The sequence below is a fragment of the Nostoc sp. UHCC 0252 genome (assembly GCF_034931145.1).
Taxonomy (GTDB): Bacteria; Cyanobacteriota; Cyanobacteriia; order Cyanobacteriales; family Nostocaceae; genus Nostoc.
Genome location: NZ_JAYGHE010000021.1, coordinates 1 through 96,496 on the forward strand (window position 1 = coordinate 1; position 96,496 = coordinate 96,496).

General features: G+C 40.1%; 87 protein-coding genes, 1 tRNA gene and 1 pseudogene. 64 read left to right on the plus strand and 25 right to left on the minus strand.

What is annotated here, in order from left to right:
• The 27 genes from VB732_RS14465 to VB732_RS14595 all read left to right on the plus strand — a co-directional run.
• On the plus strand, positions 1–607 hold a 607-nt coding region (locus VB732_RS14465), incomplete at its 5' end, for an NAD-dependent epimerase/dehydratase family protein (RefSeq protein ID WP_323231558.1).
• Positions 600–1,802 (plus strand): DegT/DnrJ/EryC1/StrS family aminotransferase, encoded by a 1,203-nt coding sequence (locus tag VB732_RS14470; protein WP_323231559.1) that lies wholly within the window; start codon positions 600–602, stop codon positions 1,800–1,802. The genes VB732_RS14465 and VB732_RS14470, both read left to right, overlap by 8 nt.
• 219 nt (positions 1,803–2,021) lie before the next feature.
• Positions 2,022–5,054, plus strand: coding sequence for a N,N-dimethylformamidase beta subunit family domain-containing protein (locus tag VB732_RS14475; RefSeq protein ID WP_323231560.1), 3,033 nt, complete (start codon positions 2,022–2,024; stop codon positions 5,052–5,054).
• Positions 5,055–5,077: 23 nt separating this feature from the next.
• Positions 5,078–6,061 (plus strand): hypothetical protein, encoded by a 984-nt coding sequence (locus VB732_RS14480; protein ID WP_323231561.1) that lies wholly within the window; start codon positions 5,078–5,080, stop codon positions 6,059–6,061.
• Between the two features lie 157 nt (positions 6,062–6,218).
• Complete coding sequence (locus VB732_RS14485; protein WP_323231562.1) at positions 6,219–7,886, plus strand: glycosyltransferase; 1,668 nt, start codon at positions 6,219–6,221, stop codon at positions 7,884–7,886.
• A gap of 97 nt (positions 7,887–7,983) precedes the next feature.
• Complete coding sequence (locus tag VB732_RS14490; protein WP_323231563.1) at positions 7,984–8,883, plus strand: glycosyltransferase; 900 nt, start codon at positions 7,984–7,986, stop codon at positions 8,881–8,883.
• A 125-nt stretch (positions 8,884–9,008) separates the two neighbouring features.
• Positions 9,009–10,670, plus strand: coding sequence for a glycosyltransferase family 4 protein (locus VB732_RS14495; protein WP_323231564.1), 1,662 nt, complete (start codon positions 9,009–9,011; stop codon positions 10,668–10,670).
• Between the two features lie 80 nt (positions 10,671–10,750).
• Positions 10,751–11,971, plus strand: a complete 1,221-nt coding sequence (locus VB732_RS14500) for a glycosyltransferase family 4 protein (protein WP_323231565.1) — start codon at positions 10,751–10,753, stop codon at positions 11,969–11,971.
• A 126-nt stretch (positions 11,972–12,097) separates the two neighbouring features.
• Positions 12,098–13,147 carry an NAD-dependent epimerase/dehydratase family protein gene (locus VB732_RS14505; RefSeq protein ID WP_323231566.1) on the plus strand — a complete coding sequence of 350 codons (1,050 nt, stop codon included), beginning with the start codon at positions 12,098–12,100 and terminating at the stop codon, positions 13,145–13,147.
• Positions 13,148–13,205: 58 nt separating this feature from the next.
• Positions 13,206–14,222 carry a glycosyltransferase gene (locus tag VB732_RS14510; RefSeq protein ID WP_323231567.1) on the plus strand — a complete coding sequence of 339 codons (1,017 nt, stop codon included), beginning with the start codon at positions 13,206–13,208 and terminating at the stop codon, positions 14,220–14,222.
• A 47-nt stretch (positions 14,223–14,269) separates the two neighbouring features.
• Positions 14,270–15,043 carry a hypothetical protein gene (locus tag VB732_RS14515; protein WP_323231568.1) on the plus strand — a complete coding sequence of 258 codons (774 nt, stop codon included), beginning with the start codon at positions 14,270–14,272 and terminating at the stop codon, positions 15,041–15,043.
• 60 nt (positions 15,044–15,103) lie between these two features.
• Positions 15,104–16,294, plus strand: coding sequence for a glycosyltransferase family 4 protein (locus VB732_RS14520; RefSeq protein ID WP_323231569.1), 1,191 nt, complete (start codon positions 15,104–15,106; stop codon positions 16,292–16,294).
• Positions 16,295–17,359 carry a CgeB family protein gene (locus VB732_RS14525; protein WP_323231570.1) on the plus strand — a complete coding sequence of 355 codons (1,065 nt, stop codon included), beginning with the start codon at positions 16,295–16,297 and terminating at the stop codon, positions 17,357–17,359. It abuts the gene before it with no gap.
• 4 nt (positions 17,360–17,363) lie between these two features.
• Positions 17,364–18,506 (plus strand): glycosyltransferase family 4 protein, encoded by a 1,143-nt coding sequence (locus VB732_RS14530; RefSeq protein ID WP_323231571.1) that lies wholly within the window; start codon positions 17,364–17,366, stop codon positions 18,504–18,506.
• Positions 18,507–18,702: 196 nt separating this feature from the next.
• Entirely contained in the window at positions 18,703–19,890 is a 1,188-nt protein-coding gene (locus VB732_RS14535; protein ID WP_323231572.1) for a glycosyltransferase, read from the plus strand.
• 12 nt (positions 19,891–19,902) lie between these two features.
• Positions 19,903–21,363 (plus strand): hypothetical protein, encoded by a 1,461-nt coding sequence (locus VB732_RS14540; protein WP_323231573.1) that lies wholly within the window; start codon positions 19,903–19,905, stop codon positions 21,361–21,363.
• A gap of 167 nt (positions 21,364–21,530) precedes the next feature.
• A complete protein-coding gene (locus VB732_RS14545) occupies positions 21,531–22,694 on the plus strand; it encodes a glycosyltransferase (protein WP_323231574.1) in 1,164 nt (387 codons plus the stop codon).
• 36 nt (positions 22,695–22,730) lie between these two features.
• Complete coding sequence (locus VB732_RS14550; protein WP_323231575.1) at positions 22,731–23,708, plus strand: phytanoyl-CoA dioxygenase family protein; 978 nt, start codon at positions 22,731–22,733, stop codon at positions 23,706–23,708.
• The gene (locus VB732_RS14555) at positions 23,708–24,853 is read left to right on the plus strand and encodes a glycosyltransferase family 1 protein (RefSeq protein WP_323231576.1); all 1,146 of its coding nucleotides are present in this window, start codon (positions 23,708–23,710) and stop codon (positions 24,851–24,853) included. The genes VB732_RS14550 and VB732_RS14555 overlap by 1 nt, the downstream gene beginning before the upstream one ends.
• A gap of 72 nt (positions 24,854–24,925) precedes the next feature.
• The gene (locus VB732_RS14560) at positions 24,926–26,107 is read left to right on the plus strand and encodes a glycosyltransferase (protein WP_323231577.1); all 1,182 of its coding nucleotides are present in this window, start codon (positions 24,926–24,928) and stop codon (positions 26,105–26,107) included.
• A 123-nt stretch (positions 26,108–26,230) separates the two neighbouring features.
• A complete protein-coding gene (asnB, locus tag VB732_RS14565; RefSeq protein WP_323231578.1) occupies positions 26,231–28,057 on the plus strand; it encodes an asparagine synthase (glutamine-hydrolyzing) in 1,827 nt (608 codons plus the stop codon).
• Positions 28,058–28,274: 217 nt separating this feature from the next.
• Positions 28,275–29,204, plus strand: a complete 930-nt coding sequence (locus VB732_RS14570) for a phytanoyl-CoA dioxygenase family protein (RefSeq protein ID WP_323231579.1) — start codon at positions 28,275–28,277, stop codon at positions 29,202–29,204.
• Positions 29,205–29,386: 182 nt separating this feature from the next.
• Positions 29,387–30,574 (plus strand): glycosyltransferase, encoded by a 1,188-nt coding sequence (locus VB732_RS14575; protein WP_323231580.1) that lies wholly within the window; start codon positions 29,387–29,389, stop codon positions 30,572–30,574.
• A 91-nt stretch (positions 30,575–30,665) separates the two neighbouring features.
• A complete protein-coding gene (locus tag VB732_RS14580) occupies positions 30,666–32,183 on the plus strand; it encodes an ArnT family glycosyltransferase (protein WP_323231581.1) in 1,518 nt (505 codons plus the stop codon).
• Positions 32,184–32,232: 49 nt separating this feature from the next.
• Positions 32,233–33,009, plus strand: a complete 777-nt coding sequence (locus VB732_RS14585; protein ID WP_323231582.1) for a glycosyltransferase family 2 protein — start codon at positions 32,233–32,235, stop codon at positions 33,007–33,009.
• 187 nt (positions 33,010–33,196) lie between these two features.
• Entirely contained in the window at positions 33,197–34,945 is a 1,749-nt protein-coding gene (locus VB732_RS14590) for a carbamoyltransferase (RefSeq protein WP_323231583.1), read from the plus strand.
• Positions 34,946–35,206: 261 nt separating this feature from the next.
• The gene (locus tag VB732_RS14595) at positions 35,207–35,590 is read left to right on the plus strand and encodes a DUF4346 domain-containing protein (protein ID WP_323231584.1); all 384 of its coding nucleotides are present in this window, start codon (positions 35,207–35,209) and stop codon (positions 35,588–35,590) included.
• A gap of 89 nt (positions 35,591–35,679) precedes the next feature.
• Here the strand turns inward: VB732_RS14595 and psb32 are convergent, their stop codons facing one another.
• Positions 35,680–36,417, minus strand: coding sequence for a photosystem II repair protein Psb32 (psb32, locus tag VB732_RS14600; RefSeq protein ID WP_323231585.1), 738 nt, complete (start codon positions 36,415–36,417; stop codon positions 35,680–35,682).
• Between the two features lie 396 nt (positions 36,418–36,813).
• On the opposite strand from psb32, the gene surE reads away from it, so the two are divergent.
• The 3 genes from surE to VB732_RS14615 all read left to right on the plus strand — a co-directional run bounded on the left by surE (position 36,814) and on the right by VB732_RS14615 (position 39,059).
• Entirely contained in the window at positions 36,814–37,494 is a 681-nt protein-coding gene (surE, locus tag VB732_RS14605) for a 5'/3'-nucleotidase SurE (protein WP_323231586.1), read from the plus strand.
• A gap of 110 nt (positions 37,495–37,604) precedes the next feature.
• Positions 37,605–38,258, plus strand: coding sequence for a PAP/fibrillin family protein (locus tag VB732_RS14610; RefSeq protein WP_323231587.1), 654 nt, complete (start codon positions 37,605–37,607; stop codon positions 38,256–38,258).
• A gap of 24 nt (positions 38,259–38,282) precedes the next feature.
• The gene (locus VB732_RS14615) at positions 38,283–39,059 is read left to right on the plus strand and encodes an MGMT family protein (protein ID WP_323231588.1); all 777 of its coding nucleotides are present in this window, start codon (positions 38,283–38,285) and stop codon (positions 39,057–39,059) included.
• An 88-nt stretch (positions 39,060–39,147) separates the two neighbouring features.
• Here VB732_RS14615 and VB732_RS14620 read toward each other — a convergent pair whose 3' ends face one another.
• From VB732_RS14620 to VB732_RS14630, 3 genes are all read right to left on the minus strand, one after another.
• A complete protein-coding gene (locus VB732_RS14620) occupies positions 39,148–39,864 on the minus strand; it encodes a hypothetical protein (RefSeq protein WP_323231589.1) in 717 nt (238 codons plus the stop codon).
• A 229-nt stretch (positions 39,865–40,093) separates the two neighbouring features.
• A complete protein-coding gene (locus tag VB732_RS14625; protein ID WP_323231590.1) occupies positions 40,094–41,686 on the minus strand; it encodes an NAD(P)H-hydrate dehydratase in 1,593 nt (530 codons plus the stop codon).
• Between the two features lie 290 nt (positions 41,687–41,976).
• The gene (locus tag VB732_RS14630; RefSeq protein ID WP_323231591.1) at positions 41,977–42,240 is read right to left on the minus strand and encodes a hypothetical protein; all 264 of its coding nucleotides are present in this window, start codon (positions 42,238–42,240) and stop codon (positions 41,977–41,979) included.
• A 195-nt stretch (positions 42,241–42,435) separates the two neighbouring features.
• On the opposite strand from VB732_RS14630, the gene VB732_RS14635 reads away from it, so the two are divergent.
• The 3 genes from VB732_RS14635 (at position 42,436) to VB732_RS14645 (ending at position 45,104) form a co-directional block, all read left to right on the plus strand.
• Positions 42,436–43,458, plus strand: a complete 1,023-nt coding sequence (locus tag VB732_RS14635) for a tRNA-dihydrouridine synthase family protein (protein WP_323231644.1) — start codon at positions 42,436–42,438, stop codon at positions 43,456–43,458.
• 309 nt (positions 43,459–43,767) lie between these two features.
• Positions 43,768–44,973: a murein hydrolase activator EnvC family protein gene (locus tag VB732_RS14640; protein ID WP_323231592.1), complete on the plus strand. Its 1,206-nt coding sequence runs from the start codon at positions 43,768–43,770 to the stop codon at positions 44,971–44,973.
• A 58-nt stretch (positions 44,974–45,031) separates the two neighbouring features.
• Positions 45,032–45,104: transfer RNA gene (locus VB732_RS14645), tRNA-Arg, on the plus strand.
• A gap of 53 nt (positions 45,105–45,157) precedes the next feature.
• Here the strand turns inward: VB732_RS14645 and VB732_RS14650 are convergent.
• The gene (locus tag VB732_RS14650; RefSeq protein WP_323231593.1) at positions 45,158–45,310 is read right to left on the minus strand and encodes a hypothetical protein; all 153 of its coding nucleotides are present in this window, start codon (positions 45,308–45,310) and stop codon (positions 45,158–45,160) included.
• Positions 45,311–45,372: 62 nt separating this feature from the next.
• Here VB732_RS14650 and VB732_RS14655 point away from each other — a divergent pair, with 62 nt between their 5' ends.
• The gene (locus VB732_RS14655) at positions 45,373–45,498 is read left to right on the plus strand and encodes a hypothetical protein (protein WP_323231594.1); all 126 of its coding nucleotides are present in this window, start codon (positions 45,373–45,375) and stop codon (positions 45,496–45,498) included.
• A gap of 90 nt (positions 45,499–45,588) precedes the next feature.
• Here the strand turns inward: VB732_RS14655 and VB732_RS14660 are convergent, their stop codons facing one another.
• Positions 45,589–46,497, minus strand: coding sequence for an S-layer homology domain-containing protein (locus VB732_RS14660; RefSeq protein WP_323231595.1), 909 nt, complete (start codon positions 46,495–46,497; stop codon positions 45,589–45,591).
• A 620-nt stretch (positions 46,498–47,117) separates the two neighbouring features.
• On the opposite strand from VB732_RS14660, the gene VB732_RS14665 reads away from it, so the two are divergent.
• The 7 genes from VB732_RS14665 to VB732_RS14695 all read left to right on the plus strand — a co-directional run bounded on the left by VB732_RS14665 (position 47,118) and on the right by VB732_RS14695 (position 54,677).
• Positions 47,118–48,401: a DUF389 domain-containing protein gene (locus VB732_RS14665; protein ID WP_323231596.1), complete on the plus strand. Its 1,284-nt coding sequence runs from the start codon at positions 47,118–47,120 to the stop codon at positions 48,399–48,401.
• A gap of 45 nt (positions 48,402–48,446) precedes the next feature.
• On the plus strand, positions 48,447–49,262 hold the full coding sequence (locus VB732_RS14670) for an ion transporter (protein WP_323231597.1): 816 nt from the start codon (positions 48,447–48,449) through the stop codon (positions 49,260–49,262).
• Positions 49,263–49,294: 32 nt separating this feature from the next.
• Entirely contained in the window at positions 49,295–50,302 is a 1,008-nt protein-coding gene (locus tag VB732_RS14675; RefSeq protein ID WP_323231598.1) for a mechanosensitive ion channel family protein, read from the plus strand.
• Positions 50,299–51,648: a DUF2254 domain-containing protein gene (locus VB732_RS14680; RefSeq protein ID WP_323231599.1), complete on the plus strand. Its 1,350-nt coding sequence runs from the start codon at positions 50,299–50,301 to the stop codon at positions 51,646–51,648. Before VB732_RS14675 ends, VB732_RS14680 begins: the two co-directional genes overlap by 4 nt.
• 44 nt (positions 51,649–51,692) lie before the next feature.
• Entirely contained in the window at positions 51,693–52,292 is a 600-nt protein-coding gene (locus VB732_RS14685) for a hypothetical protein (protein ID WP_323231600.1), read from the plus strand.
• A gap of 56 nt (positions 52,293–52,348) precedes the next feature.
• Positions 52,349–53,551 (plus strand): HhoA/HhoB/HtrA family serine endopeptidase, encoded by a 1,203-nt coding sequence (locus VB732_RS14690; RefSeq protein ID WP_323231601.1) that lies wholly within the window; start codon positions 52,349–52,351, stop codon positions 53,549–53,551.
• Positions 53,552–53,768: 217 nt separating this feature from the next.
• On the plus strand, positions 53,769–54,677 hold the full coding sequence (locus VB732_RS14695; RefSeq protein WP_323231602.1) for a metallophosphoesterase: 909 nt from the start codon (positions 53,769–53,771) through the stop codon (positions 54,675–54,677).
• 178 nt (positions 54,678–54,855) lie between these two features.
• On the opposite strand, the gene VB732_RS14700 is transcribed toward VB732_RS14695, so the two are convergent.
• Positions 54,856–55,920, minus strand: coding sequence for an AI-2E family transporter (locus tag VB732_RS14700; protein WP_323231603.1), 1,065 nt, complete (start codon positions 55,918–55,920; stop codon positions 54,856–54,858).
• A gap of 201 nt (positions 55,921–56,121) precedes the next feature.
• Here VB732_RS14700 and VB732_RS14705 point away from each other — a divergent pair, with 201 nt between their 5' ends.
• Both VB732_RS14705 and VB732_RS14710 read left to right on the plus strand, forming a co-directional pair.
• Positions 56,122–56,283, plus strand: coding sequence for a hypothetical protein (locus tag VB732_RS14705; RefSeq protein WP_323231604.1), 162 nt, complete (start codon positions 56,122–56,124; stop codon positions 56,281–56,283).
• Between the two features lie 117 nt (positions 56,284–56,400).
• Entirely contained in the window at positions 56,401–58,365 is a 1,965-nt protein-coding gene (locus tag VB732_RS14710) for a serine hydrolase (RefSeq protein ID WP_323231605.1), read from the plus strand.
• Between the two features lie 5 nt (positions 58,366–58,370).
• On the opposite strand, the gene VB732_RS14715 is transcribed toward VB732_RS14710, so the two are convergent.
• The 3 genes from VB732_RS14715 to VB732_RS14725 form a co-directional block, all read right to left on the minus strand.
• Positions 58,371–59,609: a cation:proton antiporter gene (locus tag VB732_RS14715; RefSeq protein WP_323231606.1), complete on the minus strand. Its 1,239-nt coding sequence runs from the start codon at positions 59,607–59,609 to the stop codon at positions 58,371–58,373.
• A gap of 76 nt (positions 59,610–59,685) precedes the next feature.
• Positions 59,686–61,545, minus strand: coding sequence for a response regulator (locus VB732_RS14720; protein WP_323231607.1), 1,860 nt, complete (start codon positions 61,543–61,545; stop codon positions 59,686–59,688).
• Positions 61,546–61,672: 127 nt separating this feature from the next.
• The gene (locus VB732_RS14725) at positions 61,673–61,807 is read right to left on the minus strand and encodes a hypothetical protein (RefSeq protein WP_323231608.1); all 135 of its coding nucleotides are present in this window, start codon (positions 61,805–61,807) and stop codon (positions 61,673–61,675) included.
• Between the two features lie 205 nt (positions 61,808–62,012).
• Here VB732_RS14725 and VB732_RS14730 point away from each other — a divergent pair, with 205 nt between their 5' ends.
• Positions 62,013–62,678, plus strand: coding sequence for a general stress protein (locus VB732_RS14730; protein ID WP_323231609.1), 666 nt, complete (start codon positions 62,013–62,015; stop codon positions 62,676–62,678).
• A gap of 342 nt (positions 62,679–63,020) precedes the next feature.
• Here the strand turns inward: VB732_RS14730 and VB732_RS14735 are convergent, their stop codons facing one another.
• Both VB732_RS14735 and VB732_RS14740 read right to left on the minus strand, forming a co-directional pair.
• Positions 63,021–63,644, minus strand: a complete 624-nt coding sequence (locus VB732_RS14735) for a hypothetical protein (protein ID WP_323231610.1) — start codon at positions 63,642–63,644, stop codon at positions 63,021–63,023.
• Positions 63,645–63,860: 216 nt separating this feature from the next.
• Positions 63,861–65,972, minus strand: a complete 2,112-nt coding sequence (locus VB732_RS14740) for an ATP-binding protein (protein ID WP_323231611.1) — start codon at positions 65,970–65,972, stop codon at positions 63,861–63,863.
• A gap of 178 nt (positions 65,973–66,150) precedes the next feature.
• Here VB732_RS14740 and VB732_RS14745 point away from each other — a divergent pair, with 178 nt between their 5' ends.
• The 15 genes from VB732_RS14745 (at position 66,151) to VB732_RS14815 (ending at position 82,970) form a co-directional block, all read left to right on the plus strand.
• Entirely contained in the window at positions 66,151–66,522 is a 372-nt protein-coding gene (locus VB732_RS14745; RefSeq protein WP_323231612.1) for a response regulator, read from the plus strand.
• Positions 66,523–66,952: 430 nt separating this feature from the next.
• Complete coding sequence (locus VB732_RS14750; protein ID WP_323231613.1) at positions 66,953–67,516, plus strand: DUF3611 family protein; 564 nt, start codon at positions 66,953–66,955, stop codon at positions 67,514–67,516.
• Positions 67,517–67,839: 323 nt separating this feature from the next.
• Positions 67,840–68,490, plus strand: coding sequence for a hypothetical protein (locus tag VB732_RS14755; RefSeq protein ID WP_323231614.1), 651 nt, complete (start codon positions 67,840–67,842; stop codon positions 68,488–68,490).
• Positions 68,491–68,678: 188 nt separating this feature from the next.
• Positions 68,679–69,488, plus strand: coding sequence for a hypothetical protein (locus tag VB732_RS14760; RefSeq protein WP_323231615.1), 810 nt, complete (start codon positions 68,679–68,681; stop codon positions 69,486–69,488).
• A gap of 67 nt (positions 69,489–69,555) precedes the next feature.
• Complete coding sequence (locus VB732_RS14765; RefSeq protein WP_323231616.1) at positions 69,556–70,350, plus strand: hypothetical protein; 795 nt, start codon at positions 69,556–69,558, stop codon at positions 70,348–70,350.
• A 53-nt stretch (positions 70,351–70,403) separates the two neighbouring features.
• A complete protein-coding gene (locus tag VB732_RS14770; protein ID WP_323231617.1) occupies positions 70,404–72,860 on the plus strand; it encodes a glycoside hydrolase family 31 protein in 2,457 nt (818 codons plus the stop codon).
• 13 nt (positions 72,861–72,873) lie between these two features.
• On the plus strand, positions 72,874–73,725 hold the full coding sequence (locus VB732_RS14775; RefSeq protein WP_323231618.1) for a M48 family metallopeptidase: 852 nt from the start codon (positions 72,874–72,876) through the stop codon (positions 73,723–73,725).
• A gap of 40 nt (positions 73,726–73,765) precedes the next feature.
• The gene (locus tag VB732_RS14780) at positions 73,766–74,272 is read left to right on the plus strand and encodes a PRC-barrel domain-containing protein (protein ID WP_323231619.1); all 507 of its coding nucleotides are present in this window, start codon (positions 73,766–73,768) and stop codon (positions 74,270–74,272) included.
• A gap of 349 nt (positions 74,273–74,621) precedes the next feature.
• The gene (locus VB732_RS14785; RefSeq protein ID WP_323231620.1) at positions 74,622–75,008 is read left to right on the plus strand and encodes a peptidoglycan-binding domain-containing protein; all 387 of its coding nucleotides are present in this window, start codon (positions 74,622–74,624) and stop codon (positions 75,006–75,008) included.
• A gap of 119 nt (positions 75,009–75,127) precedes the next feature.
• Positions 75,128–76,546, plus strand: a complete 1,419-nt coding sequence (locus VB732_RS14790) for an Nramp family divalent metal transporter (protein WP_323231621.1) — start codon at positions 75,128–75,130, stop codon at positions 76,544–76,546.
• 58 nt (positions 76,547–76,604) lie between these two features.
• Positions 76,605–77,456 carry a DUF1206 domain-containing protein gene (locus VB732_RS14795; protein WP_323231622.1) on the plus strand — a complete coding sequence of 284 codons (852 nt, stop codon included), beginning with the start codon at positions 76,605–76,607 and terminating at the stop codon, positions 77,454–77,456.
• 153 nt (positions 77,457–77,609) lie between these two features.
• Complete coding sequence (locus VB732_RS14800) at positions 77,610–78,470, plus strand: HAD family hydrolase (RefSeq protein ID WP_323231623.1); 861 nt, start codon at positions 77,610–77,612, stop codon at positions 78,468–78,470.
• 28 nt (positions 78,471–78,498) lie between these two features.
• Positions 78,499–80,112, plus strand: coding sequence for an alpha-amylase family protein (locus tag VB732_RS14805; RefSeq protein WP_323231624.1), 1,614 nt, complete (start codon positions 78,499–78,501; stop codon positions 80,110–80,112).
• A 5-nt stretch (positions 80,113–80,117) separates the two neighbouring features.
• Entirely contained in the window at positions 80,118–80,843 is a 726-nt protein-coding gene (locus VB732_RS14810; protein ID WP_323231625.1) for a hypothetical protein, read from the plus strand.
• A 648-nt stretch (positions 80,844–81,491) separates the two neighbouring features.
• Positions 81,492–82,970, plus strand: a complete 1,479-nt coding sequence (locus VB732_RS14815; protein ID WP_323231626.1) for an alpha-amylase — start codon at positions 81,492–81,494, stop codon at positions 82,968–82,970.
• Positions 82,971–83,530: 560 nt separating this feature from the next.
• On the opposite strand, the gene VB732_RS14820 is transcribed toward VB732_RS14815, so the two are convergent.
• On the minus strand, positions 83,531–83,971 hold the full coding sequence (locus VB732_RS14820; RefSeq protein WP_323231627.1) for a thermonuclease family protein: 441 nt from the start codon (positions 83,969–83,971) through the stop codon (positions 83,531–83,533).
• A gap of 82 nt (positions 83,972–84,053) precedes the next feature.
• Complete coding sequence (locus tag VB732_RS14825; RefSeq protein ID WP_323231628.1) at positions 84,054–84,617, minus strand: HD domain-containing protein; 564 nt, start codon at positions 84,615–84,617, stop codon at positions 84,054–84,056.
• A 236-nt stretch (positions 84,618–84,853) separates the two neighbouring features.
• Between VB732_RS14825 and VB732_RS14830 the strand changes: the two genes are divergently transcribed.
• Positions 84,854–85,351: a quercetin 2,3-dioxygenase gene (locus VB732_RS14830; protein WP_323231629.1), complete on the plus strand. Its 498-nt coding sequence runs from the start codon at positions 84,854–84,856 to the stop codon at positions 85,349–85,351.
• A 246-nt stretch (positions 85,352–85,597) separates the two neighbouring features.
• Here VB732_RS14830 and VB732_RS14835 read toward each other — a convergent pair whose 3' ends face one another.
• Complete coding sequence (locus VB732_RS14835; RefSeq protein WP_323231630.1) at positions 85,598–85,984, minus strand: hypothetical protein; 387 nt, start codon at positions 85,982–85,984, stop codon at positions 85,598–85,600.
• A 133-nt stretch (positions 85,985–86,117) separates the two neighbouring features.
• On the opposite strand from VB732_RS14835, the gene VB732_RS14840 reads away from it, so the two are divergent.
• Both VB732_RS14840 and VB732_RS14845 read left to right on the plus strand, forming a co-directional pair.
• Positions 86,118–86,381 (plus strand): hypothetical protein, encoded by a 264-nt coding sequence (locus VB732_RS14840; RefSeq protein WP_323231631.1) that lies wholly within the window; start codon positions 86,118–86,120, stop codon positions 86,379–86,381.
• Between the two features lie 246 nt (positions 86,382–86,627).
• Positions 86,628–88,610 carry an amylo-alpha-1,6-glucosidase gene (locus VB732_RS14845; RefSeq protein WP_323231632.1) on the plus strand — a complete coding sequence of 661 codons (1,983 nt, stop codon included), beginning with the start codon at positions 86,628–86,630 and terminating at the stop codon, positions 88,608–88,610.
• A gap of 40 nt (positions 88,611–88,650) precedes the next feature.
• Here VB732_RS14845 and VB732_RS14850 read toward each other — a convergent pair whose 3' ends face one another.
• The 3 genes from VB732_RS14850 to VB732_RS14860 all read right to left on the minus strand — a co-directional run bounded on the left by VB732_RS14850 (position 88,651) and on the right by VB732_RS14860 (position 90,637).
• Complete coding sequence (locus tag VB732_RS14850) at positions 88,651–88,896, minus strand: hypothetical protein (RefSeq protein ID WP_416235749.1); 246 nt, start codon at positions 88,894–88,896, stop codon at positions 88,651–88,653.
• Positions 88,897–89,230: 334 nt separating this feature from the next.
• Complete coding sequence (locus tag VB732_RS14855; RefSeq protein ID WP_323231634.1) at positions 89,231–89,932, minus strand: serine/threonine protein kinase; 702 nt, start codon at positions 89,930–89,932, stop codon at positions 89,231–89,233.
• Positions 89,933–90,325: 393 nt separating this feature from the next.
• Positions 90,326–90,637, minus strand: coding sequence for a YciI family protein (locus VB732_RS14860; RefSeq protein WP_323231635.1), 312 nt, complete (start codon positions 90,635–90,637; stop codon positions 90,326–90,328).
• Positions 90,638–90,882: 245 nt separating this feature from the next.
• Here VB732_RS14860 and VB732_RS14865 point away from each other — a divergent pair, with 245 nt between their 5' ends.
• Positions 90,883–91,449: a hypothetical protein gene (locus VB732_RS14865; RefSeq protein WP_323231636.1), complete on the plus strand. Its 567-nt coding sequence runs from the start codon at positions 90,883–90,885 to the stop codon at positions 91,447–91,449.
• Between the two features lie 72 nt (positions 91,450–91,521).
• Here the strand turns inward: VB732_RS14865 and VB732_RS14870 are convergent, their stop codons facing one another.
• Positions 91,522–92,544 carry an aromatic ring-hydroxylating dioxygenase subunit alpha gene (locus tag VB732_RS14870; RefSeq protein ID WP_323231637.1) on the minus strand — a complete coding sequence of 341 codons (1,023 nt, stop codon included), beginning with the start codon at positions 92,542–92,544 and terminating at the stop codon, positions 91,522–91,524.
• Between the two features lie 147 nt (positions 92,545–92,691).
• On the opposite strand from VB732_RS14870, the gene VB732_RS14875 reads away from it, so the two are divergent.
• Positions 92,692–94,266 (plus strand): RNA-directed DNA polymerase, encoded by a 1,575-nt coding sequence (locus VB732_RS14875; RefSeq protein WP_323231638.1) that lies wholly within the window; start codon positions 92,692–92,694, stop codon positions 94,264–94,266.
• Positions 94,267–94,337: 71 nt separating this feature from the next.
• Here VB732_RS14875 and VB732_RS14880 read toward each other — a convergent pair whose 3' ends face one another.
• From VB732_RS14880 to VB732_RS14905, 6 genes and pseudogenes are all read right to left on the minus strand, one after another.
• Positions 94,338–94,583: a type II toxin-antitoxin system Phd/YefM family antitoxin gene (locus VB732_RS14880; RefSeq protein ID WP_323231639.1), complete on the minus strand. Its 246-nt coding sequence runs from the start codon at positions 94,581–94,583 to the stop codon at positions 94,338–94,340.
• A 153-nt stretch (positions 94,584–94,736) separates the two neighbouring features.
• On the minus strand, positions 94,737–95,201 hold the full coding sequence (locus VB732_RS14885) for an SMI1/KNR4 family protein (RefSeq protein WP_323231640.1): 465 nt from the start codon (positions 95,199–95,201) through the stop codon (positions 94,737–94,739).
• A gap of 14 nt (positions 95,202–95,215) precedes the next feature.
• Entirely contained in the window at positions 95,216–95,440 is a 225-nt protein-coding gene (locus VB732_RS14890) for a deaminase domain-containing protein (RefSeq protein ID WP_323231641.1), read from the minus strand.
• 3 nt (positions 95,441–95,443) lie between these two features.
• Complete coding sequence (locus VB732_RS14895) at positions 95,444–95,608, minus strand: hypothetical protein (RefSeq protein WP_323231642.1); 165 nt, start codon at positions 95,606–95,608, stop codon at positions 95,444–95,446.
• Positions 95,609–95,640: 32 nt separating this feature from the next.
• Entirely contained in the window at positions 95,641–95,925 is a 285-nt protein-coding gene (locus VB732_RS14900) for a 2Fe-2S iron-sulfur cluster-binding protein (RefSeq protein ID WP_323231643.1), read from the minus strand.
• A gap of 84 nt (positions 95,926–96,009) precedes the next feature.
• Positions 96,010–96,496, minus strand: a pseudogene (locus tag VB732_RS14905) (ISKra4 family transposase); the annotation flags it as partial.

The window sequence follows — 96,496 nt, forward strand, 5'->3', positions numbered from 1 at the left end:
TGCTTCTATATATGGTATGGCTGAGGAATTTCCAACAACAGAATCTCATCACCCCTACAATAACCGCACCATCTACGGTGCCGCCAAGGTCTTTAATGAAGGCTTATTACGTAGTTTTTATGATATGTATGGGCTAGATTATGTAGGTTTGCGCTACTTCAACGTCTACGGGCCGCGTATGGATATTTACGGGGTATACACTGAGGTGTTGATTCGTTGGATGGAGCGTATCGTCGCAGGTCAACCACCATTAATCTTTGGCGACGGCAAGCAGACAATGGACTTTGTGTATATCGAAGACATTGCTAGAGCAAATATCTTAGCTGCCAAAGCAGATGTCACTGATGAAGTATTTAATATTGCCAGTGCTGTAGAAAGTAGTTTGAACGACCTAGCTTATAGTTTGGCAAAAGTCATGGGGTCAGATTTGCAGCCGGAATACGGAGCAGAACGTAAAGTCAACCCTGTGCAGCGCCGCTTGGCAGATGTGAACAAAGCTAAGAATTTACTGGGTTTTGAAGCGCAGGTATCGCTGGAAGAAGGATTGAAGCGGTTGGTGAGTTGGTGGCGTGAACAAAAGCTAACAAAGGAAGCAAGCAATGTCTGAAAAAATACAAACTATTCCAATTGCTAAACCCTGGATGGGTGAAGCTGAGGCAGAAGCTGCAAAGCGTCCGATTTTAGCTGGATGGGTGACACAAGGGCCTGAAGTTGCAGCATTTGAACAAGAGTTTGCTGCTTATGTAGGCGCAAAGTATGCTTGTGCTGTTTCAAATTGCACTACGGCACTGCATTTAGCATTGTTAGCTGTTGGTGTACAGCCTGGGGATGAAGTAATTACTGTCAGCCATTCTTATATTGCCACTGCCAACAGTATTCGCTACTGCGGTGCAATACCAGTGTTTGTGGATATTGAACCACAAACATACAACATCAACCCGATGTTAATCGAAGATGTGATTAGCGATCGCACTCGTGCCATTCTGATTGTCCACCAAATCGGGATGCCTTGCGACCTCAAAGCCATTTTAGAAATTGCCCGCCGTTACAATTTACCAGTTATTGAAGATGCAGCTTGTGCGATCGGCAGTGAAATTCTCTGGGATGGACAGTGGGAGAAAATTGGTAAGCCGCATGGGGACATTGCCTGTTTTTCCTTCCATCCCCGCAAAGTAATTACCACTGGTGACGGTGGGATGCTCACCACAAATAATCCTGAATGGGATAAACAGTTTCGCCTCTGGCGGCAACATGGAATGAGCGTCCCCGATACTGTACGCCACGGTGCAAAGCAGGTAATATTTGAGTCATATCCCATGCTGGGTTACAACTACCGGATGACCGACATCCAAGCAGCAGTGGGGCGAGAACAACTCAAACGGCTTCCAGAGATTGTGGAACGTCGGCGTTATTTGGCACAACAATATCAAGAAAAACTAGCAGATGTGCCGGGATTAAAGTTACCGACCGAGCCAAATGGGGCAAAGAGTAACTGGCAGAGTTTTTGTGTCCGGCTAACAGAGAAATATGACCAGCTACAAGTCATGCAGAAAATGTTAGATGCTGGCATTGCCACGCGGCGCGGGATTATGTGCGCTCACCGTGAAAGTGCTTATCAAACTGAAGCTTGGTCATGTGGAGTTGAGCCAAAAGCTTGTGATTGTAAATTTGGAAAGTGCGATCGCCTTTCTGAGAGTGAGCAAGCACAAGATCGTACTGTCCTACTACCCCTGTTTCATCAAATGACTCAACAGGAACAGGATTATGTGGTAAAAGTTTTAAAAATGGCTTGTCAAGTTTAAGGAAAAAAATTCCTTTGGTGGAAATTGCCTCCAGAGGTGTCTCTACTGGAGGCGACAAACTTATACCAATTTGAATAATTTTTGCGACACATTAATTCTTCCTGGAGAACATTATTGTGCCCCTATCCATCTATGACATTCTTTTTTCAAATTGGTATGAGAACCTATCGTGGCAACGTTTTAGTCATCCGTAGTAATTAAACTTCATAGGAAATAGCTATGACTCTCCTTTTTACCAATCAAGTGCCAAGTGTTCCAAATAACACTGATAATGTTCCCTACGAATTAGGGATGAAATTCCGCAGCAATACAGGCGGACAAATTAACGCCATTCGCTTCTGGAAAGCCGCTAGCGAAACAGGGACACATATTGGCAAAATATGGAATGCAACGGGAACGCTCTTGGCAAGCGTCACTTTTGCTAACGAGACAGCTTCTGGCTGGCAGAATCAGGCTTTAACCACACCACTGAACATTCAAGCTAATACGACTTATGTGGTTTCCGTCAATGTAAATTCCTATTATGCCTTCACTAATGATGAACTGGGTAGTTCCATAGTCAATGGCAATCTTAGCTCAGTGGCGGACGGCAACAATGGGGTGTTTAATGGAACTCCTGGAAGCTTCCCAACTAATTCCTACCGGAATACTAACTATTATCGTGACATCGACTTTGTAGTTGTTTCCCTGCCGACCATTACAAAAACCAGCGGCGACAATCAGACTGGTGCAGCCGGAGCAACGCTGTCCAACCCCTTGGTTGTTCAGGTAAAAGACGGTGCTGGAAATCCTCAGTCAGGGGTGACGGTGAACTTTGCCGTTACCAGTGGTGGGGGTTCAGTCTCGTCCACAAGTGCAGTAACGAATGCCAATGGTGAGGCTAGCACCATATTAACTTTGGGATCTATTGTTGGCTCAACCCTGCCTGTAACGAATAGTGTAAGCGCCACCGCAGCCGGAGTCGGTAGTGTTACCTTTTCAGCTACTGCTAGTCCTTCAGGAAACACCCAAAATATCCTGACGACACAAGTACCAAGCACTCCAAATCTTACTGATAACGTTCCCTATGAATTAGGGATGAAATTCCGCAGTGCAAAAGGGGGGCAGATTTCCGCAATTCGCTTCTGGAAAGCCTCTAGCGAGACAGGAACTCATGTTGGCAAAATATGGGCGGCATCGGGAACGCTCTTGGCAAGCGTCACTTTTGCTAATGAGACGGCTTCTGGCTGGCAGGAGCAGGTTCTAGAAACGCCAATCAGCATTCAAGCTAATACGACTTATGTGGTTTCTGTCAACGCAAATGCCTATTACGCCATCACTTATGAGCAACTGGCCAGTTCCATAGTCAATGGCGATCTTAGCTCAGTCGCAGACGGCAACAATGGGGTGTATAATACGAACCCGAATTCTTTCCCAACCAGTTCTTACCGGAATAGTAACTACTATCGTGACATTACCTTTGTCTTTGGCAGTAACTTAATTAAAGTCAGTGGAGACAATCAAAATGGTGAAACGGGCACAGTTCTGCCCGACCCCCTAGTCGTGCAAGTTGTAAACTCTCAAAATACTCCTCAGTCAGGGGTAACGGTAAACTTTGCCGTTACCAGTGGCGGGGGATCAGTCTCGCCCGCTAGTGCAGTCACAAATGCTAGTGGTCAAGCAAGTACGATCTTGACATTAGGATCGGTACCTACTGGGCCTGGAGGGGTGGTAGTAAGAGCGACAGCAGTAGGCATCGGCAGTATAGACTTCTTGGCTTCAGCAACTATACCTCTGGAAGACCAAAATCCCATCTATAAAGAAAACCTAAATCCTGGCACGACTAACTGGAAGCTTGACAACCGGGGTAATGGTGAAATTGCTGGCTATGCCTCGGCGACTAGTGTCAATAAAGGGGAATCTCTGGACATTAAGGTTTCTCTTGGACAAGCCGGACAATATACCATCGATGTGTACCGCTTGGGTTACTACGGTGGTACGGGAGGAAGACTGATGGCAAGCAGTGGACCACTCAATGGCACGACTCAATCTGGCGGTACTCTCGACCCTAATACCAGACTATTCGAATGTAATTGGACAACTTCCTACGTCTTGCAGGTAAACAATAACTGGACTAGTGGTATGTACGTCGCCAAGCTGACTGACCAAGCAAGCAGCAAAGTAGCGCATGTGTGGTTTGTCGTCCGCGATGATAGCAGCACTGCTGATATTTCGTTCCAAAGCGCCGTTTCTTGTGTCCTTGCTTATAACACGACAGGGGGTTACAGCCTGTACAGCTTTAACAGCGTTGGTGGCCAGAGAGCTTACAAAGTTTCCTATGACCGGCCCTTCTCTCAGGCAACTTCACAACAGTCTTACGAGTTCGATACACCTCTGCGATGGGAATACAATATGGTGCGCTGGCTAGAATCTCAAAGTTACGATGTTACATACACCGACAACATGCGAGTTCACACCAACGCACAAAGTTTGCTCAATCACAAAGTATTCCTATCTGTAGGTCACGATGAGTACTGGTCTAAAGAAATGCGCGATAATGTCGAGGCTGCCCGCAATGCCGGCATTAGTTTGGGATTTTTCTCTGCCAATACTTGCTATTGGCGAGTGAGGTTTGAAAATTCTACTCTCGCTGCTGGGTCGGTGAAGCCCAACCGGGTGATGGCTTGCTACAAACAAGATTGGGCATTGGATTCAGTCGTCCAGCAACAGGGAGCATCAGCAGCCACTAATAAATTTCGCAGCGTCCAAAACCAGCGACCAGAAAACGCTTTGTTAGGAATAATGTATGGTAGCGACACCTCAAATCTTTACGGTGGTTTTAATTATGTTGTTACCAACAGCAGTGATCCTTATTATGCAAATACGGGACTCCAGGATGGAGATCAGATAAATTTGCTAGTGGGCTATGAATGGGATTTTATTGTTAATAATGGTTCGACTCCTCCTGGTCTAGTCACTTTGTCTGAGTCGACAGTCACACCAGCTGCTTTATTACCAACCTTCGACGAACCATCTGGAGAACAAACTCTCCCTTCAAACCAGGATTTTACAAAAGCCCACTCAACACGCTACACCGCCAGTAGTGGGGCTAAAGTCTTTGCCTGTGGTACGAATCAGTGGTCATGGGGGCTAGACAGTGATGATGTTAGCCCAGCTCGAGAAGATATTCGCGTCAAGCAAACAACCGTCAATATTTTAGCAGATATGGGAGCCAAACCCTTGGCACCAGATGCAAACCTCATTGTTCCTTAAAAAATGCCACAAGGAGTACAAGAATGACACAACTACAACGCCGCCAATTTGGAAAGTTGTTAGCTGCCAGTTTGACTTCCACTATTGTTGCCGAAATATCTAGTAAAGCGCTTGCTCAGAATAGCAAGAATAGCGACCCGGATATTTTTGGAGTAAACGTCGTTCCGAGAGAATCCAATGCTCAAAATCGGGAAAACCAAACTCCACCAGTGGAACTGAAGACTGCCAAACTAAAGAACAAAGAAGTTCTTTCTAACGTCAAAACGCCATCTCTATCTGTTGACAACCCATCGACTGTACCTAAAAAATCTCAAGCCATATTTTCTGCTGAATCTGACCGGATTACGAAAGCGATAGTGGATGGAGATCAAAATATTGTAGTATCTACAGTCTCTAGCGGTAAAGATGGTAATCAAAACTATCTCCTTATTGCTACGGGAAGTCCTAAGAACCCTAAATTCAGAAGTAAAAAAATACTAGGACTTGAGAACCCCAATCAGACTGTTGAAAGTTTACTAAGGGTTCCTGGTACCAAGAATCAACTTTTGTGCTTGGTAGCAAATCGGGGTATCCCACCTTTTTACTTCGCAATAATCAATTCCCAAACAGGTAGAATTTCTTCTAAAGATGAACTCGATCTACCCGAATTAAACTTGAACCATCGCTACGCTAATTTATGCAAAGATTCGAAAGGGAATATTTTTGCCACTGAGACTGCCTCAGAAATTGGCACCAGGTTAATAAGTTTTAACCTTAAGGAAAAAGCTAGTCTTACCGGCAAAGTTAAAATCAATAGACTGACTCCACTAAAACTTGAAGACGGCTCTACTACTGCCAATGATGTTGATGACTTGGCCATTTCTCCTTCGGATGAGTTGTATGCACTTTATACTGACAATAGTGCAAAAGATAAAGCCCTGAAATCACTGTTGAAGGTGGAAGTAAAAACTGGCAAGATGGAAGTAATAAATAAGCTTCCATTCCAGAAGTTTGGCTTCTCTGTCTAGTACTATAAAAGACGCGATCGCATGAATCCAAACCATCGTGCGATCGCTTTGTCAATTGCTTTTTCTTGTTAAAGGGATGAAACGATTTCACTGAAAATCAACCGCCAACAAAGTGGGAAGCATACGGAATCGCAGAAACCGAACATAAGGATATTCTATGGAAATTAAGACTAATGAAGCACTCAGCCTGATACCTGAAAAAAGCAACCATCTGATTCAACAAAACTTCCAAGTGTTCCGCAGCCTCATTACTCAAGCAAAAAACTTAGCAGAACAAGGCAAGCATGCTGAAGCTGTCGTATATGCACAAATGGCTGCTTTGTATGGGTTTTGGCGGCATAGTGGTCTTTTTGTTAGTCCTGAGCTAGAGAATATCCTTCACACCATTGGGCTAAAAACTATACCAGCAAAAATTTATCCCAGGCATAACAAATTGCCAGGGAAACCAAGAAATGTGATGCATGTAGCTAGTGCAGTACAAAGTATTGGTGGGCTGGGTAGAATGATTTGGCGCTGGATTGAACAAGATACCGAGAGTTCTCATTCCCTTGTTTTGACCCAGCAGGCATCAAGCTATGTACCCTCTATTATTAGAGATGCAGTGTACAACAGTGGCGGCAAAATATACTCACTGAACGAAAGCACAATTGGTGGTATTTTCTCTTGGGCAAAACGACTGCGTAAAATTGCGGCATCAGCAGATTTTGTCGTGTTACATATATGGCCTGATGATGCGATTCCACTCCTTGCCTTTGCCAATAAAGAACAATCTCCACCAGTTCTATTTTTGGATCACGCCGACCACGGCTTTTGGTTGGGAGCCAGTATCAGCGATATGGTAATTAATCTCCGTTGCTCTGGGATGCACTTGTCACAAGAACGTAGAGGTATTGAGTCTGAGCGTGTTGCACTACTGCCAATTATTTTATCTCCCACTCAGAGGACACTTTCTCGAACCGAAGCGAAGCGAAAGCTTAATATTGACGAAAATAGTGTTCTACTATTCTCCGTTGCTAGGGCACCAAAATATAAGACTATTGACGGAGTAAACTTTGCTGATGCACATATTCCATTATTAAAAAAATACGACAATGCGGTTTTAGTAGTAATTGGCCCAGGTGATAGCGAGGATTGGTCAGCAGCAGTCGAGCGGACAGAAGGAAGAATCAAAATATTTCCAGAGCGGGAAGATACAGCAGTATTTTACCAAGCAGCTGATATCTACGTGGACTCATTTCCGATCATTTCCATCACATCACTGTTGGAAGCCGGAAGCTATGGTGTACCTTTAGTAACTCGCTATCCCTACTCTGACGCTTGCGGCATACTTGGTTCTGATGCACCTGGTATCGATGCCAATATGATTCGTGCGAACAATCTTGAGGAGTACACAACAATCCTGTCTCGTTTGGTCGAGGATAAGGCATATAGACTTTCTCTAGGAGAGGCTACAAGAAAGCAAATTTGTGATGAGCATCTGGGAAGCAACTGGCAGAGTTCTTTGGAAGAAATCTACGCCAGAGCTACAAGTTTACCTCGCTTAACTGCAAAGTTAGATCAAAAGGATGAAATGTTTCTTGGTGAGCCGGATGTTTTCTTGGCACGTATATTTTGGCATGCCTGTGGTCACGACAAAATCGATCCGGAAAATCTCAAGAAATGGAACATGATGCCATTTGCTGAACGGTTCCGCTTTTGGACTAAATTAATCAAAATGAATGGCTTCGGTAAAATTGGTTGGATTGATGTATTAATGCCCCAATGGTTATACTGGAACTTCCGAAAATATGTAATTGAGTCCGTAAAAAAAGTTTATAAAGCTTAAGTTCTAAGTATATTGGAACTAATCAAATAGTATCTAGGTAATCAGACAAATAGCTTCAATTTGAATCAATTTTGATAATTTGTAATTAATCTTAATCATGAGACTTTTAGAAAGAATTCAATATAAAATTTTTCAAGCGCTCAATCCATTGCTTTTTTCATCATTTTATATTAAAAATTTTGATTCAACTTATGAAAATAATAGTGATAGAAGTATATCTGTAGCTATTCCTCATTATGAAAGAGGAAAAAAAATTCACGTTACCTTAAAAAACATTTTAAAAGATAAAAGAATTAAAGAAATAGTTATTTTGGATGATGGTTCTAGTCAAGAGGAATTTCAAAGTTTAGTAGATAATCTCTCACGGTTTAGTGAAAAAATAAAGCTTTTTAGACGAGAAGAAAATATAGGAATCTTGAGAACTAAAATCCAGGTTGTAAGTTTATGCACCAATGAATGGGTAATTTTATTGGATAGTGACAATAGTATCTTTAGTCAATATATTAATGCCATATTCAAATTGCCAAATTGGAATGAAAATACAATATATTGCCCTAGTTTTGCCTACCCAAATTTTGATTTTAGAGCTTTAAGTGGAGAAATAATAGATTTTCAGAAGTTTTCTAATCTCAATGTTCAGAGGTTTGGAGCATTTATGAATGACGGTAATTATTTTTTTAACAAAATAAATTTCTTAAATGCTCTTTTACCATACAGAGACTTTAAAGTTTTAGCAGCAGATGTGATTTTTGCTAACTACGTTTGGCTTTCTCAAGATAATAAACTAGAAGTTTTGCATAATGCTCCTTATTTTCACAGAGTTCATCCAGGAAGCGTATGGCTGAATACAATGAATGGAAATATCAAGCACGCTGAGTTAGTTGGAGACTTGTTAAGTAAAGGGATTAAAGCTGATAAGGATTACTTGAGTAAAATATTCGAGGTTTTGCCTAATGCATGGGTTGAACCAATCCCTATTCCTCTGCACTCTGCGTAAATAGTCATTAAAAATTTTCGTTAAATTTTGATTATTTAGATTAATTATTATAGCTTTTAATACGTCTCTCTTCTGTGACTCTAGGGAGAGGAAAATAACCATTCCACTTTGGATACCAAATCATAATGGAGACAATCAATAATGATCCTCTCAGCCTTTGGGGAGAAGAAACTAGCTGCTATATTCAACAACACTTCAAGGTCTTTCGCAACTTAGTAACTCAGGCAGAAGACTTTGCACAGCAGGGTAAATATGACGCAGCAGCAGTGTATGCAGATGTGGCAGCCTCTTATGCATTTAGGCGTCATTGCGGTCTTTTTGTTAGCCAAGAACTTGAGCAAGTTCTCCTAACAATTGGACAAAAAGCTATACCAAAAAGCCATTATCCCAGTAAAAACTCCTTATTGCGCGATCAACCCAGAAAAATACTGCATGTTGCTACTGGGGTCAAGGGCATCGGTGGACTTAGTAGAATGATTTGGCGCTGGATTCAGCAAGATACTGAGAGTTCGCACTCCCTTGTGTTGACACGGCAGCCACTTCTTGATGTGCCCAGCATCCTTAGAGACGCAGTGCTGAATAGTCACGGTAATTTGTATACGTTGAGTGAGATATTCGGATTTGTCTCGGCAGCAAAACGACTACGCCAAATTGCCGCATCAGCAGATATAGTAGTGCTGCATATATCCCCGGATGATGCGATTCCCATCATTGCCTTTGCCAATAAAGAACAATCTCCGCCAATTCTATTTTTGGATCACGCCGACCACGGCTTTTGGTTGGGAGCAAGTATCAGTGATGTTGTGATTAATCTCCGCTCTGCTGGAATGCGCCTATCACAAGAACGCAGAGGCATTGAGGCTGAACGGATCGCACTACTACCGATTATTTTACCTTCCACCCAGAGAACCCTTTCTCGTGCGGAGGCGAAACGAAAGCTTGGTTTTGACGAAAATAACCTGCTATTGCTTTCCATCGCTAGAGCGCCTAAGTACAAGACAATTGACGGAATTAACTTTGGGGATGCACACGTTCCATTTTTGGAAAAATACGACAACGCTATTTTAGTAGTCATTGGCCCAGGTAATAGCGAAGATTGGTCAGCAGCAGTTGAGAGAGTAAAGGGAAGAATTAAAATTTTCCCCGAACGGCAAGATACTGAAGTTTTTTACCAAGCTGCTGATATCTATGTTGATTCTTTCCCATATACTTCTATCACGTCATTATTGGAAGCGGGAAGCTATGGTGTGCCTTTGGTAAGTCGTTATCCCTACTCTGATGTATCTGCCGTCTATGGTGCAGATGCACCTGGTCTAGATGACAATTTAATTAGAACGCCTAATCTTGAAGAATATACAGCGATTCTATCTCGTTTAGCCGAAGATGAAGAATTTCGACTCAGTTTAGGAAAAGCGACTCAAAGCAAAATTGCCCAAACCCATACAAGTACTAACTGGGAAAAATATCTAGAAAAATTATACTTGCGTGCAGCTACTATACCTCCAGTAAATGCAACATTAACACCAAGTAAAATGTTAATTACTGAGTTAGATGTATTACTAACGCGCTTGTTTTTCCTTACCTTTAGTGAACAAGAGGTGCAGCTAGAGGAGATGATTAAAGCCCGTGCTAGTAGTATGCCTTTGATCCAAAAATGGCATATCTGGAGAAACCTGGGGAAAAACCATCGTTTAACTTGGAAGGAGCGTACCACTTTTTTCTTACCTAGTTCGCTCTATAAATTTTTAGAAAAAAGCGCTCGTTTTTGTCTTAAATTGACCAAATAAATCAGCATTACAGCACTTTTTGGTAGATAGATTTACGGTAATATGAATTAATTTTTAACTCTTAAAATGAGTTTTACTCTATGTATGTACTACATTTTAATCAATCAGATATTGTCGGTGGTGCTGCGATCGCAGGCTACCGACTACACCAAGGTTTGCTAGCTCAGGGTATTGATTCACGATTGCTAGTGGGAACAGTCACAACCAGCAGCGATCGCGTAGCCGCTACCCCAAATACACACCGGATCGCAAAGCAACTAAATCGCTATAGTTGGCGTTTTGGTTTAAACTATGTCAACATCCTCAGTACCTTTGATATTCCTAAGCATCAATTTTACAAAGAAGCAGATATACTAAACTTTCACAATATTCATAACGGATACTTTAATTATCTGGCGATTCCATCATTAACTAAAGAGAAACCAGCTATTTTTACCCTCCATGATATGTGGGGTTTTACAGGGCATTGTATTTATAGTTATGAATGCGATCGCTGGAAATTTGGTTGTGGTAAATGCCCTTACCCGGATACTTACCCAGTTATTGGTATAGATAATACCCATTTAGAGTGGAAACTGAAAAACTGGGCTTATAGCCGCTCAAATCTAACTATTGTGACACCTAGTAAATGTTTGACTGAGCAAGCGAAGCAGAGTATGCTGAACCGCTTCCCAATTCACCACATTCCTCATGGTATTGATACCGAAGCCTATCAGCCCCTAGACCGCGAAGAATGTAAATCTCTTCTAGGGATACCGAGTGTTAAAAAAGTTCTGATTTTCGGGGCTGAATATATCAATGATTATCGTAAAGGTGGTGATTTACTCCTCAAAGCTTTGCAAATGTTACCGGAATCTCTCAAAGCAGAAATTGTACTACTAACTTTCGGTAAGCATAGTGAAAGCTTAAGTAAGGCTGTAGGGCTATCAAACATCCATCTAGGTTATCTCAGCAGCGATCGCCTCAAATCGATTGCCTATTCTGCCGCCGATCTGTTCATTTTTCCCACCCGTGCTGACATTTTTGGCCTAGTAGCTCAAGAAGCAGCAGCTTGTGGTACACCGACAGTTTCCTTTAAAGTTGGTGGCGTTCCTGACATAGTGCGTCCAGGTATAACTGGTTACTTGGCTCAACCAGAAGATGCCCAAGATTTTTGTAATGGCATTGTACAGCTATTAGAAGACGAAAATTTACGTCAAAGCATGGGTAAAAACTGCCGGGCGATCGCTCTGAAGGAATACCCACTAGAATTACAGGCACAGCGATACATAGAGTTATATCGTCAAGTGTTGCAAAACTAGAAGAAGATTGCTCACTATTGTAAACTTACTTTAGCTAAATCAGATTGGCTATTTTCAGCTTGCAATAGCCAGAGTTTGCCCTTTAAACATCAAAAACACCTATAGATAAGAATTAAATAAAAAACAATGAATAAATTACTTGTTACAGGTTCTTCTGGTCTCATTGGTTCAGAAGTTGTTAACTACTTCTGCAAAGAAGGGTGGGAGGTCTATGGTATTGATAACAATCAACGAGCCGACTTCTTTGGTGCTGCTGGTGATACCCGTTGGAACCAAAAACGTCTGTTAGAAAACCATGAAAACTTTCAGCATGTTGAACTTGATATTCGCGATCGCTTAGGGATTCTCAATTGTCTAGAATCCCTAAAACCTGACATGGTAGTTCACACTGCTGCTCAACCCAGCCACGACTTAGCAGCATCTCGACCATTCGATGATTTTGATGTTAATGCTGTTGGTACTCTCAACCTTCTAGAAGCAGTTCGCCAACACGTTCCTGAAACAGTGTTCATTCACATGAGTACTAACAAAGTTTATGGCGATCGCCCCAATACTATCCCTTTAAAGGAGTTAGATACTCGCTGGGACTATAGCGATCCAGCCTACTACAATGGTATTACTGAAGACTTCTCCATCGATCAAAGTAAACATAGCCTCTTTGGAGCTTCTAAAGTAGCGGCTGATGTTTTAGTACAGGAGTATGGACGCTACTTCGGCATAAAAACCTGTTGTTTGCGTGGTGGCTGTTTAACAGGGCCAAATCATAGTGGTGTTGAGTTACATGGATTTTTGAGTTATTTAATTAAGTGCAATTTGGAAGGTAAACTTTACCGCGTTTACGGATACAAGGGTAAGCAGGTCAGAGATAATATCCATTCCCTGGATGTAGCTAGGTTCATTCATGCCTTTTGGGGAAATCCCCGTTGCGCTGAAGTGTATAATTTAGGTGGCGGTAGGCAGAATAGTTGCTCAATTTTAGAGGCTTTTGAGCGAATTGCTACCCTTAGCGGCAAGAAGATGCAGTATGAATATGTTGATAAAAACCGCGAGGGAGATCACATCTGCTACATCAGCGACTTGAGCAAAATGCAGTCTCAATATCCAGAGTGGAGCCTCACCAAATCATTAGATAATATCTTTGAGGAAATCTACCAAAGTTGGCAACACAGATTGTAGTGAAATATGGTTGAACTACTTTCTATTTTCGCTCTAATTTGATGCCTGACTAATAAGGATGATGAACTTAAAGCATATTGTACTTACTGATCCTGATCTCAACGGTTTTGAATATGGAATGCTTCGAGATTTTGAGGAGGAAATAATTCGCGTTACGAGTGGACATCCTGTAGTAATGCCAAAGCGAAAATTACCAACTTTTATTGAGAGTCGTATAGGACATGGCACTCGATATGGTAACTTGCGAAAATTTATTCCCAAAGTTGAGTATGACCTGAAAGCAGATGTTCTTTGGGTCATACTCATGGGGCCAGAAAATTTCCCTCTCGATTTATTCAAAAATTGGGATCGGCATGTTGGAGTTAAAATCCTTTACATCTTTGATACTTTCGAGGGACAACTACCTTCAATTCGTCGGATTTTAGACTCAACAAAATGGGATCTTGCCATCACTTCCTTTCATGGAGCGCTTCCCTTTTTGGAGGAACAAACACAACACAAATGGTATGCCATCCCTCAAGGAGTGAAGCTTGATAGATTTAAACCAGTTGCTAAGGAAGAAAAATTAATTAGTTTTTCTGCTTATGGTCGCCGACTACAAAATGTTCATAACAGTATCAAAGAATATTGTTTGCAAACTAATAAGTATTACGAATACACCACTACAACTGGTCTCCAACCGCAACTAGACCCCTGCGAAAATTACAGACAATATGCATGGCATCTGGCTCACAGTTTTTTTACCTTCTCTTGGCCTGTAGAGTTAACTAATCCAAAACGGGTTTTGACATTTAGTCCAATAACTTGTAGATGGTTTGAAGCTGCTGCTAGCGGCACAGTGATACTTGGACAAGCTCCTAAAGATCCTGAATTTGAAAAGATATTTGGTTCTGATTTAGTAATTCCAATAGATTACACAAATACTCCAGAAAATTTGCGATTGATTTGGGAAGAACTCTGGGAAAATCGATCCTCTTATCTTCAAGCTGTTGTCACGAGGAGAGAAAAATTAGGATATAAATGGAGTTGGGAAAATAGAGTCAAGGAAATTTTGCAGCTACTAAACTTAAGTTAATATTCAGAATTAATAATTTTGTTGGCAAAATAAAATATTTAATAACCATGACAGATAAAGTAGAAGTACATAACAAAATGATTTTGATTATCTTGACTTATCACGGGTATGAAAAATACTGCAATGATTTTGTTGAATATCTCAAATATACCTGGCCTAATCATCCAGAAATTTGGTTTTTAACAGATGGTAAAAGTATCAATTATCCTAATGTTATTTCGATTGATACAGACCAATGGTTGATTGTTTTGCATGAAGGGTTAAAACAAATAAAAAAAATATATCCTCAGCTAGATTATGCCTACCTAGTTTTAGAAGATTTGATTCCTCTGGTTAAAATATCTAATTCCCATCTTGCTAAGGTTGAAAAGATAGTCACCCAACATCAACTTGATTGTGTGAGTTTTGTTGTGTACGACCATAAATATTTAGGCAATGATCTGGTAGACATTGATGGAATTAATTTTTATCGACTACCTAGTGATTTCCCATTTTATAGTCAATTACAACCAGCTATTTGGAATGTTGAATATTTACTAAATATTTGTCAATATGCCTATGAACATAATACTTTAGATCCTTGGTCTTTTGAAAAAATATCCCTTGGTAAACAACATTATGTTTCTGAATATCTATGGCCTAGTGTCATGCATGGATTCTTACATGATAAGCATCCGGTTTGGGAATCTATTTGGAAAATTAAAACCCCTGAAGGTGCAAGTTTTAGAAATAGTTTAATTAGAGAATATATGTCTTGGGGATTTAATCGCACATTAGAAAAGATTACTGAAAATAAGCTCTTAAAATTCTTACCAAGATAAATTTTTTGTAGTTAAAGTTTAATATTTAATTACATGAAAACCTCTTAATTTTTTTAAAAAATGCTACGTTTAGCTTACTTTGTCTCTCATCCCATTCAGTATCAAGCTCCTTTGTTGCGGCTCATAGCCGCAGATCCAGAAATTGATCTAAAAGTGTTTTTCTACAGTGATTTTTCCTTGAAGGCTTACCAAGATGCGGGATTTGGGCGATTAATCGAATGGGATGTACCATTAACAGAGGGTTACGATTATCATTTTTTAGACTGCTTGGGTAGTAAAAAACAACAAAGTATCTTACAACAATCTTTTGCTAAAGATATTTATAAACAGTTGAAGCAAGGACAATTCGATGCAGTTTGGGTACATGGCTGGTCTTGGCTTTGTAGCATCCAAGCAGTGCTGGCAGCTAACCAGTTGGGTATTCCAGTATTGATTCGGGGAGAGTCTAACAATATAAGTGAATTAACTAATCCACTGAAAAAAATTGCAAAAAAAGTTTTTTTAAGCTGGCTTTTTAAGAAGATAACTGCTTTTCTCTACATTGGGACTTTTAATCGTCAGTTTTACAAGAGTTATGGAGTTGAGGATAAACAGCTATTTTGCCTACCCTATGCTGTAGATAATGACTATTTCCAGAAGCAAGCAATGCTAGCTAGTAGCAAACGTGAGGAACTGCGGCGATCGCTTAATCTAGATCCTGGTAGACCAATTATTCTTTATGCTGCCAAGCTAATTGATGTCAAGCGTCCCCAGGATTTACTCGCGGCTTATCGATTGCTCTCATCTGATGGTATCCAAGAGCCAGACCCCTACCTGTTGTTTGTGGGAGATGGAGTTTTGCGCCCAACTCTAGAAGCCCAAGCCAAGGAAACAAACTGGGAGTCAATTCGCTTTTTGGGTTTTCGCAATCAGTCGCAAATGCCTGCTGTTTATGATTTATGCGATGTATTTGTTTTACCATCTGATTTTGAGCCTTGGGGATTGGCAATCAATGAAGTGATGAATGCAGGAAAAGCAGTAGTTGTGAGCGATCGCGTGGGCTGTGTGCCTGACTTGGTGAAAGATGGACAAAATGGACGAACTTTTCCTGTAGGAGATGTGGCGGCTTTGGCAGAGTCAATTCGCTGGGCGATCGCAAACCCTACTTCTGTGGGAGATTGCAGTTTGAAAATTATTCAGCAGTGGAGTTATCAGGAAGACGTACAAGGACTCAAACAAGCCTTAAATTACTTGCAGGTGAAAGTAGCTTAAATGAAAAAAGTATTGATTGTAGGAGAAAACCTGGAAATAGGGCGTACTGAGGAAGTTTACAGTCGAGGATTTTCGTCCCTGGGCTGTGAGGTACAACTTTTCACATGGAAAGAAGCGACATCCAGTTTATCTCCTGGTACATTGTGGGGTAGAGTTGCCTGGCGATTGGCATGGCAATTACTAGGAAACTTAGCAAATAATAAATTACTAGAGAAGGCAAATCAATTTCAACCTGATTTGACTTTAGTGATTTCACCTCGTTTAGTTCATCCTGACAGCATTTTAGCTTTGCAGCAATATGGGTTAGTTTTTGTCTTCTATACAGATAATCCGGTAGATGCCCACCATACTCACACTAATTCCTGGGTACAAGGGGGATTTCCCTTATGGGATGCAGCTTTCATTTGGAGCCAAGAACTTGTTAAGCGTCTCAAGGACAATGGTGTTAAAAAAGCTTTCTTTCACCCCTTTTGTAGCGATGTAGAATATCATTTCCCCCAACGCCAGATTAACCCAGTATATGATGTGGCGTTTATCGGTAACTGGGATGCTAGCCGGAAACGAGAGCAGTATTTGAAGGCGATCGCTAATTATCGGTTAGGACTTTGGGGGTCAAATTACTGGAATACTCATTGTCAAGAATCATCCTTAAAAGATTTGTGTCAAGGAATGTGCAGTTATCAAGAAATTCCTCAAGTTTTAGGCTCTGCTAAAATGGGTCTTAATATTCTGCGTCCGCAGAATGAAGAAGGACATAATATTAGAACTTATGAGATTCCTATTACAAAAACACTGATGCTCAGTGAGCGGAGTCATGAATTAGTAAATTTATTTCTAGAAGATAAAGAAGCAGTTTATTTTTCCAACCCTGAAGAATTAAAACAGAAAGTTGAGTATCTTATAAACAATCCGGTTTTGATTGAACTGATTGCTGAAGCAGGTTATCAGAAAGCTTTAGAAAATACTATTACTGATAGAGTTACAGAAATGGCGACTCTTTATCAACAACTAAAATCCGATCGAGACAGAGACTTGCAGATCGCGCATAGTCATGAGGCAGAGTAAAATAATGAAAGTCACTGTTTCCGTTTGTGGACGCTTTCATGCATTTAACTTAGCCCAACAATTACAAAAAAAAGGTAATTTGCATCAATTAATCTCGACTTATCCGACCTTTGCAATTACTAAATTTGGAATTGATCGCAAGTTTATTCATTCAATATGGCATTTGGAAGTCTTATCTCGTACTTGGTATCGATTACCAAGTCGGCTAAGGGGCGATCGCAACTTACACCTATGGTTTTTAGAGGAATTTGATCGCTCAGTAACAAAATGTTTATCACCAGGATTTGACTTATTTGTTGGTTGGTCAGGCTCTAACTTCTGGTCGCTGCATCGGGCTAAAGAACTGGGCGCAAGAACAGTAATTGAGCGCGGTAGTAGCCACATGCGTTATCAAACAAAAATTCTTGAAGAAGAATATGAAAGATGGGGCTTAAAATTTACTGAAACTCATCCTGGAATATACGATAGAGAAATAAAATCTTATGATGATGCTGACCGAATTGTTATTCCGAGCTTATTTGCTAAACGTACTTTTTTAGAACAAGGTATCCCAGAAAGCAAACTAATTCATGTTCCTTATGGAACTTCTTTAGAAGAGTTTTACCCAGTTTCTAAAGAAGATAATATTTTCCGAATTATCCATTGTGGTAGCCTCTCACTGCGTAAAGGTGTGCAATATTTATTGCAAGCTTTTCATGAATTAAATCTACCAAATGCCGAACTATGGCTTGTCGGATCAATCACACCAGAAATAGAGCCTTTCTTAAAGAAATACCACAATCAGCAGATTATTCTCAAAGGGACACACCCTCAAAATCAACTGCGTTGGTTCTATTCTCAATGTTCAGTATTTTGTTTAGCTTCCATTGAAGATGGTTTTGGTATGGTGATTCCGCAAGCAATGGCTTGTGGATTACCTATAATTCATACCACTAATACAGGTGGTGAGGATATTGTACGAGATGGAATTGATGGTTTTTGTGTACCAATTCGAGATGTAGAGGCTCTTAAGGAAAAAATCCTTTTTCTCTATGAAAATTCAGAAAAGCGATATGAAATGGGAATAAATGCTTTGGAACAAGCACGTAAGTCTCTATCTTGGGATGAATATGGTGACAAGATAGCTAATGCTTATTTACAAGTGTAGCTATTCTATACTAGCGAAATACGCCACAGCTTTATTGAAGAAACATTCCGTATTTAAACTAAATCTATGCAAGCGCCAGATTGACTGATTCATAATAATATTAAATCAGCCTTTGAGCATCCCTACTAAATTAAAACGGCAAACAAAATTTTAAAATTTATTAAAAATCTAAACTAACTCTGTCTTAGATATAGCAATGGGTAAAAAAATCATTGGAATACTTATATACGCCAATCCAGACCACTATCCTCCTACAATTAACGCTATTCACTTATTAGCAGAATATTTTGATGTAGTGTTGATTGGCCGTAATCAAAATCTTCCTTTTTGGGAATATCCAGCTAATGTCATAGTACATCGTTTAGGCAAATATACATCAGTGAGAGAACGAGAACAACAATCGGCTGTAAATAAGATTAGGGAATATATTAATTTTGTGTCACAAGCCAGACTTCTTCTCAAAGATGTATCTCTTATATATGCCTATGATGCTTTTGGGTATGTAGCTGCTTATCTTTCCCATTTGATGCAAGCTCGGTCAATTATACTGATTTACCATAACCATGACCTAAATGGACAGTTATTTCCTCTGTCTTCTCTATCAGGATGGGTTCAGAAAGCAGAAAGAAAGTGGGTGCATAAAGCTAATCTTGTTGTCTTTCCCTCTCAGGAACGAGCTTTTTTATTCAAAAAGCTGACAAATTTCAATGGGAAAATAATAATAGTACCCAATTTCCCTAGAAAAACATATTTCAAAGAAAATCCCAATTTCAAAAATATCATATCGGAACGTTTACAAAAACTTACAATATTACTACAAGGAGCTATCTCTATAAAAAATTCTTTGCTGGAATTAATTGATTCACTCACTTATTTAGATAACTCCATAGAACTTAAACTTATTGGGCCTCTTCAGGAAGAAGAAAAACATTTAATGAAAGATTTAGCTATTCGCAATGAAGTAGCTGATCGTGTTAAGTATTTTCTGCCAGTTCCCTACAATGAACTTCCTTCGCATACTTGGGGCGCTTCTATCGGTGTATGTTTATACAAGAAAACAGATATTAACCATCAAACGATGGGAACAGCATCAAATAAAATTTATGAGTATGCTGCTTGCGGATTACCTGTGATTGTCAGCGACCAGCCTGACTATCGAGAAAATCTTGGGGGCGAAATTTGGGTTCGTTTTGCCAATCCTGATAATCCTGAATCTATTGCGTCTGCTGTTAAAGATATATTAAATAACTTAGATAAATACGAAGAAATGTGTTTAGCGGCTCGGCAAGCTTTTGAAGAGAAGTATAATTATGAGTCGGCCTTTTCCTCTTTGCTTACTCAAATTAAAGATTTAGTTAATTGTAGCTTGCTAGCAAAGAACTAGTTAAATAAACCAATGCATAATTATTATACTGAACATACAGAAAACCATTATGCAATCGCTATTATTCGAGCCAGAAAAAAGCAGGAGAATTATTTAAAAAGAATCTGTTTATTGCTTATATTTGGTTTAGTTGTAGGTAGTTTTTATCTATGGGAACACCGTCCAGAATCACTCTCAAGTGATAAAGCAATTCTGGCAATGAATATACTCTGGCTCGGTTTTCTCCCAAGTATACAATATCTATTAGATCGTAACCGACCGCCGATGCCATTTCTCCCGCTAATGGGGATTTTTTACGTCAGTAGCTTTGCTTTACCTATGTTTTCTAGTGAGAAGTTAGGTACTGGTAGTTGGTCTATAACCTATGTTACTGTTCAGTCTTTGCAACTCACACTGATAGGGTTGCTTGGGATGATTATTGCTTTTTATGCATCGAAATTTTCTTTTCTAAAAAAAGTTTCTCATCTTAAATTACCTGCTTATTCACTAAGTAAACTTATCAGTCCACTCAGCCTAATAGTAGTATTTCATATTATTTTTTCTTACTTTATCAAAGTTCCATCTGTAGGCCAGTTCTCTTCTGCAATTGGGAATATAGGTTATGGGATGTTTTATATTATCTGGTCACGTGGTCAAAAAATATCACCACAAACTAAACTTATTATAGGTTCATGTTTTCTATTTGACTTGCTCCAACGTTTTGTTGGAGGTTCATTAGCTAATATTGGATTTCTAGGTACGTTCATGGGTATAGTTATTTTTTATGAACACAAACGAATACCGATTTTTTTGATTAGCACTTTATTATTATTTTTTCTAACTTTCAATGTAGTAAAAGGTGAGTATCGTCAGTTAACTTGGTTCGGCGGGCCATACTCTAATGCAAGTCCGATAGAAAAGGCTCAATTGTTTATAGATATTGCTGTAAAAAACTACTCTAATCCTGAAGGTGAATCAGGAAAACAAGAGTCTTCGACTGCTTCTGCTATATCTAGAACAGCACATATTATACTCTTTTCAAAAGTAATTGCAGATACTCCTAAATTAATTCCTTATTGGAATGGCGAAAGCTACTTTGGCTTTGTTACAAAGTTTATTCCTCGTATTCTATGGCCTGATAAACCTTCAGAAGATATCGGGAATGTATTTGGTAGACGTTATAGATATGTAGGAAGAAAAGATTATGCTACTACGATTAATCTTCCCTTAATGGTAGAAATGTATGCTAATTTTGGGGCTTCAGGTGTGCAGATAGGGATGGTACTTTTAGGATTATTATTTGCATTTTTGGAGCAAAAACTTAATTCTCCTAAAATGGGAAGCCTAGAAGTCGTCATAGGAATTGGAATGTTGTATCCTTTTACTTCTCATGAGTGGAATTTTTCCCTCATGTTTGGAAATGTACTTACGGTAACATTATGTATCTACTTAATGTTTAAATTTATATTGCGTCAGCAACAGACTAAACATTAGTGAGTATATCAGTTAGATAAATAAGTCGTTGGAAATAAAGCAAATTATGTTAACAAACGTAAATAGAGTTAAAACCCTTACGAATGAGGAATGACAGCCCTAGTCAGTTAACTTTAATTGTGCCCGCTTACTGAGATATAATACAGACTAGAGCCTAAAGCTTTTTTATGGAAAAACACAAATATCAGAAATATAAAAAAATCTCCTTATGGTTTCCAGAGATTTTTGAATTTAAGGGTGGAATTCAAGTTTATTCAGCATTTTTACTTGAGGCATTACAAAACTTGTATCCCAAGGTTAATTATAATATTTTTCTCAAACAAGATACTCGCTGCTCACCAAAATCTTTTTTTAAAGCTAATACCCAATTTTACTTTGCAGGAACTTGGTCATTACCTTTACGGACAATTGTTTTTGCTGCTCAAATTTTAGGATATGGAATACAGCAAAATCCTAACTTAATTATAACCTCTCATCTCAACTTTAGCGTTGCTGCGTACCTGTTGAAACGATTAATGGGCATTCCTTACTGGGTTGTAGCTCATGGGATTGAGGTCTGGAATCTTCAGAATCCAACTCTACAAAATGCTTTGCACCATGCCGATCGCATTTTAGCTGTTAGTCATCATACACGCGATCGCCTTCTCAAAGAACAAAACCTTGATCCAGACAAAGTTGTAGTTCTACCCAATACCTTTGATGCAGATGATTTTCAGATTGCACCCAAGCCTGATAGCCTCTTGAAACGATATGGTTTGACACCTGAACAACCGATTATCCTTACCGTTGCTCGCCTTTCCCAATTGGAGCAATATAAAGGCTACGACAAAATTCTGGCTGCTTTACCCCAAATTCGTCAGGCTATTCCTAATGTTCATTACGTTTTGGTTGGTAAGGGAGACGATCAACCCCGAATTGAGGAGCTAATTTCTAAATATCAACTTCAAGATTGCGTAACCTTAACTGGCTACGTTTCTGATGAAGAACTTAGCTCTCATTACCATCTGTGCGATCTATTTGCAATGCCAAGTAAAGCAGAAGGATTTGGCATTGTTTACCTAGAGGCTCTTGCCTGCGGGAAACCCACCCTTGGAGGTAATCAAGATGGGGCACAGGATGCCCTCTGTCAGGGAGAATTAGGCGCACTTGTTGATCCTGACGATCTAGAAGCGATCGCCCAAACTATAATTCAAATCCTACAAGGCACTTATTCTCATCCTCTAATCTATCAACCAGAGGCATTAAGAGCAAAAGTAATTGAACAATTTGGTTTTGAAAAGTTTCAAAAAACTCTTGGGAATTACTTAGAGCAAAATTTCACATTTATTTAAGTTTTTGAATATCAAAAAAAAGATAGTTAATCAACCATGTTTAATCCAGACTTTGTGAATTTCAGTACTAGCGAAATAGTTAATGACCTCAAAACCAAGGGATATTTTGCTTTTGAACAAGCAATAACTCCTCAGTATGTTGAAGAACTCCTTCAAGAAATTAACTTTAATCAAATATTGCTGAATAATAATGATGTTGGTGTAGTTACTGCTCAAGACATCAAATTTTTTACCCATTGTCTAGCTGGCTCTAAAAAAACATACGATGTCATTACCTCTAGACAAGTTTTGGATGTATGCAAAGAATATTTTACCGATGATTATAAATTAACTAATCATCGAGTTTATCAAACCTCTCAAAATTCTCACATGCCTTGGCATACAGATAATAATCGCCAAATTGGTAAGCAATTATCTGAAAAGCACAATATGCCAGGTCTATTATTTTTGTTTTATTTATCTGATGTTGAAAAGAATGCCTTTCAATATATAAAAGACTCTCATAAGTGGTCTCGCAAATATAGCCACGAAATTTACCTTAGTGATAGCTACATCGACAATACATATAGCAAAGATATACTAACATTTCCCATGCGAAAGGGAAGTCTGATCTTATGTGATATCCACGGAATACATAGAGCCGAACCTTTTCAGGATAAAACCTATAACAGAACTACCTTACTTTTTCAAGTCGATCAGGTTGGTAGTGAAAATGTCGGGCATGGTGAAAAAAATATCGTGAATACTGAGTACCTCGATAATCTGACTCCAGAGGTGATGGATTACCTCGGATTTGGTTTTAAGAGAGACTACCCGGCTTTTCCTAACACATCAGTTGCTACTATGAAACTTCCAGATATTTTGGAGCTACAGAAGCAGTTGTTACCCAAGACGTTAGAGGCTCTTAATAAAAACATACTAAAATCTATATTACCTGCTGAAACGGTAATTAATGCCAAGCGACTCCTCTGGTTTTTGAAATCAAAATCCTCTAAACAAAAGAATAGTAATTAATGAAAATTTTGTTGATAGGTAATTATCAACTAGATGCAATCCAAAGTATGGATATATTTGCTTCTATGTTAGAAAATTACTTAACCCAACTTGGGCATCAAGTCCGAATAATTCGCCCAAATCCTTGGTTTGGCAAAATGATTTCATCGCCAAATTCGCTCAGAAAATGGTTAGGTTATATTGATAAATTTGTGTTTTTTCCAGCACAATTGCGTCAAGCATTATCTTGGGCAGATATAGTTCACATTTGCGATCAAGGCAATGCAGTTTACGTAAAATATTTGGGAAATACACCCCATGTCATTACTTGTCATGACTTATTTCCAATTCGTTCTGGTTTGGGGGAATTTCCTGAATATCAGACTGGATGGACTGGTAAACAATTCCAGCAAATGGTGATGAGGGGACTCAACCGAGCGCATAAAGTTGCTTGTGTTTCAGAACAGACTAAAAGTGATGTTTTACGTCTTTGCTCTCTGTCTAAGAGTGCTGTATCTGTGATTCCTATGGGTTTAAACTATCCTTATACCCCCATGACAGCCATAGAATCCCAACCACGTTTAAAAGCTTTGGGAATTCCTCAAAATTGTCAATTTATTCTGCATGTAGGGGCAAATCACTGGTATAAAAACCGATTAGGAGTTCTATCAATCTTCTATCAGCTAATTTTGCAACTTCAAAAACCAGAATTTTACTTAGTTATGGTGGGTAAACCCATGACTGATGAAATGCGTCAGTTTATCAAAATGCATAATATGACGCAAAAAGTCATAGAGTTAATAGAAATTGATAACGAAAACCTTAGAGCCATCTATTCTGTTGCTACAGCTTTACTTTTCCCTTCCCTCTATGAAGGCTTTGGTTGGCCAATTATAGAAGCTCAAGCTTGTGGTTGCCCTGTATTTACATCCAACCGTTCCCCGATGAATGAGGTAGGAGGAGAAGCAGCTATATACATAGAACCTGATCAGCCGAAAGAAACAGCAGAAGAGATAATTCGGAATCTACCCACGCTAAAACAGATGAAGTCAAAAGGATTTATAAATTCTCAAAAATTTTCAGCAGAGAAAATGATTTCCGGGTATATTAAACTTTATCACCAAGCCATTAATGAAAAACATGATAATAAAGTAAAAACAATTTAATTTTATAGTTCTTAATTTTTTCTAAACAGCTTAAATGGTGCATCTTGCTAGACTGTGCTGCGGATATCCGCTATGAAAGTTCTCCATGTGATTCCCTCTGTTCCCCAGGTACGGGGCGGGCCAAGCCTTGTTGTTCTGGATATGGTTAAGGCATTACGAGCTAACAATGTTGATGTTGAGATTGCCACTACTAACGATAACGGCGATTACTTACTTGATGTTCCTTTAAAAAAACTCATTGAATATAAGCAAGTTCCAATTTGGTTTTTCTCTCGCTTTTCACCGCCGATCAAACTTGTCAGAGAATACGCCTTTTCTTGGCAGTTAACAGCATGGCTCTGGAATAATATTTCCCGGTACGACATTTTACATATTCATGCCATTTTCTCTTATGCTTCGACGATGGCAATGGCGATCGCTCGTCTGCAAAATATTCCCTATGTTGTTATCCCACATGGCTTGTTATCCAAATGGTCTTTGCAGCAAAGCACCTGCAAAAAGCAAATTTACATGAGGCTAATCGAGCAAGCTAACCTCAACCACTCTCAAGCGATCCACCTTACCTCCCAATTAGAAAAGCAAGAAGTTGCTCAATTGGGACTTAGCGCCCCCAGTTTTGTATTACCACACGGACTTTCTCACCCTCCCCAGATTCTTGATGCTCGTTCTCTACTTCGGCAACATCTCAACCTGCCAGAGGATGAACCAATAATTTTATTTTTATCCCGTTTGCATCCTAAAAAAGGGCTAGACTATCTTATCCCCGCATTAGGCAAACTCACTCATCACCGTTTCACTTTTGTCATAGCAGGTAGTGGTTCGCAAGAGTATGAAGCAGAAATTGAGTCAGCCCTGGTTTCACATGGCATTCGCGATCGCACCTATCTGGCGGGATTTATTGCTGGAGAGACAAAAAACCTCTTTATCCAAGGTTCTGATCTATTTGCCCTGACATCCCACGCCGAAAACTTCGGTTTAGCAGTTCTAGAAGCTTTAGCTATGGGTGTTCCCGTCCTTGTTACCCCTGGTGTGGCTTTGGCTTCTGTAGTTCAAGAACATCAACTGGGTTACGTTCCAGAATTGGATGTGTTGGCGATCGCCAAAGCTATTGAAGAATATCTCACTCATCCCCAAGCAGCTAAAGATATGGGCGATCGCGCTCGTCAAATGATTAGAGAGAAATATACTTGGGACAAAGTAGCAGTCGAAATGGTTGAGATTTATCAATATATTATTTTTAATCATAATTATTGAAAATAGTAAAATCAATTTCATGAAAATTTACTACAGCAATTTAGCTAATTAGGAAAATCAAGCAAGATTGTTGTTGCAAAATTCTTAATTCTATTAAACCGCTTAATAATTAAATTATCTTTTATGTGTGGCATTGCCGGAATTTTAACTAAAACTGAAATAAAAAATAGCTTAGAAACTTTGATGCTGAGAATGCAAACTGCTCTACAGCATCGTGGCCCTGACGACCAAGGAATTTATATTTCCCCAGATAGAGAAGTTGCTTTTGCTCATACTCGCCTTTCTATTCTCGATCTTAGTGCGGCAGGGCATCAGCCGATGTCTACACCTGATGGACGCTATTGGATTACCTTTAATGGGGAAATTTACAATTTTTTGGAATTACGACAGACTCTAGAAGCAAAAGGCGAAAAGTTTTATTCACAAACAGATACTGAAGTTATTCTGAAACTTTACCAACAGCAAGGAGCAGAATGTGTCAAGAATTTGCGGGGAATGTTTGCCTTTGCTATTTGGGATAACCAAGAACAAAGCTGCTTTATTGCCCGCGATGCTTTAGGAATTAAACCTTTATACTATTGGCAATCTGGCTCAACTCTAATATTTGCCTCAGAACTTAGAGCAGTTCTGGCATCAAAATTACCTAGCATTGCCTTAAGTCCAGAGGGTTTATATGGCTATCTTGTTAGTGGAACAGTACCAGAACCTCACACTCTCATTGCAGGGATTCACTGTTTAGAAGCTGGTCATTGGTTACGTTGGCAAGCAGGTAATCTCAGAAAAGAACAATATTGGCAAATTAACTTTACTTCTGAAGAAATTTCTCTGCCAGAAGCCAAAGAAAAAGTTCGTAATGCTCTGATTGATTCTATCGAACATCACTTTATCAGCGACGTGCCAGTAGGGATTTTTCTTAGTGGTGGAATTGACTCAACCTCAATTGTTGCCTTAGCGCGTCAAACTCAGAAAGGTAGTTTACGCACTTACTCAATTGCTTTTGAAGAAGATGAATGGAATGAAGGAGAACTTGCCCAAAAAATTGCTAGAGAATTTGATACAGACCATACAGAATATAAAGTTACAGCATCATTAGGAAGAGAACTATTACCAAAGTTTTTAGCAAGTATCGATCAACCCAGTATTGACGGCTTCAATACTTTTTGTGTGTCTCAAATTGCCCACAAAGATGGGACTAAAGTGGTTTTATCTGGATTGGGGGGAGATGAGTTATTCGGTGGTTATAAAACATTTCAACAAGTACCAAAGATGGTGCGCTGGGGTCAGCAACTCCAGAAAATTCAACCTATTAGTACTGGCATCGGTAAAGGATTAGCATCTTGGGGCAAATCACCACGAATCAAACGCTTAGGAGACTTTTTACAGCAAAAGCCAACAACAGCAGCAGCTTATCGCAGTTTCAGGGGAATTTTCTCTCAAAGAGAAGCCTGGAAAATTACTCAGCATTACTTGAAAGATTCTTCAGGTCAACTTCCAAATTCATTCCCTATATGGGAAAAGGATGTTTTTCAAAATACAAGCATATCAACAAATCTTCCTTCTTTAGAAGACGAAGTGAGCCGACTAGAATTAAGTTGTTATATGCGTAATCAGCTATTACGAGATAGCGATGTTATGAGTATGGCATGGGGGTTAGAATTACGAGTCCCCTTAGTAGATCGCGCTTTACTAGAATCCATCGCTTCTATTCCTAGTACAATGCGTCTTGCACGCGGTAAACAATTATTAATTCAGTCAATTCCTGAGTTACCAAGTTGGGTACTTAATCGTCCCAAACGAGGTTTCTTTTTTCCCTTTCAAGAATGGATAGAAAAAGATTGGAGCGATTATTTTCCAAACCATGAATTAGGCGCAGATATTGACCTGATATTATGGTATCGCAATTGGAGTTTAGCGATTCTGCACCATTGGTGGAATGAAATTGCTGGATAAAAATGAGAGATGGACAAAAATATTTACCATCATTGCGGATGTAGCGTTCGCAATGACATTGTGTAATTAATTATGTTCGACTAGTTAATCTATTTCACAACATACTAGCTAGCAATTAACCTGATACTATGGTATCGTAATTGGAGTTTAGCGATTTTACATCATTGGTGGGATGAAAATGCTAAATGAACATGATCCTCTCCACAATGTTCTAGCAATGGAAAAGAAAATAAATAGGTATATCCGATTAATCAAACAAGCTTTGACTGATTACAAATGGGCATTATACTATTTTCAAATGCTCATTTTAAATCCCAACTCCAGGAGATTAATCGCACATTTATTTTCCTGTTTTCTGCCGAAAAGTCAAAATTTAAAAATTGAGCTTGAGACTAAAAAAAATATTAAGACCTTGCAAGAGTATGGGTTAGTTGTCTTGGAGAACTTTGTGACAAAGGCTCAAGTTGAGGAAATGAAGTCATATCTGTCTCCAAAATTATGCTTTGATCGTCAGCGTCCAGAAAATGGAAAATTTAGTGCGCCAAAATCTGCTCATAAATTCTGTATTCATGCCTACTATGCACCAGAGGACATAATTGATACTCCTCATCTATTGGATCTGGCAAATGAAACAAGAGTTTTAAGCATAATAGAGGATAGATTTGGAGCCAAGCCAACAATTTCTTTGATACAAATTTGGTGGCTATTGGCTGGCTTTGATGTTGAAGCAAATTTAAATGAACGATATTTTGCAAATCCCGAAGAATTTCATAGAGATGTCGATGACTGGTCAGAAATTAAGTTATTTATATATTTAACTGATGTAGACGAAGATTCTGGATGTCATGCATTTATTAAAAAATCTCATACATGGTTACTACCGCCTAGAACGAGAGATTTAGACATGAATAATCATGATTTTCCGATAGTAAATAACTTAACAAAAATTACTGGTGAGGCAGGCTTGGCTTGGCTTGAAAATAGCTATGTATTGCACCGCTCTTTGGTTCCTAAAAATAAGGATCGTTTACTTGTAGCAGTTACTTACACCTTATCAGCATTACCATTTGGGCCGAAAATTCCCTTAAGGCCACATCCAGAAAACAGTCAATTTGATACCTACATCAATAGAATATATTTGAACTAATGCTAATGTAGTAGGACTAGCTGTGGTCATGCAAATAAATAGTAAATAAAGATGAAAGTTTATTTACTATTTATTTTAAATATTAGGTACTGAGAGTTGAATTTTTTGTTAGTTTAGAACTGTCTAGTTATTTTTGCCCTATTGTACTAGTTCAAAACGTTAAAGTTTTGGATAAACATGACATGAAAATCCTGCATATTATTCCTTCAGTAGCATCAGTGCGAGGTGGGCCTAGTCAAGCAGTGGTGGATACAGTTAAAGCACTGCGAAATTTAGGCATTGATACTGAAATCGTCACTACTAATGATAATGGCAATGATTTACTCAACGTACCTCTTGGCAAGCCTATAGAGTATAAGCAAGTACCAGTTCGGTTTTTCTCACGCTTTTCTCCTAAAGTTAACTTTATAAGAGAATTTGCTTTTTCTAGTCAGTTAACAACGTGGTTGTGGCAAAATGTTGCTAAGTATGATTTGCTACACATCCATGCGATATTTTCCTATGCTTCTACGGTGGCAATGGCGATCGCTCGTCTTCAAGGCATTCCTTATATTGTTCGCCCACTAGGACAACTGTGTGAATGGTCGCTTCAGCAAAGCGCTCGCAGAAAACAGATTTATCTCAACTTGATCGAACGGGCTAACCTGAACCACGCTCAGGCGCTTCATGTTACCTCTGAACAAGAAGAACAAGAAGTTTCTCGTTTAGCTCTCAACACCCCTAGCTTTGTTCTACCCCACGGACTCTCTATTCCTTCTGCTATCCCTAATGCCCGTTCTCTACTTCGGGAACATTTGAAAGTTCCAGCAGATGAACCAATAATTTTATTTTTATCCCGTTTACACCCCAAAAAAGGACTAGATTATCTCATCCCCGCCTTGGGCAAACTCACTAATTACCGTTTCACTTTTGTTATTGCAGGCAGTGGTTCCAAAGAGTACGAAGCGGAAATTGAGTCTCTTTTAATCTCAAATGGCATTCGCGATCGCACCTACTTAACTGGATTTGTAACCGGAGAGACAAAAAACTTATTTATCCAAGGGTCAAATTTATTTGCCCTCACATCTTATTCGGAAAATTTCGGAGTAGCAGTCTTAGAAGCTTTGGCTGTTGGTATTCCCGTCCTTGTTACTCCTGGCGTTGCTCTAGCTGCTGTTGTTCAACAAAACCAACTGGGTTATGTTCCCGATTTGGATGTATTAGCGATCGCTAAAGCTGTTGAACAACATCTTACTCATACCTCAGAAGCTGAAGATATGGGCGATCGCGCTCGTAAAATTATTTTGGAGAATTACACCTGGGATCAAGTAGCCGTCAAAATGCAACAAATTTATGAATCTATCCTGCAATTTTCTCCTGTTGACAGCTAGCTTTAGATGATCTTCATTAATTATATGGAAAAACATTAAGTCAGTAATCAATATTGAGTGATATAAAATTTAAAATACTATTTAAATTTGGATGATTAAAGTTAATTGGAAAATTATTAGCTCACCTTACACAGCTTTGAGTTTATGTTTAATCTTGTCTTCTCCCTTGTTCTTTTTTAGAGGGATTGGTATATTTGATGATTCTGTTTTTCTTAAAATTGGAGAGTTAATCCTTGATGGATTAGTGCCATATCGAGATGTATTTGACAATAAACCACCAGGAATCTATTATTTGGGTGCTGCGATCGCTGCTGTCAGCAACAGTCATTGGCTAGCACCACGGATTTTCTTGTTTGTATTTGCTGCTGTTTTTGGCGCTTGGGTAATTCAATATACTAATAAGTACTGGGGTCGTTTAGCAGCGTATTTGGTGGCTTGGATATTTGGATTATCTTATACGATTGCCCAAGGCTATAGCTTTCATACAGATCAATTCTGTGCTTTTTTTGGGTTTGCTGCGATCGTGGCAATCTCTGGAAAGCGCCGTCACATTAAAAGCTCATGGTTAATCTGTGGAATTCTGATCAGTCTTGCTTTTCTTTTCAAACAAGTAGCTGTAATTTATTTAGCAGCAATTATCCTTGCTCAACTCACTGCAACTCTTGGACAAAAACTATCTTTGCAATCCTTTTTAAGCCGTTGCATAATGCTTGTCTCTGGATTTGCAATCATACCTATAATAGTAGTTGTTTTCGTCATTGTGGGTGGGATATGGCATGATTTTTATGATGCTGTTTTCAATAGCACTATCAGCTTTGCAAAAAAACCTATTAATTTGGTTGATACATTTAAACTTTGGATAAAAATCCCATCTGTCTGGTTAACAATTCCCTGTATCTCAATTTTATTCGTAAATAAAAATTTACGTAATTCCTTAAAAAGTAATGCTAATTTAGCTGAATCATTCTTACTCCTTATAGTTGGTATTTTGTCTCTACTACCAACTTTACATCAAACCAGTAATACACACTATACTGGGACATCTCTAGTTTTTCTAGCAATCTGGGTTTCTATAATATTGAGTGAATTTTGGCAAAATTTTCAAAACCAGTTTAATTCAAAAAATATTCAATTATTGTTAATTTCCATCATTACCTTTATTCTCCTTACATATACCGCAGGTGTGGTTTGGGGAGGCACAGTAATGATTAGGCAAAATCGATTGGCGATTGATTTAACACAAATGCATGAAATTATAAATGTGTTAAATCTTTATCTGCCCTCTGAAGAAAAAATATTAACTTTATCGGAAAATCCCGCTAGAATCTATTACATGAGCGGGCGTATACCGTTGATTAAATATATTTACTATTATGGTTCTGGTTGGCTGAATAGCAATATCCCCAGCCTCGAAGATTCTGCAAAGCTAGTTGTATCAGGTGTAGCACCGGCAGCAATTATAGAAATTCCCTTAACTCAGGAAAATTATTTAAATAAATATAAAGGTTATCAATTAGTTGAATTACCAAAAAGTATTAATTTAGTCCAACAAAGTCGCACTATTATCTTGATTAGGCAAGACTTTTATGAACGCAAAAACCACTCTTAATTATTCTTGACTTAATCTAAGTTTTTAATAAAATCTTTAAAAAGTATTTATGCTATCGTCAGAAATAACTCCGCTAATACTCACTTATAATGAAGCTCCAAATATTCGTCGCAACCTCCAGAGTCTCATCTGGGCAAAATCAATTGTTGTAATTGACAGTTTCAGTACAGATGAAACTTTAGAGATTTTACACTCCTATCCGCAAGTGCAAGTTTTTCAAAGAAAATTTGATTCCTTTGCTGCTCAATGTAACTACGGCTTAGAAAAAATTACATCTGAATGGGTGCTTTCTCTTGATGCTGATTATGTCTTAACAGATGAGCTAGTTAATGAAATTAAAGCATTACCAACATCTGATGTAGATAGCTACAGCTTCAGATTCAAGTATTGCATTTTTGGTAAACCCCTGCGTGGAACTCTACTTCCGCCCCGAAATGTACTCTATAAAAGAGAAAAAGCGATTTATAAAGATGATGGACATGCCCATCGGGTTTGGGTAGATGGCAATTCGAGAATGCTTTCTGCCTATATTCATCATGACGATCGCAAACCCCTAAGCCGTTGGTTGTGGGCACAGGATCGCTATATGGTAATTGAAGCTAAAAAACTGCTAGAGACTCCAAAAAGTGAACTTAGTTTTAGCGATCGCATCCGTAAACAAAAAATTCTCGCTCCCTTTATCATCTTAATTTACTGCCTGATTCTCAAAGGTGGTATTCTAGACGGCTGGCATGGATGGTATTATGCACTCCAACGAGTGTTAGCAGAAACTCTCCTAGCAATTCGGCTATTGGAGTTAGAAAAATTAGAGGAGACAAATATGTAAAATCAATTTACTTAGAAATGATTTTCTACAGCAATCCTAAATTGTTGGTTAACACTAAAATTTTCTCTTATCTCTCTTATCTTTACCTGGATATGAGATTTTTTCAAAATTTATACTCACGGTCTAGATAAGATAACTGTAAATCATTCAAATTCTAACCAACCTCATAAATCAGAATAAAACTTATATGAATATCTTAGGAATAAATGCTTACCACGGTGATGCTTCAGCTTGTCTGGTTCAAGATGGCCAACTAATTGCCGCAGTTGAAGAAGAACGGTTTAATAGAGTTAAACATTGGGCTGGATTTCCCGCAGAATCTATTCGCTATTGCTTAAAAGTTGGTGGTATTAGTGCAGCAGACTTGGATCATGTGGCGGTATCCTTTAACCCCAAAGCTAACCTAAATCGCAAGCTTCTTTTTACTCTCAAACAACGTCCTTCCTTATCATCGCTTTTAGATCGGTTCAACAAACAAAGTAAATCTACAAGTCTTAAGCAACAGTTAGCAGAAGCTTGTTATTCCACACCTGAAAAGATTCCGGCTACAATCCATAACCTGGAACACCATACAACTCACCTAGCCAGTGCCTTTTTCATTTCACCCTTTGAAAAAGCAGCTATCTTATCCATTGATGGCATGGGAGACTTTGTGAGTACTCTAGCAGCTGCTGGTGAAGGTAATCGTTTAGAGTACTTCGATCGCACTCATTATCCTCACTCCATTGGTTATCTTTACAACGCCATCACCCTTTATTTAGGCTTTCCCGCTTATGGTGATGAATATAAGGTGATGGGATTAGCACCTTACGGTGAACCAGAATATTTGGAAGTATTTCGGCGACTTATTTATCCTAAAGGTGATAGTTTTGAGTTGAATTTAGATTACTTCAATCACCATGAGCAAGGTATCGCCATGAAGTGGGAAGATGGAGCGCCCATTGTTGAACCTTTCCACAGCCCAGAACTAGAAAAATTATTGGGGCCGGCGCGAAATTCTAAATCAGAAGTTACTCAAAAACATCAAAACATTGCTGCTTCTGTGCAAGCAGTGACGGAAGAAATCATTTTTCATTTAATCAACCGATTGAGCGATCGCTACAAGAGTGAGAATCTCTGTTTAGCGGGTGGTGTAGCGATGAATTCTGTTGCCAATGGCAAGATTACTCAAAATACTCCCTTTAAGAATATCTATATTCCAGTAGGTGCTGCTGACAATGGTACATCAATCGGGGCAGCCTTCTTTATCTGGAATCATCTACTCAAGCAACCACGTCACTTTGTTTTAGATCATGCTTATTGGGGTTCGGAGTTTACTGATGAAGAATGCTTGCTAGCTTTGCAAGCACACGATTTACAACCTCAAATCCGAGAGAAAGAAGCACTGCTACACCATGTTGTGGACGCGCTTTGTGAAGGTAAAGTAGTCGGTTGGTTCCAAGGGAGAATGGAGTTTGCTGCTAGAGCTTTGGGTAACAGATCCCTTCTCGCCGATCCACGACGTGCTGATATGCGGGATATTATCAACCTGAAAATCAAATTCCGGGAAAAGTTCCGTCCCTTTGCTCCCAGTATTTTGGAAGAACGGGTAGGGGAATTTTTTGAGGTTGATGAACCAGCGCCATTTATGGAAAAAGTCTTCAAAATTCGTGCTGAAAAAAGAGAGCAAATTCCGGCTGTCACCCATGTTGATGGTACTGGGCGCTTACAAAGTGTCAGTCACAAAACTAATCCTCTTTATTGGGATTTGATTAATACCTTTGCTCAACGGACTGGTATTCCCATCGTCTTAAATACGTCTCTCAATGAAAATGAACCGATTGTTCGGACACCTACAGAAGCGATTCAGTGCTTTTTGAGAACTCACATGGATGCACTGGTTTTAGGTTCCTATTATGTAGAACGTAAAGATATTAAATCAGAATCTAAGGCGTAGGTGAAGCGATCGCGCATTCGTGATCTACAAGATTCCCGACTTCTTTGAGAAGTCGGGAATCTGCGGGTTGCAAAGTACAAAATTTCGTCGTTACGAAATATTCAAAAATATGTATAATTTATAGCCAACCACAATATTAAATTTTCAGTAAAAGAAATTACAAATATCTTAAAGATATAAATAATCCTAAGTAAGATAGGAATTACACTTGATATATAGTGTAAAAACCCTGAGAAAAGAAATTTTCTTTTTATAGTGCTTATGGATTTAATAGTTGAAAATTTAGCCGCAATTGATGATAAACTTTCCCAGCGTCATATTGACCTTGATCCTGGTGGATATTTCATTATCTACTTGGATAAAGACGCACAGTTAATTTATGCCAAGCATTTTACAAATGTGATTGATGAGCGTGGTTTAGCTATCGATCCAGAAACGGGGAAGGTAATTCCGGCGCGAGAAAAGGTGGAACGAACTTACACAACGGTTTTTAGCGCGAGAACGGCGAAAGAACTTTGCGTGAAGATTTTCGAAGAAACTCAGCCCTCTCCTGTTACCCAGTTAGATCATGCAGCTTATTTGGGTAGAGAATTTGTCCGGGCTGAGGTGGCTTTAATAACAGGACAAGAGTATGTTCAGGACTAAGCCAATTTTAGATTTTTAATTTTGGATTGAAAGAAAAATCTAAAATCTAAAATCTAAAATCTAAAATTGAATCACTCCTCACTTTCCCATTACCCATCAGATGAGGGCTGATTTATCTGATAGATGTAGTAAGTCGCCATTGGAATAACGGTGGCGGCAATTAACAATCCTACAACCCAAGCAGTAGCACTACCTTGGTTCGTTTCTTCTGCTTTCTTGTAGGTTCCTTCTACCTGCACATTGTCAATGATTTGGGGTGGCCCTGGATCGGCTTTTCCAGAAAGGACGGCAACAAGGCGATCGCTCGCATCAAGGAATGCCTGGTTGTATTTGTTACCATCGCGTAACGGCACACTTATTGTTTCGGTAGCTACACTCTCGGCAATAGAGTCAGTAAGTATTAGTTTGACTTTATCCCCAGTAATAATTGCAGTACCATTGGTAACTGTATCAATAACTAATAAGGTTTGATTAGCTTGGGCTTCTTTTGAAGGAAACCATTTTTCAAACAACTGTTTGGTGAAGCTTTCTGGTGTTTCACCGTAGTCAAGACGGCGAACAGTTACAATTCTAACTTCCTTATCTGTTTGCTTTGCTAAATCCTCGAGAGCGCTGCTAATCTTGCCTTCATTCAGACGGCTGATGACTTCAGCTTGATCCAAAACCCAGGTGTTATTTCCTGCTGTAAGATTGGGTATTTGATACACACCTGTGGCTAAAGCAGGTGCGGCAAAAAGCGAAGCTGCTAATATAACCGTCACCAATGGTAAAATTAGCCGGATGAGGTGTTTTTGACTGCTAAATACTTGTTTGAGGAGTTGTTTCATCTTGTGATCCTTAAGGCAGACTTGCACCAAAAATACTACAGAACCACTGCAAAAATCACCTCATTCCCGGTTTTCTCCAGTATGAAATTTCTGCTCCTGTCAGCAACTATACATTTTACGGGATTTTTTGATTGCACAAACTTGTTCTGAGAGCGGTTGCAAGCATTAAATTGACAAGAAATACCGCCCATTTTGGGAATTAACCCAAATACTTAGGGCGGAATTTGCAAACCATCTTGAAATGATATCGTACTAATCAATATTTTTGGCAGAATCAAGCATAAGTTTTCATATCTGCAAGTAGCTTTTCATGCTGTACCCATGAATCGGTGATACCTGCATTTTCGTGATAGATATTTTAGCTATTTTAGCTAAATATATATCAAGATAATATACATGACTATAATTCTAACTAACGACGACGGCATTGATGCCCCTGGTATAAAAGCTCTAATCAAAGCTGTAAACGGCAAAAATTTTATTATCGCTGCTCCTGCCGATCATCAGTCTGGTTGTGGACATCAAGTTACTACCACTCGCGCCATCAATCTCCAGCGACGTTCTGAAACTGAATATGCGATCGCAGGCACTCCCGCCGATTGTATAAGAATTGCTTTATCACAAATTAACGCAGATGTCAAATTTGTGCTTTCAGGTATCAATGCTGGGGGAAACTTGGGAGTCGATGCCTACATTTCTGGTACAGTGGCTGCTGTGCGCGAAGCCGCAATGCACGGTATTCCCGGAATTGCCATTTCTCACTATCGCAAAGCCAAGCAAAATTTTGATTGGGATCTGGCCGCCAAATTAACAGTTGAAGTTTTAGCAGACTTACTCAAGCGTTCCTTAGAACCGGGAAGCTTTTGGAATGTAAACCTACCGCATCTGCAACCAGGAGAACCTGAACCGGAATTGGTGTTTTGCCAAGCCTGTAACAAACCTTTACCCGTGAACTATCGAGTTGAAGGCGATAATTTTTATTATGTAGGCGAATATAGCAAACGCGATCGCACTCTTGGCAGCGATGTGGATGTATGTTTTTCTGGTAATATCGCGGTAACTCAATTAAGGGTTTGACGATTGCATCCAAAATCCAAAATTGACTAATCTCATCTAGATAATTCAAATTTCCCTTTTCTAAGGGGATTATTTGATACATTACTAACAACAAATAAAATTTTCAAATATTGAACAATCAACTTTTAATTAAAGAAAAATTACAAGCCAAGCTTGAGAAGATTCAAGCTAACAGCGATGGTTCTCCCGTTACCGATTTGCAGCTAGACAAAACCTTAGCCGAAGAAATTGAACAATTGACGACGGAACTAGAGAGCGTAAATCCTAACCTATATCCTCTTCTTAACGCTACTTTTTTGTTAGAGGGAGCTTGGCAACTGCAATATTCCACTGCCAGAGAAATCCGTTCTTTAGTTTCTCTCCCGTTGGGATTAAAGCTGGGTAAAGTTTATCAAGTGATCGATGTTGCAAATAAATTGTTTTTCAATCTAGCTAAAGTTAAACATCCTCTGGGGTTAGTATCGGGATATGTCAAAGTAACAGCTAGCTTTGAGCCAGCCAAAGAAGATTTAGAACCTCCACCGAACAAACGCATCAACGTTTATTTTGACAAACGCTACTTATCAATTGAGAAAGTTTTTGGCATTAATACTCCCCAACTCAACCCATTTAAGATTGTCCCAGCTAATAATCCTAATGGCAGAACTGCCACACTAGACATTACTTACTTAGATGAAACCTTAAGAATTGGACGTGGAGGAGATGGTAGTTTATTCATTCTTAGTAAATCCAATGATTTAACTAACTTTATCTCCTCAGTTTGAAATTATTCGTGTCGATGGATTAATATGGCTCTCTCAGTAACGCATCTTTTCACAAAAGTAAAACCACGTTCTGCGATGGTAGAGCTTAACACATTAAATTTAAAGGTAGGTTATGGTATAGAAGAAGATATTAATGCCGATTCCATAAGTCCTAGACAAGTTTTAATTGTTAGGTATGAAGATATTTTAGACTTATCAATTCAACCAGGAGAATTGCGAGAAAATATTGTGGTTGCAGGTATAGAATTTGATAATTTTATTCCTGGCTCTCTGCTAAGATTTGAAGGTGGTGCAGCAATTCGTCTAACTTTTCACTGCGAACCTTGTAAACGAATAGCCCACTTAGTGCAATCATTAAAAAGCATCCAAGGTAAAAGAGGAATCTTAGGTGTAATTATTAAATCAGGTAAAATTCAGGTTGGTAGTAACTTTCAAGTTCAAGCTGATAAATTCCTAGCATTATCTGAAAATCCTTATGAGCGATTCCTAAATTTTATCATCAAAATCCCTAGTGGGAAAGTAGTTACATATAAACAGATAGTTAAAGGTATAGGTGTTGATAATAGTTATCTAAGAGCTATTCCTACATACCTAAAAAAAACCTCGGCTGCTGACTATCCGGTACATAGAATATTAGACTCTAAAGGTTATCTGATAACTTATGTGAACCAACAAAAAAATAAGTTAGAAGCTGAAGGAGTTAAGGTTTTATCTGAGTTAGATTTATTAGGTAATTTAAATAAAAGTTTTGTAGATATTGAAAATTATATATGGAATGATAAAAATATTTATTTAGAATAGATGTCTAACTCATATTTTTATCCAAAAACCTTTTATTTTGTTGATCTACGTAAATCAATTCACCAATCAAAATAAGCTACCATAACTTTTAACTCTTAATTTGTCTAGATGTAGCTTCCATAAAGTCAATAAAAACTTTGATAAGCTTATGGATTCCTTCGCTACCTCCTGCAATTAAACCTCCTGTTAGCAATGCATCTAAACAACGAAAAATAATTATTTGAATCGAATTATCGAAATCAACAATTACAAGTGGCTCAATTGAGCGAATACCGATTGCGCTCATTAAAAGACCAAATAAAAGTGATGTCCATAGAGCAATTATTCGTGTATCAGACTTATAAGCTGCTTTTTGGCGCTCTTTTTGATTTAAAGCATCTATTTGGGGCTGAAATATTTTTAATGATTCTTGTTGGTTTTGTGTGAAATTTTGGATTATTTGCTGTTCTAAGCTCATTCCTTCCGGCGGTAGTCCGCTAATTTGAGTTGATTCTAAAGAAGGGAATTGCTGCTGTTGAACTTCCATAAGTCTTATTTTTTCAGACAGTAGAGCCTTTTCTTGCTGAATCTTAATATCTAATTGTTCGACAAATGAGCTTCGCCAAGTAGTTATAAAAACTTCTAAAGAGCGCTCTAGCAATAAAGAAATTAATAATAATAATGTGAGTAATTGGATAATATCATTAACCCCAAATGGTTTTAAAACAAATGGTTTAGATGACAACCAAGTTGACACAGTAACTACTAAAAAGCTGATAAGAATTAACACAATAAATAGAGGAGATTCTGAAGAAAGCTTTTGCAACGTATCTATACTCCTGTTTCGCTAACACAGCCTGGAGGTGAGAACTACACCTGCTGAGTAACTTAACAACGTTAATTTGAGCGAACAGTAAATAATTTATTGCGCGGCTATTTTTCTAGGAGGATGATGGGCTATGCCACACACATGATGTTTTGTGACACCAAAGAGACGCGATAAATCGCCGCCTCTACAAAGAGCGATCGCACCTTTACCGCACAGTTCCCTATTGTCAATTACTTAGAGCTTTCATCAAATATTGTGTCAACGTAAACGCATCTACACCCAATTCAGTACGCTCTTGGGCGGCTATTATCCCGGCTTGGGAATGCCACCAAGAGGCAGTTGCCACAATATCTTCTACAGGAATCTGTTTAGTTCCTGCTTGCGCCAACAATCCACCCAGTAGCCCAGTTAATACGTCACCACTACCGCCGCGTGCCAAGGCGGGCGTACTTTCAGGAATGAGCCAAACAGCACCTTGAGGGTTTGCGATCGCAGTTCTCGCCCCTTTCAATAAGACTACAGCCCCGCTTTGTACGGCTGCTTCCTGTACTGCTTTGATCCTGTCATCTTTGGCATCAGCGACATCAGGAAACAATCGCTGGAATTCGCCAGCGTGGGGTGTGAGTACGGTTATAGCTTGACGTTTTTTTAACGTGGCGATCGCTCCCATTTGTGCCAAGATATTTAAACCATCGGCATCAAGAATCAAAGGGCGTTCGCTTTCTATGACTTCTTGGACAATGGGAGTCGCATCTCGTGTTAAACCAGGGCCACAAGCGATCGCATTAAAAGAACTTAAATCAGTGTTTTCTGGTAATTGCAAGTGGGCGATGGCTCCAGTTTCCGTTTCTGGACAGCCGACAATTAGCGCTTCCGGTAAGTGTGACACCAAAAGAGATTTTAGCGATTCGGGTACGGCAATCGAAAGCATCCCTACACCGCTAGCCCTAGCACCCAAACCAGTTAAAATTGCTCCACCTGCATAGCGCCGCGAACCGCAAATCAGCAGTAAATGCCCTTCCTTATATTTGTGGGTAACTGATGGGCGAGGTAAGGGTAAAGTAGCAATTGCCGTTGCTGGTGTAATGCGTTTAATCTTGGGCGCATCCTTGAGAACAGCTTCTACATCAGCTAAAGGAATATCAAAATCGATTAACTCAGCTTTGCCAAGATATTCCAGCGCCTGATCTTGAAAGAAAGCTAGTTTCCATAAACCTAAGCAAAAAGTGTGACTAGCACGAATGGCTGTTCCTAATACAATGCCAGTATCGGTGTGTAAACCTGAAGGTAAATCGATACTATAAATCGGCACAGGCAATTCATTTAGCTGATTAATTGCAGAGGCAATGGGATCAGTCAGGTTTCTTTCTAAACCAAACCCAAACAAGCCATCAATCAATAAATCAGAATCTGGCAGTTGCTCAATTGTTTGATAAATGGGAATGCCCAAACTCTGGGCATACTGCAAGTGCTGCGAAGTTAACTCCTTAAACTTAGAAAAAGGAGCATAAATCCAAACTTCATATCCGCGAAAGCGTAATTCACGGGCTACTACTAAAGCATCTCCGCCATTATGGCCAGGGCCGACAAGAATTCCGACACGAGATTTTCCCGTTTTTAATAAAGTGTTTGAAGCAAAATAACCCTGCTTTTTAAGGGGAGTTGGGGGGATCTCTTGAATACGACGGGCAATTAATCCCGCCACCTTTTCCATTAAAGCGACTACAGGCATTCCTGCTGCAAAGATCCGCTCCTCAATATCGCGCATCTGCCCAGCAGTCACTATTACTTGCGAAATTTTTTCTTGCCTGTTCTGCATCAGCCCTAAGAGGTTCTTTGAAAAGTTTTAGGCGAATAGAATTCGCTACTACACAAACTAAGTCCACCTCCGTGGACTAAGAGGAAAAATCAATTGTTTTAACCCACGGAGGTGGGTTTTGACTGTGTAGCCGCGACTTCCAGTCGCCCGGTGAGTAATAAATTAGACTTTGCCAACAACTCTAAGTTCTGTTAGCGATCGCGCGGTGTTTAGCTCGTGCTGAGTTTCAGGTTAATTGAAACTTTAGCAGGTTTCAGACAATGACGCAAAAATCCTCTCTCTGTATTCTGCTACGGTGTACACACAAGTCTCTTGATCTGTATCTTTATTGCATCGCCCTGCACGTTTGTTGCATCGCCCTGCATCTTTATTGCATCGCCCTGCATCTTTATTGCATCGCCCTGCATCTTTATTGCATCGCCTTGCACGTTTATTGCATCGCCTTGCACGTTTATTGCATCGCCTTGCACGTTTGTTGCATCGCCTTGCACGTTTATTGCATCGCCTTGCACGTTTATTGCATCGCCCTGCACGTTTATTGCATCGACCTGCAAAAATTAACCCACCCAACGTTACGCAGCAACTTCAAAAGACTTGTATGTACCCTGTAGGTGTTCTCTGGGTCTAATAAAGTTAGTTTATTTCTTGGAAATCCCTGCCTGAAATGCTTTTCCATCGACTTTCTTATGAATGATGAATTAGTAACAATTTTTTGATAGAGTGATGCTTTGCCAAACGCTGTTATCTCCATGTCGTCTCAGGTATCGCTTCCCCGATCGCTCGATCCATACCTACCCCTGACTGCTCTTGCGCCCATGCAGGATGTGACAAACCTCTGGTTTATGAAAGTCATTGCCCATTACGGCAGCCCTGACTACTTTTTCACCGAGTATTTCCGCGTCAATGATACTTCACGGCTCAATCGTAGCATCCTAGCAGCAATCACCGAAAACGACACGAATCGCCCCGTTTTTGCTCAAATGATTGGCGAAAGTATTCCAGACTTAGTAAGAACAGCAATTGATCTCTGCCGCTATAATATCGCTGGAGTTGACTTAAACATGGGTTGTCCAGCACCTAGAATCTATCGTAAAAATGTTGGGGGCGGATTGCTGCTCTTACCAAAAAAAGTGGAGCGGATTTTGGCAGAATTGCGGCAGGCAGTGAGCGATCGCCCTTTGACTGTCAAAATGCGCGTAGGCTTTGAGAATACGGATACCTTTTACGAAATTTTAGATTTAATTAATCGCTACAACATTGATTTGCTGAGTTTGCATGGTCGCACAGTAAAAGATATGTACCACGGCGCAGTGAAATATGATTTGATCGCTGAAGCCGTTAAACGAGTTCATTGTCCAGTGCTTGCCAATGGCAATATCAACTCTGCTACTACTGCCATTGAGGTGCTTTCTCAAACGGGCGCGGCTGGTGTGATGGTGGGACGCTGGGCGATCGGGAATCCTTGGATTTTTAGTCAAATTCGGCAGGCTTTGCGAAAAGAGCCGATAACCCCAGTTCCTTTAGTAGAGGTACGCAACTATATCGATCGTTTATGGCAAACCCCCACAGCCGCAAGTATGCCAGAGCGATCGCGTGTAGGCTATCTGAAAATGTTCCTCAACTACATTGCTCTAAGCGTTGACACTGAAGGTCATTTTTTGCGGCTGATGCGACGGACGCAAACCGAAGTAGAACTGTTTAACCTTTGCGATCGCACTCTCCTTGCTGATAGTACGAAAACTTTAGCCCTAGCGCCCTCTTTGAGCGTCTAACTATGGCAACTATGTTTGGCAGCTGGTTGATTAATGCTGACATAGCCAGAATCTTTGTGTTAAGTAGGTAAACATAATTAATTACACAATGTCATTGCGAATGCAGCGAAGCGAAATGAAGCAATCGCAAGGGCTGGGATTGCTTCGCTTCTCTACAAGACGCTCCGCGAACGCTCGCAATGACTGTAATTAATTTTGCGTAGTTACTTACAACTTGGCAGATCAATTTGATAAATGGAGTGATTGAATCAGATTTTGGGAATAATCCTCATAGTGTTTGAAAGCATCATTTTGGTTGGGCTGCACGCTATGAGAGCGCGATTTTTCAGGAAAAATCTGATTTTTGGCTGTTTATCTATTGCATTGTGCTGCATTTTGTGGACTTATTTTTCATTAATTCCAGTACACGCAACGTCCACAGGGTCTATTGATAATTTGCGACAACAACAGCAACAAATGAACCAGCAACGTCAGAGTGTGGTTAACGATCGCGATCGCTTAACAAATCTCCAACAAGAGGCGCAAAAACACCTGACTGGTTTAAAGCAAAATCTGCAAACTACAGATAGCTATCTTCAAGAGAGTGAATCACGATTACAACTAGCTTCTCAACGCCTCCAGCAATTGGAAACGGATTTAGTTGTAGCAGAACGTTCATATCAGGAGCGGCAAGTAGCAACAGTAGCACGATTGCGTTATCTCCAGCGATCGCCTGCATCTGTGGGATGGGCAGTTTTGCTTCAAAGTCAAAATATCAGCGATTTTATCAGCCGTCGTCATCAGTTGAAGTTAGTGTATCAGGCAGACGAACAAATTTTGGTAAAACTCAACGCCCAAGCAAACTTGATAAATCAACAAAGAACGGGCGTAGAACAGCAAAAAAACGAAATTGCCTTGATTCGTGAACAACTATTAGCACAAAAAGCCGATTATCAAACTCAAGCGCAGTCCCAATCAGAATTGATTCAACGCCTCAATAGCGATCGCCTCGCTTTGGAAGCAGCGCAAAACCAGCTAGAAAGAGAATCTCAAAATCTGGAAGTCTTGATTCAACAAAAAGTAGCAGAAGCTAGAGCAACAGAAGAAGCGCAAACAAAAACCAACAGCCGTACCAGTGTGATCATTCGCGGAACTGGTGTCATGGCATATCCTAGCAATGCTTCTACAAGTAGTCCCTTCGGCTGGCGGATGCACCCCGTTCTTGGCTATCGTCGCTTTCACGCCGGGTTAGATTTTGCCGCTAGCTATGGTAGTACAATTCGGGCAGCCGATTCGGGCACAGTGATTTTTGCTGGGTGGTATGGTGGTTATGGCAGAGCAGCAATTATCGACCACGGCAATGGGCTGACAACCCTGTACGGACATGCCAGCGAGTTGTATATTTATGACGGACAAGCAGTTGAACGCGGACAAGCGATCGCTGCTGTCGGTTCCACAGGTTTATCAACTGGGCCCCACCTCCACTTTGAAGTCCGCCACAATGGTACACCCGTAAACCCAGCTAATTATCTGTGAACCAAGTTTCTCTGGGCTGCAAATTTTATCATAGACGTGCTATAATATGAGAGACTAAGGGCGCGTGGCTCAGTGGATAGAGCAACAGATTCCGGTTCTGTGGGTCGGGGGTTCAAATCCCTCCGCGCTCGTTTTTTTTTACATTAACTAATTATTTGTCACTGTTAACAGATTAACGTCATGTTTAACTAATTCCTCCTAGTTGGAACTGCGTTAGCGAAGCTCGCCGAAGGCATCGCTTCATCAGTGCCAACCAAGATTTGCAGATGTAATTGACTGTGGCGATCGCACTCGCGTAAAACCGTCCAGGCTGACCAATGAAACGAAGATCAATCAACTTTATCAGGTGAAGATGTTCTCTCGGATTTTGTCTTAAATTTACAGCAGATTTTTACATAGATGAATGATTCTTTTGATTTTATTTATCCAATCACAGAACGTTCTCAAATTAAAGCTTTTATAGAATCTGATGCTGGTGTGCAGCAGCAAGAAGGCAAACTCTGTAGTGTGTTTGCTGCTTGGTAGCTACACTTGGCTAGTTTGGTTTGGGTGAGTTGTGCCGCAATTAAACCAGATTCCCAGCGTTGAAATCTTGTCTGATAGCCCGTTTGAGCATCAAGTCCCTGGTTTAGTCCGAACAATATACTGATAAGCAGGTGAATTAATAGCAATTGGTTCTATTTTTCCTTGGGCAACTAAGGTTTGATAAACTAAAGCTGTAATCTCTCCTCTAGTTGCAGGTTGACTTGGATTAAGAACTTTAGTATTTGGATAATTCACCACTATATTTTTTCTGGTTGCTGTTGCTACATCTCCAACTGCATATTGCGGAATATTATTGGCATCTGCGTAAGTGTTAGTAATAAGAAACGACGCAGGACGGGCAGCCTGCCTATCAGTTGTTGAAGGAGATGCAGCTTGAGCTTTTGGTATTAATAAAGGTTGCATCAAAGTAGTAAATGCAAGCGGCATTAAAACACGCCTTTTTACAGGTTTTTGTGCGGTTTTTTGAGGAACTACTCTCTGCGTGACTGTGGGTACAGTAACTGCTGACGTACCAGTAGTTAGATTCAATCCCTTGTTTAAAGCAACTATAGCCTCAACCTTAGAAACCGATTGATTGGGACGAAAGTATCCACCAGGATAACCTGCCATAAATCCTTGTTGATATGCTTCTTCGATGGGACGACTAGCCCAATAGTTTGTAGGAATATCTTTATATACAGCACCACTTTGTATCTGGCGAATTGGTGGTTGATCAAAAGCTTTACGAATAATTGCTGCAAACTCATCTCGATCTACTGGTTGTTCTGGTCGAAATGTACCATCAGGATATCCAGTTACAATATTTCTTGCAGCCAAACCTCGAATAAATGGCTGTGCCCAGTAATTAGGTTGAACATCACTAAAGGTAGTTGTAGGGGAAGATTGAGCAGATGTTTCTAACGCTCCAGCTGCAACTACTATTAAATTTAAAGTTAGTAAAGATACACCTGCTGAAACTAACTTAGTTAACTGTGTCATAATCCATGCCCCCGATTTCTTCGATTATTCATTATTTCTAATACTTCAATAGTTATTAAAAAATAGTGGAAATTTAGTGGAGAAATTTCTTCCACAGCTTGAAATACTACTAAAGATTGACTGTGCTTATTACTTTAGATATAGATAACGCAACAATGAAAATATCAAAAACGTCAATGTTTTAGTGACGACTTATGTTAGTGGAACAATTTTATAGCAATCTTATTTTAGTGGTGAAAAATATAAATTAGGAAACGAACCGCCAAGGACGCAAAGGACGCAAAGCAAGAAAGGGAGATATAATTTTCACGAATGATTTAGGACTGCTATGAAGCTAAGTAATAAAATATAAAGCTTGCTTTTGAGAAGAAAAATATAGCGGAGTTCTCCACGGCTTTTCCACTATTTAGATTTAATCTAAGTCTCAAACGATAAATTAATGAAATTTTCCTTAGATAACCTTTTTTGCTACCTTATCTATCAGTTATTTTATTATGTACCAATTTTACGGGCAAAAATCAAGTGTTAATTGAATATGAGGTACATCTTTAAAAAAATCTTTCTTTGGGTAGTAGAGTTTTTGTCTGAAAAAACAAGATGGTTAGCGGTAGGAGGGTAGAATGCGTCAACTCATTATTCAAGTGCCACGGGGAAATGGAAAAGCTGTTATCGATATTGCCAAATCTCATAACGGCACAAATCTGGCTCGATTTGAAGGAAATGCAGAAGAACCGATTGATGTGGTGATTGTTCACCTTTCTAATGGAGAAGTTGGCAAAGTTCTGGACAAGTTGCAAGACTTGCCCAAAGTACAAATCACGCTCATACCAACTGGTGTGATGACTCTGCAACCCCCTGCATCGGAAGCGCCGCAACAAGTTGTAGATGTGGAAGAACGCAGTCCGATTGAGATTTTTCTTTCTGGTTTGCAAAGTGTTGGCTCTTGGCGAGGCTTTCTTGGTTATGCAGCACTGGCAGGTTTTGTAGTCTGGATTGGCTTGTATACTAATACAGCTTACTTGCTGGTGGCGGCAATGCTGATAGCACCGTTTGCAGGCCCGGCCATGAATACAGCGATCGCAACTGCATGGGGCGATCGCAAACTCTTAGGACGGAGTATTTTACGATATTTTTCCGCTTTAGCAGTCACAATTGCTACTACTTTTCTACTTAGCCTAATATTGCGGCAAGAAATTCCCACCAGTTTAATGGTAGATAGCAGCCAGGTTTCAGCAGTGGCAGTGATTTTACCATTGGCAGCCGGAGCAGCAGGGGCGCTCAACTTGGTTCAATCAGAACGCAGTAGTTTAGTCTCTGGGGCAGCAACCGGAATGTTAGTCGCCGCTTCCTTAGCTCCACCTGCGGGAATTGTCGGTATGGCTAGTGCAGTCGGTAGGTGGGACATGGCAATTTCGGGGCTGTTCTTACTGTTTTTGCAACTATGCGGCATTAATTTTTCAGCATCCCTCTTGTTCCGAGTGTTCGGGTTGTCTGCTCAAGGAACTCGCTATCAGCGTGGTAAAAAACGGGTATTCTTTTCTGCCTTAGCGATCACTGTCATCGCATTGGCAGGTTTGCTAACTTGGCAGTTCTCTAATTCTCCCAATTTACAACGCTCTAGCCTTACCCAACGTGCCAACGCCCAAGTTCAGAAAACTGTGGAGCAAGTTGGTTTAGCAAAATTAGTCGAGTCGAATGTCCGCTTTACACGATCCAATATTGAAGGGCAGGATACCCTACTATCTGTTGTTTATGTGCAGCGTCAACCGGGAGTCACAGCGTCTAATGAAGAAATACGCTCACGCCTCACCCAATCAATTCAAACCCAATTATTAAAACAGGACTTAAATGTAACACCTCTAGTTGATGTCAACGTGCTAGAAACCCCTGCTAGTAAACAATAAGGACAATTCTCTAAAATTACGAATTACGAATTACGAATTAATCTCATGAGTAGTCCAAAGCTTTCAGAAAAACAAGCCCTAGAAAGAGAACGTAATGAAGTCTTGCACCAGTTGGAAGATTGGCTAGAAATTCCAATGCTGGTGCTGGGCTTTGTATGGCTAGCACTATTCATCATCGAGATCATCTGGGGATTAAACTCTTTACTGGAAGCCTTTAGCATCACCATTTGGATTATTTTTATATTAGATTTTTTACTTAAACTAGCGATCGCTCCTCATAAACTTTCCTATATCAAAAGCAACTGGCTAACAGCTATTTCTTTAGTGTTGCCAGCATTGCGTACTTTTCGGATTATCCGAGTCATCCGCGTACTACGAACAGCGCGGGCTGTGCGAGGTTTACAGTTGTTGCGAGTTATGACTCGTGCTAACCGAGGAATGCGGGTTTTAGCAGCAAGTATTAGCCGTAGAGGATTTGGTTATGTTGTGGCATTAACAATGATTGTTACTTTAATAGGAGCAGCAGGAATGTATGCCTTTGAAAACGAAGTTCCAGTGGAATCAGGGCTGCACAACTACGGCACTGCTTTATGGTGGACAGCAATGCTAATGACAACGATGGGTTCTGACTATTTGCCCAAAACGCCCGAAGGTCGGGTGCTTTGTTTTTTCTTAGCGTTATATGCGTTTGCCGTGTTTGGTTATGTCACTGCAACTCTGGCGACGTTTTTTATTGGCCGTGATGCCGATGATGACGAAGCAGAGTTAGCTGGAGCGAAATCGATTCAAATGCTTCAGAGTGAAATCGCAGCATTGCGCGGGGAAATTCAAGAATTATTGCATCAAAATTCTGAGCGTTGATGTTAGCAAAAATTACTTAATGAGGAAACTTCATGAATGCAGAAATCTCGACAGCTTGGGATAAGGTTCAAAGTATGATAAATGGTTTCATAGCTTTGCTACCGAACATTGTATTAGGGTTAATTGTCTTCATCTTCTTTTTATTTGTTGCCAGCAGAATTAAAGTAGTGGTCAAGCGGTTAACTCGCAATCGTCGTTCTGCCCGAAATCTAGGACTAGTACTAGGAAGGTTAGCGCAAGGGTTAACCATTTTGATTGGGTTATTTATCGCCCTTTCCATTGTGATTCCTACATTTAGAGCCGGTGATTTGGTACAACTTTTGGGAATTAGTGGTGTAGCAATTGGTTTTGCTTTCCGCGATATTTTACAAAATTTCTTAGCTGGAATTTTAATTCTGCTGACTGAACCTTTTCAAATTGATGACCAAATTGTTTTTAAAGGCTTTGAAGGAACGGTCGAAAATATTGAGACACGCGCAACAACAATTAGAACTTATGACGGTCGGCGGATTGTCATTCCCAACTCAGAATTATTTACTAATTCAGTAACTGTAAACACTGCATTTGATAATCGGCGATTAGAGTACGATGTCGGCATTGGCTACAACGACGACATTGATCGTGCCAAACAGTTAATGCTAGACGCAATGCTTAGTGTAGATGAGGTTTTAAAAGACCCGGCTCCTGATGTACTAGCAATGGAACTAGCCGAAAGCACTGTCAACATCCGGGTACGCTGGTGGGTTCATCCACCACGACGGGCAGATAATCTTATTTCGCGGGATAAAGTGATTATTGCAATCAAGAAAAAGCTGGTTGCAAACGGCATTGATTTGCCCTTCCCAACTCAACAAATTCTGTTCCACGACCAGACAGAAGAGACAGATGGAAACCGCTCTCGTCAGCGTGAAGGTTGGCCAGCTGGTAAAGGTGAAGTACCAAAGCCTCGCCGCATCAGCGATTCACTCAGGTTACTTGCTCAAGCACGCTCCTCAGAAGATAATAACGGCAAAATAGATTCTCAAACCAACCAACAATGATAAATGTCAAGGTAAGCAAACTGTGGGATCAGCTCCACTCAAGTTACTGGTTCATACCGGCGGTTATGGCGGTAGTAGCTACTGCTTTAGCTTTCACAATGCTTAATCTTGACCGTACAGGCAAGGTAGACATTGATTATTGGTGGATTTATACAGGTGGAGCAGATGGGGCGCGATCGCTGTTAGGATCGGTTGCAGGTTCGATGATTAGCGTTGCTGCTACAGCCTTTTCAATTACAATTGTGGCGCTTCAGTTGGCTGCTTCCAATTTCGGGCCGCGACTTCTGCGTAATTTTATGCAGGATACAGGTAATCAAATTGTATTAGGCACGTTTATTGGTACGTTCATCTACTGCTTGTTCGTACTGCGGACAATTCGTGGAGAAGGAGATGGATACGAACAGTATGTGCCACAACTTTCAGTTACAGTCGGCACTTTACTCGCGATTATTAGCATTGGTGTATTAATTTATTTTATCCATCATGCTTCAACCATAATTCAGGCATCTCACGTAATCCAAAATGTTAGTGAGGATTTACATTCAGCAATTAAGCGGCTATTTCCAGAAAGAATTGGGCATGGTGAACCAGAACATAGACAAGGAATTGAAGAAATTCCCATGTCCTTTGAGAAAGAAGCTTTACCGATTCGAGCTAATGGCACTGGTTATTTACAAGCAATTGATAATGGGGAATTGATGGAAATTGCTTGTAAACATAATTTGCTAATACGCCTTCAGGTTAGACCGGGAAAATTTCTAATTCAAGGTAGCGATTTAGCCTTGGTTTTTCCTGGAAAAAAAGTAAATAAAAAACTTACCAAACAAATCAATGATGCTTTTATTTTGGGCAAAGAACGTACAGAACAACAGGATATAGAGTTTCCAATTGATCAATTAGTAGAAATTGCTCTGCGTGCCATTTCCCCTGGAATAAATGATCCATTTACTGCAATTCGCTGTATTGACCGAATTAGCGCCGGACTGTGCCACTTAGTTCAAAGAGATTTCCCTTCGCCCTATCGCTACGATAAAAATAACAAATTGCGCTTCATTGCCGAAGGAGTCGATTTTCAAGGATTGATTGATCGTGCTTTTAACCAAATTCGCCAGTATGGAAAGTCGGATGCAGGAGTAACTATTCGTTTGTTAGAAGCTATAGCTGTAGTTGCTACTTACACCAACAATTCTAAATATCAAGCAAGCCTGCGCCATCATGCTGACATGATTTTACAAGATAGCCGTGAGGGACTCTCACAAGAACAAGACTACAAAGATGTAGAAGAGAGTTATTATCAGGTCATTAAAAATTTAAATAATGATGACACTAATAAAGATTGGGATTAAGTATAAAAATTGCATTTTAAATTAACATTTTTGAGGTAATAATTATGAAAATTCTGAATTGGAAAGGTTATCGAATTATCGCATGGATAGGACAGGCTCTACTAACAATTTTTGTCATAGCCGCAGCAGTTCAAGGTAAATGGTCAAATGCCTTGGGTCTTGCAGTCTTCCTTGTTATATCCTTTATATTTGTCATCCGAGATGATAAATTACCCACTTTATTTGATTTTTTGTTTGTGTTGGCTGCATTGCTCAATGCTACTGGTTGGGTATGGAATTTATTTGGTATGCCAGGCCCCTATGACGAAATTGTTCATGCTTATACGACTTCTGCAATTACCTTAGCACTTAGTTTTTTAGTCTATGGTTCAATGTTGAATATATTTCGGAATCATACACTTTTGTATTTAGTAACAATTACTAGTTTTGGGATTGCTATTGGCGCTTTGTGGGAAGTCATAGAATGGTCTGCTGGTAAAATTCTCAGTACTCAAGTAATTGAAAGCTTAGATGATACCATTATCGATTTAGTTATGGATACTCTCGGCGCTGGATTAGCAGCTTTAATTAGTCTTTGGGCATTACAAAAATGGACAAGCCGAAATACAAATACAACCAATTCACAAAGTGAGACATACATTTAAATTAAACAATATTTGATACTTGATAAAACACTATGAAAACATCAAAAAATAAGTTTATGAGTTGGAAGCTAAAAACTCATGTGCTGCTACCTTTTATTGGCATAACTACAGGTTTTTTGAGTAGCTGTTCAACAGATTTTTCTGGAAAAGTTCGTCCTCAAATTGTTACTTCTCCTATAGTTAAGGAGACACAGAATCAAAGTTCGCGCCCTCTAACACCAACTGCTGAGGACAACAATTTTGTGGTTGAAGTTGTCGAAAAAGTAGAACCAGCTGTAGTTCAAATTAATACTTCCCGAACTATCAGAAGCGCAGTACCACAGTTACCTGATACATTAAATGACCCATTCTTTCGGCGCTTTTTTGGTGACACTGTACCAACACAGCCTCAAGAACGAGTAGTGCGCGGTGTAGGCTCTGGTTTTATCATCGATCCCAATGGGCGAATTCTCACCAATGCTCACGTTGTTAACAATGCAGATACGGTGACGGTATCATTTTCTGACGGTCGTACTGTTGAGGGCAAAGTGCTAGGACAAGATACGGTGAGCGATGTTGCAGTTGTGCAAATTCCTGGTAATAACTTACCAGCAGTAGAAATCGCAAATCCTGACTCTGTAAAACCAGGACAATGGGCAGTTGCGATCGGTAATCCTTTAGGTTTACAACAAACGGTAACAGTAGGTGTTATTAGTGCGATTAACCGTTCTTTAAATCTTTCTACCAGACCTAGTAGTTATATTCAAACCGACGCAGCAATTAACCCCGGAAATTCAGGCGGGCCACTCTTAAATGCTCGCGGTCAAGTCATAGGCGTTAACACTGCAATTATTCAGGGTGCTCAAGGTATTGGTTTTGCCATCCCTATAGATACAGCTCAACGAATTGCCCAGCAATTAATTACCCAAGGCAAAGTAGAATATCCTTACTTAGGTCTTCAGATGGTGACACTAACACCCCAAGTGAAGCAAAGAATCAATAATTATCCCAACAGTAACGTCCGCATTATCGCAGACCAAGGGATTCTTGTTGTTCGCGTTGTCCCTAATTCTCCTGCTGCCAGAATTGGATTGCGGCCAGGAGATGTTATTCTCAGAATTAACAATCAACCCGTTACCACATCTGAAGATGTTCAGCAGATTCTTGAAAAAAATGGCTTAAATAATAACTTGCAAATCCAAGTACTACGCAACACACAAAACTTAGTATTTACAGTAAAACCTGAACCACTACCATTACCAAATAACATCCAATCTTAAGTTTTAAAACTGAATTAATTGGAATTCATAATCCAATAATCGATTTGGTAATGGACTCTCTTAAAGCTAGATGAGCAGCTTAAAAGAGCCTTTGGGAATTGCAACTGCAACAAAGCATAATAGCTTATCACCTAACGACAGTAACCTTGGCAATAATCTAGGTTAGTAAAATAGGCTCAGGCTTTTGAGGAAGCATTTTTAACAACTGTATTTAACTATGAATAAAATCAAATACTTTTTATTGGGGTTGTTAGGATTAATTGCCGGACTTGTAATTTACGGCTTAATCGAACCTTATATTATTGATATAGAGCCGCAAGTGGCTATAATCCCCGGTCTTCCTGCTGCTTGGCAAGGGCAACGAATTGCAGTAATTGGTGATTGGCAGGTGGGAATGTGGTTGGCAAACACTCCTACCATCCGCAGAATTGTCACGCAATTAGTTAAAGAACGCCCCAGTGCGGTCTTGATTATTGGCGACTTTATCTATAATGCAGGCGAAGATCCCAGTGCTGAAATTAATCAAGCAATTGAGTTGGTTCGTCCATTAACTGCTGCTGGTATTCCTACATATGCTGTTTTAGGTAATCATGACTATGGCATGAAATCTAAGAACGGTTCCCCGGACATAGCACAAGCTACTAAGCTGGCTGAATCTTTGGAAACTGTGGGCGTGCAAATGTTACAAAATGAAGCTGTGCCATTGGCATCATCCACCAAGCTAGATGAGCAAGCGGTTTTATACTTGATAGGTATTGGCTCAGATTGGGCTGATCAAGATAAACCCCAAGTAGCCCTGCAACAATTACCAGATGCAGCGCCCAGATTTGTCATGATGCACCATCCTGAGTCCTTTGTCGAATTTCCTTCCAACACTGCACCTGTGGCTGTAGCAGGACACACCCACGGAGGGCAAATTCGTCTGCCATTCACTCCTGAATGGTCTTGGTTGACTTTTGTCAAGCAGGATGAGGTTCATACTGATGGCTGGATCGATGGGTATGGACAATCAGGAAACCATCTTTACGTGAACCGAGGAATTGGTTTCAGTATCCTACCAATACGAATTACCTGCCGGCCTGAAATTACTCTGTTTACACTCAGACAAAATAGCAAATCCACATAAACATTACTGTTTAATATCATGTCAGGCTAATCATTTACTATGGTGTGCATCGTGTTCATCCCGTTTCTATCAAAGTTAAATCCTCTTAAATTGGCAAATATCTTGTTTAGATAAATTAAATACCTATCATAACGCTAGTCTGATAGGTGAGAAATTTTCTAGAACAATAGTATTATCCTTATCTCCTACTTCCTACCTCATGCCTACTGCCTGCTGTATTATTTTCCTGCCAGTTATTGAGTACATCCTCTACCAAAACTTCTTTGATCCAAGTTTGCAACACAATTACTAAAGGCACAGCAAGAAATACACCTAAAAACCCGAAAAAGCTGCCAAAAAATACCACTGATACTAAAGTAACTGCTGGCAAAAGAGATGCTTGGCTTTTCATCACTAAAGGCACTATAACTAGACTTTCAACCTGCTGAATTCCAAAGTACAAAGCTATAACTGCGGCGATTTTCCAAGGTTCTTCATTTAATGCTAGCAGTGCAGGCGGAATCACGCTCAAGGTTGGCCCAACATTTGGGATAAATTCTAATAATCCTGCCAAAATAGCATTAACTAATGGCAATGGTATTCCTAAAATCAACAGTCCAACATAGCTGAATGTTGCAATGACTAGCATAGTAAGAAGCGTGCCTTTTATCCAGCCAGTCAACGAGACTGTACATTTATTTAGGATGTCATCAACTCGCCGCCGATAAAAAGCAGGGAATAGTATTATAAATCCCTGCCGATAGGGTGAGGGATTGGCTAATAACATGATGGTAAGAGCTACAAAAAGCAGCAAACCTAAAATAATAGAAAGCGAGCTACTGACCAAGCTAAAAAAGTTATTTATTAACCGATTTAACCAATCTTGTAAACCTTGAGTCAGATACCTAAGTCCCCGAATATTTTCTAATAGTTGGTCAGGAATTACATTTTGTAACCAGTTATTCCACGATCGCAACCGTTCTAGTCCCATAGGCATAATATTACCAAATTGTTGCAATTGGTCAATAAGACGCGGCACAATCAGCGCAAAAAAACCGACTAAAACGACTAACAAGAGAATAATTGATATGGCAACTGCAATTCCTCGCTTAATGCGAAATCTTTGGAAAAAGCTCACAAGTTGATTTAGAACTGTAGCTAAAACTATCGCTGCAAATACCACTAAAAGTATTTGCCTAATTTGCCACAGAATGTAAAGAGATGTAACAAGAACGAGAAACCCGATCAATTGTCCGAATCGCACAATGTAGCCTCCATTTTTTATTATTTACAGTTATTGTGCTGAATTTAATTACTCCAAAATAGCTGTATTACTATATTTAAAAAGCCACTAAAAGACTGATTTTTGAATATCAACGATATATCCACCTTGCGACAGAATTTAGCATTTTATTAAGAGAGTAATCTGAAATAAGCAACCCTTGAAGGCTGTACTCATAAAAAAATGCAAAAACCACGCCCCAGTAATATGTTGATACGTGCCTTCGCATTGATTTTTGTCAGTTTAGCTATCTTTGTGGTTGGCTCAATATTCTTTAACTTGAGTAGGCAATCTCAAGAAAACCCTGAAAGTATTGAAGAGCCTGAACAGGGATTATTGAAGTAATACAGTAGGAACCTCAGCAGCTAAGACTTATCTAAGTAATAGAGTTGGTAAATTTGCATCATGTATAAACCAATTAAGTTTATTTGTTGGGTATTGATAGGCATCCTCTTTTTTTCGATGTCCGCTTTGCCTGCCTTGGCTAGAGATGTAAATATATCCAAATTCCCGCTTTCAGAACCTCAACAGCAGCAACCAACTGAACCAAAGCAGCCTGTAATAACATCTCCTACTGCGCCAGGATTAAGTAATCCCCAAGAATTTGAAGGCTTTGTAGACAAAATCATCAACGAAGAAATATCAAAGTCTCATGTTCCTGGCGTAGCTATTTCTGTGGTTAAAGATGGGAAACTATTTTTTGCTAAGGGCTATGGTTACGCGAACGTAGAAAAAAATATACCAGTTATCATAGATAAAACTTTGTTTCGCGTAGCTTCCATTTCCAAGTTATTTGCAGCTACAGCAGCAATGCAGTTGTACGAGCAGGGAAAGCTTGATTTAGATGCTGATATTAATAAATATCTCACCAGTTTTCAGTTAGAAAATCCTTATCCTGAACCAGCTAAAGTTGCTCAGTTGATGACACACACTGACGGTACTACTAAACGCCGAATCGGTCTTGCAGCTCGTACCGCAGCAGAAATAAAGCCACTAGGAGATTACTTAGCTGAGTATATGCCACCTGTTGTTTGGCAACCCGGTAAACTCTACAGTTATTCCAGCCATAGCACAGCTTTATTAGGATATTTGGTAGAAAAAGTTTCCGGTATTCCCTTTGTTGAATATATTGATAAAAATATTTTGCAGCCGTTGAATATGGGACGGAGTACCTTCCTTCAGCCACCCCCGCCGCCTTTAGCTGATGATTTGGCTGTGGGTTATCAGTATCAAAATGGTAAGTTCAAAGCTGTTCCATATCTATATTTAAATATCGCTCCAGCTGCGTCCATGAGTTCGACAGCTACAGATATGGCTAATTTTATGATTGCCCATCTACAATACGGCCGCTACGAAAACTCTCGAATTTTGGAACAAGATACTGTGCAGTTGATGCATAAGCAGCATTTCACCCATCATCCCAAATTGCCAGGTACTGGCTACAGTTTTCGTGAACGTTTGGAAAACAATATTCGGGTGATTGGACATTTGGGAAGTTTGCGGGGTTATTCTAGCTCCCTGACTTTAATGCCTGAGCAAAATATTGGCATTTTTATTGCCACTAATAGCTTTGGTGGGGTGGCTGGCAAATTCCTAACTCAGTTTCTAGACCGCTATTTTCCTGTTACCAATAAATCTACACCTGTTAAACCTATTGGTCTTACCGAGGAGCAACTTAATCGCTTAACTGGTACTTACCGTGATTTTGAATATCCCCGCGACACCTTTGCTAAGGTAACTGCACCGTTTAAACATATTAATATCAAAAAAGGCGAAAATGGTACTTTGATAATTAGTACCCCTGGTTTGTTCTTTTTGGGGCATACTCCAAAGCACACATTAATTCCTGTGGAACCACTGTTATTTAAGCGAGTTGAAGATGATGCGTTTACTGCTTTTGGGGAAGACAGCCGGGGGAATATTGCATTTGTCTTCAATCCATTGTGGTCTAAGATTGGAGCCTATGAGCGGATATCGTGGTATGAAAATATTTGGGTACAGTTAGGAGTTATTGGCTTTTGTGCAATTGTTTTTCTGTCAGCCTCTATTGTTGGGTTAATACTTCCTTTAATAGGTAGGTTGAGAGGCAAGGCTTTTATAAGTGAGCAGAAGTATAACAGTGCTTGGGTAGTAGCTGGTATTGTCGGTACTCTCAATTTATTGTTTTTGATTGGCTTGCCTTTGTCGCTGTGGCTGATAGGTGTATGGAAACTTGTGTATGGTGTACCTGGCATTGTTGTGGCATTACTTTGCCTACCTTTGATAACCACCGTTCTAGCACTTGTACTAAGTTTGTTTACTGGATTAGCTTGGGTAAATAATAGCTGGTCTTTTATTAAGCGATCGCACTACTCTTTGATTACTGTAGCTGGATTGATTTTTATTCCCTTGTTAGCTTACTGGAATTTATTAGGGTTTCAATTTTAAGTCAGTTATCTATGTTGCTTACCGTAGAGTTTAGCCAAGGGTACAGCAGTGCAACCGTGGACGAGGATTGAAGCACAAATAACTAAACTACCTATAATCCAGGGTTCTTCCACACCCGTCTGACGCACTGAAAGAAAAGCATAAAAGAGCGCTGCCACACCAATAGGGCCGAACCACCCTAAAAACAAGGCATCCTGCATCCCTCGCAACCGCCCAAGCAGGGGACGCAGTAACAGCACTGCTGGTAGTCGGCGTAGCAACAAAATCGCTACCACCAACAGCAAACCCTTCCAACCTAACTCGAACCATTGCTGCCAGGGTAGATATAAACCCAATAAGACGAAAATATACAAAGTAAAAAAGCGGTCTACTGCCTCCTGTACGTTCTCTTCTTCAGCTCTGTCACGACCGCCTACAACCATATCAAACGTGATTCCCGCCGCAAAAACTGCCAGGATTCCATCGCTACCAAGTAGCTTCACAAGACCCAATACAGCTAAAGAAAGAGCGACAGTATAAGCTAGAAAAGATTCCTTCTCTAAGGTTTGTTTGGTTTCAGCCCACTGCAAGAGCCGACCTGCTAGGTAGCCGATAAGCGCTCCCATCACCACAGCTGCTCCTACTTCCCACAGTAAAGTTTTAGTGAGCCAATGAAGTAGAGCTTCTTGTGGCGGTTTAGTCAATATTAGAATTGGCAGAAGGACAAAGGGATAAGCCAGTCCATCATTTGCGGCAGATTCAGCAGAGATGGTATGGCGGATACGTTCGGGAAGGTTCTGCTCGGCAACTTTCCCTGTGACAACGGAAGTAGAAACGACCGGATCGGTAGGAGTAATCACAGCCCCAACCAGCATGGCTACCCAAAAGGGTAGACCTAACAGCAGATATACCAGCAGTCCACTAATCAACCACATCAGGGGCATCAACAGTCCTAGCAGCACGGACAGGATGCGCCAATGTTGAAAAGGGTAAGCCTTTGGTAGCCGCAATGCCACTCCCATCACTTGGATAGCGATCGCTAATCTTGCCCCCTGCTCTAAAATCATCTCTGGTTTACCCCAGTGAGCAAGGTCAATTAAGCCAAACACAGATGGACTCAATAACACCCCAACTACTAAAGCTATAAGAGGGTCTGAAAGAAACAACCGCTCTTTGAGCCAGCCAGACAACAGCCCTAGTCCTAGCACTAGCCCACCAAGGGTTAAGAGGGCTATATTTATCTCACTTGAGGTTAACTGGCTCATAGTTTTATATTTTTAGCAACTCAAAATTTTTTTAAGTTGATAATCCAGAGTAGAGAAATTAAATACAAAAACTTGCTTAGAAGCTATAGCCATTCTTAGTTAGTTGACTTCGCTCCAGACGGTTCAAAATATGGGTGATTAATTTTGAATGTACGATAGGTTTACCCACACAATCATCAGCACCGATCGCAAATATTTGCTCAACAACATCTGCTGATAAATTATCAACCAAAAACATTACTGGTAAAAATTTCCAGTACGGATCGTTACGTACTACCTGACAAAGTTCAATGCCATTAATATGAGGCATTTCTACATCTAAAATTAGCAAGTCTGGAGAAAATTCTGTCAGAGTATCCCAGAAATCTCGTGGATCTTCAAGAGTTTTTAGAGTAAGTCCTAATGGTTCTAAGGTTTGTTGTATGACAGTTAACGCCTGTGCATCATCGTCTACAACCATTACTCTCGCTTCTGTAATACGAGTTTGCTGTAAAACTTGACTCACTGACTCCAAAATTTGGCTAGGAGGCATGGATTTTTGCAAAAAAGCACGTCCGCCAGATCGTGCAACCTCTAGGCGTAGGCGAAGCCCGCCGCAGGCATCGCTAAAATTATCTCGCTCTGTAAAAACTAACACAGGTATTTGTGGCGTTGGCGTTTCGCCCACTGTAGGCGATCGCTGGGATAATTCTGTTATGAATTTCAAACTATCTTTCTCAATATCAAGATCGAGTAGCACCACATCGGGATTTAAAGATGGGATTATACTTCTGGCGGCGGCGATATTAGTAGCAATCTTAACTTGTAGTTCCTGATTCTCAGCCTCCTTTACCAATTCCTCAACTATTTGGCGATCGTTACTAATTACTAATACTAGATTTTGGGTTTGTTCAACTGGATTTTTTTCTACCTCTCGTTGCAACTCCATCAAAAGCTTATCTAAATAAAAACATTTAGCTTGGCTAAGATATTTTTTATTTTGAAATAAATCTTCTATCTCATTAGCTAACAACGAGCCTTTGGGAAAACCAAAGCTACCCAAGGAACCAGCTAGCTTGTGAGCTTCTTGCTCTGCTTTTTGCCGCAATTGAGCATCAAGCGTACCTTTTCTTAAAGCATCAGCTCCTAGTTTCAATACTGCAATACGCGAACCAACCTTAGCTTTGAAATTTTCCCGTTGTTGAGCAATGGCTGTTAGTAGGATTTGCTGTTGATTTAAATCTATTTCTGACTCAGGTTTCGGGCAACTTTGCTCACGATCTAGAGCTTTTAAACGATAACCCATTCCATAGACAGTTTCTATAAAATCATAGTTAGCACCTGCTGATTTTAGCTTTTGCCGTAAACTTTTGATATGAGATTTAATCGTATTTTCTTCAGGTGGATCTTTTTCAGCACTCCAAAGTTGATCTACAATGGCACTCCGGCTAAAGATGCGCTGGTTATTGCGTAAAAAAAGGTCTAAAAGGCTAAATTCCTTTGCTGTTAAATTTAGAGAAATATCTGCATAAGTCACTTCACAAGTACTAGGATCGAGACGCAACTCTCCCCATTCCAAAACTGGAGGTAAAGAAGTATTTCCCCGACGTAATAAAGCACGAATGCGAGCTGATAACTCTTGAAAATCAAATGGTTTGACTACATAATCATCTGCTCCGGCATCTAAACCGATAACTTTATCAGTTTTAGTCTCTTTTGCCGTTAAGAGAAGAATTAGCATTTGATGTCCTGACTGACGTAATTGCCGACAAAGACTGATACCATCCAGCTTTGGCAGAATCACATCTAGCAAAATTAGGTCATAATTACAGACATTAACCAATTCCCAACCGGCTTCACCATCAGCAGCAATATCAACCACATAATTTTGTTTGGTAAGAGCTGTTGCTACAGCTTGAGCAAGCAAATCATCGTCTTCAACCAACAGAATTCTCATGAAAATGTTTGCTTGTAGAAGCAACCCTGAGTGCTGTAATTAAATTTATATAACTTAGGTTATGCCCTTTTCAACTGATTATGACATCTATCAAAGGCAAGGTTTTACAATACCTCTGCCAATCATCCTATTCCCGATGCCCAACACTTTGTCCTACTGATTTTAATTCTTCCTCATGCCCAAAAACTCCACTCACTCTTGGAATGGAGTTTTTTATTATTTGCGCGATCGCCATTTGCAACGCATTGCTATTCCTAATCACTCTAAATAAATTAGTACAAAAGTTACTTCCGAAAACATATTTATTATATAAATAATCGTGAATTTTTAATTTTATGTCTATCTAATACTTCCTTTTGACAGATAATAACTAAACCTATTGGATGATGAAGATTTCTATTTTAGAAGAGAAACTGTAACAGTCATTAAACAAGTCAATATATTTATGATTGTCTCAGGAGGAAAAAATGGCAACTCAACAATACAAACGTGCAATTGGTACATTTCCTAGCCGACAAGCAGCCGAAGAAGCTTTAAATGAACTGAAAAAATCGGGTTTCTCAATGGATCGAGTTTCTGTATTAGCGAAAGATACAGACCGCAATGAGCAAATTGCTGGTACCCAGGTAAGAGATTCTGGTGATAATGAGGCTCAAGAAGGTGCTGGTGCAGGAGCAGTGACAGGTACAGTCTTGGGAGGCGTTGGTGGGTTACTTGTTGGTCTTGGTAGTTTAATTGTTCCAGGAGCAGGCCCATTTTTAGCAGCAGGAACTTTTGCAACTACTTTAGCTGGTGCTGGGATTGGTGCAGCAGCAGGTGGTGTTATCGGAGCGTTAACTGGTTTAGGTATTCCAGAGGAAGAAGCTAGAAGTTACGGCGATCGCGTATCCCAAGGCAACTACTTGGTTATGATAGAAGGCTTCGCAGACGAAATTGAGCGTGCTGGTTCGATTCTCAAAAATCGTGGGGTTCGTGATTGGAGAACATATAATATCTCTGATGCTCCCGATCGCACTTATAATTCTAACAAGGCTGCTGAAATGTACGGTGATCGACAAATGACTGTAGATACTCCCAGTACCAGCGATAATTCAACGGTAGAAATTGTTGATAAGCGCCAAGAGATTCGCTAATTTCAGTGCAATTTTGGGCGTTGCTGAATTGAAGTATGAATCTGGATGTAGAGACGTAGCAGTGCTACGTCTCTACATTCTTTTTCGGAGATGTCTAGTAAGTAAGTCGGCATATTGAAGAAGAATTCAGAATTCAGGAGTCAGAATCAAGACGCTCGTTCGCGGAGCGTTCTGTAGGCAAGACTCGCTATCAGTCGGAGATTCAGACCGGCGCAGGATTAAAAACCACCAAATCTACGATTTGGTGGGGGTCTTAAACCCGGTTATTCATCCGCCAGTCGCACAAAAAATATCGCTGAATTCTGGCTCCTGACTCCTGAATTCTGTTCGCTAAAAGTTTTTTTACAACCCAGTAAAGTTGTAACCAACTCCGATCATCAGCCCGACATCCGTTTCATCTAAAAACGCTGCATTCACTCCTGCTGTTGCCGTGAGGTTAGTACTCAAAGGAACATCTACGCCACCAGATAAAAGAAAGCCAACGTCTGCATCATCACTAGTTTCAATTGCTACACCAGCCCCAACGTATGGTGCTAGAGCGAATGTATCCTCAAAAGCATCTGCTGTCCGAAAGTTAAAGTCATAGGTGAGAGGAAGCAAAATAACGGGATCGTCCTCAATCGCCACAGATGGACGCACAGATAAGGTACGTGTCAGCCCAATTTTGCTGATCACCATAAAACCACCCTCACTTAAAGCTGAATCACCACCTAAACCAATGTTGCCAGCAACTCCAATATAGCTGGAGCCACCACGGGTAGGTCGACCTGGATCAACATTTACTTGCGCCACCTCAGCAGAAGTTTCAGAAGCAGGTTCTGTTGGCTGGGGAACTAAATCGGCTGCTGTTGTTGAAATTTTACCGGGATTCGGTATTTGTCCTTGAGCAGATAATCCACTTCCAAGCATTGTGATTGTGGAGGAAATAAACAACGCAGAAAATCGCTGTAACCATCTACTATTCATTTTTCAATTTTCCAAATAATTTTGCATGAAGAAATCAGCCATCGAAAGCAATCTAATATGCAACTAAATTGCTGTTACTTTCCTAACTGATTCAAGTTGATTTCAGGCAACTTCATTAACTGCATGGATAACACCATTTATTGCCTGAATGATACTTTTGAAGTTATCTAGGAAAAGTGGAAAACTTGTGGATCTGAGCAATATTTTCAAAATTGCTCAGAGTTTACCAGACATTTTACCCAGGCTAGTAACAATTGCAATTAATTCAGCTGCTCTAACTGGTTTCGCAACATGCAGCTGAAACCCTGCTGCTAATGCCTCTTTGTAATCTTCTACCCTGGCATATCCCGTCAGTGCCACAGCAGGAATCTGCCCGCCTCGTTCTGCTTCAAGTTCTCTGATTTTACGCATCAGTGCGTAGCCATCTTCGTCTGGCATTCCAATGTCGCTGATTAACACATCTGGATGTAATTCTTCTAGTGCTTTAAGTGCTTGTTCTGTAGAGCAAAAAGTACTAACTTTTGCTCCACACTCTTCGAGTACTGCGGTAATCCACTGCCGCACATCCGCCTCGTCATCTACAACCAGCACTCGCAAGTTGATGAGGGGATTGGGGGATGAGGGAGATGAGGGAGATGAGGGAGATGGGGGGGAAAGACTTTCTCCTCTACTTTCTTCTAAAATGGGTAACTTGACTGTAAATGTTGCACCTTGCCCTATTGCTTGGCTTTGGGCTTGGATTGTGCCACCATGCAGTTCTACCACATGACGAGCGATCGCTAGCCCTAAACCTAATCCTTTATCTGACCGAGTATGACTACTATCTGCTTGGCAAAAGCGCTCAAATACATGAGGTAGAAAGTCAGCACTGATACCCTTACCCGTATCACTGACTTGAATTTGAACATAGTTAGGAATTGAGGCTTGGGAAAACTCTTCCCCACTCCCCACTTCCTTTGACAACCGCACCTTAATTCGTCCTTCCTTGGGTGTAAATTTAATTGCATTGGTGAGTAAATTTAACACAACTTGTTGCAAGCGATCTGAATCACCCGAAATTTTTTCTATTGAAGTATCAAGTATAGTTTCAATTTGAATACTCTTAGCATCTGCCAGTGATTGTACAACCTCGATCGCGTCTGTAATTACTTCTACTAAATCTACCAAATCAATGGAGAGTGAAAGTTCTCCTCTAACAATCCGCGAAATATCAAGTAAGTCTTCAATAAGTTGCATTTGCAAATTAGCATTGCGTTCAATTATCTCCAATGCAAGAGTTACTTTAGCTTCATCTAACGCACCCGTTTGCAACATCCCCGCCCAACCAATAATTGCAGTCATGGGGGTACGTAATTCATGGGATACTATTGCTAAAAATTCATCTTTGGAACGGTTTGCAGCTTCTGCTGCACTTTGCGCCGCCTCGCTCACAGCGCGTGCAGCTTGTTCTCGTAGCAGCAATTGCTCTTTTTCTTCCTCAACTTGTTTGCGCTCAGTAATATCTTGCATGATTTTAGAGAAGCCGCGCAGATTTCCATTTTCATCTTGTAAAGGTGTGATTACACAATGCGCCCAGAAAAATGTTCCATCCTTACGGAGATGCCAACGATTTTCTTTAGAAAAACCCTCAGTTACGGCTTTTGTTAATGCTTGTTGTGGTTGTCCGCGCTCAATTGCTTCTGGTGAAAAAATTCGCTCGAAAGGTTGACCAATAATTTCTGCTTCTTGATAGCCTAAAATACGCTCGGCTCCAATGTTCCAACTGGTAAAGTTACCGTTGGGATCTAGCATGAAAATTGCGTAGTTAGTTACTCCTTCTATTAACAATCGATAACGTTCTTCACTTTGACGCAGACTGTCTTGAATTTGACGTAGACACTCGTAATTATCCTGTGCAGCTCGCGCGTTATTCTGAGCTTGCGATCGCGCCTCACGCAGTGCGGTATTAAGTAATGTAATCAACAATGCTACTAGCACAAACTGAACCAACCCCACCACACCGAACCCAATAACAGACAAAGAATAGAAAGGGAGTAAAAAGAAATAGGCGCAGACTATAGCAGACAAAAAAGTTGCCAACAATCCTGGGTTTAAGCCACCATACCAGGAGCTAACCATGACCGCAGCTAAAAACAGTGGGTAAATAGAATTTAGCCTGTGTAGCTGCCATAGAAGCAGTGTCAGCAGTAAAGCTAGTAAAACCGTTAAGAATGCAATGCTATAGCCTTGTAGTTGCGATGATCTCCGGTCGGTCGGAGACCATCGCGTAGCGTCTCCGTAGGAAAATCGCCTAAGTCGGGGCAAAGTCCATCGCGTTGATCTCCACATTTTCTGTTACTTCTGGTTATTCCATCTGTTTATTAAACTTCTACCCTAGTTTTCCACTTTCAAGTTTTACCATTAAAAATTAATCTTAAGAGGATGGTAGTTTTAAACGATGCCCCTCATCAAATTGGAAGAATTAAAGCACTAAGTAATAATAATTTAAAACAGGAAGATAATAACGATGAACTCTAAGCAAATCTTAGTGATTGATGATGAAGATGACATCCGTCAATTGATTCAGACTTGTCTAGAAATAATGGGGGGCTGGGAAGTGTTGACTGCTACTTCAGGTAATCAAGGATTATTCTTAGCTCAATCATCTCAACCCGATGCCATACTTTTGGACGTAATGATGCCTGATATGGATGGTTTGACAACTTTTCAAAAACTACAGGCTAATCAAACAACTAAACATATACCTGTAATTTTACTTACAGCCAGAGGACGTAATAATGACAAAAGCCTATTTGATAATCTAGGTGTTAGAGGCATAATTAGTAAACCATTTAATCCTCAGAAACTAGCCGTTCAAGTAGCAGCAGCCTTGAGCTAAAGTATATTACAAAATCTGGTATTTCCAATTCAGCTATTCATGAATTAAGTAATACTATAGCAGTCCTAAATCATTTGTGAAAATTTAGATACCAGAAATAGGATTACTGTAGTATCTCTAATTTAGGGTAGATTTACTTTTAAAAAAATCTATCTATAGTTTTAGTAGTCTATTTCTTAAGTTGTAATTCCTTCAAAAAATACATATTCTCCACTAGTTTTCCACCTTTACTCCCTAAATTAAAACTAACTCAGTATTAGTTAAATTCAGATAAATTCTTCCCAGAAAAAAACTAATATTTCAATCAACTAAACTAAATATATATATTAATTGGTAAGTCTCATTCTATAGTTTCTATAGTATAAATTTACTAAAGTCTAAGTTCTTGTATTTACTTAAACAAATCATCTACTGAGGAGGGTATATATATATGATGAATGATTTAGAATCACTTTCACATCCACCAAGTAAACAGAAATTTGCTGCTACATTGCGTTTAGTAAGTCGAATTAGTTTTTGGGTACAATTAGTACTTGGTGGTATTTCTGGCATTGCTGTATTGTTGGCGTGTTTTAGCCGTAACGTGACGACAAGCAGTTCAGGTATAGGGTTTGCGATATTTTTGGGTATTGTTGGTGTTTTAGTGCTGTGCTTTCGAGTCTATTGGGCTTTCCGTTATAGAAAATTAGCTAAACTTTTACAAACGCCAAATTCTCAAAACCATCCCAAGAAGGAAGACGTACTTCAAAATTTACGAATTGGATTGCTAGTGAGTTTTGTAGGGTTATTGATAGCTTTTCTTGCTTCTGAATTTACGGTTGTAATCATATTGAGTAAAGCAGTAGCACAACCTCAAGGTGTCGCACTTTATCAGCCAGAAAATGTAGTTCGTTCTTTAGACATTTTTGTACTGTTAGCAAACATTAACATGATTGGTGCTCACTTTTTTGGAGGCATTACTTCTCTTGGTCTACTCTATTGGTTAGAAGAGTAATAGGCGCAGGTGTAGTATTGATTTTGCCAGCTATTACTATAGAGGTACTAACCTATATCTAAAGTATTATTTGCTAAATGTATTACAATTCTGCTCTACTTTTCCACCATTGAGATATAACCTAAAAATACAGACTGTCTGTTTTCATTCTCCTCTTTAGGTTGAGCAGCTCAACTTTCCCTAAACCTAAAATACACAATCAAGAATTTGGATTATTGCAAGAAAAGTAAGAGGCTAACTAAAAGTATTCTCTAATCTTTCACTAGATGTCACTATTTGAATTTTCAAATAATAAGCAAAAATAAAGTTGTCAGGAGGTAGTCATGTACAAGCTAAATCGTTCTTCTTTAAAAGAAGTTGGATTAGTAGGAACAATGTTTGGAACTTTGCTAGTCGGGTTCTCTACAATTACTCAATCAGCAGTAGCACAGCCGCGAATTTCCCAAATTAATCCTTGCCCTAGAATTTTCTACGAAGAACCACACCGGAATCGAGTCTTGGTTCCAGCAGGATGTCCGCCAAATGCTGCAACTTTAAGATTAGGAGGACAACAGCAAACTACTGGTTCCCAGAGTATTACGGTTCCTACCTATCCTATGAATGGAAGACGCACAAATGTTAATGTTATACAACCACCTGCTCCAGAAAGTCGGCAAAGTGCGATCGCAACCATCACACCAACAGCAGGTACAGTTGATGTGAAATTGAAAAATAACACTAACGCTGGTATCTCTTATCAAGCAATTGGTCAGACCCAACCTCGATATCTAGCAGGTGGGCAAGAGTTTGTCTTACGAAACTTACCAACACCTATTAGTATTACTTTGGTACGTCAAGATGGTGGACTGCTTAAAGTTATGCCCACATCTACTTCTGAAGGGACACTTGCAGTTTCGTTAGATGAAACAACCAATTTCGATAACAATCAAGGTGTATTGAGAATTCAAAAAGATGGCCAAGTCTTTTTGAACTAATGTGCTTCGCCTCAATAATTTTGATATCAAAAAGATGATTGCAAAAAACCAAAATTTTTGCGTTCATTCAGAAATATCAAGTTCAGTTGAAAACTCATCACTAGGAGTGATGTAAATAGGTGAAAAATTTTGAATAATGATTCATGACCTGAACTTGATATTTAGTTAACCTAAATGGAGCTTTTGAAATGATTAACTTTCTTCAAACTAAATGGAGTTACAAAGGAACTGGAGCTATTGCTTTAGCAATCTCCACAGTACTGCTTGGAGCTTGTGAGAACAACTTAGATCAACAGGCTGGAGTACCAGAAACCAATGTGACTACAGAAGAAGTCGCAGACAATACAAACCAATTAATTGGTAAAACTGTAACAGTTAGAAGCACACCCGTCACTAAAATTGGCCCATCAACGTTTACAATTAACGATAAGCAATTCTTTGGCACTGAGTCCATCTTAGTTGTCAATGCATCTGGTAAACCTTTTGTTCTACCTACTGACGCAAGCGTAGCAATTCAAGCGACAGGCCCAGTTAGTAAGTTTGTGATTGCAGATGTCAATCGAAATTACAACTTGGGTCTAGATCCCAACTTATATGTAGATTACGAAGGTAAACCTGCAATTATCGCTCAATCACTGGCACTTGCTCCTAAACCAGGTGAACTTACTACAAACCCCAGCCAATACTACGGTAAAACATTGGCAGTCACAGGTGAAGTGGAAAACATCAGAACTGCCACTTCCTTCACCTTAGACGAAGACAAATTATTTGGTGGACAAGACTTGTTAGTTATCCGCGCTGGTTCTCCCAAAGGAGTTGTCAATGAAGGTGAGAAAGTTGCGGTCACAGGTGTGTTACGTCCGTTTGTTGTAGCTGAACTGGAACGAGACTATGACCTGCAATGGGATTTAACTTTACAAAAGACGCTAGAAGCAGAATACAGGAATAAACCTGTATTAGTTGCAGATGAGGTATATCCCTCAGCAATTCCACAATAAGGTATTCTATAGTTGCTATCAGGAAAGCTTTACATGAATACCCGCAAGACAAATAACCATAAGGGCAATGAATAACAATTATCAAAGGGGAAATTTCTTACAGGCGTTAGGTCAAGCAGGGGTATTAGTTTTCCTGGTAGCGATCGCTTTAGTAGTGAGAAGTTGTAGCTTTTTTGAGGCAAAGCCAACTATTGCTAATACATCTGAAATTGCTGAAAACACGGACGAATTTATCGGTAACTCTGTAACAATTAAAAGCAGAGTAGTTCAAAAAATTGGTTCTAGTTCATTCACAGTTAGCGATGCACGGTTCTTTCGCGGTGAACCTCTTGTAGTTGTCAATGCTTCAGGTGTGCCTTTTAATCTACCATCCGACCAAAATATCAAAGTGCAAGTTACTGGTCAGGTTCGTAATTTAGTAATTCCCAAAATTGAGCAAGAGTTTAATCTCAATATGCAGGATGAATATTACAAAGATTACATCAATAAACCTGCAATTGTTGCTCGATACATTGTACTAGCGCCTCAACCTGGCCAAATAACACAACGTCCCGAACAATATTATCGTCGTCAAGTTACAGTTACAGGAAAAGTAGAAAATATCCGCAGTCCGGTTTTATTAACGCTAGATGAAAACCAATTGTTTGGTGGGCAAGATTTGCTAGTTTTATTAAAAGCACCGCCCAAAGTAGCAATAAATCAGGATCAGACAGTATCAATAACTGGTGAAGTTCGTCCTTTTGTTATTGCTGAAATTGAGAAAGAATATAATTTCACCTGGGATCTAAATGTAAAAAGAAAGTTAGAGGCTGAGTACGGCAACAGACCTATTTTAGTTGCTGAAACTGTATATCCTTCTTAGAAATTCTTAGCTTGTCATAACCATCTTAAATGCTGTACTTTCTATGAGGTTTTATGGATATCCTCAACGAAGCATTTTTCAACCTACGAACAATTAAATTTAGGCGGTTTTTAGGATCGCTGTTCTATCCATTGCAACGAGATTTGTTAGAACGTCAGTTTCGGAAGTCTCAAAGTTTAGAAGCTGTTGAGGAAACTGGAGAAATTCACAGGGCTGAAGCAACTAAGAGAGGCGGACAATTCCACTTCAAACATACTGAGTTGGAAATTTATTTTTTGAGCGCCGATTTAGTCCGAATTGAGTGGAAACCTGGGATATATCCCATTTCTTACGGCATCTCGCGTAAAGATTGGCCAGAGTTAGAGACGACGTTTCAAGAGGTGGAAGAGGGCTGGACAATTTCTAGTCCACAGCTAAAGGTTATTGTTGGCGTTGATGGTAGTTTGAAATTTAAAAATCCTTTAGGGCAGACACTACGGGAAGAACTACCTCCCCAGCGACCAACAAAGCTATCACCTCAAACAAAAGATGAGACTTGGCGACATCAGGCAAAACTACGCCCAGAAGAACATATTTATGGTTTGGGAGAAAGGGCGGCTCCGTTAAATCTCCGCACATCAGGCGATAAAAATAAAGCCAGAACCTACCGGATGTGGAACTATGATGCAGGTGGCATATATGGGCCGGGAACTGACCCATTATATCTCTGCATTCCACTCTATTTAGGTCTGCATGAAGAAGGTAGTTACTTAATTTTCTATGAAAACTCTTTTCCTGCTAACTTTAGTTTCCAAGAATTAGCTACAGCCGAGTTTGAAAGCGGGGCGTTGCGCTATTACTTTACTGCTGGTACATTGCCTCAATTGTTGGAGCGATACACAGAATTAACAGGTCGCCCACCCCTAACACCCCGTTGGGCATTTGGCTATCATCAGTCACGTTGGGGGTATGAAAAAGAAGCCGCACTGCGGGAAGCCGTAAAGGGGTTTGAGACATATAACATTCCTGTAAGTGCAATGCATCTAGATATAGATGTTCTAGATAATTTTCGTGCGTTTACCATTGACCCCGATCGCTTTCCCCACATTTCTGAGTTAGCTGAAGAATTAGCGGCGAAGGGAATACGGTTAATTACCATTATTAACCCCGGTGTACAAGCATCTAGAAAAAACAAACTTTTTGAGGAGGGACGTGCACAGGATGTATTTTGCAAACTTCCTAGTGGTAAACCTGCGATCGCTCCGGTTTGGGCAGGTTTATGCGCTTTTCCTGATTTTACCAACCCCCAAGCTCGTCACTGGTGGAGCAGACAGTATGAATATCTGCTCGATCTAGGCATCACTGGATTTTGGCATGATATGAATGAACCAGGGGTTTTTGTCCTTTGGGGCGACCCTTCACTACCACCACATTCAACTTGGCATTCTCTAGAAGGTAGAGGTGGCGATCACCGCGAAGCTCATAATTTTTATGGATTACTTCAAGCTGAGGCTGGATATGAAGCACTAGCTGAGTACCAACCTGAACGACGACCTTTTATCGTTTCGCGCTCTGGTTGGGCAGGTTTGCAACGCTACGCCTGGACTTGGACGGGCGATATTGAAACTAGTTGGGAAGGATTACGCCAAACTATTCCCACAGTTTTAAACTTGGGATTATCAGGTATTCCCTACAGTGGTTCTGATATTGGTGGATTCAAAGGAAATCCTAGCGCAGAATTATACTTGCGTTGGTTCCAGATATCTTGCTTTATGGCATTTTGCCGCACCCATTCTGCCAACAACACCAAGCCTCGTACACCCTGGAGTTTTGGCGAACCAACCCTAAGTATTGTACGGAAATTCTTGCAACTACGGTATCGGTTGATGCCCTATTTCTATACCTTAGCTTGGGAAGCTTCTCAAACCGGACATCCTTTAGTACGTCCTTTATTTTGGGCAGATACAAATAACCCTCAACTTTGGAGTATAGATGATGCCTTTTTGTTGGGTGATGCTCTTTTAGTTTGTGCGATCGCCGAAAAAGGCGCAACCTCACGAGCGATCGCATTACCTAAAGGACATTGGTATAACTTTTGGGATGATGCACTCTTAGAAGGAGGAAAATCGGTCAACTTCAAAGCATCTCTTGAACAAATACCACTATTAGTAAAGGCGGGGAGTATCTTACCAATGGAGGAAGATAATCAACTAATTCTCCATATTTACCCGTCCGCGTTGTTAAACAGTGAAAGTCAGGTTTACAGTGACGTGGGAGATGGCTATGGTGAATCGCGGTTGGATCATTTTTACCTAACGCAGAATCAAGACTCCTTAGAATTAACTTGGAAACAACAGGGAGATTATGCTTTTCCTTATGTGGGTGTGAAATTGCACCTCCACGGGTTTGAACCGCAACAAGTTTGGGTGGACGGCAATGAAGTTGTTAATCAGGGACAATGCTTGAATATAGAGAAGTTTGAGCAAGTTCGCTGGCTGGGAATGTTCACCAATTTTGAACATCGTAGTTAACTTGAATCAGCTTATGTTAAATTCTTTTTCTTTTATTTATCGTCGTTTTTATCGTCGCTGGTTGTATTTATTTCTATCAGTTTTAGTAGCGGTTGGTATTGGTGTGGGTTCACCCCAAAAGACACAGGCAATTTCATTGTTTGATCTCTTGAATCAAGGAATCCAAATATTTCAGCTATCCACTATTTCTGATCGAGAAGAAGTCCAACTAGGCAAGCAGATTAATCAACAGTTAGTTAATAGTGAAATTAAGCTTTATCGCAATCAAAATGTGAATCGCTATGTCAATCAAATTGGTCAGAAATTGGCAGCAAATAGCGCTCGCCCTGATATTCCTTATACATTTCAGGTAGTTCAAGATGAGAGTATAAATGCCTTTGCCACAATGGGAGGCTATGTTTATGTCACTACCGGATTGCTAAAAGCCGCAGATAATGAAGCTCAATTAGCCAGCGTTATCGCTCACGAAATTGGTCATATTGCTAGTCAGCATTCAATAGAACAGATGCGACAAAGAGCGATCGCTCGTGGTTTTGCTACAGCAGCCGGATTAGAGCGTAGTACAGCAGTTCAGATTGGTGTGGATTTGGCATTGCGTCGTCCCAATAGTCGCCAAGATGAATTTGAAGCCGATCAAAGAGGATTAAGGACTTTAGGACGTGCTGGTTATGCTCAGTCTGCCATGATTGCTTTTATGCAAAAGTTACTCCAACAGCGATCGCTGCCGACATTTTTGAGTACTCATCCTGCAACAAGCGATCGGATTACTGCCTTAAGAAGTGAAATTAATTCTCAAAATGCTTCTTATAGAGGTGGCGGTTTAAACAATGCTGCTTATGAGGCAAAAATTCAACCTTTAAGTTAGTTACTAATAAAATTAAACAGTTTTTACAGGAGGAAGAAACATGGCTTTGTACAAACTTGACGAATACAATCCCAACTACAACGATGAAATTTTTAATGGTAATGACATTAAAAGTTTTGATGTTTACGCCGATGATGACAGAGTTGGCTCTGTTGTCAACATATTAGTTGATGAAAATGATGGCCGTTTTCGGTATTTCATCATTGATACAGGCTTTTGGATTTTTGGCAAAAAAGTATTGCTACCGGTGGGTTTAGCTCGTCTTGACTATGAGAATAAACATCTTTTTGTTCCTAAACTGACCAAAGAGCAAGTAAAAAATCTACCTGAATTTAGCGAAGATTTAGCAATCGATAATGATTATGAGGAGCAAGTTAGAGGGGTTTACCGACCTTTAGTGCCATCAGTAATGCCGGGTATGTTAGGTACTCCTGCTCTTTATAATTACACGCTAGAGCCTTACTTTTACGAACTGAACGATCCCAACTTCAGAACCTATGAAGAAAACCTGAGAAATAGGAGAAATCCAAACAGAGCAAAAATTTGATCAGAGGATGTTAGAAAAATCCTCTTGTTGGTATCAAAAGTTTTAGACCCTTCTATAGCAGTCCTAAATCATTTGTGAAAATAAATTAACCGCAGAGGCGCAGAGAACGCAGAGAGAGGAATCGGAGATTTTCACGACTCACTCATTTAGGATTGCTATAAATCTCCTGATAACTTGGGAGACTTTGATTCCGGCTTTCCCTTTTTTAAGGAGGGTTAGGGGGTATTTTAAAATGCCTTAAGTCACAGCGAAACACTTTTAAAACAACGGATGCATTATTACAAATAGTTGAGCTTTATCCAGTTATAAAAACAATTGAATGTGTTTAATTTAGGAGAAATATAAATTTATGAATACTCGATTTATGCACTCAATAATTTTACCATTGGGGTTAATTTCTACATTATTTTTGGGGATGTTACCCTTTAGTTTTACACCTGCTAAGGCGCAAACAACCTCAATTACAGGTAGGCTTTCAAAATACTCTCCTGTGAGAGCTCCCTTTCTTACGCGTGGATCTCGTGGACAGCCGGTGAGAGATGTACAAGCTGTTCTCAAATATTTAGGATTTTATAACGGAGCTATTGATGGTATTTATGGCCCTAGAACGGCTACAGCAGTAGCTACCTTTCAGCGATCGCAAAGATTGGTTGGTGATGGTAGGGTAGGAGCGCTGACGTGGCAAGCTTTACGCAGTAATATACCACCCGTGCGTGATAATTATAATCCTTTGTAATAAATGGGCGGTAACTCACTAAATCTACCCACGATTGTGACTTAATCAACCCAAAGACAGATTGAGCATTACTGCTTTGATATGAATTCATAAACGGTTTTGGTGTGAAATAGTAAAAAATGAATAATAAGAGCGATCGCAATTTCTCAACAGATACTAGTAACACACAGCAGCCACAAAACACTGTAAACATTCCAGATTCGCCCAAAGGTTGGGATAACTTGAAGTGGTTAGGCCCGAGTTTTTTATGGATGCTTTCGGCTGCGGGTTCTGGTGAATTGCTATTTACGCCAAGAATTGCTGCACTCTACGGTTACACCCTATTATGGGCGCTACTTGCTGCTGTAGTTTTGAAATGGTTCATTAATGGTGAAGTTGGTCGCTTTTCAGTTTGTACCGGCGCAACTATTCTAGAAGGTTTCAAACAACTTCCCGGCCCCAAAAACTGGGCAATCTGGTTGATTTTGCTACCGCAGATAGTGGTAGCAATTTCTACCGTTGCTGGACTTTCAGGAGCCGCCGCGACAGCACTAATTTTGGTTGCTGGAGGAAGTGTGCAACTGTGGACAGTAATTATCATTGTTGTAACAGCTGCGATCGTACTTTTGGGGCAATACAGCGTAGTGGAAAAGATTTCTTCTTATGTAGGGATTGCCCGTACTGTAGCAGTGGTAGCTGCGGCTATTTTCGTTTTCCCTAATGTTCGCAAACTAGCAACTGGGTTAGTTCCGCAAGTTCCACAAGATGTCCAGTATCAAGAAATACTGCCTTGGCTGGGTTTCATGTTGGCAGGAGCAGCCGGATTAATGTGGTATTCCTACTGGGTAGAAGCTAGAGGATACGGTGCAGCCAGTGTTGAAGGAAAAGAGAGCATAGACCCCAAGCAACTCAACCAGGAGCAAAAAAAGAAACTGCGCGGTTGGCTAAATTTGATGACTATATCCAACACTTTAGCAGTGGTTGGTGCGCTGTTAGCGGCGTTGTCTTTCTTGATTCTGGGTGGTGAGTTGCTGCGTCCACAAGGACTTGTACCGAAAGAAAATCAGGTAGCGGAAACTTTAGGTAGTCTGCTAGGCGATCTTTGGGGGCCGTTTGGTTTTTGGTTTATGGTGGCGATCGTTTTTATAACTTTCTGTAGCACCGTACTTTCAGTAGAAGATGGTTTTGGACGAATGTTTGCCGATGGTACGCAGATATTACTGCAAGGCTTTGGCGTGCGGGGACGCTGGACAAATGAAAAGTTTTTGCAGCGTGTGTATATTGTAGTGCTACTGGTAGCCTTACCCATCGCCGTTTACCTGTTTTTCGGTGAACCTGTCGCCTTACTACAAACCGCAGGCGGAATTGAAGCTGCTCACATCCCTATCGTTACTGGACTGACTCTTTATTTAAATCATCGAATGTTGCCCAAGGAACTGCAACCATCAAAAATTATTTTTGGCGGAACAGCGATCGCTGGTATATTCTTTGGTGTATTTGCAATTATTTATCTGTTGCAACTGCTTGGTATAATTGGCTCAAGCGGCGCTTCAGGTTAATAAATATAGCGTAGAGAGCAGTTTGATCTTTCTGAATTCTAAATAGTTACTATGCCGTATGACACAACCTAATTCACCCCTAGAACCGATTAGGCAACCAGTTAAAGAAATAACTTCTCTCCCTTGGTTTGAGCGACTAGCACGATTAGGATACGCAGCAAAAGGCGTTGTTTACTTTATTGTTGGGTTATTAGCAACCCAAGCAGCCATTGGTTCTGGTGGTAAAACCACAAATACAACTGGTGCGTTAAAGACAATTGTTGTTCAACCTTTTGGAAAATTTTTATTAAGTATTGTTACCCTCGGAATTATTGGGTATGTACTTTGGCGTTTAGTTCAGACGTTTTTTGATCCTGAAAAAAGTAAAAAACCAATTGATGCTAAACGAATTGCCCAACGGATTGGTTATGGTATCAGTGCTTTAGCTTATACAGGTTTGGCTGTGACATCTGTAAAGCTGATTATGGGTTCATTCGTTGGCGATAGCGATTCAACTGAGGATTGGACAATATATATCTTGGCTCAACCCCTTGGGCGATGGCTAATAGCACTGACAGGGATGATGGTAGTTAGTGTTGGTCTTTTTTACCTTTATAAAGCGTATAAAGGCAAATTCCGTTACCATTTAAAACTTTCTCAAATGAGTCTAACTGAGCAAAATTGGGCAGTGCGTATGGGTAGATTTGGCATTGCTGCCCGTGGCATTGTTTTTGGCATTATCGGCATTTTTTTGATGCTGGCGGCAATTCAATCTGATGGCACTCAGGCTAGAGGGTTGGGTGGTGCATTGGCGGTTCTGACACAACAACCCTTTGGTCTTTGGCTTCTGGGTATAGTGGGTTTGGGTTTGATTGCTTATGGTATCTATTCAGGAATAGAGGCTCGCTATCGGCATATTGCTAATTTATAATTTTTAACGCAATCGCTAATTTTTACTGCATTTGTAAAGCTGGTATTTTGCCATTGATTGCTCAACTTATAACTAATTATCCTGACTATCTTAGTATTTTATCCAAAATTACTAATATTTTTGCAAAAATCCCATAGTTGAGAACCTTTTGTTATGACTGTTTCGACCAAACCCCTTTCTAATCGCATCGCTATAGTTTTTGATTTTGATGATACTCTGGTTCCAGATACCGTTGATGCTTTGTTAGAAAGCTTAGGTATTGATGCTTTGGAGTTTCGCCAGGAAAAAATTCGACCCTTAATTGACAAAGGATGGGATAAAATCCTAGCTCGATTTTATGCCCTCATTGAAGAGTCAAAACGACAAGGTAACAAAATTACACAAGAATATATTGCCAAGTTTAGTCAAGAATTAGCTCCCTTTGATGGCGTTAATAAAATGTTTGACCGCTTGCAACAATGCGCTCACGAATCAAATCCAAAAGTAGAGGTAGAATTTTATTTAATAACTTGCGGCATGGTGGAAATTGCTCGTCATAACTGTATTGCTCCAAATTTTAAAGCAATGTGGGGTTGTGAATTTTCATACAGCGATCGCAACGGTATAGAGTTTTTAAAGAAGATTGTCACTCACACAGAGAAAACTCGCTATCTTTTCCAAATTGCCAAAGGTTTTGATGATTACCAAGATGATGGTAAAACATTTGTATATCGAGATTTACCACCAGAGGAATTGCACGTTCCACTGTCACAGGTGATTTATGTTGGTGATGGTGAGTCAGATATTCCCTGCTTTTCTTTAATGAATCAAGAACAGGGTACAGCGATCGCATTATATAAAGACAGTACTCCAGAAGAATGGGGACGAGATTTAAAAATGACCCAAAGTCAACGGGTTGCTAATCTCGCGCCTGTTGACTACAGCGAAAATTCTGAACTGATGCAATCTTTAACACTCGCGGTAGAAGGTCTGTGCAAACGGATTGCGTTGCAGCAATTGAGTGTAGGTGAGTAGAACTTTCAGTAATTAAAAAGACAGGAAAATGCAAAATCTTTGGTACAAAAATGCAATTTTTTACTCCTTGGATGTCGAGACATTCATGGATTCAGACGGCGATGGTATTGGCGATTTCCAAGGACTAACTAAGTGTCTAGATCATCTTTCTGGACTGGGAATTACTTGTTTATGGCTATTACCGTTTTATCCTTCTCCTAATCGAGATAACGGCTACGATGTCATGGACTACTACAACGTCGATCCACGATTGGGGACACTAGGAGATTTTGTACAGTTCATACATCAAGCTAGCGATCGCGGTATTCGAGTTCTGGTTGATTTAGTGGTAAATCATACATCAATTCAGCATCCTTGGTTTCAGCAAGCGCGTTCAGATAAAAACTCTAAGTATCACGATTACTATGTGTGGTTGGAAAATCCCCCCCAAACCGAGCCAGAACAGATAATTTTTTCTGGAGTAGAAGATAGTCTTTGGGAATACGACGAACAAGCTGATGCTTACTATCTGCATCACTTTTACAAAGAGCAGCCTGATTTAAATATTGCTAATCCTGCGGTACGGGAAGAAATCTACAAAATTATGGGTTTTTGGCTGCAACTTGGTGTGTCGGGGTTTCGCATCGATGCTGCGCCATTTTTAATTAATCCACTTGGCATCCCAGATTGTCCAGACTTAGAAACTTTCCTTAAAGATATGCGAGAGTTTATTACCTCGCGTCGGGGTGATGCAATTCTGTTTGCAGAAGCAAATGTAAGTTCTGAGAAGATATCCGTCTACTTTGGTAATGGCGATCGATGTCAGATGTTGTTTAACTTCTTACTCAACCAATATATGTTTTTAGCTCTGGCACGTAAAGATTCACAAACTTTACTTGACGGGCTGAAATCATTACCTGATATTCCTGACATCGGTCAATGGTTAAATTTTGTCCGCCACCATGACGAACTCAACCTTGACTTAATTAGCGATTCCGAATGCCAAGAAGTTTTTCAGGCTTTCGCACCGGAAAAGAATATGCAAATTTTCGGCAAAGGCGTTCGTCGTCGTTTACCACCAATGTTAAAAGGTGACAAACGTCGCATTGAACTCACATACAGTCTGTTATTCAGCTTACCTGGGACACCTGTGCTACGCTATGGCGAAGAAATTGGGATGGGTGAAGACCTTTCGCTTGAGGGGAGAAATAGTGTCCGCACAGTAATGCAATGGTCAGATGCAATCAATGGCGGCTTTTCTACCGCTTCATCAGATGTTCTTACCCGACCTGTGATTAAAGAAGGGGAGTATGGTTATAAACAGGTGAATGTAACAGACCAACAACGCGATCGCAACTCCTTAATCAATTGGATGGAACATATAATCCGTATTCGCAAGCAGTGTCCAGAGTTTGGTTGCGGTAAGTGGCAAATTCTAGAAACCGATCAACCCTGTGTGTTTGCTCACTGCTGCGAGTCCGAAGGTGAGAGTGCGATCGCTTTACATAATTTAGGCGATCGCTCGTGTACAGTCACGCTAAAATCTAATGAGTATCACCATTTAATTGATATATTTGGCGATTCCCAATACGAACCTCTGGATGTTAATTTGCCTTCCATCCCAATAAAAGCATACGGCTATCGCTGGTTTCGCGTTAAGTAAAAAGCATGATCACTGCAATATGTGCGATCGCCTTAGCCATCATACATTTGTATTCAGGTAAACTACAATTTATTAGAGCTAAACCGCGTAGTCGTTGGCTCTCATTTGGCAGTGGGGTATCTGTCGCTTATGTGTTCGTCCATATTTTGCCAGAACTGAGTAAAGCCCAAATAACACTCCAAAGCAGTTTAAATATTGGACTTGCTTTTTTAGAGCATCACGTTTATTTGGTGGCACTTTTAGGTTTAGCAGTGTTTTATGGCTTAGAACGATTTGCAAACAATTCGCGTCAACGCAATCAAAAAGCAGGGAAGGGAGATGTTACTGCTTTAGACGTTTTTTGGATACATATTGCTTCTTTTGCTGTTTATAACGCCTTAATTGGCTACTTGTTAGTACACCGAGAAGAATCAAGTATTAAGAGTTTATTGTTCTATTTTTTTGCGATGGCACTACATTTTGTAGTCAACGATAATGGGTTACGCGAAAACCACAAACAAATATATGATCGGATTGGGCGGTGGTTATTAGTAGCTGCGATCATTGTTGGTTGGGTAATTGGCATTGGCACGGTAATTCATCAGGCGGCTGTTGCGGTTCTCTTCGCCTTTTTATCGGGAGGTATTGTACTCAATGTCCTAAAGGAAGAACTACCAGAACAGCGAGAAAGTCGCTTTTGGGCTTTTGCATTAGGTGCGTTCGGCTATGCAATTTTTTTATTAGCTCTTTAATTATTAAATGTCCCGTCGCCGAACCATATTAGTTAAAAAATTTAGTAACAATAATAGACCTCTTGTAAAAGTCACTCAGGAAGATTTCATTTTGGGGAGAAAAAGCTCGTAATTGTAGAGAGCAGCAATCAGATTAAAACGCAAACTAAATATTTTTCGCCGATTTCTATTAAGTAAGGAAGTAAAAATATGACTTATATCATGTTCGGCAAATCACTTATCAGAAAAATGGGGTTAAAACCCCGTGTTTCCAGCACGGCTTTAAAGTAATGAGTAAGGAGTAATGAGTGGATGAAAAATGGGTATTTACTCATTACTCATTACTTGTTACTCATTACTCCTTCTTAAGAGTGCGTTCACGGCGGTGAAAATGTCAAAGTATGTCATTGCGAATGCAACGAAGTGGAATGTTCGCATAGCGTCTCGTAGAGATAGCAATCGCAAAGGTTTGGGATTGCCGCGCTACGCTCGCAATGACATAAGTATTAAGTCGAACATGATATTATTTCTTGTCCCTTATTCCCTGCTCTCCATTTTCTTAAGTATTTCTTCCAGATTTTCGGAACTAAATCGCATGAAAAATTCCGAATTGCCACCAATCTCGACTGTAGCTTTGATCAAAGGTGATATTTACAGGCACAACGAGATATGGCAAAGATTAATGGCACAATGATGCAATATTTCCACTGGTACATCCCTAATGATGGGAACTTGTGGAGTAAAGTCGAGGCTTCAGCACCAGAATTAGCAGATGCAGGTTTTACAGCAATGTGGCTACCACCAGCCTACAAGGGTTTTGCTGGATCGTATGATGTGGGATACGGTGTTTACGATTTATTTGATTTAGGTGAATTTGAGCAAAAAGGCTCGATTCGGACGAAATACGGTACACGTAAGCAGTATATTGATGCGGTTAAATCTCTGCAAACGCATGGTCTGCAAGTTTATGCAGATGCAGTACTAAATCATAGGATGGGCGGTGATGCAGTAGAAACACCAAAAGCAACGCCTTTTCCTCAAGACGATCGCCTCAATCCTAAAGGTGGGTTACAAGATATTAAGACATACACTCATTATAATTTCCCTGGACGGCAAGGCAAATATTCTAACTTTGAATGGCATTGGTGGCATTTTGATGCTGTTGATTATAACGAATATAACAGTGGCGATCGCAGCACAGTTTATTTATTAGAAGGTAAAAAGTTTGACGACTACGTAGCCTTAGAAAAAGGCAACTTTGCCTATTTGATGGGTTGCGATATCGATTTTCAAAATGAGTGGGTGTGCGGTGAAACTACCTACTGGGGTAAGTGGTATCTTGATACCACAAAAGTAGATGGTTTCCGCATTGATGCTATTAAACATATTTCCTCTTGGTTCTTTCCGCAATGGATAGATGAACTAGAACGTCATGCTGGTAAAGATTTATTTATGGTAGGAGAGTATTGGTATAACGATATTAATACTCTGCTTTGGTATGTTGATGCTGTTCGTGGCAAGATGTCAGTTTTTGACGTACCACTACATTACAACTTCCATCAAGCCAGCAAATCTGGAGGCAATTATGATATGCGCCGGATTTTAGATGGCACAATGATGCAACAACGTCCTACCCATGCTGTGACATTTGTCGAAAATCATGATTCTCAGCCATTACAAGCTTTGGAATCTGTGGTTGAACCTTGGTTTAAACCCTTAGCTTACGCCATTATTTTGTTACGACAAGAAGGCTATCCTTGTGTCTTTCATGCTGACTACTATGGTGCGGAGTATGAAGACTGGGGGAAAGATGGCAATCGTTACAATATTTTTATGCCGTCCCACCGTTGGATTATTGATAAGTTACTTTATGCACGAAAACATTATGCTTACGGGCCACAATATAACTATTTAGACCATTGGAATACTATTGGTTGGACACGCTTAGGTGATGAAGATCATCCTCAAGGAATGGCTGTGATTATGAGTGATGGTTCAGAAGGCGTTAAATGGATGGAAGTTGGTAAATCCAATACTAAGTTTATTGACTTAACTGAACATATCAAAGAAGCTGTATATACCAATGAATGGGGCTGGGGTGAATTTCGTTGTCTAGGTGGTTCAGTATCAGTTTGGATTCAAGCATAAAACATACTCTGAAGGCGAACCCGCTTATTAAAAATGACTTGTCCTCGCACAAGCTTTATTCACGCCTTGCGAGTTCCACCGAATATGAAATCAGCGCGTGAAGCAATTAGTTGGGTAAGTTGGGGAGTATATCCAGACCTTCACAAAGAAACGGTAAGTAACTACGCAAAATTAATTACAGTCATTGCGAGCGAAGCGTTCGCGGAGCGTCTCGTAGAGATAGCAATCCCAGCCCTTGCGATTGCTTCATTTCGCTTCGCTGCATTCGCAATGACATTGTGTAATTAATTGTGTTTACCTACTTATTAAGTCTATTTACATACTTCATCCTATTGAAAATGGCTTAATACTCCCTAACTCTTTTTAAAAAGGAAATAATTAATAATAAACATTCGACTGGATTTGATATTATATCAAGTTCGGGTGATTGCTTATAATAAAACTTCTCAATGTAGGTTGGGTTGAACGGCAGTGAAACCCAACATGAACAAGGATCAAGCGTTGGGTTTCGTTCCTCAACCCAACCTACAGATATTATAAGTATTTAACCGAACCTGATATTACTTGATAGGAGACTTTAATTGCACTTTTGATTGCTGCCACAATCCCAGACGCTTATTTTTAGCATTAGCTTCTGCAATTAAAAATTGGGTTTTGCTTTCGTAGCAATTCTGTAAAGTTTCTCGGTCAACGACAGCATTACCTGACTCTATCAAAAGCAGATTTACTGACCGATTATCCACATACACTTCCCCAACCGTGCGGCCATTTTCAAGCTGTTCTGTGCCTCTAATCACGACAGGAGTTTTAGGTGGTAGTAGCTGTTTTAACCTTTGTGTTGCTGCTAAAGTATACGCCTGTCCAGGCGCTTTTGGTGCATTAATACACGCTAGTCTAACTGGAATTGCTTGTCCAGCATTATTTTTAACCAAAATTGTATTTCCATCTGTAACACCAACTACTGTAGCTAGCACCAACATTAGTTCAATTAATTCCATCATTTTCTATGTAAGAATTTATGCATAAATATAATATTATTAGAGTACTGAACTTCCTAGTGTGAGTTAAATCACAAAAGGCTATTTACCTGATAAACGCTTTGTAATCTTCAATTAACTTTGCCAAGCGGGATGCAAGAAATGGGCTTGCATCCTGTAAAGCTTCATAAATCTGAATACCTTCTTCTCGATATCGAATAATTTTGTCTTGAGTCCAATAATGTGGTGGTGCTTGGAGATTGGTGATTCTATCTGCTAATTTTACCATCCATATTTCTTGTGGTTGCTCTTTTATCCTTTGTAAACTATCTGCCATTTGCAGATGTTTTGCTAAATTTTCATCTTTGGTCAGTGCAAGTACACCATTAGCTACTGATTCACCAAATTCGGTTTTTATCTCCTCAAATGTTGTATTAGTATCTTCGATGGTGTCATGCAAAATAGCACATTGAATAGCAAGATTTCCATCATGTTCTGTTTCTACGCTTAGGGCTGCAATTACTTCCATACTTACAAAATTCAGGTGCATGAGGTAAGGTATTTCTGAACCTGGCATTTTCTGACCTTGATGGGCGTGGGCTGCTTTCTTGAAGGCTTTAATGTAAGTTTCTTGTGACCAGTTGTTTGGGCTGAGTTGATGTTTTTCCATTTATCGATTTTTCTTATTAAGTGATGTAATACTGTATCTCGTAATCCTAAATTAGAATCACCGTAGCAGAAGAAGTGCTTAACCTTTTTTTAATTGGAGCGAAGCGACTTGACTTCAGTCTGCTCTATTTACGATGATGTGGTTAAGTTTATTTATATCTAAGTACTTACAAACTGAAAATTGCAGTAGTTTTTTTAGTAAATGTATAATATAAAACATTTTAAAGGGAAATAACTATGACAGTCAATCTACAAGGAATATTACAGCAACCAGGACAAGGTTCTTCATACTGGGTACTTGGAGATTTGTATACCTTTAAAGCGGTAGGTGAAGAAACTGGTCAAGCTTATGCTCTAATTGAGATTACTGTTCAACCACAGAACGGGACACCTCCCCACATTCATAGTCACGAAGACGAAGCTTTCTATATTCAAGAGGGAGAATTGGAATTTCAGCTTGATGAGCAGATTCTTCTAGCAACCCCTGGAACCTTTCTCCACTCTCCCAGAGGTCAACTTCACAGATTTTTAAATATCGGTACAAAGCCAGCAAAATTACTTTGCTGGTTCACACCAGCAGGGATAGAGAAGTTTTTCATGGAAGTAGGTGTGCCAGTTTCAGACAGAATGCAATTACCTAGCGTTAGTCCCGCAGATATGGAAAAAGCGGTGGCTGCTGCTTCAAAATATGGTGTGGAAATTATTCCGCCGTCTGCTGCATCTTCGCAGGTGTAAGAGGGTGTTTGAAAAGTCTAATTTATTACTCACCGGGCGACTGGAAGTCGCGGCTACACAGTCAAAACCCACCTCCGTGGGTTAAAATCATTGATTTTTTCTTAGTCCACGGAGGTGGACTTAGTAGCGAATTCTATTCGCCTAAAACTTTTCAAACAACCTCTAAGGTAATATAACTACAAGCGATCGCAGTTAAACACCAAACAACAGTGCTAGAAAGTCCCAGAATAGCGATCGCTAACTAAGCTAATCATAGAGAGTTCCAATATGAAAACGCTTAAACGCTCTCGCTGCTTCAGGAATTAGCTCAATATACCAATATCCATTGATTTCATCTGCGAACCAACTAATTATTGCAAGTGCTGGTTGCCCAAATTCATCATCTTTTACCCCAAAAAATTTGCAGAACTTTTCACCTAAATGACCAATTTGGCCAGAAGAGTCACCATCATATCCGGCCGCTTCAGATAATTCCCAAGTGCGTAATCTGCGATTGTCTTTCATAAAGTAACAATGCTGATACAACTTATTCAAGATAGCTTTGTGTCCCGGAGTTAATTCTTCATAAATTGAGTGGAATGCCTCTAAATATTTTTCCTCTGAAGGAATATAACGTTCAATATCTTTCAACACTCTATTCTTCCTCTTTTGATTTGAAAATTCGCTGACAATGAGTAAATTATTATAGTTTTCCCTCCCTAATTCGTTGCTACAGCGTACACACAGGTCTTTTAAAGTTGCTGCGTAACGTAGGGTGGGTTAATTTTTGTATGTCGATGCAACAAAGATGCAGGTCGATGCAACAAAGATGCAGGTCGATGCAACAAAGATGCAGGTCGATGCAACAAAGGTGCAGGGCGATGCAACAAAGGTGCGAGTCGATGCAACAAAGGTGCAGGTCGATGCAACAAAGGTGCGAGTCGATGCAACAAAGGTGCAGGTCGATGCAACAAAGGTGCAGGTCGATGCAACAAAGGTGCAGGGCAATGCAACAAAGGTGCAGATCAAGAGACTTGTGTGTACACTCTAGCTAATTCCTTGAGGGTGGGTGCTTCTCTAATAACGTTAAAGATAAAAAACCGTTTAGAGGAATTTTAGCTTCTACTTGCAGAAATGTCTTACTAAAGATACTTGTATTTAATATTACTTAAAACAATGTATTTTATTTAACCGCGATCGCCAGTTAAGATTTTAGAACTCTTAATACCATTCTCAGCACACTAGAGGATTCATAATCGATAATCCAAATATTGATCCCAAGAAAAAGTGTTGAGTTATGTGTATAGAATTTGGGCGGGAAATCTGCGGCAATCTTGACACGGCAGAGTCACGGGAATGGTTAGTTACTAATGGTATTGGTGGTTATGCTTCTGGAACTGTGGCTGGTTTATTGACCCGTCGCTATCACGGATTACTGGTAGCAGCATTGAAACCACCTTTAGGTCGTACCTTAATGCTGACAAAACTAGATGAAACTGTCCTGTATGACAATCGCTCTTATTCTCTAGACAGCAATCGTTGGGCAGATGGGATTGTCAGCCCTCACGGTTATCAAAATATTGAACGTTTTTCTCTGGAAGGTACAATTCCCTTATGGCGTTTTGCTGTTGCCGATGCCTTACTAGAAAAACGGGTGTGGATGCAACAAGGTGCTAACACAACTTATGTGCAATATACTCTGCGGCGTGCCACACAACCTCTGAAGTTGACGCTCAAAGCAATGGTAAACTACCGCGATTATCACAGCGATACCCAAAGTAATGATTGGCAGATGTCTGTTGAGCAGGTGGAACAGGGGATTTGTGTAACTGCTTATCCGGGTGCTGTACCACTGTATCTACTAAGTGATGGCGGTAGTGCATCTGTTGTCCACGATTGGTATTATGGCTTTGACCTGGCTGTTGAACGCTATCGAGGATTGAGAGATAGAGAAGACCATCTCCACGCTGCAACTTTTGAGGTTACACTGAATCCTGGGGAAGCGATCGCATTTGTAGCCAGCACAGAAAAACAAGCAAATCTCAATGCTGAAGCTGCGCTGAAGTTACGTCGCGCTCAAGAACAGAAGCTAACAGGATTTTGGAATAGTAACCGACCTCTCAAGACTAAAGAATCACCTACTTGGATTAAGCAACTAATATTAGCTGCTGACCAGTTTATTGTTGACCGTCCAGTGTCAGAAGACGCTAACGGCAAAACTATCATCGCTGGTTATCACTGGTTTAGTGACTGGGGACGCGACACCATGATTAGTCTACCTGGTTTGACAATTTCCACTGGTCGCCCAGAAGTAGCACGCTCAATTCTTCGCACCTTTGCTAGATATGTAGACCAAGGAATGCTGCCGAATCGCTTTCCCGATGCAGGTGAGCAACCAGAATATAATACAGTCGATGCCACTCTCTGGTATTTTGAAGCAGTCCGCGCTTACTACAGCGCTACGGATGATGATAATTTGCTTGCTGAACTATTTCCCATACTTGCAGACATCATTGATTGGCACTGTCGCGGTACACGCTACAACATCCATCTTGATGCGGCCGACGGCTTACTTTATGCAGGTGTTGCAGGTGTACAACTAACCTGGATGGATGCCAAAGTTGACGATTGGGTAGTTACGCCCCGAATTGGCAAACCGATTGAAGTTAATGCCCTCTGGTATAATGCTTTACGGACAATGGCCAAGTTTGCCCGTCACCTTGGTAAACCACACCAAGAATATGAGGCAATGGCAGACCGGGCTAAGTATAGATTTTCTCGCTTCTGGAATGAGGAGACAGGTTATTGTTATGACGTTCTAGACAGTCCTGATGGTGATGATGCGGCGTTGCGACCTAACCAAATATTTGCTGTTTCGCTACCAGAAAGCCCACTAACACCTGCCCAGCAAAAGAGTGTGGTGGAAACTTGCGGGCGATCGCTGCTAACTTCTTATGGGTTGCGATCGCTTGCTTCCGACCATCCCCAATGCCAGGGTAAATACGGTGGTAATCAGTATCAAAGAGATGGAGCTTATCACCAGGGGACAGTTTGGGGTTGGTTGTTGGGGCCGTTCGTTTTAGCCCACCTGCGCGTCTACAAAAACCCTGAGCAAGCTCGTCAATTTTTAGAACCAATGGCTAATCATCTTACTGCACACGGTCTTGGTAGTCTCAGCGAGATTTTTGATGGTGATGCCCCGATTACTCCACGGGGATGTATTGCCCAAGCGTGGACAGTGGCAGAAGTTTTACGTGCTTGGTTGGCGACAGATAATTGATGCGTTTACCTGTTACCCCACCCAAAGTTGAGTAAAACAGCTACCCATCAGCAATTTCTACGATCCGCTTAGTTCCATCTTTACTCTCTATTACATCTACAGAAAAGAATTGACTTCCAATCCCTTTTGCACATTCTTTAAGGATCTCTGGCAATACTGTTCGGTTAACGCAAGAGACGCGATGAATCGCCGTCTCTACAATAGTTGTTTTTTCGTCTTGACGGCGATTTATCGCATCTCTGACTTTTCCTGTTAAGTCTCTTTTGCAAGCTGCCAACCTTGACAAAGGTCGTGCAATTTTAACCAGCCTCGCCACAGCACCTGGATACCAATAGGGGTTTTATGTCGATGTTCTAAGTAATATCATGTCCGGCAGATTAATTGTGATATGTCATTGCGAGCGAAGTGAAGCAATCGCAAGGCTTTTGGGATTGCTATCTCTACGAGACGCTCCGCGAACACTTCGTACCCTGCGGGAACGCCAAGGGCGGTACGCAATGACAATTATTTAACCGGACACGATATAACATTCTGGTTAAACTCAAAGCAGTAGCAAGGGGTGCAATACCATTTTTTGACACAGAAATACTTAATGTTTGCAAGGATAAATTTAAATTAACCTAACGTTTCAAACGTTTAAAACGAGTTAATCTTAGGAGTAGTTGACAACAGAAAGTTTTGAATGAAGTTGCCAGACGATAACTTTTGCGGAGCATATTTAAGGTCGAGTATGGCACACGCAATCGAAGTGGGCGCAACACAGGACGATATAACCAGTAATAAGCTTTTTTTAAGTGATTCCATTTTGAACAGGCTTCTGGATGCAGAAAATCTGAAATGTCTACAACTAACCCTCTACTCTGATGCATCATCACATTACGACCGTGGACATCATGAGGGTGGAGTCCGCGACTTATAGCATAGTCCAAAGCTTTATCGATATCCCGTATTACCTGCTGAGGAATTGGTAAGCCCAAGTGCATACAATCGTAGAGAGTTGTTCCATAAAGCCGTTTCAAAATTAGAAAGCTATCTTTGGCGTACAAACACTCAGAAAATGCCGGATGAAAACCTAAACGACGGTAGACTTCTACTTCCTCTTCAAAGCCTGGTCGTCCTGGGGCATAAATTTTAACTACACACTCTGGGTAATCGGGGTGATAAACTACTGCGGCATAATTTCCTTTCCCAAGCAGTCGCCAGGGTTGTGGAAGATAGCCGACCTGAATGGGATTACGGGGATTAACACTTTCAATTTGTAATCTAGGCAATAGTTCTTGATAAATGCTTCTGACTAACTGTTCTGGGAGCAATTTGTCCATACCGGATAAGTTTCTGACACCAAAGAACAAGATAAACTACTTGATTTATCTCAACTATTACGGCAACAGTTGGAATTGAGCTTAATTTTGAAATGGCAATCCCTATATTGTGACAACAGAGCTAGGAATATGAACCATCGTGGATAACTGGCATAATCTTAACTGCGATCGCTGGAGCTATCATCACCGCTATCTTGATTTTCCAAAGAACTAACTAGCTTTCCATCGCGCTTACCGAAGAATGGATAGCTACCCAACCGGCAGATGAGGACAGTATTATTGATTGTAATTCCCGATTACGTGAGGCAGCCACACACTTACTTTAGAAATTTTGCTGTTATCTCAATTATCAGAATTTTATACTGTGCATTTATCTGCTTATATCCAAGTAATTTAGACGGGAGCAAAACGATCGCGTCCAATGTGAACTTCCCACTCCACAACTCTAGCAGAGTCCGCTAGCATACCGTCTCGCGCACGAGGGCTACTGTTTACAACAGCTTGAGCCTGTTCAAGATTCTCTGCCTGGATTACCCAAAGCCCAGTTCCATCATGGGGAGAAAACGGCCCACAGCACAGTAGTGTTCCTTTCTCATGTTGCTCATTAAACCAAGTGAGTTGATTTTGGTCATGCTCTGGGTGAGCCAATTTATAGTCGTAGTACTCTGGAACGGTTGCAACCACAACGGCAAAAAGTTTAGACATAATGCTCTAGTTGGTGATTTGAGATGATGTTCAAATTGTATGATCTGAAATAGCGATTGTATGAACGCCAGTGTATGTTCAAAAATCAGTGTTAAATCTGCCCTAATCTACAATCCCATATTCTTGTTCAATAAAACCTAATAGTTTTTCCTCAAACTCAGTCAAATACGGGCGATTCAGCTTTCCCAGATTGAGAAATCAAGAAATTTGCACTTTTTTAAGATTTTTAGGTATAGTTATTGACTATGAATATATTAAAATACCCAGTTAACTTTGCTTCCTTTTGTGTTGTCGCTTGTATTATCGCTTCTACAGCTACGGTAATTGCTCAACCAAAATCTTCACAAACCAATTCGGTAATAAAACTAACACCTACTCAGTTAAAAATTTTGCGATCGCTAGGGTTAAAAGTAGCATTACCAAGCTACATACCCGCGAATTTTCGTGCCGACAAAGTATTAGTTGAGGCTGGGCGGGAAAATGTTGATGGCTTGCGTTACTTAGTTGTTTACCAAAATTTAAGTGCAGATAGATGCTTTGCGATTGAGTCAACATCTGGTGGTATTGGCGACTTGCCTTCTGGGTCGCGCAGTTATCCAATAAATTCTCCAATATTTGGAAAAAGCGTTTTGGAGCTAGGATTATACGGTAATGCCAAACAACCAACATTGCTATCGCAGTGGTTGGGTTCGCAAAATGGCCCTTTTTACAGATTTGTTGGTACGGGAGTAGTACCAGAATTGTCTAATTGTAGTAACCTTACTCCCCAAGAAGCAGTCAAAGTTTCACAGTCGATTCGATACTTCAATTAATCTACTGCGGCTACTAACTAATTGCCTGGACTTAATATGATTCATTGATTAACTACAAATTACGAATTATATTTAAACCCAAAATGTAACTTTTACTGATTGATTTGGCAATAAACGCGGATCTTCTCCACGAGATATCGCTGCCATAATTGACTCTACAAATATATGAATTGTGTCCGCAGGCGTATTATAAAATTGTGTCCCGTATTTAGCGATCGCTTCCCCCTGAATACCCAAAATTTCCACGTCTTGGCGGATAATGTGTTGAGCAGTCCACCGCACAAAGGGGCGTGCTAATTTATTCCAAATACCATAGTTGTAGGTGACATCGGTGTAAACCAGAGTTGAATTATCGGTTTCTGGAATAGATTGACTGGTAATGAATAAATGGCGATTATGTGCCATCTTATACTCTACAGAGGTAATGTTTGGCATATAAAAGCGATCGCTATGTTTAATCTCTGCACCCTGCAAATTCAGAAAACGGCTGTACCATCCCAAATTACTGTTTTCGTTGCGATACTCCACCAAAACCGAACCATTCCAGCGTTCTACAGTCATCTCTAACTTCTGTTGGCGAGAAGTACGGAAAACCCCAGGATGAACAAAAGCCGTATGGGGAATATCAATAAAGTTCTCCGCACAATTAGTAACATTGTTAGCAAAACGGTTAATTACCCGCACCGTCTCCCATTCCGTTTGTCCGTAGTGAGGCATAGAAAAGGGTTCAAGATCAACGCTTGGGGTATCAGCTAACCGCACATAAACATAGCCATCCTGTTCTTTGGTAGCGTAACACTTGGCTCGACGCTGTGGCGAAGGTTTGAAATCATCTCCTTCGGCTGGAACAGCAATGACATTACCAACCCTGTCATATACCCAACCATGATAGGGACATTGTAAAGCACCGTTACAGATTTTACCTGATGACAGACGGCTATTGCGGTGTAAACAGCGATCGCGCAAAGCTACGGGTTGTCCATCTTCACCCCGAAATATCGCTAACCATTCTCCTAAAACGGTGCGTGGTAATACCTTGTTAGGTTGTAACTGTTCGCTGAGTGCGACAATGTACCAGAAATCTGCAAATTGCATAGTGGGTGGGAGCGATCGTATTTAAATTATGGCAATGTCTCAAGCAAACATTGCTATTTCAGCGTTATTTGTTTATTCACGCAAGTTACCCGGACAAATCCTTTGAGTAGGTTTACATTGGATATGTATTAGTTAAATTCAGGATGTATGTTAACCCTTAAAGCAAATAGTCTCAATTGGGCTTTGGAACATGCGCTGAGGTATGGTGATACTGATGTGTTTCCACTTCCATTTGAGTATGATTCTATACAACATGATTGGACTGAGCTTCGTACATGGTTGGAGGGACACAATATTCTTGAATGGCAAGTACGCCCACATCGTACTCTACTCTCGCCTAAAGCTAAACATGGGTTTAGGGTGATAACACAGCTAGACCCACTCGATTTTCTTATCTTTGCTGCTACTATCCGAGAAATTGCGCCCGATATTGAAGCAAGTCGAATTCCAGTCAACCAGAAGATAGTTTTTTCATATCGATTTGCAGCAGGAACAGATGGTCAATTATTTGACTCTAATATCGGCTATGAAGCATTTTTAAACCAAGCTCGATTTATATTGCAAGATAATGCAATAAACTTTGTCACTATTACTGACATTGCTGACTTTTACCCACGCATATATCACCATCGTTTAGAAAATGCCCTACAAAGCACTACTAACCGTCAGTCTCATGTTAAAGCAATAATGCGTCTCTTAGCTGGCTGGAATGGAACAGAAACTTTTGGAATTCCAGTTGGCAATGCTCCATCACGTTTACTTGCTGAAATAACTCTCTCAGATGTGGATGAGGCTCTTCTTGCAAACAGAGTGCGCTTTATTCGCTTCAATGATGACTATCGAATTTTTACACAAAGTTACGCAGAGGCTTACCGTCATCTCGCTTTTCTAGCTGATGTTTTGTTTCGCAATCACGGTCTTACACTTCAGCTGCAAAAAACTAATATTCTTGAGAAGAACTTATTCATAAACCGCTTTTTATCATCACCAGAAGACCGTGAATTAGATTCTTTGAAAGTAGGCTTCAAGCGCCTTATCACTGAGCTAGGGTTGGCCGATCCGTATGAAAGAATTAATTATGATGATTTAACTCAATCTCAACAGGAACTGATTAACTCTCTAAATCTTGTCAAACTGTTTCGTAATGAAATTGATGTTGATGGTGAGCCAGATTTAATGCTCATTAGATTTGTGTTACGGCGAATGGGTCAACTTGGGGATGCTTCGATAATAGACGACGTATTAGATAATTTGGAAGTCCTACATCCTGCATTTCCAGATATTATTCAGTACCTCAAAAGGCTTCCTCATCTATCAGATGAGCAACGTAGTAGCATTGGAGCAAAGGTCATCGACTTGTTAAAAGATTCAATTATTAGCGAACTTGACTATCATAGAATGTGGGCCCTGGATTTGTTTACCCATTCAACTGAATGGAACAATCAGGATAAATTTTTTGAATTACTCGTATCTGCAAGAGACACTTTGAGCAAACGGCAACTGATCCTGGCAATGGGAAGAGCATCACAACGTCATTGGTTTCAGTCACAATGGCGTAGTCTGTTTGATGAACCTCATTGGTCGCGTCGGGCTTTGCTTGCAGGAGCTAGTTGTATGCCTGGTGATGCGCGAAAGCATTGGTATCGGTCTGTTGAGGCTAGACTTGATCCCCTTGAAAGGGCTGTAATGAAGTGGGCAAGGCAGTATCCGTTTGGTATTTAAAGTTCCTGCCGCATAAAAATTACTCTAATGTATAAACCACCATAACCAACACTGCGTATGTAGAAAAAGTTTCATTCTTCACCGCCCTCAAATGCTGCCAATATCTCATCTGGTAAAGGAGCGTTAAAATCCTCTGGCAGCACAAAACGCTCTTTATCCTGTCCTAAACTATCGCGGCGATTTGATGAAGTGCGAAACGGAACTAACTTCGCAATGGGAATGCCTCGATCAGAAATAATGATTTCTTGTCCATGCTCTACCCGCAACAAAAGCTGTGAGAGATTCGTTTCAGCTTGATGGATATTTACAGTTTCCATGATTTTATTTAAGTCTCTAAATTGAGTTTAACCAATTCATCCTTCCATTAACCATTACTGTGAAAGAAGCTTTCTGAATTCGCTTTTAGTGGGTACAAATACAACGTTCTTGGTTAGAAGGAAAACTGATTGTCAATTTGATATGGTCAATATCTAACTTGCTAGAGACATCGAAGATTTTAAATATAGCTCGATTTCCACAGCTATAAAGTCACTAAATGTATCATGACTTTTGACAAAATAAGGCTCTTGCTGACCTTCGCAATATGAGTAAGTTGGTGGGTTATCACCTTCTGAAAGCCTGAAAAAGCTAAACTGATAACCCTGGTGCATAAAAAATACAAAAGCATCCTCTGGTAAAGCTTCAGGAAAATCATTTTCTACTAAAAGTTGTTTAGCCCATTCTTGAATTTGCGGTAGATGCTGATAAAAGCAATCAGAGCCACGCAAAAACTTACCTGCACCATGCCCCATCATCTTGAGAAAGTCTCTGTAAATACTGGGCAAAGTAATACCTTGTTGTTGTTCAAATTGAATTATTTCCAAATCTGAACATGGCGAAAGCTGATTATCGTTAAAAATAAGCTGAAGTGGTTCGGGTAAATTGCGAATTGACATTTATACCGACTCCTTTACGCAATGTTTCCGTGATGTACATTTAGCTGAATGTTCGGGAAAGTTTGCCTAAACTGCTTAATGACATACTCACACGAATCACATGGCTCTCTCTCGGTGAATAACTCAATTTTACCCTTTACTTCTCTATTATTTGTATATTTTTCAGCGATCGCTTCTAATATTTTGTACTCTGAATCTAAGTCTCTTCGATGTCCGGTAACTTCAAAGGTTTTAAACATCGGTTAATTCGGTAAAACAACCGCTCCCTCTCGCAATAGCTTACCACTAAAGGCGAATAGCTCGGTAAGCGTCTCATCTACCCATACTCTAGCAATAGCAACATTTCGGGCTGGTGCTGGCACGTTACAACTTTTACGAATTTCTGCGACGCGCTTTAACCAATCCATACTTGCTCTTTTAGTAGTTTTTAAATCACCATCTAAATCTTACGAATTTCAAGATTACCTGTAACATCAAGCTGACAAGCTAACCGCGCATTAGGATAATTAGCTGCTAATGTCTCTAACATTTCCTGTTCATCAGGTTGTGGAGGAGGAATATCACCAATAACCTCAACCAAACAAGTGCCACAAATTCCAGTCCGACAACCAAATAAAACAGGTGAATTCTGAATTGTGAGATGTTCAGACAAACTTTGATGACATTCCAGAGTGATAGGAATAAAATCACTTCCTGGAAAGGATATCTTACAAAAGTCAGCCATAATACGCAAAAATATTACCTAAACAACACTCTTCCATTCCTCTCTGTGCCCTGTGCCGGGAGCATCCACTTTTGGCAGAAACATTCAAATAGCAAGTAAACCATTGAGATAAGCACAACGAACAGAGAGGATTTGATTAACACTATCAACATTCCACTGTCCACCAGAAATTTTAATCCTAGCTCCAATCTGTTTAATAGCAGACTCAACGGCACCAGAACCAATAGAACAGAGTTGTTCCGCTTGGTAATAGTTATAGTTGACAATGCGAGAGCGATGTTTGTTGAGATAAGCGATGAAATTCTTAGCTTGTTTGCCTCGGCAATGATGAAATAAAGCCTGAGTTTCTGCTACTTGACCCTGCCACAAAAGAGTTTCAGCAGTTTTGAGCCGCTTTAAAGAACCACCCACTTTGTAAAGATTTTCTTTGAGATGATACCAATCTAATATTTCCCAACGCTCAAAATGCTCACTTTTACCAAACTCTTTGACTAAATTCCACACTCCATCATGACCATCCCCTAAGCACACTAACGGATTAACCAGATGCTGGCTATTGACATAATCAATT

Excerpts from the sequence above, each read along its gene's own strand:
- VB732_RS14470 (WP_323231559.1), top strand. The coding sequence starts at position 600 with ATGTCTGAAAAAATACAAACTATTCCAATTGCTAAACCCTGGATGGGT.
- VB732_RS14475 (WP_323231560.1), top strand. The coding sequence starts at position 2,022 with ATGACTCTCCTTTTTACCAATCAAGTGCCAAGTGTTCCAAATAACACT.
- VB732_RS14480 (WP_323231561.1), top strand. The coding sequence starts at position 5,078 with ATGACACAACTACAACGCCGCCAATTTGGAAAGTTGTTAGCTGCCAGT.
- VB732_RS14485 (WP_323231562.1), top strand. The coding sequence starts at position 6,219 with ATGGAAATTAAGACTAATGAAGCACTCAGCCTGATACCTGAAAAAAGC.
- VB732_RS14490 (WP_323231563.1), top strand. The coding sequence starts at position 7,984 with ATGAGACTTTTAGAAAGAATTCAATATAAAATTTTTCAAGCGCTCAAT.
- VB732_RS14495 (WP_323231564.1), top strand. The coding sequence starts at position 9,009 with ATGGAGACAATCAATAATGATCCTCTCAGCCTTTGGGGAGAAGAAACT.
- VB732_RS14500 (WP_323231565.1), top strand. The coding sequence starts at position 10,751 with ATGTATGTACTACATTTTAATCAATCAGATATTGTCGGTGGTGCTGCG.
- VB732_RS14505 (WP_323231566.1), top strand. The coding sequence starts at position 12,098 with ATGAATAAATTACTTGTTACAGGTTCTTCTGGTCTCATTGGTTCAGAA.
- VB732_RS14510 (WP_323231567.1), top strand. The coding sequence starts at position 13,206 with ATGATGAACTTAAAGCATATTGTACTTACTGATCCTGATCTCAACGGT.
- VB732_RS14515 (WP_323231568.1), top strand. The coding sequence starts at position 14,270 with ATGACAGATAAAGTAGAAGTACATAACAAAATGATTTTGATTATCTTG.
- VB732_RS14520 (WP_323231569.1), top strand. The coding sequence starts at position 15,104 with ATGCTACGTTTAGCTTACTTTGTCTCTCATCCCATTCAGTATCAAGCT.
- VB732_RS14525 (WP_323231570.1), top strand. The coding sequence starts at position 16,295 with ATGAAAAAAGTATTGATTGTAGGAGAAAACCTGGAAATAGGGCGTACT.
- VB732_RS14530 (WP_323231571.1), top strand. The coding sequence starts at position 17,364 with ATGAAAGTCACTGTTTCCGTTTGTGGACGCTTTCATGCATTTAACTTA.
- VB732_RS14535 (WP_323231572.1), top strand. The coding sequence starts at position 18,703 with ATGGGTAAAAAAATCATTGGAATACTTATATACGCCAATCCAGACCAC.
- VB732_RS14540 (WP_323231573.1), top strand. The coding sequence starts at position 19,903 with ATGCATAATTATTATACTGAACATACAGAAAACCATTATGCAATCGCT.
- VB732_RS14545 (WP_323231574.1), top strand. The coding sequence starts at position 21,531 with ATGGAAAAACACAAATATCAGAAATATAAAAAAATCTCCTTATGGTTT.
- VB732_RS14550 (WP_323231575.1), top strand. The coding sequence starts at position 22,731 with ATGTTTAATCCAGACTTTGTGAATTTCAGTACTAGCGAAATAGTTAAT.
- VB732_RS14555 (WP_323231576.1), top strand. The coding sequence starts at position 23,708 with ATGAAAATTTTGTTGATAGGTAATTATCAACTAGATGCAATCCAAAGT.
- VB732_RS14560 (WP_323231577.1), top strand. The coding sequence starts at position 24,926 with ATGAAAGTTCTCCATGTGATTCCCTCTGTTCCCCAGGTACGGGGCGGG.
- asnB (WP_323231578.1), top strand. The coding sequence starts at position 26,231 with ATGTGTGGCATTGCCGGAATTTTAACTAAAACTGAAATAAAAAATAGC.
- VB732_RS14570 (WP_323231579.1), top strand. The coding sequence starts at position 28,275 with ATGGAAAAGAAAATAAATAGGTATATCCGATTAATCAAACAAGCTTTG.
- VB732_RS14575 (WP_323231580.1), top strand. The coding sequence starts at position 29,387 with ATGAAAATCCTGCATATTATTCCTTCAGTAGCATCAGTGCGAGGTGGG.
- VB732_RS14580 (WP_323231581.1), top strand. The coding sequence starts at position 30,666 with ATGATTAAAGTTAATTGGAAAATTATTAGCTCACCTTACACAGCTTTG.
- VB732_RS14585 (WP_323231582.1), top strand. The coding sequence starts at position 32,233 with ATGCTATCGTCAGAAATAACTCCGCTAATACTCACTTATAATGAAGCT.
- VB732_RS14590 (WP_323231583.1), top strand. The coding sequence starts at position 33,197 with ATGAATATCTTAGGAATAAATGCTTACCACGGTGATGCTTCAGCTTGT.
- VB732_RS14595 (WP_323231584.1), top strand. The coding sequence starts at position 35,207 with ATGGATTTAATAGTTGAAAATTTAGCCGCAATTGATGATAAACTTTCC.
- psb32 (WP_323231585.1), bottom strand. The coding sequence starts at position 36,417 with ATGAAACAACTCCTCAAACAAGTATTTAGCAGTCAAAAACACCTCATC.
- surE (WP_323231586.1), top strand. The coding sequence starts at position 36,814 with ATGACTATAATTCTAACTAACGACGACGGCATTGATGCCCCTGGTATA.
- VB732_RS14615 (WP_323231588.1), top strand. The coding sequence starts at position 38,283 with ATGGCTCTCTCAGTAACGCATCTTTTCACAAAAGTAAAACCACGTTCT.
- VB732_RS14625 (WP_323231590.1), bottom strand. The coding sequence starts at position 41,686 with ATGCAGAACAGGCAAGAAAAAATTTCGCAAGTAATAGTGACTGCTGGG.
- VB732_RS14635 (WP_323231644.1), top strand. The coding sequence starts at position 42,436 with ATGTCGTCTCAGGTATCGCTTCCCCGATCGCTCGATCCATACCTACCC.
- VB732_RS14640 (WP_323231592.1), top strand. The coding sequence starts at position 43,768 with ATGAGAGCGCGATTTTTCAGGAAAAATCTGATTTTTGGCTGTTTATCT.
- VB732_RS14655 (WP_323231594.1), top strand. The coding sequence starts at position 45,373 with ATGAATGATTCTTTTGATTTTATTTATCCAATCACAGAACGTTCTCAA.
- VB732_RS14660 (WP_323231595.1), bottom strand. The coding sequence starts at position 46,497 with ATGACACAGTTAACTAAGTTAGTTTCAGCAGGTGTATCTTTACTAACT.
- VB732_RS14665 (WP_323231596.1), top strand. The coding sequence starts at position 47,118 with ATGCGTCAACTCATTATTCAAGTGCCACGGGGAAATGGAAAAGCTGTT.
- VB732_RS14670 (WP_323231597.1), top strand. The coding sequence starts at position 48,447 with ATGAGTAGTCCAAAGCTTTCAGAAAAACAAGCCCTAGAAAGAGAACGT.
- VB732_RS14675 (WP_323231598.1), top strand. The coding sequence starts at position 49,295 with ATGAATGCAGAAATCTCGACAGCTTGGGATAAGGTTCAAAGTATGATA.
- VB732_RS14680 (WP_323231599.1), top strand. The coding sequence starts at position 50,299 with ATGATAAATGTCAAGGTAAGCAAACTGTGGGATCAGCTCCACTCAAGT.
- VB732_RS14685 (WP_323231600.1), top strand. The coding sequence starts at position 51,693 with ATGAAAATTCTGAATTGGAAAGGTTATCGAATTATCGCATGGATAGGA.
- VB732_RS14690 (WP_323231601.1), top strand. The coding sequence starts at position 52,349 with ATGAGTTGGAAGCTAAAAACTCATGTGCTGCTACCTTTTATTGGCATA.
- VB732_RS14695 (WP_323231602.1), top strand. The coding sequence starts at position 53,769 with ATGAATAAAATCAAATACTTTTTATTGGGGTTGTTAGGATTAATTGCC.
- VB732_RS14705 (WP_323231604.1), top strand. The coding sequence starts at position 56,122 with ATGCAAAAACCACGCCCCAGTAATATGTTGATACGTGCCTTCGCATTG.
- VB732_RS14710 (WP_323231605.1), top strand. The coding sequence starts at position 56,401 with ATGTCCGCTTTGCCTGCCTTGGCTAGAGATGTAAATATATCCAAATTC.
- VB732_RS14715 (WP_323231606.1), bottom strand. The coding sequence starts at position 59,609 with ATGAGCCAGTTAACCTCAAGTGAGATAAATATAGCCCTCTTAACCCTT.
- VB732_RS14720 (WP_323231607.1), bottom strand. The coding sequence starts at position 61,545 with ATGAGAATTCTGTTGGTTGAAGACGATGATTTGCTTGCTCAAGCTGTA.
- VB732_RS14730 (WP_323231609.1), top strand. The coding sequence starts at position 62,013 with ATGGCAACTCAACAATACAAACGTGCAATTGGTACATTTCCTAGCCGA.
- VB732_RS14735 (WP_323231610.1), bottom strand. The coding sequence starts at position 63,644 with ATGAATAGTAGATGGTTACAGCGATTTTCTGCGTTGTTTATTTCCTCC.
- VB732_RS14740 (WP_323231611.1), bottom strand. The coding sequence starts at position 65,972 with ATGTGGAGATCAACGCGATGGACTTTGCCCCGACTTAGGCGATTTTCC.
- VB732_RS14745 (WP_323231612.1), top strand. The coding sequence starts at position 66,151 with ATGAACTCTAAGCAAATCTTAGTGATTGATGATGAAGATGACATCCGT.
- VB732_RS14750 (WP_323231613.1), top strand. The coding sequence starts at position 66,953 with ATGATGAATGATTTAGAATCACTTTCACATCCACCAAGTAAACAGAAA.
- VB732_RS14755 (WP_323231614.1), top strand. The coding sequence starts at position 67,840 with ATGTACAAGCTAAATCGTTCTTCTTTAAAAGAAGTTGGATTAGTAGGA.
- VB732_RS14760 (WP_323231615.1), top strand. The coding sequence starts at position 68,679 with ATGATTAACTTTCTTCAAACTAAATGGAGTTACAAAGGAACTGGAGCT.
- VB732_RS14765 (WP_323231616.1), top strand. The coding sequence starts at position 69,556 with ATGAATAACAATTATCAAAGGGGAAATTTCTTACAGGCGTTAGGTCAA.
- VB732_RS14770 (WP_323231617.1), top strand. The coding sequence starts at position 70,404 with ATGGATATCCTCAACGAAGCATTTTTCAACCTACGAACAATTAAATTT.
- VB732_RS14775 (WP_323231618.1), top strand. The coding sequence starts at position 72,874 with ATGTTAAATTCTTTTTCTTTTATTTATCGTCGTTTTTATCGTCGCTGG.
- VB732_RS14780 (WP_323231619.1), top strand. The coding sequence starts at position 73,766 with ATGGCTTTGTACAAACTTGACGAATACAATCCCAACTACAACGATGAA.
- VB732_RS14785 (WP_323231620.1), top strand. The coding sequence starts at position 74,622 with ATGAATACTCGATTTATGCACTCAATAATTTTACCATTGGGGTTAATT.
- VB732_RS14790 (WP_323231621.1), top strand. The coding sequence starts at position 75,128 with ATGAATAATAAGAGCGATCGCAATTTCTCAACAGATACTAGTAACACA.
- VB732_RS14795 (WP_323231622.1), top strand. The coding sequence starts at position 76,605 with ATGACACAACCTAATTCACCCCTAGAACCGATTAGGCAACCAGTTAAA.
- VB732_RS14800 (WP_323231623.1), top strand. The coding sequence starts at position 77,610 with ATGACTGTTTCGACCAAACCCCTTTCTAATCGCATCGCTATAGTTTTT.
- VB732_RS14805 (WP_323231624.1), top strand. The coding sequence starts at position 78,499 with ATGCAAAATCTTTGGTACAAAAATGCAATTTTTTACTCCTTGGATGTC.
- VB732_RS14810 (WP_323231625.1), top strand. The coding sequence starts at position 80,118 with ATGATCACTGCAATATGTGCGATCGCCTTAGCCATCATACATTTGTAT.
- VB732_RS14815 (WP_323231626.1), top strand. The coding sequence starts at position 81,492 with ATGGCAAAGATTAATGGCACAATGATGCAATATTTCCACTGGTACATC.
- VB732_RS14820 (WP_323231627.1), bottom strand. The coding sequence starts at position 83,971 with ATGATGGAATTAATTGAACTAATGTTGGTGCTAGCTACAGTAGTTGGT.
- VB732_RS14825 (WP_323231628.1), bottom strand. The coding sequence starts at position 84,617 with ATGGAAAAACATCAACTCAGCCCAAACAACTGGTCACAAGAAACTTAC.
- VB732_RS14830 (WP_323231629.1), top strand. The coding sequence starts at position 84,854 with ATGACAGTCAATCTACAAGGAATATTACAGCAACCAGGACAAGGTTCT.
- VB732_RS14845 (WP_323231632.1), top strand. The coding sequence starts at position 86,628 with ATGTGTATAGAATTTGGGCGGGAAATCTGCGGCAATCTTGACACGGCA.
- VB732_RS14855 (WP_323231634.1), bottom strand. The coding sequence starts at position 89,932 with ATGGACAAATTGCTCCCAGAACAGTTAGTCAGAAGCATTTATCAAGAA.
- VB732_RS14860 (WP_323231635.1), bottom strand. The coding sequence starts at position 90,637 with ATGTCTAAACTTTTTGCCGTTGTGGTTGCAACCGTTCCAGAGTACTAC.
- VB732_RS14865 (WP_323231636.1), top strand. The coding sequence starts at position 90,883 with ATGAATATATTAAAATACCCAGTTAACTTTGCTTCCTTTTGTGTTGTC.
- VB732_RS14870 (WP_323231637.1), bottom strand. The coding sequence starts at position 92,544 with ATGCAATTTGCAGATTTCTGGTACATTGTCGCACTCAGCGAACAGTTA.
- VB732_RS14875 (WP_323231638.1), top strand. The coding sequence starts at position 92,692 with ATGTTAACCCTTAAAGCAAATAGTCTCAATTGGGCTTTGGAACATGCG.
- VB732_RS14880 (WP_323231639.1), bottom strand. The coding sequence starts at position 94,583 with ATGGAAACTGTAAATATCCATCAAGCTGAAACGAATCTCTCACAGCTT.
- VB732_RS14885 (WP_323231640.1), bottom strand. The coding sequence starts at position 95,201 with ATGTCAATTCGCAATTTACCCGAACCACTTCAGCTTATTTTTAACGAT.
- VB732_RS14890 (WP_323231641.1), bottom strand. The coding sequence starts at position 95,440 with ATGTTTAAAACCTTTGAAGTTACCGGACATCGAAGAGACTTAGATTCA.
- VB732_RS14895 (WP_323231642.1), bottom strand. The coding sequence starts at position 95,608 with ATGGATTGGTTAAAGCGCGTCGCAGAAATTCGTAAAAGTTGTAACGTG.
- VB732_RS14900 (WP_323231643.1), bottom strand. The coding sequence starts at position 95,925 with ATGGCTGACTTTTGTAAGATATCCTTTCCAGGAAGTGATTTTATTCCT.